Origin of the sequence: Thioalkalivibrio sulfidiphilus HL-EbGr7 (genome assembly GCF_000021985.1) — a bacterium.
Classification (GTDB): Bacteria; Pseudomonadota; Gammaproteobacteria; order Ectothiorhodospirales; family Ectothiorhodospiraceae; genus Thioalkalivibrio_A; species Thioalkalivibrio_A sulfidiphilus.
In genome coordinates this window covers 2,885,544-2,996,972 of sequence record NC_011901.1, presented here as the reverse complement: position 1 = coordinate 2,996,972, position 111,429 = coordinate 2,885,544, and the positions used below count along the sequence as shown (strand labels likewise).

General features: G+C 63.6%; 114 protein-coding genes, 1 tRNA gene, 1 other RNA gene, 1 pseudogene and 2 riboswitches (2 of these 119 running past the window's edge). Of the genes and pseudogenes, 44 read left to right on the top strand and 73 right to left on the bottom strand.

Annotated features, from left to right (window positions below; all coding sequences use genetic code 11):
• The 8 genes from TGR7_RS14335 to TGR7_RS14300 form a co-directional block, all read right to left on the bottom strand.
• Positions 1-366, bottom strand: the start of a protein-coding gene (locus TGR7_RS14335) for a TIGR03752 family integrating conjugative element protein (protein ID WP_012639393.1). The gene continues 1,053 nt to the left of window position 1, outside the view; the window shows 366 of its 1,419 coding nt (coding positions 1-366); the start codon lies at positions 364-366; the stop codon falls past the left edge of the window.
• Positions 356-1,243 (bottom strand): TIGR03749 family integrating conjugative element protein, encoded by an 888-nt coding sequence (locus TGR7_RS14330; protein ID WP_012639392.1) that lies wholly within the window; start codon positions 1,241-1,243, stop codon positions 356-358. The genes TGR7_RS14335 and TGR7_RS14330 overlap by 11 nt, the downstream gene beginning before the upstream one ends.
• A gap of 11 nt (positions 1,244-1,254) precedes the next feature.
• Entirely contained in the window at positions 1,255-1,923 is a 669-nt protein-coding gene (locus tag TGR7_RS14325; RefSeq protein WP_012639391.1) for a PFL_4703 family integrating conjugative element protein, read from the bottom strand.
• The gene (locus tag TGR7_RS14320; RefSeq protein ID WP_012639390.1) at positions 1,920-2,318 is read right to left on the bottom strand and encodes a TIGR03750 family conjugal transfer protein; all 399 of its coding nucleotides are present in this window, start codon (positions 2,316-2,318) and stop codon (positions 1,920-1,922) included. The genes TGR7_RS14325 and TGR7_RS14320 overlap by 4 nt, the downstream gene beginning before the upstream one ends.
• Before the next feature lie 13 nt (positions 2,319-2,331).
• Positions 2,332-2,700 (bottom strand): TIGR03745 family integrating conjugative element membrane protein, encoded by a 369-nt coding sequence (locus TGR7_RS14315; protein WP_012639389.1) that lies wholly within the window; start codon positions 2,698-2,700, stop codon positions 2,332-2,334.
• A gap of 18 nt (positions 2,701-2,718) precedes the next feature.
• Positions 2,719-2,952, bottom strand: coding sequence for a TIGR03758 family integrating conjugative element protein (locus TGR7_RS14310; protein WP_012639388.1), 234 nt, complete (start codon positions 2,950-2,952; stop codon positions 2,719-2,721).
• Positions 2,949-3,299: an integrative conjugative element protein, RAQPRD family gene (locus TGR7_RS14305; protein ID WP_012639387.1), complete on the bottom strand. Its 351-nt coding sequence runs from the start codon at positions 3,297-3,299 to the stop codon at positions 2,949-2,951. Before TGR7_RS14305 ends, TGR7_RS14310 begins: the two co-directional genes overlap by 4 nt.
• Before the next feature lie 110 nt (positions 3,300-3,409).
• Positions 3,410-5,149 carry a UvrD-helicase domain-containing protein gene (locus TGR7_RS14300; protein WP_008733875.1) on the bottom strand — a complete coding sequence of 580 codons (1,740 nt, stop codon included), beginning with the start codon at positions 5,147-5,149 and terminating at the stop codon, positions 3,410-3,412.
• A gap of 258 nt (positions 5,150-5,407) precedes the next feature.
• Between TGR7_RS14300 and TGR7_RS14295 the strand changes: the two genes are divergently transcribed.
• Positions 5,408-6,658 (top strand): IS4 family transposase, encoded by a 1,251-nt coding sequence (locus TGR7_RS14295; protein WP_012639350.1) that lies wholly within the window; start codon positions 5,408-5,410, stop codon positions 6,656-6,658.
• Positions 6,659-6,670: 12 nt separating this feature from the next.
• Here TGR7_RS14295 and TGR7_RS14290 read toward each other — a convergent pair whose 3' ends face one another.
• From TGR7_RS14290 to TGR7_RS14205, 18 genes are all read right to left on the bottom strand, one after another.
• On the bottom strand, positions 6,671-8,695 hold the full coding sequence (locus tag TGR7_RS14290) for an ATP-dependent nuclease (RefSeq protein ID WP_012639386.1): 2,025 nt from the start codon (positions 8,693-8,695) through the stop codon (positions 6,671-6,673).
• Between the two features lie 157 nt (positions 8,696-8,852).
• Complete coding sequence (locus tag TGR7_RS14285) at positions 8,853-9,806, bottom strand: IS5 family transposase (RefSeq protein WP_012637613.1); 954 nt, start codon at positions 9,804-9,806, stop codon at positions 8,853-8,855.
• Between the two features lie 162 nt (positions 9,807-9,968).
• Positions 9,969-10,718 (bottom strand): TIGR03747 family integrating conjugative element membrane protein, encoded by a 750-nt coding sequence (locus TGR7_RS14280; RefSeq protein WP_008733883.1) that lies wholly within the window; start codon positions 10,716-10,718, stop codon positions 9,969-9,971.
• On the bottom strand, positions 10,715-12,880 hold the full coding sequence (gene traD, locus TGR7_RS14275) for a type IV conjugative transfer system coupling protein TraD (protein WP_008733885.1): 2,166 nt from the start codon (positions 12,878-12,880) through the stop codon (positions 10,715-10,717). Before traD ends, TGR7_RS14280 begins: the two co-directional genes overlap by 4 nt.
• Before the next feature lies 1 nt (position 12,881).
• Positions 12,882-13,418 carry an integrating conjugative element protein gene (locus tag TGR7_RS14270; protein WP_008733886.1) on the bottom strand — a complete coding sequence of 179 codons (537 nt, stop codon included), beginning with the start codon at positions 13,416-13,418 and terminating at the stop codon, positions 12,882-12,884.
• Positions 13,415-13,999 carry a transglycosylase SLT domain-containing protein gene (locus TGR7_RS14265; RefSeq protein WP_008733887.1) on the bottom strand — a complete coding sequence of 195 codons (585 nt, stop codon included), beginning with the start codon at positions 13,997-13,999 and terminating at the stop codon, positions 13,415-13,417. Before TGR7_RS14265 ends, TGR7_RS14270 begins: the two co-directional genes overlap by 4 nt.
• A complete protein-coding gene (locus TGR7_RS14260) occupies positions 13,984-14,715 on the bottom strand; it encodes a TIGR03759 family integrating conjugative element protein (protein WP_012639385.1) in 732 nt (243 codons plus the stop codon). Before TGR7_RS14260 ends, TGR7_RS14265 begins: the two co-directional genes overlap by 16 nt.
• A 9-nt stretch (positions 14,716-14,724) precedes the next feature.
• Entirely contained in the window at positions 14,725-15,384 is a 660-nt protein-coding gene (locus TGR7_RS14255) for a hypothetical protein (protein ID WP_008733889.1), read from the bottom strand.
• Complete coding sequence (gene pilL2 / locus TGR7_RS14250; RefSeq protein WP_012639384.1) at positions 15,381-15,887, bottom strand: PFGI-1 class ICE element type IV pilus protein PilL2; 507 nt, start codon at positions 15,885-15,887, stop codon at positions 15,381-15,383. The genes TGR7_RS14255 and pilL2 overlap by 4 nt, the downstream gene beginning before the upstream one ends.
• Before the next feature lie 180 nt (positions 15,888-16,067).
• Positions 16,068-18,338 (bottom strand): DEAD/DEAH box helicase family protein, encoded by a 2,271-nt coding sequence (locus tag TGR7_RS14245; RefSeq protein ID WP_012639383.1) that lies wholly within the window; start codon positions 18,336-18,338, stop codon positions 16,068-16,070.
• Between the two features lie 105 nt (positions 18,339-18,443).
• Positions 18,444-18,689 carry a hypothetical protein gene (locus TGR7_RS14240; protein ID WP_425358069.1) on the bottom strand — a complete coding sequence of 82 codons (246 nt, stop codon included), beginning with the start codon at positions 18,687-18,689 and terminating at the stop codon, positions 18,444-18,446.
• 151 nt (positions 18,690-18,840) lie between these two features.
• Positions 18,841-20,022 carry a DUF6094 domain-containing protein gene (locus tag TGR7_RS14235; RefSeq protein WP_425358077.1) on the bottom strand — a complete coding sequence of 394 codons (1,182 nt, stop codon included), beginning with the start codon at positions 20,020-20,022 and terminating at the stop codon, positions 18,841-18,843.
• Positions 20,019-20,906: a hypothetical protein gene (locus TGR7_RS14230; protein WP_425358068.1), complete on the bottom strand. Its 888-nt coding sequence runs from the start codon at positions 20,904-20,906 to the stop codon at positions 20,019-20,021. The genes TGR7_RS14235 and TGR7_RS14230 overlap by 4 nt, the downstream gene beginning before the upstream one ends.
• An 84-nt stretch (positions 20,907-20,990) precedes the next feature.
• Positions 20,991-21,818 (bottom strand): DUF932 domain-containing protein, encoded by an 828-nt coding sequence (locus TGR7_RS14225; protein ID WP_012639379.1) that lies wholly within the window; start codon positions 21,816-21,818, stop codon positions 20,991-20,993.
• Between the two features lie 152 nt (positions 21,819-21,970).
• Positions 21,971-22,231 (bottom strand): hypothetical protein, encoded by a 261-nt coding sequence (locus tag TGR7_RS14220; protein WP_012639378.1) that lies wholly within the window; start codon positions 22,229-22,231, stop codon positions 21,971-21,973.
• An 18-nt stretch (positions 22,232-22,249) separates the two neighbouring features.
• Positions 22,250-22,630 carry a hypothetical protein gene (locus tag TGR7_RS14215; protein ID WP_012639377.1) on the bottom strand — a complete coding sequence of 127 codons (381 nt, stop codon included), beginning with the start codon at positions 22,628-22,630 and terminating at the stop codon, positions 22,250-22,252.
• 93 nt (positions 22,631-22,723) lie between these two features.
• Positions 22,724-23,335: a DUF3275 family protein gene (locus TGR7_RS14210; RefSeq protein WP_012639376.1), complete on the bottom strand. Its 612-nt coding sequence runs from the start codon at positions 23,333-23,335 to the stop codon at positions 22,724-22,726.
• Between the two features lie 100 nt (positions 23,336-23,435).
• Positions 23,436-23,963, bottom strand: a complete 528-nt coding sequence (locus tag TGR7_RS14205; protein WP_012639375.1) for an STY4534 family ICE replication protein — start codon at positions 23,961-23,963, stop codon at positions 23,436-23,438.
• A 398-nt stretch (positions 23,964-24,361) separates the two neighbouring features.
• Between TGR7_RS14205 and TGR7_RS14200 the strand changes: the two genes are divergently transcribed.
• Genes TGR7_RS14200 through arsB form a run of 4 tightly spaced genes read left to right on the top strand, consistent with a single transcriptional unit; the run spans position 24,362 to position 26,820 of the window.
• Entirely contained in the window at positions 24,362-24,688 is a 327-nt protein-coding gene (locus tag TGR7_RS14200) for an ArsR/SmtB family transcription factor (protein ID WP_012639374.1), read from the top strand.
• Between the two features lie 14 nt (positions 24,689-24,702).
• On the top strand, positions 24,703-25,185 hold the full coding sequence (locus TGR7_RS14195) for an ArsI/CadI family heavy metal resistance metalloenzyme (protein ID WP_012639373.1): 483 nt from the start codon (positions 24,703-24,705) through the stop codon (positions 25,183-25,185).
• Between the two features lie 15 nt (positions 25,186-25,200).
• A complete protein-coding gene (locus TGR7_RS14190; protein WP_012639372.1) occupies positions 25,201-25,698 on the top strand; it encodes an arsenate reductase ArsC in 498 nt (165 codons plus the stop codon).
• A 54-nt stretch (positions 25,699-25,752) separates the two neighbouring features.
• Positions 25,753-26,820 (top strand): ACR3 family arsenite efflux transporter, encoded by a 1,068-nt coding sequence (arsB, locus tag TGR7_RS14185; protein ID WP_012639371.1) that lies wholly within the window; start codon positions 25,753-25,755, stop codon positions 26,818-26,820.
• Between the two features lie 192 nt (positions 26,821-27,012).
• Here arsB and TGR7_RS14180 read toward each other — a convergent pair whose 3' ends face one another.
• The 17 genes from TGR7_RS14180 to TGR7_RS14100 form a co-directional block, all read right to left on the bottom strand.
• Entirely contained in the window at positions 27,013-27,738 is a 726-nt protein-coding gene (locus TGR7_RS14180) for a DUF5983 family protein (protein ID WP_012639370.1), read from the bottom strand.
• 106 nt (positions 27,739-27,844) lie between these two features.
• Positions 27,845-28,234 (bottom strand): hypothetical protein, encoded by a 390-nt coding sequence (locus TGR7_RS14175; protein WP_012639369.1) that lies wholly within the window; start codon positions 28,232-28,234, stop codon positions 27,845-27,847.
• A gap of 33 nt (positions 28,235-28,267) precedes the next feature.
• The gene (locus tag TGR7_RS14170; RefSeq protein ID WP_012639368.1) at positions 28,268-28,501 is read right to left on the bottom strand and encodes a hypothetical protein; all 234 of its coding nucleotides are present in this window, start codon (positions 28,499-28,501) and stop codon (positions 28,268-28,270) included.
• An 800-nt stretch (positions 28,502-29,301) separates the two neighbouring features.
• Entirely contained in the window at positions 29,302-31,317 is a 2,016-nt protein-coding gene (locus tag TGR7_RS14165; protein ID WP_012639367.1) for a DNA topoisomerase III, read from the bottom strand.
• Positions 31,318-31,454: 137 nt separating this feature from the next.
• Positions 31,455-32,480 carry a DUF4917 family protein gene (locus TGR7_RS14160; RefSeq protein ID WP_012639366.1) on the bottom strand — a complete coding sequence of 342 codons (1,026 nt, stop codon included), beginning with the start codon at positions 32,478-32,480 and terminating at the stop codon, positions 31,455-31,457.
• 33 nt (positions 32,481-32,513) lie between these two features.
• Positions 32,514-33,236 carry a hypothetical protein gene (locus TGR7_RS14155; RefSeq protein ID WP_012639365.1) on the bottom strand — a complete coding sequence of 241 codons (723 nt, stop codon included), beginning with the start codon at positions 33,234-33,236 and terminating at the stop codon, positions 32,514-32,516.
• A 267-nt stretch (positions 33,237-33,503) separates the two neighbouring features.
• Positions 33,504-33,902, bottom strand: coding sequence for a single-stranded DNA-binding protein (locus tag TGR7_RS14150; protein WP_012639364.1), 399 nt, complete (start codon positions 33,900-33,902; stop codon positions 33,504-33,506).
• A complete protein-coding gene (locus TGR7_RS14145) occupies positions 33,899-34,450 on the bottom strand; it encodes a DUF3158 family protein (RefSeq protein ID WP_012639363.1) in 552 nt (183 codons plus the stop codon). The genes TGR7_RS14150 and TGR7_RS14145 overlap by 4 nt, the downstream gene beginning before the upstream one ends.
• Positions 34,447-35,235 carry a PFL_4669 family integrating conjugative element protein gene (locus TGR7_RS14140; protein WP_012639362.1) on the bottom strand — a complete coding sequence of 263 codons (789 nt, stop codon included), beginning with the start codon at positions 35,233-35,235 and terminating at the stop codon, positions 34,447-34,449. The genes TGR7_RS14145 and TGR7_RS14140 overlap by 4 nt, the downstream gene beginning before the upstream one ends.
• A 146-nt stretch (positions 35,236-35,381) precedes the next feature.
• Complete coding sequence (locus TGR7_RS14135) at positions 35,382-36,587, bottom strand: STY4528 family pathogenicity island replication protein (protein ID WP_012639361.1); 1,206 nt, start codon at positions 36,585-36,587, stop codon at positions 35,382-35,384.
• Between the two features lie 3 nt (positions 36,588-36,590).
• On the bottom strand, positions 36,591-37,151 hold the full coding sequence (locus TGR7_RS14130; RefSeq protein ID WP_012639360.1) for a DUF2857 domain-containing protein: 561 nt from the start codon (positions 37,149-37,151) through the stop codon (positions 36,591-36,593).
• Between the two features lie 16 nt (positions 37,152-37,167).
• Positions 37,168-38,889, bottom strand: coding sequence for a ParB family protein (locus TGR7_RS14125; RefSeq protein ID WP_012639359.1), 1,722 nt, complete (start codon positions 38,887-38,889; stop codon positions 37,168-37,170).
• Positions 38,882-39,139: a type II toxin-antitoxin system HicA family toxin gene (locus tag TGR7_RS14120; RefSeq protein WP_012639358.1), complete on the bottom strand. Its 258-nt coding sequence runs from the start codon at positions 39,137-39,139 to the stop codon at positions 38,882-38,884. The genes TGR7_RS14125 and TGR7_RS14120 overlap by 8 nt, the downstream gene beginning before the upstream one ends.
• Positions 39,136-39,987 carry a ParA family protein gene (locus TGR7_RS14115; protein ID WP_012639357.1) on the bottom strand — a complete coding sequence of 284 codons (852 nt, stop codon included), beginning with the start codon at positions 39,985-39,987 and terminating at the stop codon, positions 39,136-39,138. Before TGR7_RS14115 ends, TGR7_RS14120 begins: the two co-directional genes overlap by 4 nt.
• Before the next feature lie 44 nt (positions 39,988-40,031).
• Positions 40,032-40,250 (bottom strand): AlpA family transcriptional regulator, encoded by a 219-nt coding sequence (locus tag TGR7_RS14110; protein ID WP_008733932.1) that lies wholly within the window; start codon positions 40,248-40,250, stop codon positions 40,032-40,034.
• A gap of 231 nt (positions 40,251-40,481) precedes the next feature.
• Positions 40,482-41,096 (bottom strand): class I SAM-dependent methyltransferase, encoded by a 615-nt coding sequence (locus tag TGR7_RS14105; RefSeq protein WP_008733934.1) that lies wholly within the window; start codon positions 41,094-41,096, stop codon positions 40,482-40,484.
• A 19-nt stretch (positions 41,097-41,115) separates the two neighbouring features.
• Entirely contained in the window at positions 41,116-43,518 is a 2,403-nt protein-coding gene (locus TGR7_RS14100) for a heavy metal translocating P-type ATPase (RefSeq protein WP_008733936.1), read from the bottom strand.
• A gap of 92 nt (positions 43,519-43,610) precedes the next feature.
• Here TGR7_RS14100 and cadR point away from each other — a divergent pair, with 92 nt between their 5' ends.
• Positions 43,611-44,171: a Cd(II)/Pb(II)-responsive transcriptional regulator gene (gene cadR, locus TGR7_RS14095; protein ID WP_008733938.1), complete on the top strand. Its 561-nt coding sequence runs from the start codon at positions 43,611-43,613 to the stop codon at positions 44,169-44,171.
• A 62-nt stretch (positions 44,172-44,233) separates the two neighbouring features.
• Here cadR and TGR7_RS14090 read toward each other — a convergent pair whose 3' ends face one another.
• The 7 genes from TGR7_RS14090 to TGR7_RS14060 all read right to left on the bottom strand — a co-directional run bounded on the left by TGR7_RS14090 (position 44,234) and on the right by TGR7_RS14060 (position 56,311).
• The gene (locus TGR7_RS14090) at positions 44,234-45,001 is read right to left on the bottom strand and encodes a hypothetical protein (RefSeq protein ID WP_012639356.1); all 768 of its coding nucleotides are present in this window, start codon (positions 44,999-45,001) and stop codon (positions 44,234-44,236) included.
• A 529-nt stretch (positions 45,002-45,530) separates the two neighbouring features.
• Positions 45,531-46,415, bottom strand: coding sequence for a LysR family transcriptional regulator (locus tag TGR7_RS14085; protein ID WP_012639355.1), 885 nt, complete (start codon positions 46,413-46,415; stop codon positions 45,531-45,533).
• 47 nt (positions 46,416-46,462) lie between these two features.
• Positions 46,463-48,883, bottom strand: coding sequence for a heavy metal translocating P-type ATPase (locus TGR7_RS14080; protein ID WP_012639354.1), 2,421 nt, complete (start codon positions 48,881-48,883; stop codon positions 46,463-46,465).
• A complete protein-coding gene (locus TGR7_RS14075) occupies positions 48,880-52,092 on the bottom strand; it encodes an efflux RND transporter permease subunit (RefSeq protein ID WP_012639353.1) in 3,213 nt (1,070 codons plus the stop codon). Before TGR7_RS14075 ends, TGR7_RS14080 begins: the two co-directional genes overlap by 4 nt.
• Before the next feature lie 11 nt (positions 52,093-52,103).
• A complete protein-coding gene (locus tag TGR7_RS14070) occupies positions 52,104-53,327 on the bottom strand; it encodes an efflux RND transporter periplasmic adaptor subunit (RefSeq protein WP_222702408.1) in 1,224 nt (407 codons plus the stop codon).
• Positions 53,281-54,519 (bottom strand): TolC family protein, encoded by a 1,239-nt coding sequence (locus tag TGR7_RS14065; RefSeq protein ID WP_012639351.1) that lies wholly within the window; start codon positions 54,517-54,519, stop codon positions 53,281-53,283. The genes TGR7_RS14070 and TGR7_RS14065 overlap by 47 nt, the downstream gene beginning before the upstream one ends.
• Before the next feature lie 541 nt (positions 54,520-55,060).
• Entirely contained in the window at positions 55,061-56,311 is a 1,251-nt protein-coding gene (locus TGR7_RS14060; RefSeq protein ID WP_012639350.1) for an IS4 family transposase, read from the bottom strand.
• Between the two features lie 745 nt (positions 56,312-57,056).
• On the opposite strand from TGR7_RS14060, the gene TGR7_RS14055 reads away from it, so the two are divergent.
• The 4 genes from TGR7_RS14055 to trpC all read left to right on the top strand — a co-directional run bounded on the left by TGR7_RS14055 (position 57,057) and on the right by trpC (position 60,955).
• Positions 57,057-57,665 carry an anthranilate synthase component II gene (locus TGR7_RS14055; protein WP_012639349.1) on the top strand — a complete coding sequence of 203 codons (609 nt, stop codon included), beginning with the start codon at positions 57,057-57,059 and terminating at the stop codon, positions 57,663-57,665.
• A 10-nt stretch (positions 57,666-57,675) separates the two neighbouring features.
• Entirely contained in the window at positions 57,676-58,911 is a 1,236-nt protein-coding gene (locus tag TGR7_RS14050; protein ID WP_012639348.1) for a multidrug effflux MFS transporter, read from the top strand.
• Positions 58,912-58,942: 31 nt separating this feature from the next.
• Complete coding sequence (gene trpD, locus TGR7_RS14045) at positions 58,943-59,959, top strand: anthranilate phosphoribosyltransferase (protein WP_012639347.1); 1,017 nt, start codon at positions 58,943-58,945, stop codon at positions 59,957-59,959.
• A 198-nt stretch (positions 59,960-60,157) separates the two neighbouring features.
• Positions 60,158-60,955, top strand: coding sequence for an indole-3-glycerol phosphate synthase TrpC (gene trpC / locus TGR7_RS14040; protein ID WP_012639346.1), 798 nt, complete (start codon positions 60,158-60,160; stop codon positions 60,953-60,955).
• 145 nt (positions 60,956-61,100) lie between these two features.
• On the opposite strand, the gene crp is transcribed toward trpC, so the two are convergent.
• Positions 61,101-61,697 carry a cAMP-activated global transcriptional regulator CRP gene (gene crp, locus TGR7_RS14035; protein ID WP_012639345.1) on the bottom strand — a complete coding sequence of 199 codons (597 nt, stop codon included), beginning with the start codon at positions 61,695-61,697 and terminating at the stop codon, positions 61,101-61,103.
• Between the two features lie 220 nt (positions 61,698-61,917).
• Between crp and TGR7_RS14030 the strand changes: the two genes are divergently transcribed.
• The 3 genes from TGR7_RS14030 (at position 61,918) to speD (ending at position 63,643) form a co-directional block, all read left to right on the top strand.
• Complete coding sequence (locus tag TGR7_RS14030; RefSeq protein WP_012639344.1) at positions 61,918-62,367, top strand: OsmC family protein; 450 nt, start codon at positions 61,918-61,920, stop codon at positions 62,365-62,367.
• Positions 62,364-62,768 carry a VOC family protein gene (locus TGR7_RS14025; RefSeq protein ID WP_012639343.1) on the top strand — a complete coding sequence of 135 codons (405 nt, stop codon included), beginning with the start codon at positions 62,364-62,366 and terminating at the stop codon, positions 62,766-62,768. The genes TGR7_RS14030 and TGR7_RS14025 overlap by 4 nt, the downstream gene beginning before the upstream one ends.
• Positions 62,769-62,830: 62 nt before the next feature.
• The gene (gene speD / locus TGR7_RS14020; RefSeq protein ID WP_041443126.1) at positions 62,831-63,643 is read left to right on the top strand and encodes an adenosylmethionine decarboxylase; all 813 of its coding nucleotides are present in this window, start codon (positions 62,831-62,833) and stop codon (positions 63,641-63,643) included.
• Positions 63,644-63,827: 184 nt separating this feature from the next.
• Here the strand turns inward: speD and coq7 are convergent, their stop codons facing one another.
• Together coq7 and TGR7_RS14010 are read right to left on the bottom strand one after the other, a co-directional pair.
• Entirely contained in the window at positions 63,828-64,469 is a 642-nt protein-coding gene (gene coq7 / locus TGR7_RS14015) for a 2-polyprenyl-3-methyl-6-methoxy-1,4-benzoquinone monooxygenase (protein WP_012639341.1), read from the bottom strand.
• A 63-nt stretch (positions 64,470-64,532) separates the two neighbouring features.
• Positions 64,533-65,786: a (Fe-S)-binding protein gene (locus TGR7_RS14010; RefSeq protein ID WP_012639340.1), complete on the bottom strand. Its 1,254-nt coding sequence runs from the start codon at positions 65,784-65,786 to the stop codon at positions 64,533-64,535.
• Between the two features lie 82 nt (positions 65,787-65,868).
• Here TGR7_RS14010 and TGR7_RS14005 point away from each other — a divergent pair, with 82 nt between their 5' ends.
• From TGR7_RS14005 to TGR7_RS13980, 6 genes are all read left to right on the top strand, one after another.
• Entirely contained in the window at positions 65,869-66,597 is a 729-nt protein-coding gene (locus TGR7_RS14005) for a DUF481 domain-containing protein (RefSeq protein WP_041441953.1), read from the top strand.
• 22 nt (positions 66,598-66,619) lie between these two features.
• The gene (locus TGR7_RS14000; protein WP_012639338.1) at positions 66,620-66,925 is read left to right on the top strand and encodes a (2Fe-2S) ferredoxin domain-containing protein; all 306 of its coding nucleotides are present in this window, start codon (positions 66,620-66,622) and stop codon (positions 66,923-66,925) included.
• 511 nt (positions 66,926-67,436) lie between these two features.
• On the top strand, positions 67,437-67,865 hold the full coding sequence (rplM, locus tag TGR7_RS13995) for a 50S ribosomal protein L13 (protein WP_012639337.1): 429 nt from the start codon (positions 67,437-67,439) through the stop codon (positions 67,863-67,865).
• A 59-nt stretch (positions 67,866-67,924) separates the two neighbouring features.
• The gene (gene rpsI / locus TGR7_RS13990; RefSeq protein ID WP_012639336.1) at positions 67,925-68,317 is read left to right on the top strand and encodes a 30S ribosomal protein S9; all 393 of its coding nucleotides are present in this window, start codon (positions 67,925-67,927) and stop codon (positions 68,315-68,317) included.
• A 65-nt stretch (positions 68,318-68,382) separates the two neighbouring features.
• Positions 68,383-68,739: a four helix bundle protein gene (locus TGR7_RS13985; protein WP_012639335.1), complete on the top strand. Its 357-nt coding sequence runs from the start codon at positions 68,383-68,385 to the stop codon at positions 68,737-68,739.
• A 31-nt stretch (positions 68,740-68,770) separates the two neighbouring features.
• Positions 68,771-68,844: transfer RNA gene (locus tag TGR7_RS13980), tRNA-Gln, on the top strand.
• Positions 68,845-69,242: 398 nt separating this feature from the next.
• On the opposite strand, the gene TGR7_RS13975 is transcribed toward TGR7_RS13980, so the two are convergent.
• A complete protein-coding gene (locus tag TGR7_RS13975; protein WP_012639334.1) occupies positions 69,243-69,563 on the bottom strand; it encodes a HigA family addiction module antitoxin in 321 nt (106 codons plus the stop codon).
• A gap of 42 nt (positions 69,564-69,605) precedes the next feature.
• Positions 69,606-69,752: pseudogene (locus TGR7_RS17300) on the bottom strand (type II toxin-antitoxin system RelE/ParE family toxin); the annotation flags it as partial.
• A gap of 854 nt (positions 69,753-70,606) precedes the next feature.
• Between TGR7_RS17300 and TGR7_RS13970 the strand changes: the two are divergent.
• Entirely contained in the window at positions 70,607-71,626 is a 1,020-nt protein-coding gene (locus tag TGR7_RS13970) for a porin (protein ID WP_012639333.1), read from the top strand.
• 133 nt (positions 71,627-71,759) lie between these two features.
• On the opposite strand, the gene TGR7_RS13965 is transcribed toward TGR7_RS13970, so the two are convergent.
• Both TGR7_RS13965 and TGR7_RS13960 read right to left on the bottom strand, forming a co-directional pair.
• A complete protein-coding gene (locus tag TGR7_RS13965; RefSeq protein WP_012639332.1) occupies positions 71,760-72,044 on the bottom strand; it encodes a type II toxin-antitoxin system RelE/ParE family toxin in 285 nt (94 codons plus the stop codon).
• A gap of 2 nt (positions 72,045-72,046) precedes the next feature.
• Positions 72,047-72,409, bottom strand: coding sequence for an antitoxin of toxin-antitoxin stability system (locus tag TGR7_RS13960; protein WP_245522993.1), 363 nt, complete (start codon positions 72,407-72,409; stop codon positions 72,047-72,049).
• A 331-nt stretch (positions 72,410-72,740) separates the two neighbouring features.
• Here TGR7_RS13960 and TGR7_RS13955 point away from each other — a divergent pair, with 331 nt between their 5' ends.
• The 6 genes from TGR7_RS13955 to TGR7_RS13935 all read left to right on the top strand — a co-directional run bounded on the left by TGR7_RS13955 (position 72,741) and on the right by TGR7_RS13935 (position 81,615).
• Positions 72,741-73,808 (top strand): porin, encoded by a 1,068-nt coding sequence (locus tag TGR7_RS13955; protein WP_012639330.1) that lies wholly within the window; start codon positions 72,741-72,743, stop codon positions 73,806-73,808.
• 497 nt (positions 73,809-74,305) lie between these two features.
• A complete protein-coding gene (locus TGR7_RS13950; RefSeq protein ID WP_012639329.1) occupies positions 74,306-75,316 on the top strand; it encodes a transposase in 1,011 nt (336 codons plus the stop codon).
• Positions 75,317-76,426: 1,110 nt separating this feature from the next.
• Complete coding sequence (relB, locus tag TGR7_RS13945) at positions 76,427-76,657, top strand: type II toxin-antitoxin system RelB family antitoxin (protein WP_041441946.1); 231 nt, start codon at positions 76,427-76,429, stop codon at positions 76,655-76,657.
• Positions 76,641-76,907 carry a type II toxin-antitoxin system RelE family toxin gene (locus TGR7_RS17290; RefSeq protein WP_012639328.1) on the top strand — a complete coding sequence of 89 codons (267 nt, stop codon included), beginning with the start codon at positions 76,641-76,643 and terminating at the stop codon, positions 76,905-76,907. The genes relB and TGR7_RS17290 overlap by 17 nt, the downstream gene beginning before the upstream one ends.
• 239 nt (positions 76,908-77,146) lie before the next feature.
• Entirely contained in the window at positions 77,147-81,016 is a 3,870-nt protein-coding gene (locus tag TGR7_RS13940) for a DUF3683 domain-containing protein (RefSeq protein WP_012639327.1), read from the top strand.
• Between the two features lie 149 nt (positions 81,017-81,165).
• Positions 81,166-81,615, top strand: coding sequence for an REP-associated tyrosine transposase (locus TGR7_RS13935; protein ID WP_012639326.1), 450 nt, complete (start codon positions 81,166-81,168; stop codon positions 81,613-81,615).
• A gap of 254 nt (positions 81,616-81,869) precedes the next feature.
• On the opposite strand, the gene TGR7_RS13930 is transcribed toward TGR7_RS13935, so the two are convergent.
• Entirely contained in the window at positions 81,870-82,070 is a 201-nt protein-coding gene (locus TGR7_RS13930; protein ID WP_041441943.1) for a DUF2905 domain-containing protein, read from the bottom strand.
• 122 nt (positions 82,071-82,192) lie between these two features.
• The gene (rpiA, locus tag TGR7_RS13925; RefSeq protein WP_012639324.1) at positions 82,193-82,849 is read right to left on the bottom strand and encodes a ribose-5-phosphate isomerase RpiA; all 657 of its coding nucleotides are present in this window, start codon (positions 82,847-82,849) and stop codon (positions 82,193-82,195) included.
• 148 nt (positions 82,850-82,997) lie between these two features.
• Here rpiA and ilvA point away from each other — a divergent pair, with 148 nt between their 5' ends.
• Positions 82,998-84,518 (top strand): threonine ammonia-lyase, biosynthetic, encoded by a 1,521-nt coding sequence (gene ilvA, locus TGR7_RS13920; protein ID WP_012639323.1) that lies wholly within the window; start codon positions 82,998-83,000, stop codon positions 84,516-84,518.
• Between the two features lie 124 nt (positions 84,519-84,642).
• Here ilvA and TGR7_RS17285 read toward each other — a convergent pair whose 3' ends face one another.
• The 8 genes from TGR7_RS17285 to TGR7_RS13885 form a co-directional block, all read right to left on the bottom strand.
• Complete coding sequence (locus tag TGR7_RS17285) at positions 84,643-85,053, bottom strand: hypothetical protein (RefSeq protein ID WP_012639322.1); 411 nt, start codon at positions 85,051-85,053, stop codon at positions 84,643-84,645.
• 172 nt (positions 85,054-85,225) lie between these two features.
• Entirely contained in the window at positions 85,226-85,558 is a 333-nt protein-coding gene (locus TGR7_RS13910; RefSeq protein ID WP_012639321.1) for a hypothetical protein, read from the bottom strand.
• Positions 85,559-85,577: 19 nt separating this feature from the next.
• Positions 85,578-86,255: a glutathione S-transferase family protein gene (locus TGR7_RS13905; RefSeq protein WP_012639320.1), complete on the bottom strand. Its 678-nt coding sequence runs from the start codon at positions 86,253-86,255 to the stop codon at positions 85,578-85,580.
• Positions 86,252-86,710 (bottom strand): EVE domain-containing protein, encoded by a 459-nt coding sequence (locus tag TGR7_RS13900; protein ID WP_012639319.1) that lies wholly within the window; start codon positions 86,708-86,710, stop codon positions 86,252-86,254. Before TGR7_RS13900 ends, TGR7_RS13905 begins: the two co-directional genes overlap by 4 nt.
• Positions 86,711-86,967: 257 nt before the next feature.
• The gene (locus TGR7_RS13895; RefSeq protein ID WP_012639318.1) at positions 86,968-87,570 is read right to left on the bottom strand and encodes a 5-formyltetrahydrofolate cyclo-ligase; all 603 of its coding nucleotides are present in this window, start codon (positions 87,568-87,570) and stop codon (positions 86,968-86,970) included.
• A gap of 86 nt (positions 87,571-87,656) precedes the next feature.
• Positions 87,657-87,842, bottom strand: a non-coding RNA gene (gene ssrS / locus TGR7_RS17280) — 6S RNA.
• A gap of 113 nt (positions 87,843-87,955) precedes the next feature.
• On the bottom strand, positions 87,956-88,270 hold the full coding sequence (locus TGR7_RS13890) for a cell division protein ZapA (RefSeq protein ID WP_012639317.1): 315 nt from the start codon (positions 88,268-88,270) through the stop codon (positions 87,956-87,958).
• Positions 88,267-88,500 (bottom strand): TIGR02449 family protein, encoded by a 234-nt coding sequence (locus TGR7_RS13885; protein WP_012639316.1) that lies wholly within the window; start codon positions 88,498-88,500, stop codon positions 88,267-88,269. The genes TGR7_RS13890 and TGR7_RS13885 overlap by 4 nt, the downstream gene beginning before the upstream one ends.
• 110 nt (positions 88,501-88,610) lie before the next feature.
• On the opposite strand from TGR7_RS13885, the gene TGR7_RS13880 reads away from it, so the two are divergent.
• The 5 genes from TGR7_RS13880 to TGR7_RS13860 all read left to right on the top strand — a co-directional run bounded on the left by TGR7_RS13880 (position 88,611) and on the right by TGR7_RS13860 (position 93,508).
• Entirely contained in the window at positions 88,611-88,907 is a 297-nt protein-coding gene (locus TGR7_RS13880; RefSeq protein ID WP_012639315.1) for a hypothetical protein, read from the top strand.
• Between the two features lie 2 nt (positions 88,908-88,909).
• Complete coding sequence (locus tag TGR7_RS13875; RefSeq protein WP_012639314.1) at positions 88,910-89,458, top strand: UPF0149 family protein; 549 nt, start codon at positions 88,910-88,912, stop codon at positions 89,456-89,458.
• Between the two features lie 13 nt (positions 89,459-89,471).
• Positions 89,472-90,836, top strand: a complete 1,365-nt coding sequence (pepP, locus tag TGR7_RS13870) for a Xaa-Pro aminopeptidase (protein ID WP_012639313.1) — start codon at positions 89,472-89,474, stop codon at positions 90,834-90,836.
• A 264-nt stretch (positions 90,837-91,100) separates the two neighbouring features.
• Entirely contained in the window at positions 91,101-92,321 is a 1,221-nt protein-coding gene (gene ubiH, locus TGR7_RS13865; protein WP_012639312.1) for a 2-octaprenyl-6-methoxyphenyl hydroxylase, read from the top strand.
• Positions 92,318-93,508: a UbiH/UbiF/VisC/COQ6 family ubiquinone biosynthesis hydroxylase gene (locus TGR7_RS13860; protein ID WP_012639311.1), complete on the top strand. Its 1,191-nt coding sequence runs from the start codon at positions 92,318-92,320 to the stop codon at positions 93,506-93,508. The genes ubiH and TGR7_RS13860 overlap by 4 nt, the downstream gene beginning before the upstream one ends.
• A gap of 165 nt (positions 93,509-93,673) precedes the next feature.
• Here TGR7_RS13860 and TGR7_RS17940 read toward each other — a convergent pair whose 3' ends face one another.
• Positions 93,674-93,805 carry a hypothetical protein gene (locus TGR7_RS17940; protein ID WP_012639310.1) on the bottom strand — a complete coding sequence of 44 codons (132 nt, stop codon included), beginning with the start codon at positions 93,803-93,805 and terminating at the stop codon, positions 93,674-93,676.
• Positions 93,806-93,973: 168 nt separating this feature from the next.
• Here TGR7_RS17940 and TGR7_RS13855 point away from each other — a divergent pair, with 168 nt between their 5' ends.
• The 9 genes from TGR7_RS13855 to TGR7_RS13815 all read left to right on the top strand — a co-directional run bounded on the left by TGR7_RS13855 (position 93,974) and on the right by TGR7_RS13815 (position 102,599).
• The gene (locus TGR7_RS13855; protein WP_012639309.1) at positions 93,974-94,576 is read left to right on the top strand and encodes an SAM-dependent methyltransferase; all 603 of its coding nucleotides are present in this window, start codon (positions 93,974-93,976) and stop codon (positions 94,574-94,576) included.
• 168 nt (positions 94,577-94,744) lie between these two features.
• Positions 94,745-94,846, top strand: a riboswitch (glycine riboswitch).
• Positions 94,847-94,943: riboswitch (glycine riboswitch) on the top strand.
• Between the two features lie 51 nt (positions 94,944-94,994).
• Positions 94,995-96,086 carry a glycine cleavage system aminomethyltransferase GcvT gene (gcvT, locus tag TGR7_RS13850; protein WP_012639308.1) on the top strand — a complete coding sequence of 364 codons (1,092 nt, stop codon included), beginning with the start codon at positions 94,995-94,997 and terminating at the stop codon, positions 96,084-96,086.
• Positions 96,087-96,302: 216 nt separating this feature from the next.
• The gene (gcvH, locus tag TGR7_RS13845) at positions 96,303-96,695 is read left to right on the top strand and encodes a glycine cleavage system protein GcvH (RefSeq protein WP_012639307.1); all 393 of its coding nucleotides are present in this window, start codon (positions 96,303-96,305) and stop codon (positions 96,693-96,695) included.
• 66 nt (positions 96,696-96,761) lie between these two features.
• On the top strand, positions 96,762-98,117 hold the full coding sequence (gene gcvPA / locus TGR7_RS13840; protein WP_012639306.1) for an aminomethyl-transferring glycine dehydrogenase subunit GcvPA: 1,356 nt from the start codon (positions 96,762-96,764) through the stop codon (positions 98,115-98,117).
• Positions 98,118-98,364: 247 nt separating this feature from the next.
• Positions 98,365-98,865: a thiol peroxidase gene (gene tpx / locus TGR7_RS13835; protein ID WP_012639305.1), complete on the top strand. Its 501-nt coding sequence runs from the start codon at positions 98,365-98,367 to the stop codon at positions 98,863-98,865.
• A gap of 203 nt (positions 98,866-99,068) precedes the next feature.
• Entirely contained in the window at positions 99,069-100,559 is a 1,491-nt protein-coding gene (gene gcvPB / locus TGR7_RS13830; RefSeq protein ID WP_012639304.1) for an aminomethyl-transferring glycine dehydrogenase subunit GcvPB, read from the top strand.
• A complete protein-coding gene (locus tag TGR7_RS13825) occupies positions 100,559-100,918 on the top strand; it encodes a diacylglycerol kinase (RefSeq protein ID WP_012639303.1) in 360 nt (119 codons plus the stop codon). The genes gcvPB and TGR7_RS13825 overlap by 1 nt, the downstream gene beginning before the upstream one ends.
• A gap of 186 nt (positions 100,919-101,104) precedes the next feature.
• Positions 101,105-101,602 (top strand): GlcG/HbpS family heme-binding protein, encoded by a 498-nt coding sequence (locus TGR7_RS13820; RefSeq protein WP_012639302.1) that lies wholly within the window; start codon positions 101,105-101,107, stop codon positions 101,600-101,602.
• 169 nt (positions 101,603-101,771) lie between these two features.
• Positions 101,772-102,599 carry a UDP-2,3-diacylglucosamine diphosphatase gene (locus TGR7_RS13815; RefSeq protein WP_012639301.1) on the top strand — a complete coding sequence of 276 codons (828 nt, stop codon included), beginning with the start codon at positions 101,772-101,774 and terminating at the stop codon, positions 102,597-102,599.
• A 236-nt stretch (positions 102,600-102,835) separates the two neighbouring features.
• On the opposite strand, the gene znuA is transcribed toward TGR7_RS13815, so the two are convergent.
• Positions 102,836-103,834, bottom strand: coding sequence for a zinc ABC transporter substrate-binding protein ZnuA (gene znuA / locus TGR7_RS13810; RefSeq protein WP_012639300.1), 999 nt, complete (start codon positions 103,832-103,834; stop codon positions 102,836-102,838).
• Positions 103,835-103,919: 85 nt separating this feature from the next.
• Here znuA and TGR7_RS13805 point away from each other — a divergent pair, with 85 nt between their 5' ends.
• Both TGR7_RS13805 and znuB read left to right on the top strand, forming a co-directional pair.
• Positions 103,920-104,717 carry an ATP-binding cassette domain-containing protein gene (locus TGR7_RS13805; RefSeq protein ID WP_012639299.1) on the top strand — a complete coding sequence of 266 codons (798 nt, stop codon included), beginning with the start codon at positions 103,920-103,922 and terminating at the stop codon, positions 104,715-104,717.
• Between the two features lie 45 nt (positions 104,718-104,762).
• The gene (znuB, locus tag TGR7_RS13800) at positions 104,763-105,563 is read left to right on the top strand and encodes a zinc ABC transporter permease subunit ZnuB (RefSeq protein WP_012639298.1); all 801 of its coding nucleotides are present in this window, start codon (positions 104,763-104,765) and stop codon (positions 105,561-105,563) included.
• A gap of 189 nt (positions 105,564-105,752) precedes the next feature.
• Here the strand turns inward: znuB and folA are convergent, their stop codons facing one another.
• The 4 genes from folA to TGR7_RS13780 all read right to left on the bottom strand — a co-directional run bounded on the left by folA (position 105,753) and on the right by TGR7_RS13780 (position 109,322).
• Positions 105,753-106,241 (bottom strand): type 3 dihydrofolate reductase, encoded by a 489-nt coding sequence (gene folA / locus TGR7_RS13795; protein ID WP_012639297.1) that lies wholly within the window; start codon positions 106,239-106,241, stop codon positions 105,753-105,755.
• A 130-nt stretch (positions 106,242-106,371) separates the two neighbouring features.
• Positions 106,372-107,205, bottom strand: a complete 834-nt coding sequence (locus TGR7_RS13790; RefSeq protein WP_012639296.1) for a thymidylate synthase — start codon at positions 107,203-107,205, stop codon at positions 106,372-106,374.
• A 10-nt stretch (positions 107,206-107,215) separates the two neighbouring features.
• Entirely contained in the window at positions 107,216-108,013 is a 798-nt protein-coding gene (gene lgt / locus TGR7_RS13785; protein WP_012639295.1) for a prolipoprotein diacylglyceryl transferase, read from the bottom strand.
• Between the two features lie 28 nt (positions 108,014-108,041).
• Positions 108,042-109,322: a class I SAM-dependent rRNA methyltransferase gene (locus TGR7_RS13780; RefSeq protein ID WP_012639294.1), complete on the bottom strand. Its 1,281-nt coding sequence runs from the start codon at positions 109,320-109,322 to the stop codon at positions 108,042-108,044.
• Between the two features lie 310 nt (positions 109,323-109,632).
• Here TGR7_RS13780 and TGR7_RS13775 point away from each other — a divergent pair, with 310 nt between their 5' ends.
• On the top strand, positions 109,633-111,429 hold the 5' portion of the coding sequence (locus TGR7_RS13775) for a thioredoxin domain-containing protein (protein ID WP_012639293.1). 234 nt of this gene lie beyond the right edge of the window; the window shows 1,797 of its 2,031 coding nt (coding positions 1-1,797); the start codon lies at positions 109,633-109,635; its stop codon lies beyond the right edge, outside the window.

Genomic DNA, 111,429 nt, shown 5'->3' with positions numbered 1-111,429 from the left:
CGTCTGTTCGCGATCCTGACGCAGTTGGGCGCGTTCGGTATCCAGGACATTCTGGATACGCTGCTCGATCGACCGCTCGCGTTGACGCAGGCGGTCGTTCTCCGCCCGCTGGTTGCGGTTGTCGGACAGCGCGGTCTGCAATTCGGTGCGCAACTGCCGCACCTGGGCCACCAGCGTGGCGACCGTATCGTGCGGCGTGTCGCCTTCGATGCCGAGCGCCCGCATCTCGTCCGCCGTCAGTTGGCCGCCGGCATCGCCGGGGAGCGGTGATGCGCCACGGTCGCCGGAAAACAGCTTGACGCCGATGAAGACCAGCAACAGCGCCATCGGCAGCATCAACCACTTGAGCAAACCGTTACTGCGCATCGCCGGCTCCTTCCGCACTGCCGGCCGCTGCGGAGGCCGGCAAGTTGTGCGCAGCGTCGATGGGACTGATGGCTGGCAGCAGCGATTGCGCCAGGCCGCGGCCGCGCGTCACCAGGTACACCACGCTGGTGTCGCGCGAATCGCCCGCCGGTCCCAGGTCGGGGTGCTGGAACGTCGCGGTGACGAAATCGCCCTGCAAGGCGCGCGGGTCCAGGTCGATCCACCGAGAGGATGTGTTGGTCAGCCGGATCGCGGTCACCCATTGATCTTCCAGCCGCCACGCGGCCAGCGCCCTGGCGCGCACTGGCAGCGTCGGCAGCAGTGTGTCGAGCGCCAGGTCGCGGCGCAGGTTCACGCGCACGACGCCGTTCACCGGCTCCACCGTGCGCAGGGGCGCGTACAGGCTCTGCGCGGCGTAGCGCGTCAGCACCACGGGGACCGGCGTCTCCCGTGCGGGGAGCCGCGCCGCATCGGCGGCCGGCTGTTGGCCGGTGTCACCGTAGCGCTTCGCGTGCGATTCGCTTTCGATGATGCGCGCGGGTTCCAGCGGCGCCTCGCCAGGCTCGGCGGCAATGTCGAGCAGAATCAGGATGCCCGTGTTGGCATCCTGCAATTGCAGGCGGGTCGGCTCGATCGGTTCGCTGGCAAGCAGGTAGAGGGCGCCACCGGCGCTTTGCACACGCAGGCGGTCGCCCAGCGAGGCGGGTACGCCGACACGCACATTGCGGTCGATGAAGATCACGCGCTCGTGGCCGACCACGAGAGGCACGGCCAGCGGCAACCGCTCCCAGCGCAGAATCTCCAGCGCCAGAGCGCTCGGGATCAGGCCCAAGGTCAAGGTGGCGGTTGCCAGGAAGCTGAGGACAAGATGTTTCATCGCGGGACTCCCTACGGACCACCGGGACCATCGGTAGCGGAGGCGGCTGCCCCCTGCGGCGCGATGCGTTGCGGGGTACTGCTGTAACAGTCCAGTGCCAGGCCGAAGGGATTGCGCTCCGGGTCGATGTCCAGACGCACCACTTTCAGCGGATACCTCACCAGGGCGCGCTTGACCTGCTCGGCGCCGTGGTACTCGTCGGCCGTTATGTCCAGCGTGACGATCCAGTCGCGGTCGGACACCACGCGGACGCGCGCCGTCGGGTCGTCGCCGAAGCCGCGACCCGGAATCTCGTAGATGCCCCGCACGCGCTGACGCAGTTCGCCCGTGCTGCGGCGCTGCTCGTAGTCGCGCCGCAGGAAGATCTGACAGCCGGGTGTCAGGTAGGCCGACAGCGCATGGATGTTGCGCGCGTAGTCGTCCTCGCCGTTCGTCGGCCAGCGGTTGAGCTGCTGGAAGACATAGAAGGTAAAGGCGTAGACCGACTCCGGCGGCACCTCCCACCACTTGCGCACGCTGCCCGAACGCAGGTCCGGCGGCACGTGGATGGTCAGATCGCGAGGCGCACTCCACCAGCCGAAGCCCAGCACCAGGGCGACGACGAATAGCGCACCGGCTCCTATGCGCAAGGTCTTGATGTGCGCCTGCAGGTGCGTGATTTCGTTCTTGAAGCGGCTCATGGCGCACTCCTGCGCGTCGTCCAGTGGCCCGACCGCGTGACCAGCGACCTGCCGCCCGTATAGGGCGCGAAGGCGGGATGACGCAGCGCGACCCACCACTGAAGATGCCGGTACAACCAGGTATCGGGACGCCCCCGCTTGTGGCTTCGCAACGCGCCGCCGCACACGAACACGCCCATGCCAATGGCGGCCACGATCACGGTTGGGACCATCGCGAGCGTGGACGCCAGCCACGCCAGCGGAATGCCCAGCACCAGGCCTACCGTGGCGGAGAGCCCTACGCAGACCCACAGTTCGTCGGCCGTCAGTCCGCGTACCACCACGGGCTGACGGTTCAGACGATGCGGCAAGAAAGCCACCGTGCCGTCGTGCAGGCTGTCCTGGCTCCCCGACATCGCTCCGGCCTCCCTAGAGGACGCCGGTGGCTTCGGTGAGCAACCAGATACCCACGACCAGCAAGATCGCGCCGATTGCGACCGTCAAACCGAACTGGCCCCAGGTCTTGCGGCCGGTGTGAATCTCCGAATAGGTGCTGTAGGCGTGGTAGCAGACGCCGACGAACATCGAGGCGACCACGAGCAGCGCGACCAGCATCACGATGTCGTAACCGTAATTGCGCAGCGTCTCCATGATGCCGCTGCCGGTGCCTCGCGAAGGGTCTTCGAGGGTTGGCAGGCCCTGGGCCTGCACAATCGGCGACAGGCTCACCGAGATCAAGGCGACGGTGGGCAGGCTGATCAGGCGTGCAGAACGAGTGGAGACGGAACGGAAAGTCATGGTGGTGTCCTCATTGCGTCAAGAGAGAAGGAAAAACGTCAGCACGACGTACATCGCGACGAAGCGCACCGCGACGCCGAGGAACTGGCGCTGGGAGATGCTGTTTTCGGCCCAGCCGACATAGGCTGTGCGCAGTGCCCAGACGCCCCACAGCAACAGCACGACGAACACGCCGCCGACCAGGACGACGGAAACATCTGAAGGGCCGAAACCGCTGTTGGCCTGAAAGGCGGTGACCTGATCGCCCGTCATGGCGCGTCCTCCGCCTCTTGGCGGTAATCGCCGATCAGCGTTGTGGGGTCGCGCGGCTGTGCGCGCTGCGGCGTCAGGTAGTCGCGGATGCCGCTGCGGACACGCTCGATGTCCTCGCGCAGCCGCGCGTAGTCGAAGTGGTAGCGGGAGGCGTCCTGCTTCGGCAGGCGCTCGCTGTGCTCGGCCAGCCGGTCGAGCATGTCGAGCTGACGCATGAGGACGGCCAGTCGCTCTGGTTCCGTAGCATCACCGGCGAACACCGAGGCTTGGAACGCCAATAGAGGGATAGCCAATAGCGCGGCGATCGGAAGACGCCGGGCAAGTTCGTGGCTGTTGGTATGTCCCATCGTGCCTTTCCCCATGGACGCGGATGGCACGATGCTGCGGCACACGGACTAGCCGCGCCGCAGTAAATAGGAACAACGCTGCTACCGGATTGATCTAGCCCGAGCTGAGTCTACGAAAAAGCGACAGCACGGATGCTCTCTGGCAAGAACCACCTTTCAAGTGTTGCGATGGCATCTGGCGAAAGCTGCTGTGTGAACAGCAGGGCAAGGCGGCGTTTCGGTCTTGAGCAGGCAACATAGAACAAGTTTCGATTTCGCTCGAAGGCCGCCTGCTTCCCGGGTGGGATGGCTGCGCTTCCTGCCAGTTCGAGCATCTCTCCAAAGTTGTACTGGTTCCACCCGCGACCGATGACAACAAGAACATTCTCGAACTCCGCGCCCTTTACTCCGTGTTTGGTTTCAAAGGGAGAGTGACCATCCAGATAGCTCCGTAGCGTTTTGATTTCTGCGTATCTGACCGCGCGTAGCTTCTCTATCTCCGCCAGTGCGGCCGGCATCTCTTCGCCGCTTGCTCGATCGAACTCGCGTAGTTCCCGCTCACGCTTCTCGATGGCTTCCGGGAGTCTTGGCTTCCGCCGGTTGAGCAGGTGGTCGATGACTTCTCCGACCGTGCCATTTTCGCGAATCGCCAGTAGCTGGCTCATCGCATCGTGCCAGGCTGCCTTATCGGCCTGACTCCGCAATAGCGGCGTGTTACCGCCCAGCGCATCGAACATGGCGCCGAACCTATTCGCGGAGAAGGCATCGCACGCAGGCTCCAACTGGTCTACGAAGAAGGCAATATACGGATGTTCCTTCTTGGCAAAGGAATCGTTGTAACGAAAGACTGATGGCAAGCTGGCATAGCCCTGCTCACTGGCAAGAAGCCTATGCGTCAGCATGAGTACCTTTGTACTTTCCGGGGAAAAATCCCATCCCTCTTGTGTCAACGAGGCCTTCACTCCCTCAAGTGTGTCGTGGCCGACTTCCGAAGGTAAATCTCCTCCCCAATGGGCACCGGTTTGTCGTCCTCCAGTCCAGGCATTTGTATGAAATACGCTGACCTGTCCAATAGCGTCAGGGTCTTCGACAAATTGTTGTAGCTCCGGGCGCATCCGGTTGAGGCAGTCAACAATGGCTTTGACTGATCGGAAGTTGGCTTCCTTGCCAATCTCTTTGACTTGCGGATGCTCAAGTCTTCCGCATCCATTGCCATATATCTTCTGCCAATGGTCGCCGAAGAAGCCGAATAGGGGTGAAGGCGGATTCCCCAAAAACAGCCGCTGAATCGCCTCGACCCAATCCTTATCGGTATCTTGATATTCATCCACAAGAATGATTGGAAACCGATCTGTCACTATATGCCTAAATTTGGCATGCTCCATCAATGAAACAGTGAGGGGCAACACATCATCGTGATGGAGAGACACGCGATCTTCACGAATGGAGCGGTGCCCAAAGTTGTACTCGATTACACGGTTACCCAGGCCGCCTCCAGCTTCCGCAATTCTCTCTTGCCATGCCGGCATCGCCTCAACCAAACCACGGAGTTGTTTCTGGAAGCCACTGATCAATGACCAACAGAAGGCATGATTGGTGTCGCAGTACACCATTGGGCTTCTGTCAGTACGGGCGGCAATTTCATCGCGGGCCACATTGGTAAATGTAATGCACGCAATCTGCTTGTTTTTCCTTGGAAATGTGCTTTTGTGGCGCTCGATCAAATAGTGGAGCGCTTTGATGAGGGAGTAGGTCTTCCCAGCGCCTGCTCCAGCTTCTAGCCGGAAGTGCTCTCCGGCATCCAGGCTGCGAAACATGGCATCAAGAGCGCGCTGGCTGGCAACCTCGGCCGGTGACTGCGGATCAGGCATCAGCGGCATCCTCCTCGTTGGCGATCATCGCCTCGGCCGCCAGGGCAAGCGCCGGGTCAGGGATCAATCCACCCAAGTTAAGCCATCCCGCGCCCAGCCTCAGGCACCGACCCGCGGCGCTCCTAGCGAACCCCTCGATTCTTGCAGATTTCGCTTGACACCCATCGCGCTTCGTGAGGCCGCCGCGCTGCTTGCGCCCGCTTCTGGCGCAAGCAGCGCGGCGGCCAGTGAGGTTCGTTTTCGAACCTCAAGCGCCCCATGGACCTCACCCGTCTCTTCAATGCCCTGGCAGAGCACCTCGCCTCCGATGCGTTCCTCAACACCGCCCGACATCCTGAGCATCCAGCGGCCTTCTCCCGCCGACGCAAGCTGCCCTTGAACGCACTCGTGGCAAGCTTGGTCTGTGGCATGTGCAAGAGCGTCCAGGCCGAGTTGGATGGCTTCTTCGGCAGTCTCAAGGCGCAGGCCACCTTGGTCCGACACGTGAGCGCACAGGCGTTCGCGCAGGCGCGCGCCAAACTCGCGCCCGCTGCACTGCCGGCGCTCAACGACCACCTCATCAAGCTCGCTGAGGACACTGGCAGGGTGCCGCGCTGGCACGGCCTGCGCCGCATCGCGGTCGACGGCTCCTGTCTGCGGCTGGCGCTGCGCGCCAGCCATGTGCCGCGCGCGGCCAGCCGCGACATGCTGGCCTTGGGCTGCTACTTGCCCGATGCCCAGCTGATGCTGGCCGCCCAGCTCTACAGCGCCGGCTATGGCGAGCGACAGGCCTTGTTCGAGCAGTTCGAGCGCTTTGGAACAGGCGATCTGCTGCTGCTCGATCGCGGCTATCCCTGTCGCTGGCTGGTGGCTGCCCTGCAGGGCAAGGGCATCGACTTCTGCATGCGCGTGGACATGGCCAAGGTCGGCTTTGCTGTGGTCCGGGCGTTCCGTGCCTCGGGTCTTGCCGAGCAGGTCGTGGAGCTGCCTGCCGCCGAGGACCAGGATGTCAGGGACTTCGAATGCCCCGAGGGTCCGCTGCGCGTGCGCCTGGTCCGCCACGTCAACGCTAACGGCAGCGTGCACATCCTCATGACCAGCCTGATGGACGCCGAGCGCTTCCCTGTGGCCGTGTTCGGTGAGCTCTACCATCAGCGCTGGTCCATCGAAGAAGCCTTCAAGCGGCTCAAGCATCGGCTCAGCCTCGAACAAGTGACCGGCCTGAGCCACCTCGCCGTGCAGCAGGACTTCGCCGCCAAGGTGTTGTGCGACAACCTCGCCGCGCTCGCCAGCGCAGAGGCGCGCGGAAGCGAGAACCTGCCCGCTCACCGCCGCATCAACCGGGCCTACGCGAGAACCGCGCTCAAGCCGCTGATCCCGGCCCTGTTGCTTGGGCTCGCCACAGCGGCGATGCTGAAGGAGGTGCTGAAGCTGATCGGATCGCAGACCTACAAGCACAGGCCAGGGCTGTCCAAACCGAGGCCGCCGAAACCAAAGCCGCATCCGGCCCTGAGTTACAAGGCGTGCTGAGGGTGGGTGGGCTTAACTTGGGTGGATTGGGTCAGGGATGGCTGGCTCGATGCCAGCCGCTAGCCAGCGTATTCCATCGAGAATGTACTTGGGGGTCGTCCAGGCTTTTTCTTCTATTGCGTACTTCAGCGCAAACTCGGACTTCTTGATCTTACTGGCTTGGCTTCTGGCTCCCGCTTCAAGCTCTTCCCGTGTGGCTCCATTCAAGCCGAATAATGCTCGGTTCGCGAGAATGAAAGCATCTTCAAAGGTGCGACCGCATGGCCCGTTCTCTTCCTCCGCGCACTGATAGGCGATGCAGTTGCCATGCTTTGCCTTTTCGGATTCATCCTTGGTCAAGAGGCCATTGAGGGTGAATGGATTATCATCGGAGAACCAGGCTTTCAGGCAGGCGTTGCTGGAGTAGGTTCCCTTGTGGACCTCGCACGCGCTTCCGCCCGGTTTTTCTACCGAATCTAGATCGGTAAGGATTAGGGTTGGCAATTCAAGAAAGCGCAGGAGCCCGAAGAAAAGATGAGCATATGCTCCGCCGACTTCCATAGTGGTTACGTACTGGCTTGATAGCTTTGGCCGATCTGGCTCTGCGGTTTCCAGTTTTTCGATGATCGCGGGGAGCAAGAGCCGCTCGCTCAAACCTTCTACTAGGATCGCTTTGTCGGAAAAAAACAGGTCGCAGCGGGTCAACGTCATATACTGATGCAGAAACTTCTTGTCCGGTTCGGAAACGCCGTCCAGCCCCTCGCGTAGATCCTTGACCCTCGTTTGCCGAACGCCAGCGGCTGCGCCTTGTACTTCGCCACTGAGGAAATAGCGGATACTTTCAAATCCGGCCTCGTTGGCTATATGCGATGAGTGCGTGGAAACGACGAACTGGACCGGCCAAGCCGTCTTACTTTCCGTGCCTTCAACCAGCAGTTGAGCAGTCTTCGCGAGCTGACGTATGAAAACCTCCTGCATCTGAGGGTGCAAATGAGCCTCGGGTTCCTCAATGAAGACCAGGTGCACCCCTGGAGAATTTGGTTCGGCCAGAAACGATTTATAGAATCCCGCAAGCTGCAAAAGGATGAAAATGAGGTTTCTGGCTCCAAGCCCGTTGTAGGACTCCGGCAGAGTCACACCGCTGTAGCCGGCATAGCGCACCTTGGTGAAATTGGAGAGCAGCTTGCGAACATCAAGCAATGTCTCGGTATGCAGTTCCTGATTTCCCAATCCTGGGTATCCAAAGTTCTTCAATGCCGGTATCAGATTGTTCAGTTGGCCGCCGAAGCTGCTGTCTATCTGAGATTGAATGTCCTGAACGGCCTCTTTCAGCGCTTGGGCAATCTGTTTGTCAGCCTCATCTGCCGAAGATGAAGAAGCTGTGGCAAAGAGGAGTTCAACAGTCTTGGCGAGTACATCGGACTCGCGGGATGTTATGTCGTCCAGGCCTCTTTGAGCGTTGATGAAGCCGGTTTTGATCAGAGCCTTCAGTGCACTCGGCTGCAACTGACGATTGTTCTCCGCATCATTCGGATCTTCCGCCCATACCCTGACGGCAAAGCTGGTTGGAATACGTTCTCGAAGCGAGCGAAAGAAAGCTATCCTCGTTTCATCGGTCAGGGGGGTATCCGGCTGACCCGAGAAAAATTGGGCGAGCTGTCCATCCTTCAACTCGTAGCGGACTACAGCGAGTACCTCATTACAGTCGGGGTCGAGGTCGATAACGAATGGACTGAGAGGCCCCAACTGTGGCTGAGCAGGGTCATATTCAAACGTCAAACGCAACTCGATGAACGGAATCAGAGCCCTGACTACATCGTCATCTTGGCCATTATTATGAGCTTCCAGTGCCGTGCAGAACCTGTCGTAGCAGGCACTGGAGAAATCTTCGAGTTGAAATGCTGCGCTGCCTTCGGCTAGTAGTCGCCGTATGATCTCGGACAGTGAAGTTTTGCCACTGTTGTTTCGCCCCACGACAACAGTAGTCAAATCCTCCAGAGCAAGCTGCACGTCTGCGAGTAACCGGAAGTTCTTGATCTTTGCATGACGCAGCTTCATCTGTATTCCCCTAGGGCATCTCTGAATAACCCAGCCTGATGCCAAAAAAATCTGCTTCCGCAGTCTAGTCGTTCAAATTTCGATCAATGCTACCCCCCAAAGGGGCTCATTCCGCCCATTTCCCGCCGGTTTGGGGTGGAAAACAGGCGTACTACCCCTACGCGAGCATGTAGGGTTCCGCCCGCAGCAGGTTTGTAAACCCTGCCAGCAGGTACAGTCGGCTCGTGTTCTTGGCCAGGCCACGATAGCGAACCTTGGCATAGCCAAACATCTGCTTGATGCGCTGGAACACATGCTCCACCTTTGCGCGCATGCTCGCCTTGTTCTTCTCGATCTTGTGCAAGGGCGATCTCTTCGGCAGCGCCGCGCGCTTGCCTGGCCGCATCGCGATGCGCCAGTCCACCCGGCGATCTTGATGCTCTTCGCGCCTCTCGATGCCCTGATAGCCGGCATCGGCCCACACCACTTTTTCCTCACCATGCAGCAGTTTGTCGGCCACGTTGATATCGGCTTCATTGGCGGGCGTCGTCTCCAGGCTGTGGATCAGGCCCAGCGTGTCATCCACGCCCACATGCACCTTCATGCCGAAATGCCAGGCGTTGCCCTTCTTGGTCTGGTGCATCTCCGGATCGCGCTCGCCAGACGCATTCTTGGTCGAACTCGGCGCCGACAGAATGCTGGCATCCACGATCGTGCCCTCCTTCAGCATCAAGCCCTGCTCAGCCAGAGTCTGGTTGATCTCCTTGAACAGCTTCGCTGCCAGGTTGTGGCGTTCCAGCAGGCGTCGAAAGTTCAGGATCGTCGTCTCATCGGGGATCCGGTCCAACTTCAAGCCGGCGAAGCGGCGCATCGACTCCACTTCGTACAGCGCGTCCTCCAGCCCCGGATCACTCAGGTTGTAGAACAACTGCAGGCAGTGCACGCGTAGCATGGTCGGCAACGGGTAGGCAGGCCGACCGCCCTGCGGACCGGCCTTGGCGTAGTAGCGAATGATCTTCTTCTCCAGCCGCTTCCACGGAATCAGCCCTTCCATCCGCTCCAGGAACAACTCACGCCGGGTCTTGTGCTTCTTGTTCTCGTATTCGGCTTCTGCGAAAGTCAGCTGGCTCATGGCGAATGGCTCGGGTTGGATGCGATGCCGGGATTATGCCAAATGGGCTGGGTTATTCAGAGATGCCCTAGGCTATTGGCGTGTCGGGTTACGTCAGGCTTCTCTGGCTCTAGCTGGCAACCCTTTGTTTTAACCCCCAAGTTTAGTAGCTAGTGTACGTAACTACAGGTATTTCTTGAAGCTTCCGGCCGCGATGTCCACGACCACGCCCAGCAGCACGGCACTCGGCAAGAGAATCAGGATCGGGCTCACGCTGATCGGCAACGCGAGGTAGACCGCCCACGGCAGTACCACCAGGGGCATCAAGGCCGCCTTGGCGCGGTGATAGACGAAGCCGGATTCGCGCCCCGCGCCGAAGCGGCGGATGTCACGGCGCACCAGGCCGTCCACGAGGCCCGTGAAAGCCGCCATGAGGAACAGCGGCAGCATCAGGCACAGCACCAGCAGGCGCACGAGGAACACCAGCACCGTGTACGCCGCCGCGATCAGATAGCTTTCCAGGTGGACATAGACCTGGCTCAGGTAATACCGGAAATCCCTGGTCTGACCGTGGCTGCCGGCGCTGGCCTGCGCGGAGGCGTTCTGCACCCACTCCAGCAGCCCGGTCTTGAGGAAGACCCATTCATACGCCCACTCGACAACCCGATGGGCGGTGCGCCCCGGTTCCTGCACCACCACGCTGCGCGTGAAGTAGGTCGATAGCTGGTCCAGCTCGTAGGCCACCATGTCCTGCGCGTGGCGCCATCCCTGTTCCGGCCAGAACAGGTGCATGCCGATCCATTCGATCAGGATGCACAGCAACAGCGACCCGCACAGCACGCCGAAGAAGCGAAACGGCAAGGTGACAAGGCTGGCGAGAAAACCTCTCTGGCGTACCTGTTGGCGTTGCGCCGCGACGGCCGGATCGCTCATGCCCTTCCATCCTCGGCAGTATCGGCGAAGGCCATTTGCTTGAAGTCGTCGAGCAGGTCTGCCGGCAGCGCCTCGTGCTGCAACGCCGGCAGGCCCTGGCTTTCCCACCAGTCGCCGGCATCGACGTAGTGCTGGCGCATGTAGTCGGCCAGCTCCTGCAAGTCCTTGGGCATGGCCTCGTCGGCGTCGGGCGCGGGCAGCGGCATGCGGATCTTCCACAGGTTGCCGCCTTCGAGCAGCGCGAAGGCCTGCCCCTTCGGCAGATTGACCACGTGCGCCGGTTCGATCAGTGGGACGCTGGTGGTGGTGATGCGATCCTGCGTGTTGGACGTGAACGCGGTGTGCCCCTGGGGATCGGAGGTATCCGTGGCGCCGCTGACGATTGAGGTGGTGTACACCTCGACCTTGGGCAACTGCTGGGTCAGCAACTCGGCGGTGATCGTCTCCCGCACGCGCAACATGAACAGGTTGTTGAAGTTGCCGATGACCTGACCGGCCTTGGCGCGGTTGCCGATGCGCGCCTCGATGTCGCTGAGTGTTTGCGTGTACGCCGTGACCTGCATACCGGCGCCGCCGCCCTTGTTCACCATGGGGATGAATTCATCGCCCATCAATTCGTTGAACTCGTCGGCATGCACATTGATCGGCACCTTGGCGCCGGTCGAGGCGCCGGGCAGGCCGTCGTCGATGCCGAACTTGTAGATGTGCCCGGCGACCGATACCAGGTCGGAGAACATCGAGTTGCCCACGGCCGCCGCGACCTCAGCGTCCGAGAGTGCATCCAGGCCCACGTACACCACCGCGCGTTTGCGGATGATCTGCAACCAATCGAAGATCGGTCGCGGATCATCGAGATCGGCATAGTTCGGCGCCAGGAGTTGCGCGATCTTGCCCGTGGTGAGCTTTTCCAGCAGCGGCAGCAGCGAGGCGACGATCTTGTCGAAGTAGGTGCGGTCGTAGCGCACCGCCGAACGCAGGCCGTCGAGCACCGGGTCGTAGATGCGCACCTGCGACAGATACTGCTCGATCGCCACCACGCGCTTTTCCCGCCCGATCATGTGACGGGGAATGTTCTTGTCGTTCAGCCTGCCTTCGAGCTGGACGATGACCTCCCAGGCCTTCGGTTCGGCCTTGGCGAAAAAGTGCTGCGCGTATTCGATGAACAACGCATCGATGTTGACGACGTGGCGCTGGATCAGCAGGTAGTCCGGGCGTCGTCCCAATTCCACCAGGGCACGCGCGATGATGTTCACGAAACGCCAGGCGAACTCGCGAAACGCTGCGCTGTTGCCTTCGCCGGAGAGCTGGCCGGCGATGCGCGTGGCGACCTCCGAAATTCGTCCGAAGCGGCCCACCGCGTTGTAGCGCGCGGAGATGTCCGGCCAGCCGAGATGAAAGCAATAGAACTCCCCTGCGCGTCCTGCGCGCTGGGCCTCCACGTACATTCTTTTCAACAGGTCCGCGTCGCCCTTGGGGTCAAAGACGATCACGACCTCGTGTTCGCCATTGACCCTGCGGCGGATGTCCTGGGTGATGAACAACTCCGCGAGTCTCGTCTTGCCGACACGGGTGGTGCCGAGCACCAGCGTGTGGCCGACACGCTCGCCCAGCGGCAGCGACACATCGACCTCGTGCGGTTCAATGCCGTGTAACCGTGGCAGGCCGCCGACCGGCGGCAGCGGCCGCGCCGGGTTCAACGGGTTGTCCCACGCAGTCACGCGGGCCAGCAGAGGCAGCGGGCGAGGCGCGAACTCCAAACGCTCCTCCAGCCGGCGCACGGATCGGTAGAGCGGTGTCAGCTCGACGTAGCGGCGAAACTCCGGCCGGTATGTCTGCATCAGCCTGTGGGTGTGGCGCTGATCCCAGCGAAAACCCCGGCCCACGAACAGGCGATGCTGGCTCACCGGCACGTCGCGACTGGCCATCACGTAGCGCGGCATGCGGCGGATGTTGCGGCGATAGCGCAGGATCGCCCAGGCTTCGTAGAAGCGGATGGTGCCGAAGGTCAGAAAGGCCAGCGCACCGGCCAGGCCCACCAGCGGGCTCAGTGCCAGCGACCAGGGCGCGGCGAGGCAGAGAACGGCGGCGCCGAGGCAGACCGCGACGGTGTAAAGCTCGACCGCCGGACGCAGCAGGACTTCCACCGAATGCGGCTGGGCCATGTCACTGCTCGATCCCCGTGGCGGTGATGAGCACGGGGTAGTGGCGGATGCCAAGCCGTCGGGCCAGGTCGTCGGCGGAGATCGGGGACAGGATCAGTTCCGGCGTCAGGCGTCGCAGGGCATCCAGCGCGACCTGGGACTCGACGTTGACCACGAGGCCGACCGCGCCGAGTTCGTGCAAGACTTCCACGCGCTGACGCAGCCAGGCGCGTGAGCGTTCGTCATCACCGACGAGGAACAGCGGGCGCAACCCCTGCGCCTCGATCACCCGACGCTCCACCGTGCCCGGCGTCAACAGCGTCGAGCGCACTGGCAGCATGTCGGCCTCGCCGTGACGTTCCCCCGGCAGCGGCGGCACCTCGATATGCGGTGGCGGTAGTGCCTGGCGAGGGTTTCGGGGCTGGAGGTTCAGCGCCTGGTAGTAGGGCAAGGCGGACGCGCCGCCCCGATCCTCGACGACAACAAGGGTCTGGTCGGCGGCATGGGCGGTGAGGGCCAGCAGACCCAGCAGCGGCAGTACGCACAGGCGGATGTTCATGGTCGATGACTCCTCGATGCGATGGACGGAACCGGGCTGCCCTGCACACGCGCCAGATGTTTTTGAACGCTGCGGCGGTAGCGGGCTGCCGGTGCGCCACCGGCGGGGCGGTGATAGCGGCCGATGGCGAGCAGCCAGTCATCGCCGGGCCTGTGGTGTTCGCGCAGGATCGCGGCGGCGACCGCGAGATTCCGGTACGGGTCCAGCAGTTCGCAGGGGTGATCGAAACGGTGCGCCTGGTAGCCGAGGTTGATCTGCCCCAGACCAACGTCGATGCGCGTCGCCGGCACCTCCCGCAGCGCGCGCCGCAGGTTTGCGCAGGCGGCCTCGCGGGTCTGGAACCGCCGTGCCTGGCCGGCGACATTCAAGGTCCAGGGCCACGGAGTTCGCTGCCCGCGCAGCGCGATGCCGCTTTCCTGCAAGGCCACGGCGTACAACACCGCCGAGGGAATGCCGGCGTCGTGCGCGGCCAGTTGATAGGCCGGCGGCGGAATCTCCCGCGCCAGGACGGGCGCGGTCCAGACAGCGAGGCAGAGCAGGCACAGGACGCCTGCCCGGCAAAGGCTCACTGACGCAGCCATTGCCCGTTGACCTCGCGCACGACGGCCGGCAGCTCGCCCGGCACACCGATCGATAGCCACCGGCCGGCGTCGTGATTCAGGGTGATGGTCCGTGCGCGCACCTTGGCCGGCTCGATGCCCGCCTTGGCCGCCCATTGCCGGATGCGCGCATCGTCCTGGCGGCTGCCGACCATGTAGAGATCAAAGGCCGTGCCTGCTGTCTGCAATTGCCGCACGCGCTGTTCGCAGGGCGGGCAGTCGTCCTTGACGAAGACCGCCAGCCGGCCCAGGGCGCCGGACGTGGCGGGAGTGGCACCGGCATCGGTCAGGACGACGGGCTGAAGCGTGGGATGGAGCCGCTTCCAGGCATCGTCATAGGCGCGCTGGTACGCCAGCAGCTTCTCGACGCGGCGGGCCTCGGCCTGCACCTGAAGCTCCGCGTAGCGGCGGCGTTCCTCGTTCGTGCGCGCTTCGATGCCCAGGGCCGTGAAGGGATCGAGGCCGGGCGAGTACACGCCCAGCGGCCCCTGCATCAACTGGCGGTAGCGTGCCCACTCCTCGTTTTGCAGCCCCCAATCCCGTGCCAGGCGTTCGTCGAGATCGGCGTCGATGGCGGTCCGGTCGCGGCTCTGGACGATGCGAGAGTCGGCGGCGGGCGCGTTCTGCGCGACGGCGATCGCCGAAGCCATCGACGCCACGGCGAAGGCGAGAACGAAACGAACGAACCACGGCTTCACGAAGACCTCCTACGGCACGCTCAAACGCCGCGCCTGCCCGTTGAACAGAAAGGTCGCGGTCCGCCCTTCGAGGGATTCGAGCCGCCAACCGCTCTCGGTCTCGCCGAGACGCAGCACGCGGACCGCCGCGAGCGAGCGGGAATCGGTGGGTGCGATGGACAGGAAGCGCTCGCCCGCACGCAGTTCGATGTCCAGCAGCCGGAATGGCGGTTCGACGGTCGCGGGCCGTGCGGCCTCGGCCGGAGGCGGGCGACGTGCCGGCGCGGCAGCGGGTGGCGGTGGCTGGCGGACTTCCTTCAAGCGCGCTTCGAGCTGATCGAGGCGGCTTTCCAGGTGTGCGATGTCGGTCGTGGCAGGCGGTTCGGCGTCCGTCTGTTCGAGCCGGGCGAGCCGTTCCTCCAGCGCCTGGCGAACCGCGTCGAGGCTGGCCTGGGTCAGCGGTTCTGGCTGGTGCCCGGTGCTGTCCGTCAGCAGTTCCAGTTCGGTGAGGCGGCTATCGAGCAGCGCGACCTCAATGGCCGGCGCGCTGGTGCGCACATCCCCGGCCAGACGGGACAGGGCCACGTGATTGACGACGACGGCCGCGCTGACCAGCAGCAGCCAGGTTGCTGCGGCGACTTGCAGGAGACGGGTACGGGATGCCGGATGGAAGTCAGGAGGCAGGGTCATGGCAGAGGCTCCTGTTCCTGGGTGAAGCACACCCGCCGCCCCACATCATCGACGTGAAGCTCCCAGGCCGGCCCCGCCAACGTCAGCAGGGCGTCGCGCAGAAACAGCGGCCCAAGCCGCAGGTGCGCTGCCGGCAACGGAAGGTCATGGAACACTGCGGCGTCGGAACCGGCTTCGCAAAGGGTGTAGCCGGAGCGCAGCAGCACGTAGCGCAGGGCCTCGCCGACCGTCGCGGGCAGGGTTGCCGGCATCGACACGTCGATGACCTGCAACAGCAGGTCTTGCTGGGCGGCCTCCGGGACCAGCTCCACCAGCGTGTAGCGGCCATACCGAACGATGGGAATCCAGCCGTCCGGCACGGGCCGGGCTTGTGTTTCCGGCTTCGGTTCGATGACGGGTGGCGCGACGGATGACGTGGCGCATCCGGCGGTCAGAGCGGCGGCGATCAGGCCGGCGGCAAGCGCGGCGTGTCCGGTCGGGTATGGGCGGCGAATGGATGGCATGCGGCGGCTCCCAGGGGCTTCGTGATGCCACCTTCGCAGGGGAAGGCCGTCGCATCAGCGAACAAAGGGAACTGCGGGCCGCCCGATTTTTCGACTGCCAGGTATCGCGGGGCCGATTACGCACCGGCCCGACAGAAAAGAAAACGGCCCCCGAAGGGGCCGCCAAAAATCGAGCGATGCTCAATGTACCAACTGCCGTGCCAGTGCCACTTCCACCGAGTCGCCGTCCTGATTGAGAACGTCCAACCCTGATTCCGGCACGTCTCCCGACGTGCTCTGCGACACCGTGATCTTCTTGGCCATCAGCCCCAGGCAAGTCATCTGCGAGGTGGCCGCGTAGCCGAGGTAGATCACCCGGACCGGCTGCTTCTGCCCGATACGCCAGGAACGGCGCGCGGCCTGCTGCAGCGAGTACACGTTGTAGCCCGACTGCATGAACACGATGGTCGGAAACTCCAACAGGTCCAGGCCGGTTTTCACCAGTTCGGGGTTGGTGATGAGCACGTCGATGCCGCGATCCAACTGCTCGGCGATCCAGTCTTCCCGGCGGGAGGCATCCACGCTCGCGCGCAGTACCGCCACCTTGAAGCCTTCCTGCTCCAGCAGCACCTTCAAGCGCGATGTGGTGTCGCGCGTGCCGGTATAGACGCTGTAGACCAGCACCTTGCGTCCCGCCGCTTTTTCCTCGCGGCAGATATCGATCAGCTCCCGCTCCTTCGGCATGACCTCCAGATCGGTGAACAGCGACGGCGTGAACGCCAGCAGGTTGCGGGTGCGCGGATGCTTGACCGTCTCGGACCGAAAGCACGTGTCCGGCCAGGCCAGCAGCACGTTGAGGACCACACCCAGCAGCGTCGTGTCGCGGCGCGCCAGCGCCTGCTTCAGCTCGGCGGTCAGTTGCCCCGCCAGGCGTCCATAGGCCTGCGCCTGCTCCGCGTCCATCGCCACTTCGCGGAACTCCTCGTCGTAGGGCGGCAGCACGTTGCCACCGATGTCCTTCAACTTGAGGAAGACCGTGAACGGCAATACGCAGCGCAGCACGCCCTTGGGACCGAAGCCGGGGGCCTTCACGGTTCGCACCGTGATCTTGCTGCCCTTGGCGGTCTTGTGGGCCGAGCCGTTGCTCTCGGAGTAGATGTCTTTGAGCACGCCGTGATCGCGCATGAACGCCATCGCGGCCGGCGTCAGACTGCCTTGCTTGCTCGGCCGGTAGCCGTCTTCGATCATTCGCCCAGGCAGGGCGCGGAACAGCAGGTAGAACAGGTCGTCGCCGTAGCCGCCCATCAAGGTGCCGGTCAGCAGCAGCGTCTTGCGTGACTTGGAGGCCAAGACCCCCATCGCCTGCCCTTGGGCGGAACCCGCGTTCTTGTACTCGTGCGCCTCGTCGGCGATGAGCAGGTCGAACGTGCCTTGCGGCAGGTAGCGTTTGACGTATTCCGAAGGCTGATAGCCACCTTCGCCGAAGCCGAACTCCATCGAGGCCATCGCACGTTCCATGCGCTGGGCCTGCCGGTCGGAAAACACCAGCTCGCCGTTGTCGTCCATGAGATTGATGAACTCGTACAGGTTGTCGCCCAGCATCGAAGCCAGGAACGACTCGCCGAACTTCTTCATCAGCTTCTGTGCCGTGACTTCGCCGATGGTGGGAATACGCTTGAGCGCCTTGAGCACGGCTTGCGACTGGTCGTTGACCGACAGGCGCCGGGGACGGATCAGCGTCCACAGCGCCGAGGCGCAGTGTCCGCACTTGCGGCGGGTTTCCTCCGCTTCGAGTTCCACCGGGTTGATCGGCTCGCCGTCCAGGTCGGTGATGACATGGCCGCAATGCGGGCACGCCCCCACGTCGCCGTGACGGGTACGCCAACGCACGAACACCGGCTTCCAGTGAAAGCCCATGCGCATGCGCACACGGCCGAGGACGAAGAACTCCTGCCCCTGGGGTGGTACGCCCAACTGCTCGCGCAGTTTCAGCAGCTTGACCAGCGTGTCCGGGCCGTTGAGCACCCAGACCTTGGCGCCGGCCACCGTCTCCTGAATTTCGCGCCGCCACTTGTAGACTAGGTGGGGTGGCGAGAGCACCAGGGTGCGGCGGTAGCCTTCGGCATTGAGCACGGCGGCCGTGGCGATGCCGACGGTCGTCTTGCCGCAGCCCATCTCGCCGTTGACGATCGCGGCACGTTCGCCACGATCGACCAGCAGCTCGGTGACGGCATGGACGACTTCGGCCTGGGCGGGAAACAACTTCCGCTTCAGGCCGGCCAGGATGGTCTGGCGATGCGCCCGTGCCTGTCCGGCGTAGACAGGCGGGTTGGCGCGGTTGAGAGAGTCGAGCAGCTCATCGCCGAACTCCGATACGAAGTCCTGCAAGCTGATCGTGAGTGGAGAAGCCGCCGCTTCCAGCAGGTCGCCCTGCACGGCGGTATCGGGAACAGTTTCAAGATCGAGGGACATGGTGATGCTCCAAAAAAAATGGGGCATGCACCTCCCCCGATGGGGCGATGACATGCCCCAGGGGTGGGAAGAAACGCGACGTTCAAGCGCCGCGGTGAAAACAGATCAATACTCGCTGGGCAACAGCAGCGTGGTTACGCTGCGATCCCACTCGGTGATGATCCAGATCTTCAGGTCGGAAGTGACTTGGTAGGACGAGAACAATCGATCCTCGCCGGACTTCAAAGCGGCATCGTTCTGCCGCCTGTCGTCGTCGCAGAGATCGCCCCAATCGCCATCGAGATGGCGCTGGAGATAGGGTCCGGGGTTGAACACACCCCGTTGAACAAGGTCATTCACGTCTGCGGTCATGAGCAATTTTCCGGCCCGAAAGCGTGGTTGAGACAGAACTGCGAGTGCCATGGTGATTACCTCTCAAAAATAAGGGGCCACGGCACCCCACAGGGGCGACATGACCCCGGTGGGTGGATGAAAACGACGGCGAACCGTCAAGGAACAACGATCAGCGAATGGTCAGTACCTGGCCCCATGTGGGAGAGCCAAGGGTCATGTCCCACGCCCTGATAACAGGCACGAACCTGTCGGTGAGGATGCGCGTCTCGGCCACGGAGCCATCGTCACGCTCGGTGTATTCCGTCTGGTGAGACTTCTCCTTGTGGGTATCACCTTTGACGACGAGCGTGCGGCCGTTCTTCGATTGCACGACGCCTGAAACCGCGCCTGCGGCCAGAGCCAGGGCGAGATGCCAGTGCGACAGGGCGCGCGCCGGGGGCCGTGGCAGTTGCTGCGCGGCGCCCAGGTGCGTGTCGATTGACGGCCACAGCCCTTGCAGGCGCTGTACCTCGTCGGCGAATTGCTCGGGTTCGAGCGTGACGCGATAGAAGTGCTCCGGTTCGACGGGAGACGCCGGAACCGTGTAAGGCTGGAACGGCCATTCGCAGGGCAATTCCTCGGCTTCGATGTCGCCTTGCCCGACTTGCAGCAAAAGGCTGCGCGCCGTCTTGGCGTCCTCCGGCACCTGCTCGCGCTGACGCACGCGCCGGCCGAAGATCACCACCTGCTTGAACTGCACGTCCACCGCACGGTAGATGCGCAGATCGGCGAAGTGGCGGGTCAGCCAGCCGACGAACTCGGCATCGAGTACATAGGCCGGGATGATGAGCACCAGCACACCGTCGTATTGCAACAGCGGCAGACTGCGCTGATAGAACAGCTTCTCCAACCGTGCGCGCCCCTGACCCTGGTAGCCGATGTTGCCATCGACGCCCCGCGTCAGATCGCCATAAGGCGGATTGAGCCACAGCAGTCCGAAGGACTGGCGGGAAATCAGCGAGTCCATCAGGTCGCCATGCAGACAACGATCGACGAGTCTGCGCGCATGGGTGGCGCGCTCCGCGTCGTACTCGACGGCAAATGCCTTCACCTGTTCGCGCCCGAGGGCATGAGCGGCTTCGGCGATCGCGACGCCTTCGCCGGCGCAGGGATCGAGGATGCACATGGGGCCAGAGGACGGCGCCAGTGCGGTCAGGGCTCTTTCCAACGTGGGTTCGTCTGTCGGGAAGTAGCCGTTCTTGATGAAGTTGCGCGCAAGGCGCGGAAACATGAGAGCCATGGGAATCTCCTGTGAAGAAGTGGGATGAAAGCGGGGCACGCGCGACGCACATGCCCGTGTGGTGAGCGTCAGGCCACCCGCCGCAGCGGTTTGCCCGAGGCCAGCTCGACCTGCGAAACACCAAGGGTGCCGTTGCGGATCAGTTCGCCCAGCGCCGTGGTCAGCGCCGGAACGTCCAGGGCCAGCCGATGGCCCTCCAGCGGCCCGAGGGCGAACGGAAGGCGCGTCAGCATGTCCCGTGATTGCAGCAGCTCCAGCACGGCATCGCGCCAGTGATCGAGCAGCGGCAGGGGGCAGGTCTCCCGCACCAGCGCCCATAGGCGTTCGGTGTGGTCGGTCACTGTCCTGGGCAGTAGCGCCAATGCGCTGGCGTTGGCCTTGTCGGGCTTCACGCAGCGCTTGTCGAACAGCCACAGATGAGACATGGAACCGAACAGCGTGCGCCGGAAGGCGCGCGTGGTGCGCTTCTCCAGGTTGTCGGGATTGCCGACGAAGACCGGAATCGACGCCTGATCGGTGACGAGATGGAACTGGTCCAGTCCCTGCTCGGACCGACCGAGGGTCAGACGGGCAAGGAACTCCTGGACGGCGGTATCGCGCGCCCAGACGGACAGGAAGACGAGGTTGCCGTGCTCGTCGCCGATGCAGCCGTCGGCCATGAGGTCGGGGCATTCGTCGATGCGGTAGAGCACATTGGGTGATGTAGATGCAGGCATGGTGATGTCCTCGAAGAAAACAGAGGCAGCACCACCCGCGAGGGCAGTCACTGCCCCAAGGGGATGGAAGGGAACGCCCGTGAGCGTCTTGGCAAAGAGAACAACCAGTGCGTCGCAACGCACCGTAGCCTTGAAGGTCTTGGCTACCTGGGCATGTTGTCGGCAACGCCGACGGACATGGGAAGTAGCCTGCTTCAACAGGCCGGTGAGCGGGAGCGAAAAACCGTCACGCGACGCCACCCTGTTTGCAAAGGGGGCTCCGAAGGGGTGTCTGCCGAACAAAAAAAGCGGACCATGCCGTCATGGGCATGATCCGCTTGAGGGTCAGGCTTTCAACTGACGCAGACCTTCCGCCAGCAGCCATAGCGCCCGGTTCAGCCGGACGTTCTGGTCAATGCCTTGAACGGGCCGCGTGCGTTGCTGGCGCCCGTTTGCGGTGCGGCCGGTCAGGCCGCCTTTGACGAGGTTCTCCTGAACTCGATTGAAGGTGGACCACAGGTCCGAACGGTTGTCGTCGAAACGACGTGGCCGCAGAACCTGACTCTCCGTGATCGGCAAGGTCTTGCCGGGATCGTCGTACTTGAGGGTCAACGCCGATCTGGCGAAGACCTCGGCCTCACCGTAGTCGAGTGTGATGGCACCCATGGCATCGCGCGAGTGTTGCACTTGCTCGAAACCCTGCAAGACTTCGTAGGCGCCCTCGATGACGTGATCGGTGACGTTGCCCTTGTGAGGAACGCGGACGTCGGCGAAGGTGTCGCCGCACACCAAGCCGTTCTGGCAGACGAAGCGGAACATGCCCGCCAGCATCTGATAGCTGCTGGTGCCGTCGTGCGAGTTGAGCAGGATGATCTCGTTCGCCTCGGTGCCGTTGATCTGGCTCTCGTGGCGAAGCCGCAGCATGTGCTTGGTGTAGTCACGGCGATCTTCGTGGCGCACACGTGTCTGGCACACCATGAACGGTTGGAACCCCTCCTTGCGCAGCTCCGTCAACACGGCTGCGGTCGGGATGTAGCTGTAGCGCTGGGAACGGCTTTCGTGCGGGGTCTCCGCGAAGATGGATGGAGCGACGGTGCGGATCTGATCATCCGACAACGGATGATCCGAACGCAGCACCGGAGAACGATAAGAAAAGCGGGATGCGAGTTTCATGACTATCTCCTTCTGAGGATTGGAGCAATCGGCATCGAGAGGCGCAAAGCCGGATGCGCGATTGCATGGGACAAAGAAAAAAGCCCTGCGGAGCAGGGCCTGGGTGGGTCAGGTAAAGAGGAATGCAGCCCCGTGAAGCACGGGCCTGCGGTTCAGTCCGGCTCGAATTGCCGGCTGTAGGGGTTGAAGCGAAGCGCTTCGCTCCCTTTGAGGATCGGTGTGAAACCGTCCAGGTAGAGGTTGGCGAGGTACTGGTCGCGGTAGGTCAACGCCTGCCGTGCCTGTTCCTCGGTGAGACCGTCGCTGATGAAGTGATCGAGCAGTTCCTCGTCGGAGGAAACTTCGTTGTTGGACAACTGCTCTTCGACGAGGCGCAGCAACGATGCCGGGAGGGCGGCCAGGATCGGGTCCATGACGTGTACCTCCCGTGCTCAGGCCACCGCCGCTGGCGTGCGACGACGTGCGTGATGGGCAAGCACACCTTCCCGCCACTCGGGGGATTGCACCGGCGCCATGTCGAGATAGCGCAACGGGCACGAGTAGTAGTAGGGGTGCATGGATTCATCCAGGGGCTTGTGGCCCCATTCGCCGCCCGAGCCTTGCAGCAGGTCGCAACGGATGACGTTGATGGAATCGCCGGCAGCGAGCTTCATGAATCCCGCCTGCTTGGCGGTGATGCGCGCCACGGACCACAGCACGTTGCCGCGCAGGGCGTGGGCGATGACCTCCGAGCGAGCGTTTTCGCCCTCCTGCGGTTCGATCAGTTCGCGGATCAGTTGGTCGCGGGTTTGCCGCGAGAAATACCAGCCCATGGGAATTCTCCTGTGAAAAAAAGCCGGAGCACTCCCCCGACGGGGGAAATACCCCGGCGGGTGGTTGGAACGTCGCGGGAAGCGACAGATGGATCAGGCGGAGGCGATATGCCAGTCCTGGGACAGCGGCGCGAACTCGTAGCCCAAGGCACCGAGACGGTCGCGTTGCTGACGCAACAGGCGGCGATCGACGGTGGCATCGAGCTTGACGATCTCGCCCAGCGGCCAGAGAGCGCCGAACAGCGTGGCGTCGTCGTCCTGCGTTACCGGCTTGGAAGCCGGCTTAGCGGGAACGTCGGCACCGAACGGCGTGGTATCGACCAGGGGATCGCTGGACGTTGCCGCCTTCGCTTCGGCAGGTGCCGAAGTGGAAGGGACAGGCCGTTGCGCTTCCTCGTCGATCGGATCGACTTCCTGCGGACTCAGCCGGTTGGCTTCATCGCGGCTCAGGTGGTCGATGTTCGATAAGGTCATTCCGCCCAGGTGCGCGCGGATCTCGATGACCATGCGGCCGCTGGTGTTGTACGTCGAAGGACGAATCTCGGTGATGACGAAATCGCCCTCGTACTTGCCTTCGCGGTACTGGTCCAGCTCGGCGTTCTTGATGACGAACTCGCCGATGGAGGTGGCGAGGCGGCCGACGTTGAAGTCGCCGTTCCTGCCGTGGATGGTCTTGATGGCCAATTGGCCGGGAAGCGTAATCATGGGTCAGCTCCTTACGATGAGGTCACGAGACGCCGACCGGAAAGACCGGCGGTTCGTTGGATGGAAAGGAAGCAAGGCCCCGGTGAGGGGCCTTGTGGGTTCAGAACGACTCGGCCAACGCCGGTACTTCGGCTGCTTCGTCGTCGGAAACCGTCTCGGATGCGGGTGCATCCTGGACAGCGGGTTCGCTCGAAACGCTGGGCGCTTCGTCGCGAGCCGATTCCTCGGAGGCCTTGGGTTCGGCCTTGTAGACGAGCTGGCCATCGACCTTGATCCAGCTCACGAAGAGCAGGCGGGCCTTCAGGCTGACGCTCTGTTCGCCGACACGCTTCCCCTTGCTGTAGGTGAAGATGTCGGTCCACAGATCGCCCAGACGAAAGCCGATCAGCACTTTGCGTTCGGCCTCGACGGCGGGGACGCAACGGCGGATCAGGTGCTGCGCTTCGCTGCCGGATACACGCACGTCGAAACGGCGGTACTCCGGCTTATCGCTGGGACCATTGAGCGCTGCGATGTCGCAGGCCAGGAAGGCATCGCCTTTCTTGGGCTTCACTTCGCGGATGCGATTGAGATACCCGAGGCCGGTGATGTGCAGGTCGAAGTAGGACTTTTCGGATGAAGTGGTCATGGTGAATCTCCAGACTTGAGGGACAAGAAGGCGGAGACACACCCACCCCGGCGGGGAGGCATAACCCCCGCGCGGGTTGATGGATCGAACGATCCAGGTACTGCTTGTGCATCCATCACCCTGGGAGGGGCGAACGTTCGCGCATGGGATGCTGGTGCGAACTGGATCGGTCACGTGGTCGGAACCGCGTCGTAGCCTCGAAGACCGTGGCTACCTGGGCATGTCGCTGACGGATCAGCGGAACATGGCCGCAAGCATGGAAGAGCCGTGCGGGGGTGTCGCGCCGCAATGTGTTTTTGCGCGCTCCCCCTTTGTCGATCAGGGCACTGACGGCGTACATCTCGGTGAGAGGGAATGGTTTCTTGCTAATAGTTCGATAATCGTTGTATCATTGAAATATGAATGAAGATCAGGCAGTTACCGCTCTCAGTGCATTGGCCCACACCCAGAGGTTGCGCGTGTTCCGCGCCCTCGTGGTGACGGGGCCGGCCGGCCTGACGCCCAGCGTCCTGGCCGACCAGCTCGAAGTGGCCCGCAACACACTCTCCTTTCATCTGAAGGAGCTGGCCCACGCCGGGCTGGTCACGGTCGAGCAGCAGGGGCGCAACCTGATCTATCGCGCCGATTTCGCGCAGATGAATGGCCTGCTCGGCTACATGACCGAGCACTGCTGCCAGGGCTCTGCCTGCGAAGTCTCCGATTCGGACTCTTGTGCGTCCTGTTGAAAGGAGCAGTATTCATGAAGCGATTCCATGTCCACCTGAACGTCGATGACCTGAACCGCAGCATCGGCTTCTACTCGCAGCTCTTCGCCGCCCAACCGGCGCGTGTCGAGTCCGACTACGCAAAGTGGATGCTCGAAGACCCGCCGGTCAACTTCGCGATCTCCACGCGCGGCGACAAGCCGGGCATCGACCATCTCGGCATTCAGACCGATTCCACCGAAGAACTCGCCGCCCTGAAGGCGCGTGCGCAGGCGGCCGATATCGCCCTGCTCGATGACGGCGAGACGACGTGCTGCTACGCGCGCAGCGAGAAGCATTGGGTCACCGATCCACAAGGCGTGGCTTGGGAGCATTTCCACTCCCTGGGGAACATCCCGGTGTTTCATGAGGGCGCGGAACCAGCGGCTGCTCCGGCTGCGGGTTCGTGTTGTGCGCCTGCCGGAGTAAGTGACCGGCCTGCCGGCATCGCCGTGAAGGCCAAGTCTTCCTGCTGCTGATTCGAGAAATTTCCTATGACTACCGAAAGAATCTACAACGTCCTGTTCCTCTGCACAGGCAACTCGGCGCGCTCCATCATCGCCGAAGGACTCCTCAACCACTTCGGCAAAGGCAAGTTCCGCGGCTATTCGGCCGGCAGCATGCCCAAGGGTGAAGTGCATCCGATCGCGCTGGCGACCCTGAAGAAGCTGGAACTGCCGACCACGGGATATCGCAGCAAGAGCTGGGATGAGTTCACGCTGCCCGACGCGCCGCTGCTGGATTTCATCATCACGGTCTGCGACAACGCCGCTGGCGAGGCCTGCCCGGTCTGGCCGGGGCAGCCCGTCAGCGCCCATTGGGGTGTGCCGGACCCAGCCGCAGTGGAAGGCAGCGAGGTCGAGAAGCACCTGGCCTTCGCGGACACCGCCCGTGTCTTCCGGCGTCGTATCGAACTGTTCCTGTCCCTGCCTCTGCGAAGCCTGGACAGCATGTCCTTGCAGAACCAGGTGCGTGATATCGGCAAGCAGTGAGCGAGGTTGAACGACGCCGGCTCTAGCCGAACCGAATTTTTGGAGATTACCCTGATGGCATCGCCGCAACCGGCATCCCGCCTGTCCTTTCTGGACCGCTACCTTACGCTCTGGATATTCGCCGCCATGACGCTGGGCGTGGTGCTGGGCATGATCTTCAAGGGCCTGCCCGACGCGCTGAACGCGATGTCGGTCGGCACCACCAACATCCCGATCGCCATCGGCCTGATCCTGATGATGTACCCGCCGCTGGCGAAGGTGCGCTACGAGGAATTGCATCGGGTGTTCGCCGACAAGCGCGTGCTGCTGCTCTCCCTGGTGCAGAACTGGCTGATCGGGCCGGTGCTGATGTTTGCGCTGGCGGTGATCTTCCTGCGCGACCATCCCGAGTACATGACGGGCCTGATCCTGATCGGCCTGGCCCGCTGCATCGCGATGGTGCTGGTCTGGAATCAGTTGGCGCGGGGCGACAACCAGTATGTCGCGGGCCTGGTCGCGTTCAATTCCATCTTCCAGATCCTGTTCTTCTCGACCTATGCCTGGTTCTTCCTGTCGGTGCTGCCACCGCTGTTCGGCTTGCAGGGTAGCGTCATCGACGTCAGCTTCTGGACCATCACCGAGGCCGTGCTGATCTACCTGGGCATTCCATTCCTGGCCGGCTTCCTGACCCGCCGCATCCTGATCGGCAGGAAGGGTGCCGAATGGTACGAGCGCGTCTTCCTGCCCAGGATTAGCCCGATCACGCTGGCGGCGCTGCTGTTCACCATCGTCGCCATGTTCAGTCTCAAGGGCGGCGACGTGGTGCGGTTGCCGATGGACGTGCTGCTGATCGCCGTGCCGCTGACGATTTATTTCATCGTCCAGTTCCTCGTCAGCTTCTTCATGGGGAAGCTGATCGAAATCGATTATCCGCGCACTACCGCGATCGCCTTCACGGCGGCCGGCAACAACTTCGAGCTGGCGATCGCGGTCGCCATCGCGGCGTTCGGGTTGGCGTCGCCCGTCGCGTTCACGACCATCATCGGCCCACTGGTGGAAGTGCCGGTGCTGATCATGCTGGTTCATGTGGCCCTGCGACTGGGCGAGAAGTGGTTCCCCGCAACCGCTCCCGTGCGGCCATGACCGACCTTGCCGCGTACCACCGCCGTTGGGACGGTGCTCACCCCACTGGTTGGCGGCAACGAACATCGTTCTGCTGGCTTTGCTCTGGATGACGCATCGGCGACCGTAGTGGCGGAGCAGCCGCTGGTTTCGTGGCGTGCCTGCGGGCCGCACAAGGAAAGAGCCCCTCGAAGGGGCTCAAGATGGAGGAATTCAGTCTTCGTAGACAGGCAGGCCGTTCAGTATCGCGGCGTTCGGATCGAAGACCAGTATGCGCACGTCTGCCATGGCGGCCAGGTGCAGCACGTTCAGCAGCGGCGTGGGGACGCACGCATCCGTCTGATCGCTGTGCAGTGCTTGGGCATTGCGGCCATCGACGATTTCGAGATTGGCGTCAGTCCAGGGCGTAGCGATCAACTTCACGCCCACGGCATCGCTGTCGGGAATCCTGAAGGCTTCAAACAACAGGCCGGTGAGCGTGGATGTGTCCGCGAGGTCTTCGAGGTACTGCATCGTTTCCTCGGGAAGGTGCCCGGAACTGATCTCCCAGCATCGGCTGTAGTGGCCGGTGTCGAAGGTCAGACGCCGCACCACGTCGCGGGCGGCTTCCTCGGAATAGGTATCGCCGACATGCACTGGCGTCCCGGAGTCGTCCGCCATGACGGCATAGATCACCGTGCGCGCGATGCCATGGTTCCGGCATTGAGCGTCCAGTTCATCCGGCACGGCTTGGCCTTGAGTGATCAAGGTGAAGTCGTCGCAGAAGACGCATTCATGCCGCTGGATCTGGTCGTCCCGCAGATGGGACTGCGAGGCATGCAGCGGAAGATAGGTCAGCGGGCAGTCGTCATCGTAGGCAATGGCGATCATTCGCTGAATGGAAAGGCCGTTGTAGCCACGGACGAAGGGATTGGAAACAGGATTGGCATTGGGGTTCATGATGGTTCTCCAGTAGAGGAAAGGCGGAGCCGATCCCCTGCCGGGGATCGACCCCAGAGGGATGAAAGAAACGGTGCCCGTCACGAATGACGGGCCGCCGGTGCTGTTACCAGCCGGTGTAGTTGAGGATCAGCGTGGCGATGATCTTGCGTCGCTCCAGGTCCAGGCCGCCCAGGTCGGCCAGACCGTGGACGCCAACGCGCTTGAGCAGCGCACCGCCGTCCTTGGAGTTGTAGAAGCTCACCATCGCGGCGAGAAAGACCCTTTCGCCGGAACTCATGGCGCCGATGGTCTTCCTGATGACAGCGACGTTCGGGCACAAGTCCCACTTGTCCTCTGCCAGGTCCAGACATTCCTGCGTACCGTTGAACAGGTCGGGGCCGACCAGTTCGACGCCGCGCTTCCAGGCGTGGAAAAAGGCGTCGGGGGCTTTCGAGAAGTGCAGATCGTTGCGCGCGATCTCGTCAAAGATCGCCTGCTGGCTCATCGGATTCATGACGAGGTTCTCCTGATGACAGATGGATGGGGATCACGGGTACTGGCGCTGCGTCCATGCGCCGGTTTCCAGGGCATGGCGAGCGGCCTCGTGGCTCGGGAAATACTCGACGGACTCGCGGGAGACGGGGCCGTCGTCGTCGAAGGTGCCGATGTAGTGCCCGGTGGCACTGCGCAGCACCTGCAAGGGCAGGCTTTTGCCCACATACGCCAGCGCCAGCAGACCCGAAGGGCCTGTGGGCTTGAGTGCGACAGGATCGAAGGACATGGTGCTCTCCTATGAAGGGATGGGAAGCGCCGCATCCCGACGGGATGAAGCGGATTCCCGTGGGGTGGAACGAAGCATCGTCGCCAGGACATGGCGATCGTCCGCAGGAGCGATGCGAAGCGGACTGGATCGGTCAACGCGGAAGAACCGCGCCGCAGCTTTGAAGACCGAAGCTGCCTGGGCATGGTGCTGACGGAGGTCAGCGCGCATGGGGTGTAGGTTCGGAGGCTTGGCCTGCATTGGCGAGCCGAAATCCGCTCGCGGTGATCGCCCGATTGCTTGCCGAGCGTGGTGCGTCGGCGCAGCGAAAGCTGGCGTGAAGGGAAAAGCAGCCGAAGGCGCGAGCCTTCGGCGGGGAGGAATCACCACCCGTGGGCTGTTGCAGGGCGTGGCCGTCGTCAAAGCCTGCCGCTGGTCCAGCAATCTCACCCGACCCGTTTCGTGGCTGGGGTCGGAAACCTCTGGCACACATCCGCGCACAAAGGGAACCCGTTGTTTCGCCGGCGGGCACCGGCACCGAGTACCGTGGACCCGAGGGGTCTCCTGACGATTCGCGCAGCGCCGGAGGGCCGGCAAGTCGTCAGGAGACCCCTCGCGATCAACGGAAGGAACACCGATCAATGGAATGGCGGCGAGCGCCATTCGTGGAGAAACGACCTTCTCGTCCCGTGGCCTGTATCGGCCAGGCGGAACGCGCACACCGTTGCAGAAGGAGACGCGCGCTGGGGAGTCCCACGGGGCGCGGGACGGTTTGCCTCGCCGTCAGTGAAATCCCGGCGCGGCAGAGGTGTTCATTGGCATCAGGATGCCTTGGGCGCAGCGCGCCGCTGGCGCGAAGCCCTGCGCCTGCCCGTCGAGGATTCGGCCGGCAGCGTGCCCTTGCAGTCGGGATAGCGGCTGCACGACCAGAAGGCACCGTTCTTGCCGTTGCGCTGGCGCGTCGCCGCACCGCATACCGGGCAGGCCGGCCCTTCGGGCAGCTTGATCGACAGGACGGTGCCTCGATATTGCTGAACCAACTGCGCGACCCAGGCCGATTGCTTGTTGATGAAGGTGTCCAGCGTCATCTGGCCGGCCTCGATCATGTCCAGCGCCTGTTCCCAGATCGCCGTCGTGCCGGGATCGGTGATCGCCGCCGGCACCGCGTCGATGAGTGTGAAGGCAGCATCCGACGCGCGGATGGCGCGACCCTTCTTCACCAGATAGCCGCGAGCCAACAGGCCGTTGATGATGCCGGCGCGCGTGGCTTCGGTGCCGATGCCCGTCGTCTCCTTCAGCTTCTGCTTCAGCCGTGGATCGGTGACCAGCTTGGCGACACCCTTCATCGCCTTGATCAATTCGCCCTGGGTGTAAGGCTTGGGGGGCAGCGTCTTCAGTGCCTTCAGTTCGACCTGCTGGACACCGCAGCGCGCTCCGGTGTCCAGCGGCGGCAGGATCTGGCTGCGCTGGGCCGGCTCGTCGTCCGCCGCATCCTGCCCCTTGCCGGGGAGCGCCAGGTGCCAGCCAGGCACGATCACCCGTTTGCCGACGGCCTGTAACGATTGCCCTGCACAGTCGAGCATCACCAGTGTGCGGTCGAATTCGTGATGCGGCAGGAACTGCGCCAGGTAGTGCGCCCGGATCAGCGCGTATACCGCCAGCTCCTTCTCCGACATGGCCGAGAGGTTCGCAGGCTCCAGCGTGGGAATGATGCCGTGGTGCGCCGTTATCTTGCTGTCGTTCCAGACGCGCGAGCGCTGTGTCCTGTCGAGCCGGTCGATCAACGGGCGTAGGCCGGGATCGGTGGCGAGCAGCGCGTCGAGCACGGTCGGCACTTCGGCCAGCATGCTCTCGGGCAGGTAGCCGGAGTCACTGCGCGGATAAGTCGTCGCCTTGTGCGTTTCGTACAAGGACTGCGCGATGTCCAGCGTCTCCTGTACGTCCAGCCCGAGTTGCCGCGAACACACTTCCTGCAAGGTGCCGAGGTCGAACGGCAGCGGTGCGGCTTCGCGCACACGCTCGGTTTCCACCGACAGCACCTTCGATTCACGACCCGCACGGATGCGGTCGGCAGCCTGCTGCGCCACTGGCTGCTGCAGGCAGCGACCGGCTGCATCCGTGGTGCCGTCGGGCGGCATCCAGCTTGCCGCGAAGGACTGGCCCGCGTGGGACAGCGTGACGTCGATGGTCCAATACGGTACGGAGACGAAGCGTGCGATCTCGCGGTCGCGGTCCACCACCAGTTTCAGTGTCGGTGTCTGTACGCGACCGACCGACAGCACGCCCTGATACCCAGACCGCCGACCCAGCACCGTGAACAGGCGGCTCAGGTTCATGCCGATCAGCCAATCCGCGCGCGAACGGGCCAGTGCGGAAAAATACAGTGGCAGCGTTTCGCCACCCGGCTTGAGTTGAGTCAGCGCCTTGCGGATCGACGCATCGTTGAGCGCCGACAGCCACAGCCTCTGGATCGGGCCACGGTAGCCGCACAGATCGATGATCTCGCGCGCGATCATTTCGCCTTCGCGGTCGGCGTCGGTGGCGATCACCAGCTCGCCGGCCTGGGCGACGAACTGCTTCACGATCTTGAACTGCGCGGCGGTCTTGGCCTTGACCTCGATGCGCCAGCGCTCTGGAAGAATAGGCAACTGCTCGATGGACCACTGCTTGTACTGCTCGCCGTAGGTTTCCGGCGGTGCCGCCTCGACAAGATGGCCGATGCACCATGTCACCGTGATACCCGAACCGCTGTAGCAGCCGTTGCCGCGCTGCCGGGCGCCCAACACCCTGGCGATGTCCTTGCCTTGCGAAGGCTTTTCGCACAGAAACACGCGCATAAAGCCTCCTGAGTGTGCGTGACGGTCATCGAATGATCGTCAGCATCCCAGAGGGCAATGAATGCGGCAGCAAACAACGCGACAGCAGCAGACACCAACTTGTGCGGGTTCAGGATGCGGTGTTTGGCTTTGCAGGTCTATGGGACCGGGCGCAGACCCTGCTGATCAGCGTGAATCCAGCAACCGGGACTCTCGCTGTCGAAAAACTCCACCTCAACGTGCCACCCCAAGGTATCGCGGATCGTCTGGAAGACCCTGTTGCAATAGGCCTGATCCCCTCGGAACACCGACACCGCCACACGATTGATCCCTGTTCCACTCATCCGTTGCAAGAGATGGAGATCTTGTTCGGAGAATCCCCAGCCGTAAACAACGAGAGTGTTCCGCGGTGACTTCAGAACTTCTCTGTAGACCGTGGAGAGGTAGTAGCTGTTCTGGATGGATGTGACTTTTTGCTGCCACGTTCCTTCGCTCACGAACAACGGAACAACGCTTTCACTCTGCCAGAGCTGAAGTATCGCTTCGAGAAGACCAGCGTCCCTGTTGTGTATCTTCAGTTCTTGCTCGACCAAATTCCTGCACAGTACAAGACTGCCATGGGCATGGAACACCAGTGTGGTCGAGCGCTCCCTGCCGATCGGCTGCCTGAACCGCTGCCAGTCGTCGGAGAAGACGCCGCCTCCTATGAAGCAATCCTTGAATGCATGCTGATCCTCGATCTCCAGGCCATAGGTCATGACCCAGTACACCACCAAGTCATAGTTGAGTGAGATGACAGTGCTGAAGCGTTTCAGGAATTGATAGATGCTCGGCAGGTGCGCGCTGACCTGATCGTATTCCGGGTGAATGTTGCGGACTGTCTGAATGAGGCAGTCTCTGAGACTCACGTAGGCGGCATGGGTTCGGTGGTCCGGGATTTGCAACGACCGATTGACGTTCGACGCCTGCCATACGATCCGAAGAACCAACTCGAAATCGTTGGTCTGAAAGAACTGGAACAGTCGTTGGGCGTCGTCGGGAAGGAAGCGCTGTTCAACGGCATGCCTGAGCAGTGATCCATAGGAGAAGCTCGGGCTGACGGCAATGCTGGCGCCGTTGCCGAGCAGGATCGTGCATCCGTAGCTTCTGGAGATTTCTTCCCAAGGTCTGATTTCAAACGGCATCTCGTTTTCCCTTGCGCATCGAAGTCAGTGAGTTCAAGGCCGGTGGCTTCGCGCGAGATGGTTCTTGAGCAGGAACCAGCACATATTGAGCGCGAAGGAGCGACCAAGCCGCGTCATCTGGTCTTCCGGGATGCCAACCGGGCGATGGGCGCCAGGGCTCAGAAAACCGAACACGCCAGCCAGCCCCTTTTCCTCTTCGACCGTGATCTCGCCGCTGCTGCGCAGGAACGAAAGTACCTCGCCCCATTTTGACGGGTTGTAGGTGGTGGGACTCTGCTGCAGCGAAGCGACATGGGCGGCCACGTCAACGGCCAGGGTTTCCAGCGCCACTCGGGCGTTGACGAGCGATGCGTTGTAGTCGGGCGGCGTCGCCCGGAATGCCTCGGCCGAGTCGTTGATCTTGACGATGATGTCCTGCGCGCGGGGGGCGCCGGAGTTCTGCAATGCCGTAACCAGGTCATCTTCCAAGGGCGCGGCATCGGCAATCGACGGATCGGTCTGGACCAGTTTCTTTTCCTGGATGATGTAGCCGTCCAGCAGCAGGCACTGCGCCAGGTCGTGCATGCGCTCGTCAAACCGATACTTCGGATTGACTCTGGCCCGAAGATCGCCTGTGGTTGCAACCACCTCGGACAGCGCCAGCATGAGCGTGCGGTCATCAAGTCCGCGCAGTGTGTTTAGTAGGTCGTACAGCAGTTGCCCCCTCGACAGCGACAGGTGCTGAACGCCGTACTTGCCCAATATCACGGCACACACGGCGGGCTCCTGCAGTTCAAGGAATTGAGCTAGTGAATAACGAGTCCTGACTCCGATCATGCTGCTTATCTCGTTCTAGGAAGATGGCTTAGGGGCAAGCCATTTCACAGATTGGAAAAACAACAAGTTATAGATCGAAGTAGTGCTCAAGTCCATGACGATTGGCCCTCCATGGACGTCAATGGCGCTATACCACTGGTATAAAACGCGCACGACTGGCGCACGGTGAGCGGCTGGTCCAGCCGCTCACACGATCCTGCGCAGCGGCTACTCGTCGTGGGGTTGCTCCATGGCCTGCCCCTTGGCACCCAGCGTTACACCCTCGACGCGATACGGCAGGATGCCAACCCGGCGCGCTTCGATCTTGAAGGTCACGCGCTCGTTCTCGTCGGCGTCTTCCCACTCGTCGCGCACGGTGCGGCCTTCGACCAGCACGCGCATGCCCTTCTGGTACAGCGTGCTCCAGTGTTCGGCCTCGCGGTGCCACAGTTCCACCGGCGCCCAGAACCCTCCACGGTCCTCGAAAGTGCCATCCTTCATCGGCACCGGGTTGTCGAAGTAGACGTTCAGGCGCAGCAGCCGGCGCGGCTCGTCGTTGCCGTTGGCAAACTCGCGATAGTCTGGCGCAGAGCCGATGTTGCCCTCGCCGAAGAAATGCGTGCTCATGGTGACTCCTTGGAAGTGGTGGGGTTGATCGAGGCGGCGTGCCCCTGGATACGCCGCAGGTAAGCCGCTTCGGCCTGGGCCATCTTTCCGGCGCAGTCCAGGGTTTGGCGGGCAATGCTGTGCGTGAGGCTGATCTGCATGTTCAGCGCGATGCGTTGCAGCTCCATCGCGTAGAGGTCGTCGATCAGCGATGCCGGTGTCGCGGGATCGGCCAGCAGCGCCTCCCACAAGGCGACGCCCATGCTGGAACGGTCGAGATTGCGCCAGCGCAGAAAGGTCGTGCCTGCGCCAGTGGTCTGCTGGGCCAGTTGCACACCGAGCAGGCTGAAGGGATAGCCGCGTGCTTGGGGCAGCACCCGTCGCTGCGCCAGCACGATCAGGTCGTCGCGCAGCGCCGCACACTGGTTGGCCCAGGACTCCAAACGTCCCTTACCCTTAAAAGGTTGTAAAAGGCCCTTTAGGTAGGCTGCGTGTTCCAGGCGCTGGAAGTCCGCCTGTTCCAGCGGCGTGAAGCGTGTCGGTGTGTCGGTGAGAGTGGATTCCGTCATGCTGGCTCATCCTCATCGGATGCGGCGCCGTCGTCGTTCGCGTCGTCTTCCGTGGCTTCGTCGGTTGGCGCAGCGCTCGGGGTATCCGTCCTTTCCTGCTTGCCATCCTGCGATGACCGGCGGTTGATCGGCGGCGCGAAGCGCGAGCGGCGTGTGCCTTCGAGCACGTCGGTCGGCAGCTCGCCGAACTTCTCCAATGCCGCGCGCGCTGCTGCGTTCTTCGCCGCGAAGTCATCGCGCGTCGTGCCGGAGTAGCGGTACTGCTGGGCCAGGGAGAACAGGCTGCGCAGCGCGTGCGCGCCATCGTTGAGCCAGCGTTCCAAGGTGCTGCGATCGATCAATGCCGTGTGATGCGCCAGGATCAGGCGCCGCGCTAGGTCGTCGTAGTCGGCCAGCAGGTAGACCGCCATGAACCCCAACTGCGAATTGACGAACAGGGGCAGCTTGACCGGCTGCACGTTGAGGTTCTCGCCCAGGCTGAGAGCGGGCGGTACGTCGGCCAGCGCCTGGTCAACCTGTTCGCGCAGCGTTTGCAGGCGCGTCTTGGTGTCGGCGATCTTTTCCTCGATGCGCAGCATCCACCAGTCCGAGTAGGGGTCGTCCTGCTCGGCGCCGCGCTTGAGCTTGTTCATGATGGAGATGAAGCCGTTCAGGCCGATGATGCCGGGCCGGCCTTCGGCGGGCGTGCGACCGTGCCAGATGCGTGAGGCGTGATGCGTGTGCAGCGTCAACGCCATCGCGCTGCGCAGCGACCCGAGGTTCAGTTGCAGGGGTTCGTTTGCCATAAGAGCGACTCGCTGTGAATGAACGAGTCGCCAGCATCGACAAGCAGGGGAAGGCTGTCAGTCAACAAACCGCATTGCGCCGCCGCCTGTTTGCAGCGTCGGGAAGGCAGTCTGTTGCGCTATACCACTGGTATAGCGCGCTGGCTTCAAGACTCCTTGAACAGGTCGTGCAGGCGGGTCAGATGCTGCTGCGCGGCTTCGTGATCGATCGCTGGCGGAGACCAGTCGCGCTCGGGCGCGCGCAGCGATTCCAGAGACGACGGTGAAATAGCAGTCGGTGCGTGTTCCGGCTGACCAGCCCAGGCATGGAACTCGCCCTTGATCGCTTTCTGGATGACCCCGAAGAGATAACCTGCGGGATTGCGGATGCCGCCGGCCTGGCAGCGGGCCGCCCATTCGTCGAGCACCGCCTGTTGCAGGGTGTCGTCCACCCGCTGAAGTGCGACTAGTGCGCCGGACTGCTGTTCCTCCTTCAAGGCGAGAAAGCGATGAGGCAGACGAAGGTTTTCTCGCGCGCGCGGTACTGTACGTATTTTATTATTTTTAATACTTTCTTTACGTACAGTACGGTCCTGCTTCGGATTCCGAAGAAGGGCGTCTGACGGGGCTTTGCGACCCGCTTCGGATTCCGAAGGCTGCTGTTCTCTGTGCCGAAGAAGGGCTTTCGGGCCTTCTTCGGTTTCGTGAATCGTCGCGTCCTGTGGATAACTTTCGAGTGGGTTCCACTCCTGGCTTGCCAACCGCTGCGCCAGCACCTGCAGGCGCGTGGGCAGGGCGCGGCCGTTGAGCAGTGGGTCTTCAGCGACTTCCTGAAGTGTGTGGACGCCGACGTGCTGCACCGCCTTGCTCGCATGGGTCAGCGCCTGGCTTACCAGGTCCAGGTAGTCGGGATCGAGCTGCATGGCCTCGAAGGGCGTCAGCGGCTCATCGTGCAGCACGTACAGGTTGCCCTGGATGCGCCCGGTGCGCGGATCGCGCCGACGCCGCACCAGACTGAGCCAGCGCGTCAGGCGCAGCAGCGTGAGCGCGCGCGCCACCGTCTCGTGGGAGGCCTTCGGCGCGCACGGCGTCGAGGCAAGGTAGGGGCGGAGTTGTTCGTAGGTGGGAAAGGCGGTGATGCCGTCGTCGTCGAGCAGCAGCCGGAACACCTGCCAGGCGTTGCGTTCCAGTGGCGTGAGGCGATGATCGAAGAACAGCGCGCGCGGCACGCTCTCATGGCGGTTGCCGCTGAACAGGAATCCATCGCTGGCCGTCGGCCCGGCCTGTCGGGGCGGCAAGCGTTGAGCGGCCTCATCCAGCAGGGCGGAGAGCGAGACCGGACCGCCTCCCCGATGAGGCTTGTCGATCTCCATGGCCTACACCAATCCTTGGTCGATCCAGCCGCGAATCGTCGCCCAGATGACGGAGGCCGGCAGGGCGAGTTCTTCGGCAAGATCGAGGGTGAGATGGAGCATCGCCATGTCGTCGTCCAGCGCGATGCCGCGTTGCTCGACGGCGGGCTTCCAGCGCCCCCACAAGCCGGTGTCCTGTTCCTCGCTCAATACCGGATGGCGGCCCTTGCGTTTGGGCAGGCCGAGAACGTCCCGGCGCAATGCCACTTCCTGATGGGTCAGGCCGTAGAACTTGCTGACCATCGCTGTGCTCGCGCCCAGGCGGAGCATGCGATCGACGGTGGCAATCTCCTTCTCGACGTCTTCCACCTGGTGCAACAGGCGTTGCAGCACCTCGCGGTTCACCTTGACCGAGCACCAGGACACCGTGGCGTTGACCAGCATGCTGACCAGCTCCGGGTGTTTGAGTGCGTCCAGCTCCCGGTCGCCGAAACCCATGGCCTTGCAGCGGCGCAACTGGCCGTTGCGCAGATCGTGCAGCGCCTGGGCGATCACGGCTTGGTTGAGTGGATGTGGTGCCGACATCGCGTCTCCCCCGGCCTTACGGTTCGGTGGCGGCGTGCGCGCCCGATGCCGTGCCGGATTCCAGCTCCAGCAGCCGGCGCGCGAGCCGCAGCAGGCGAAAGAGTTTGACCAGGCCGCTGTCGCTCAGGCGCGAGGCCTGCGCTTTGTCGCCATTCTTCCGGCCCTGCAGCAGCGGCCCCAGGGCATCGGTCAGGCGCAGGTTGTCGAGTGCGGTGGGTGCTGCGGCCGCCGGCCGGTATCCCGCACTGAGGGCGTGCAGCAGGGTGAGCGTCGCGCGGGCGATGAGCGGCATCGCCTGCGGGTCCGTCGATAGGGCGCCTATGTCGCAAAGGAAGCCGATGCCGTCGTCGATGGTCTCGATGCGCTCGGCCTGTCCGGCTTCCTCGGCGATCTCGCGCGCGAACTGCGCGATATGCACGCGCAACCGATCCGGCGCGTCCAGGCCCGGTTCGATGTACCAGACATCGGAAATCGGGTAGAGACCGCCGGCCTGCACCGGAATCGCCTGCAAGACGTTCGCCTCGAAGTTCGGCAGTGCCTCGCCGGTCTGATCGGCCACCAGGCGCTGGATCGCCTGCAAGCGTTCGGTGGTCGGCGCCGGCGACACGATATGGCCTCGCAGGCGTTCGTCGTGATCGTCGTTCGGAGGCTGCGCACTGCCGGGCGTTTCCGAGGGCGGGGGCGATGCCGGGGGTTCCGGCATCCGTGGTGGCTTCGGCGATGTGGCCGGGGGCTGCGCCATGGGAACTGGCGGCGCCGGGTTGGGCGAGTGCGGTGGCTGTGGCGTCACGGGCGCGGCCGCGGCATTGCCGGACTGCGGTGCGGGGGGCGACGGATCGCTGGTCAGCGCACGCTGCCGGTTCTCGGTCTCGCCGATCTCCAGCGTCAGGCTGTCGTAGTCGGCGTCCAGCAGCTCGGCCATCTGCCCAATGAGTTCATCCTGCACCCGCTTGATCGAGAAGCCGTCGGTGTCGCCGTCGAACACGGCGAGCACGTCGTTGAACAGCGACGGGAAATCGACGGCCAGCCGTTTGCTCGCACCGCGCGCGTCCCATATCCGTGCGCTCGCCCTGCGCAGGGCTGTCAGCCGTTCCACCTGGGGCCGGCCCAGGCCGCCGTAGAGCACGGCCGGGATCGCCGGCAGCAGGTAGCGCACGGCGTCCTGCATACGGCTGATGTGTGGTTGGGCGATCGGATAGCCGTCGGCACTGAGGCGACGCGCCAGCTCGCTCTGCGTCAGCGCCTGGCCCAACTCTTGTTCGTAGAGTTCGCGGGCCTTCTCCACGCCCAGGGCGCGCTCGATGAATGACAGGCCGCCGTGCAGTTCATTCTCGGCCAGGTGGCCGGTCAGCGCGATGATTTCACCGCGCTCGGGCCAGGGCCGGAACAGGCAGGGGATGCGGAAGAAGCGCTCGTCCTTCGTTTCGCTCCACAACTCGCGCAGGATGGCGAGTCGCGTGTTGCCGCCATTACGAATGATGTAGTGCGTCCCGCCGGGCCGGCGGGTGATGGCCGGCGGCGCGTCGAGGCCACGCTCCCGGATCGATGCCTTGATGTCGTCGTAACGCGGATTGCGCGTGACGCGCGGATTGAGGTCATACGGCTGGAGCTGGTCCAGCGTCACCGTCATGGGAGTATCGGCGATGGGATCGCTCAGTGCATCGGCGACCGGGCCGCTGCGCTCGAAGCGGTCGGCCAGCAACTTGGCTGCCATGTCCTGGGGGGTCGGTTCAGCCATCGGCGTCGGCCTCCCTGGTCGTCGCTTTCGGGTCGATGGCGCGGTCGGTGCGGCGCAGTCGAGCGCGCGCGTTGAGGCCGGCGCGGCGATCGCCGGGCGTCGAGCCGGTGTAGATCGGAGGCAGGCCCGGCTTGGTGAATTTCAGGTGTCCGCCCGCTGTGCGAACGACCTCCCAGCCTTCCTTCAGGGCGAAGTCGATGAGCGGCTTCAACCGCTTGTTTAGACGATGGAGGGAGCGCGCGGTGGTCATGTGTTGCCCCTCCGGTGCGTCCCCGCTTTCAGCCGAGTGAACGAGGGTTCCCAATTCGTCAGCAGTTCGCAGGCGAGTGCGCGCATCGTGTCGAAAGCGGCCGGCGTCGTCCGCCCCGTAGGGCGTCGGTGTTCCACCCGATGCACCGGCAAGGCCTGGGTCGATGCGCGCGGATAGGCTTCGATGGCGGGAATGCTGGTATCGAGCACGGCGATACCAGGCTCGGATCGGAACAGGTCGCGCAGTGCCTGCTGTATGAGCCGCGCGTTGCTGGAAACCGGATGCACGCGGTTGATGAGCAGGCGCAGCGGCGGCGGCTCGATGCCGAGGCGCCGGTATGGCGCGATGTCCCGCATTAGTTGCAAGGTGCCGCGCCGGAACTCGCGAGCGGCGAGGATCTCCGGCGTGACCGGCGACACCGCCAGATCGGAGGCAAGCACGGCCATCTCCAACAGGACACTGCGAGCGCCCTGCGTGTCGATCAGCAGCAGGTCGTAGTGTTCGCGGAACGCGGGCAACAGATTGCGCAGCCGGAGCCGTCCGTCCGGCGCGTGCAGCAACAGGGTGTTCAACTGCCCTTTGTCGTCGTTGGAGAGCACCAGGTCCAGGCCAGCGATCTCGGTACGCGACACCAGCCGGCCGATGTCCTGCTCGTTGAAGGCCAGCAACTCGTAGATGCCGGCGGGGGCGCGCGTTTGCAGCTCGAAATAGCTCGACAAAGTGGGCTGCACGTCCAGGTCTAGCAGCAGCACGCGCAGCCCTGCGTCGGCCGCGAAGCCGCCCAGGTTGGCCGCCGTGGTCGTCTTGCCCACGCCGCCCTTGGTCGAAATGATGGATACCACCTGCATGGGCTTCTCCTCACGGAATGAGATGAACCGGAAAAGGAGAAGCGTCAGGCGCGTTCTTTGAGGCGATCAGCGATCCACTGGTCGATCTCGGTCGAGTCCCAGCCCACTGCGCGCACACCCAAACGCAGCGCCTTGGGGAACCTGCCTTCTTTCATCAGGCTGTAAATGTGCGCGCGCTTGAAGCCGGTTTTGGCTTCGACTTCGGCGCGGCGCAGGATGCGACGTTCAACCGGCGTCGCCGGGGCGGTGGTCTGCGAAGACATGGTGGGCACTCCTTGACGCTCATCGGCGCTGTTCGGAAAGTGCCTCGTATTCAATAGCGCATCGGAACGGATTGCACTGCAACTGCAGACGGTTCGACTGCAATTACAGTCGGCGATCGCTGGCGTCCAGATGCCGCCTTGCCGCAGAGAATTTTGCCCATAAAGTGCGCTCGCTGATTCTTAGGTGACTCTCGCAATGCACGAGCAGCACGTTGATGAGGGGGTTGAGTCTCAGTCGAATACACCCTCGACGTAGCCAACCGGAATAAGGCCCGGTAAGGTCTTGAAGCGCGTGACACGCACGCCGGCAGCTTCTAGTGCGTTGCACAGCGAGCGGGTGGAGAAGCGATGCTTGATGGGAAAGCCCGTAAGTGAAAGTAATCTCGACAGGACGGTAGCCAATCTGGTTTCGTCGTGACAGAACGTTGGCACAACGAGTTTTCCGTCTGGTCGTAGCACCCGTCTCAGCGCCGCAAGCGTTGCGGCAAGGTCAGGCATTAGGTGCAGCACGTTCGCAGCGACAACACAGTCGAATGAGGCACGATCAAAGTGCAGTGCTTTGATGTCGGCTTGCTCGCAACGGACGTTCTGGAACCCTGCCTCCTGTACTCGTTTCGCTAGTATGGCCACCATTGCGGTGGCGTAATCCGTGGCAACGACCTCGCGTGCCGCACCTGCGATAGCAGTGGTGAACAAGCCGGTGCCGGCGGCAACCTCAAGAACCCGGTTCTCGCCGCGGACGGCATCCGCCGCAAGGATAGCGGCGCTTTTCATAGGACGCGCCAACGGGGCGGTGATTCGATCGTAGATGCGCGCTTTACTTTCCCAATAGTGTTGATCTGACATTCTTTTCTCTCCTGGCGAATCAGTGGCGCAGCAAACGCAATCCGTTGAGCACCACAATCAGGCTTGCGCCCATGTCGGCGAACACCGCCATCCACATCGTGGCGTGTCCCGAGAAAGTGAGCGCAAGAAAGACCGCCTTGATGCCAAGCGCCAGCACGATGTTCTGCGTCAGCACGCGCGCGGTTGCACGTGACAGGCGAATGAACGTCGGAATCTTGCGCAGGTCGTCATCCATCAGCGCTACGTCAGCCGTTTCGATGGCCGTGTCGGTACCGGCGGCACCCATCGCGAAGCCGATGTCAGCGCGAGCCAAGGCGGGCGCATCGTTGATGCCGTCGCCCACCATGCCGACCTTCCCCGTCCGCGCCAGTTGTTCGATCTCGCGCAGTTTGTCGTCTGGCAATAGGTTGCCCTGCGCGCGGTCGATGCCGGCTTGCCTGGCAATGGCCTGTGCCGTATGTGGGTTGTCGCCGGTCAGCATCATGGTTTTGATGCCCAGGGCATGCAGATCCTCGATGGCGCTCGTGCTGCTGTCCTTGATGGTGTCCGCTACCGCGATAAGGGCTTGCGCGCCACTTGTACATACCAGCGTCACCACGGTCTTGCCTTCGACTTCCATCGCGGAGATGCGCTGTTCCAGTTCCGGCGTGCAGTGCCCCAGCTCTTCGAGCATCCGATGGTTGCCGAGGTGATAGGTCTCACCGTCGATGCGGCCACTCACCCCTCTGCCGGGCAATGCGGTGAAATCGGCAACTTCGAGCAAGGCGACCCCATCAGCCTTGGCGGCTTGCGCCACAGCCTTGGATACGGGATGGTCCGAGCGAGCCGCCAGACTCGCGGCAATTCTGCGGCTGTCGCTAGGCTGTGCATTGGCCCACGCCACGAAATCGGATTGCGCTGGCTTGCCATGCGTGATCGTGCCGGTCTTGTCCAGCGCCAGCCAGCGCAGCTTGCGGCCTTCTTCCAGATAGACACCACCCTTGATGAGAATGCCGCGGCGCGCAGCGGCGGCCAATCCGCTGACGATGGTGACAGGCGTGGAAATCACGAGAGCGCACGGACAGGCAACGACCAACAGAACCAGCGCGCGGTAAATCCAGTCCAGCCACGCTGCGCCCATGAACAGCGGTGGTACCAATGCGACGACGATGGCTACGACGAAGACGATTGGGGTGTACCAGCGGGCAAACTGATCCACAAAGCGCTGGGTCGGCGCACGGCTGCCTTGGGCGGCCTCTACGGCATGGATGATGCGGGCTAGCGTAGAGTTGGTGGCTATGGCTGTGACGCGGTATTCGAACGAACCGGATTCGTTGATCGTGCCGGCGAACACCGGATCGCCAAGCGTCTTTTCAACCGGGAGGCTTTCGCCGGTGATCGGCGCCTGATTGACCGTGGAATGTCCTACCAGTATTTCGCCGTCGAGGGCGATCCGTTCTCCCGGTTTGACTCGAACACGGGCGCCAATGGCGACCTGCTTGGCGTCCACATCGCGCCATGTGTCGTCGGGTTGTCGCACGGTGGCCTTTTCCGGGGCCAAGTCGAGTAGCCCGCGTATGGCGTTACGGGCGCGATCCAGCGATCTGGCTTCGATCACCTCGGCCAGCGTGAAAAGCGCCATCACCATCGCCGCTTCCGGCCAGTGACCGATCAGCATTGCGCCCGTGACGGCAATCGACATCAGGGCGTTCATGTTGAGATTGAGGTTCTTGAGCGCAAACCAGCCCTTCTTGTAGGTGGAGAGACCTCCCGTGAAAATGGCGACGAGCGCCAGAGCGATGACTGACCAGTGGTTGCCGTCATGAAGCCAGTAGACGACCTCCGCTGCCGATGCCGCCACTAGGGAGACGGCAAGCGGCCACCACTTGGTAGGTGCTGTCGCCGGGGCAGCCGATGTAGTGGTGTCCGCTGCCTCAAGCACCTGTGCCTCGAATCCAAGCGCTTGCAGTGCGGCGAGCACATTTGGCAGCGCGTGGTCGGCATGACGCACGGACAGGGTGCGTTGCACCAGATTGAAATCGAGATAGGAGACGCCGGCCACGGTTGCCAGCTTGTTACGGATCAGCGTTTCTTCGGTCGGGCAATCCATCTTGGCAATGGATAATCTGGTGGTCTGCCCGGCCACGGCTGCATCCATGCGTACAGCCTGCATGCCGATCGCCTTCAGGGCTTGTTCAACCGGCAACAGCGAAGGCAGTTCATGTCGCACCGCCAAGGTACGCTGCATCAGATTGAAGTCGAGTCCGATCACACCCGATAGGCCGCCTAGTTTGCTTCGGATCAGTGCCTCTTCAGTCGGGCAATCCATGTTCTCGATGCGGTAGACAGCCTCGGCCGATTCGGCGATAGGTCGGGCTTGCGTTGCGGCTGGAATGATCGGTGTGGCCGCACAGTCACACCCTTCTGGGCTGTGTTCGCTCATGAATAAGTTCCGTCACATGGGTCATCTATGTTGTTGCCCATTAGAATCTCTATAGTTACTATAGAGTCAAGTGATAGATGGGTAGATGAGCTATGGAAATCAAGATTGGAGAGCTTGCGAAGCGGACAGGATGCGAGGTCGTGACCATCCGCTACTACGAGAAGGAAGGGTTGTTGCCAGAGCCCGCGCGCAGCGACGGCAACTTCCGGTTGTACGGCGCCGCGCACGTCGAGCGTTTGCGTTTCATCCGCCACTGCCGTTCTCTCGACATGTCGCTGAGCGAGATCCGGACGCTATTGGGCCTGCGAGATAGCCCGACTCGGGATTGTGGCGAGGTCAATGCGCTGCTGGACGCTCATATCCAGCAGGTGGAAGTCCGCATGGAGGCGCTGTTGCAGTTGAAACGGCACTTGCTCGCACTGCGCGAGACGTGCTCGGGTGCTCGGCCGGTGGAAGCGTGCGGCATCTTGCAGGGGTTGTCAGATGGCGATTGCCACGACGCCGACCTTCGGAATCCCAATCCGCAGGCCGAACTGTTGGTTGCTGCAGTGGATGTGCCAAACGGCGCGCGCCCGACGCGCACTGGCGGTCGGACTCGCCAGTTGACTCCAAAGGAGGCCAAGAGTAGAACCTCGCGGGCGCAGACTCTGTGATACCACAGCATTTCGCGTTTGTTTCTTGACGAGCTGCCCCTCCGAGAGCGGTTCGACTACAACTACCGTCGGCGATCGCTGGCGTCCAGATGCCGCCTTGCCGCAGAGAATTTTGCCCATAAAGTGCGCTCGCTGATTCCGGGCCGGCCTTCGTAGTGGGCAAGCAATGCGCTGATGACGGAATCCGTCGTCTCGAACGACGAGTACGGCCTCCCGCCCGGTGACTTGCCGAGCAGCAAGGTCAGCAGCCCGCCAACGATATTGAGATAGGTCGTTTCGCTCCGGGGTGTGACTTCACGACCTGCCGAGTCCCAGCTCTCGGCCTGTCGGCACAGCAGCTCATGTTGCTCATGCAGAGTGCTGAAGGATTGTTCGCGGTCCGCGAGGCGAATCCTGAGCGCTTCCTGTTCGGCAAGCAGCGTCTGGACGGTTTCGATGCTGACCGCCGGGTGGAGCCGGCGCTCTATCGCGTCGAAAAGAAAGGCAGGTCTCTGGTCGGGATAGAAGCGCGACATCCATGTCTTAAGATCGACGTGCCGAACGGTGAGATCTGGATCATCGATCAGCGAGGGATCGTCGCAGGTAATGCCGGCTTTGCCATACGGGAGGTCGCCGTTCCTGATCGCGTCGAATATGCGCTCGGTGTTGAGGCGAAGCATCGGCCATCTCGGAAAGTCGCCTGGGTCGGGTATCGGCCTGGCGCCCAATGTGTCGAGAATGCGGGGTTCAAACCGGGTCAGCCTGCTCCAGCGGATGGCGGCCTCGATGGGGCGATAAAACACCTTGGAATGGTGAAGGTCACCTGTCTTGCGCGTTTCTGTGCCAGCCATCCGTCTCCTCCGACAGTGCTTCCAGGTTTCACTTGGACGGATGTCGTCATGCCGCTATCGCTGCCTGGGCGCGATCCGGCAAGGGTAGGACTGGTGTGGTGGCTAGTCGCTATGAGGATGTGTCTGGGCGCTGTATCCTCAACGTCTTCGATTCCTGCCATTTCGCTGACAGTCCTGATTTCATCGTAGCCAAGTGCTTCCGCCTCCCGGTTGGTGTTGGTTAGTTGCGGACCTTGGAGTTTTCTTGCTTGTCACGGCACCGTAAAGACCAGAAAGGTCTTGATGAGATTCGTCGTGCTCCACGGGCGGGGTCCAGACCTGAAAGGTCTCAAGGCTGACCTGGGCGGCAGCCTACAGCGGATTCTTGAATGGGCGTCGCTGGGTGTGCGTGTGATGCCGGTCCACGTCTATAAAGCCCGAGTGCATACGCATATCGCGCTGATTGCAGTCTGGTAGCGAAGATCACTACGACGCATACCACGCAGGTCTTGATGGAGACCTAAAAGGTAACGACTTTGAATCGCCGAATTTACGTGGCTACCTTGCCGACTCGGCGAATAAAGTTGCTCAACTGTTCGGACGGCTCGTTGTTGGGCCTTAGCAGGTAGGTCGTGAACGTAAAGGCGCGTTCGGCCAGAGGACGCGCGATCACGTCCGTGCTCCTGCAAGCTTCGATGTGCGCCGCACTGGAAAATCCGACTCCATAGCCGGCCGCTACCAGTGCCAACATCAGGTCATGCGAGGCTACTCGCTCAACAACGGTGGGCTCCGCATCGACCGAGCGAAGCAGACGTTCCAACTGTTGGTTGCAGCCCTCGCAGACTTCGGGATGGCACAGCACCAAGGGGTAGTTCACCACTTCATTCAGTGGCAAGTGCTTGTGCGCCAGCAATGGATGTCTGGCTGGAACAGCCACCACCAATGGATCACGCCAAACTGGCTGAGCAATGATGCCAGGCGCGACTGCATCGGCCAGGGTGAAACCGACATCGTACAGATCATGGCGTAAGCCCCGTAGCTGTTGGGAAAACGGCATTTCAAATAGCCGTATCTCGACTTCCGGCTCCTCTTCTCTGCACAGGGCGAGCAATGCGCTTAGACGGGTTCGGGCGATGCCGTCAGATAGGGCTACACGCAAAGTGCCGCGATAGCCGGTTGCAGCGGCCTTTGCGTTGGTCTTCGCCTGTTCTAGGGCAACAAGGACGCGGCGGGCATCTTCCAGAAAGACCTGGCCGGCCCACGTCAGGCGTGTGCCGCGAGACGTGCGTTGGAACAGAACAACGCCCAGATCGGATTCGAGCTTCTTGATAGTGCGTGAAAGAGGAGATTGCTCGATGTGCAGGCGCTCAGCGGCCCGACTGAAGCTGCGTTCTTCAGCCACGGCAATGAAGCATCGAAGATGGCGTAGTTCCATGGAGCGCCTCCTATTTGTGCGTGACTCGTACAGCACGCATCGCCGATTTATCTCTCCCGATAGGCAAGCAGCCTGAGCGCGTTGAACACAACTACCAGCGTCGAGCCTTCATGGGCCGCAACCGCTGGACCGATGCCGAGCCCCAGGATCGTCGCAGGCACCAGTAGTGCCACGACGCCAAGACTGATGAACAGGTTCTGCCGAATGATCATGCGCGCCTGCCGGCTGAGTCCGACGGCGAACGGCAGATGGGAGAGGTCATCGGCCATCAGGGCAACGTCGGCCGTTTCCAGCGCTACGTCCGATCCTGCCGCGCCCATGGCGATTCCCACGGTTGCATTGGCCATGGCTGGAGCATCGTTGACGCCATCGCCAACCATCGCGACCTCACCGGCTTCTCGAAGCTTCTCGATCGCCTCCACCTTGTCTTCCGGCATCAGGTCGCCCCACGCCTCATCCAGGCCGACTTGCTTGGCGACAGCATCAGCGACTCGCTGGTTGTCGCCAGAGATCATGATCATGCGGGTGATGCCGATCTTCCGTAGTCGCTCAAGCGCAGACCGTGCCGATGCGCGTGGTGTGTCCATGAGGCCGATCACGCCAAGGTCGCGCCCATTCCGGCGGACCACCATGGTGGTCCGCCCCTCATTGCGGAGCTGTTCGACAGCGAAGGCAACAGACTCCGACAAGGGCGGCAGGCCATCAGCGCCGAACATCTCGGCCTTGCCGATCTGCACTGTATCGTCTTCGATCCGAGCGACCACACCCTGTCCGGTCAGGCTGCGAAGCCCGGACGCAGTAGGCAGAGGCGCACCACCAAGACGTTGCGTGCCGTCGCGCACAATCGCGCGGGCCAGGGGATGATCGCTTAATGCTTCGACCGCAACCGCCGTTGCCAGTAACTCGGCCTCGTCAATGTCGGGTGCCGGTGATACGTCAGTGATGCGCGGTCGTCCTTCTGTGAGCGTGCCGGTCTTGTCAAACGCGAGCGCATTGAGCGATCCGAGCTTTTCGAGTGGAGCACCACCTTTGATCAGAACACCGCCCCGTGCAGCGCGGGCGATACCAGAAAGCACGGCGCTCGGCGTGGCGATGGCGAGTGCGCAAGGGCTGGCCGCGACGAGAACGGCCATCGCGCGATAGAAGCTATCCCGGAATGGCTCGTCCACGACGACCCACGCGAACAGCAGCAACACGGCCAGCGCCAGCACTGCCGGAACGAAAACACGCTCGAACCGATCGGTGAACCGCTGGGTCGGCGATCTTCGCGTCTCAGCTTCGCTGACCATTTTCACGATGCGCGCCAGCGCGCTCTCCGAGGAACGTTTGGTCACCACGATCTCGATCGCGCCAGAGCCATTGATGGTGCCTGCGAACACGCGATGCGCCGCATCCAGCAGATCGGGCCGTGCGGTGGCTTTCGCGCGGTCGGGAACTGGACGTTTATCGACTGGCACACTCTCTCCGGTGACGGGAGCCTGATCGACGCTGCTTTCACCTGACACCACGAACCCGTCTGCCGGCAGGCGCTCATTGGGGAGGACGATCACGACATCGCCCAGCGCCAGTGTCTCCACTGCGACCTCCATGATCGTGTCGCCACGACGAACCTTTGCGGTCGCCGGAGCAAGTTCGGCGAGCGCTTCGATCGCGCGCTTGGCGCGACCCATGGCGTAGTGTTCGAGTGAATGACCGAGGCTGAACAGGAACAGCAGCAGCGCACCTTCGGCCCATGCCCCGAGCGCCGCCGCGCCAGCCGCAGCGACCAGCATCAGCGTGTCGATCTCGAAACGCTTGAGCTTCAGGTTCTGGACCGCTTCTCCGACGGTGTAGAAGCCGCCGAAGAAGTAGGCGCCGAGATAACAGGCAAGCGGCAGCCAGCCTGGCAAAGGCGTCAGTTTTTCGATTGCAAACCCGGTAACGAGGAGTCCACCGCAAATCAGAGAAAAGATCAGCTCGCTGTTGGCGCCGAAGATACCGCCGTGGCGGTGGTCGCCATCCGCCTCATGCCGATGTGTTTCGGACTTGCGACCCACGCCGGCCTCTGCCAGCGCTGCACGAATGTCGTCCTCTGATGTCTGCTGACGGTCGAACTCCAGCCGTACCACGCCGCCGACGCTGACCTCGGCTTCGAGCACGCCGGGTAGATTCAGTAACTGTTCGGTTACTGTTCGCGCCCGCCGCTGGTGGGTGATGCCCTCGATGTTCCAGACGAGATGGCCGAACTGTTCGGTAATGCGCGCACCTGCCACCTCGACCAGTTCGCGGATGCGCGCGAGCGGAAGCGTGTCGGGGTCATAGTGGATGCAGAGTTGATGGGTTGCCGGGGAGCCATCGCTTCGGACATGGGCATCCTCCACACCAGTCTGGCCCCGCAGCTCGGCCAGGAGCCGTCCCACGCAGGCATCGGCGTCGTGCAGAATGTTCGGCAGCAGGATGGGAAGATCGAGACGCAGTTTGTTCGTCATGCGCTGGCTCCTCTATTGATATGTGGCTTCGCAGCTCGCGCGGCGAAGGTAGGCAGCACCAGCAGGGTTAGTGCAGTTGCGGTCAGCAATCCGCCGATCACTACGGTGGCAAGCGGCTTTTGTACTTCCGCGCCTGCGCCTGTGGCGATCGCCATCGGAATGAAGCCGACGATGGCGACCAGCGCGGTGGTCAGGACGGCCCGCAGACGACTGGCGGCACCGGCAGCGGCGGCTTCCAGCGGCGGATCGCCGGCAGTCAGACGTTCGCGAATCGCCTGCATCAGCACCAGGCCGTTGAGTGTCGCCACACCTGACACGGCGATAAAGCCCACGGCTGCCGACACTGAGAAGGGCATCCCGCGCACCAGCAGGGCCAGCGCGCCGCCGACCAGCGCAAGGGGGACACAGACGAACACCAGGCCGGCTTCCCTGATACTGCCCAGGGCCATGAACAGCAGTACGCCGATCAGCACGAAGACGAACGGGACCACTACCATCAGCCGCTGCTCGGCGCGCTGAAGATTCTCGAACTGGCCGCCCCAGTCGAGATGGACGCCGGCCGGCAGCGCGACGCCGGCCACCGCGTCCTGCGCCTCGGCGACGAAGCCGCCCAGGTCGCGGCCACGGACGTTGGCCTGCACCACCATGCGGCGGCTGCCGTTTTCACGACTGATCTGGTTCGGACCTTCGCTGATCTGAATGCGTGCCACCGAAGACAGGGGCACCGTGGTGCCAGTGGGGGTTGTGATCGGCAGCGCGGCCAGGCTGGCGGGATCGCTGCGGGCTTCCTCATCCAGCCGAACCACCACGTCGAAGCGGCGATCGCCTTCGAAAATACGTCCGGCGGCCATGCCGCCAATGCCGATGGCCACGGCTTCGCTGACGTCGGCGGCGGCAAGCCCGTAAGCCGCCGCGGCCGACCGATCGACCTGCACGGTCAGGGTTGGCAGCCCCGACACCTGCTCGACACGCACATCCGCCGCGCCTTCGATCTGGCGCAGCCGGTTCGCCACCTGGTCCGCGATTCCTTGCAGTACCGTGAAGTCATCACCGAAGACCATGACGGCAAGATCGGTGCGCACGCCCGAGATCAGTTCATTGAAACGCAGCTCGATCGGCTGGCTGAACTCGTAGGCGTTGCCGATCTGTTCGTCGGCGACAGCGGCGATCCGTTCGACCAGTGCCTCCTTGCCGAGCGACGGGTCGGGCCAGTCACTCCGAGGTTTGAGCATGATCACGGCGTCGGAGATGTTCGGTGGCATGGGGTCCACCGCAGCCTCGGCAGTGCCGGTACGGGAGAAGACCGTGCGCACTTCAGGCTGGGCCGTGATCGCCCGTTCCAGCGCCATATGCATACTCAACGACTGTTCCAGGGAGGCGGACGGTACCCGCAGTGCCTGCATGGCGATGTCACCCTCGTCCAGCGTCGGCGTGAACTCCCGTCCCAGGGATAGGAATGCCGAGGCCCCGATGACCAGCGCCAGCAGCGCCGATCCCAGCACGATCCGGGGCCGCACGATGGCGGCGCGAATCACCGGCTCGATCCCGTGCCGTACAAAGCGGATCACGCGGGTTTCGTGATGGCCCTCATCGATCTCTGGGACGGACTTGGGCTCACGCACGAACAGCGCGGCCATCGCCGGTACGAAGGTAAAGGAGAAGATGAACGCACCTGCAAGGGCCAGCATGAAGGTGGCTGCCATCGGCTGGAAGGTTTTTCCTTCTACCCCTTCGAGAGTCAGGATCGGCGCGAACACCAACAGAATGATGAGCTGGCCAAAGGCGGCGGGCCTCACCATCTTGCGAGCTGCTTGCATGGCGACACCCAGGCGTTCCATCGCGGTCAGCGGCCGACCCAACTCCTGACGCCGCTGGCCGAGCATCAGTAGCGTCGCTTCGATCACGATCACCGCCCCATCGACCAGAATGCCGAAGTCGAGAGCGCCCAGGCTCATCAGGTTGCCGCTGATCCCGAACCGGTTCATGCCGATGACCGCGAACAGGAAGGACAGCGGGATCACCAGCGCAGTGATCGCCGCCGCGCGGATATTGCCGAGCAGCAGGAACAGCACTGCTATCACCAGCAGTGCGCCTTCCGTCAGGTTTGTGGCGACCGTCCTGATCGTGGCATTGACCAGCACGCTGCGATCAAGCACCGGCTCTGCGATGATGCCTGGGGGCAGCGACTGGCTGACTTGCGACAACCGCGCAGCCGCTGCCTGGGCGGCGGTGCGGCTGTTGCCGCCGGCGATCATCAGCGCGGTGCCGAGTACCGCTTCATGACCATCGCGCGTCGCCGCCCCCTGGCGCGGTGCCTGGCCGATCTCGACGGTCGCCACATCGGCGACGCGCACGACCAGACCGGCGCGATTGGCCACCGGTGCTTGGGCGAGGTCTTCCACCGTCTCGGCCAGTGCATCGGCCCGCACCACCAGACCTTCGCCGCCGCGCTGGATGAACCCCGCGCCGGCCTGGACGTTCGCGCGCTCCAGCGCCTGGACCAGATCGCTGAGGCCGAGTCCATGGGCAGCGAGCCTGGCCGGATCGGGCCGCACCGCGTATTCCTTGACATAACCGCCGGTGGTGTCGATGCCCGCCAGGCCCGGCGTAGAGCGCATCTGCGGTGCGATGATCCAGTCCTGGACCGTGCGCAAATAGGTGGCGCGCGCCTCGGGCGTGATCAGCCGTTCACCTTCCGGCGTCAGATAGACCTCGCCCTCCTGCCAGCCGGGTTGACCGGGCTCGGCGAGATTAGTGCTGTTGAACGGTATATAGTCCACCGTCCACATCAGCACTTCGCCAAGCCCGGTAGTGACCGGCGACATCACCGGAACGGCGCCCTCGGGCAAGTCTTCCTGGACTTCACGCATCCGCTCCGCGACCTGCTGGCGCGCGAAGTAGATGTCGGTCTGGTCCGTGAACACGGCGGTGATCTGAGAGAAGCCGTTGCGCGACAGTGAACGGGTGTGGGTCAGGCCAGGGATGCCGGCAAGCCCCGTTTCCAGCGGATAGGTGACCAGCCGCTCGATCTGCTCGGGCGCGAGCGCGGGCGCCACTGTGTTGATCTGTACCTGGCGGTTGGTGATGTCCGGTACCGCGTCGATCGGCAGCCGGTTCAGTTCGAGCAGGCCATAGGCGGCCACCACGGCGGCGGCGATCACCACGAACCAGCGAAAGCGCACTGAGGTTTCGATAATGAACTTGAACATGGGTTGCTTCCTCAGTGGCTGTGTTCGGCCTCGCCTTTGGCGAGTTCGGCTTTTAAGAGGAAGGCGTTGATCCCAACGATGCGCTCTGAGCCATCAAGCCCGTTCAGTATCTCGATATGGCCGCCAGCTTGACGGCCAGCGAGCACCGGCGTTGCCCGGAAGCCTTCGTCAGTGGCGACGAACACCACCGATCGCCCGTCCACCGTTTGCACCGCGTCGGCGGGGACGGTCAGGCCATCTTCCTGCCTATCGGTAACAATGACCCCCGTCACTGGCGAGCCGGCGGGTGGCAGGACGCCCGAAACCGGACGAGCCCGGATGAGGGTGGCATTGCCTTGCTCACGCACATTGGCGGCCACCCCTAATACCACCGCTTCGAAATCGCCGGAGGGGCTTCTGACTTCGATGCGAGATCCGGAGATCACCTGCGCCGCCAGGGCCGGTGGCGCGGTGAAGACGAGTTCGGTCTGCGCGGGATTGGAGACCTCCGCGACGCCACCACCGGCAGCGACGAATCCGCCCGGCGTGACTTGGACTGTGCCGACAACACCCGCGATCGGGCTGACGATGGCGACACGGCCCTGTGCGTCGGGGGCGCCGGCTGCCACCACCTGTGCCTGTGCCGCCCTGGCTGCCGCATCGGCGGCCAGTGAGCGGGCGCGGGACGCTTCCAGTTCCCGGCGGGCAACCACGCCCAGTTCAACCAGATTCGAGTCACGTCGATACTCCAGGCGTGAGGCTTCCGCTTCGGCGGCCGCGGCCTCGGCATTGGCGCGCAGAGTGGCGGCTTCGCCGCTGATCACCACAACCAGCGTCTGGCCCGCTTCAACCGGAGAGCCGGGTGCGACCTGTACCTGCTCGACTCGGCCGCCCACGATGGCGGAGATCGCTGTGCGTGCGTCCAGGGCGGATTCGACCCGCCCCGTCAGTCGAGTCTCGTTGCCGCCGCCACGACCCACCGCGACGATACCGATGCCTGACGCCTCGATTTGTCGCGCCGTCAGGATGACAACACCTTCGGGCGCCTCGTCATCGTGGTCGTCATGGTCATCGTGATCATCGCCCTTGACGTGAGCAGCGTGCTCCGTGTGGGGGATCAGTTGGGCAAGGCCAAAGCCCGCTCCAAGTGCGGCAAGCAGTGCTGCTCCAAAGAGGAGCCGGATATTTTTGGGTGTCATCAATGCTTCCTCAAAATGGAGCGCGGCCGTCGAGGCGCGCGAGTTCGACTTCTGCACGGACGCGCGCCAGGCGTGCGTCCACTGCGGTATTGCGTGCGGCAATCAAGGCCGCCCGTATGCTGCGCAGCTCCAACTGCGAGATGCGCCCGGCATCGAACCCGGCGCGTGCGAGGCGGTAGGCTTCTTCGGTAGCAGCGACGCCGTTGTCGGCAGCACGTGTCCGAGTGATCGACGCATCAAGGCGGGCTTGTGCAGCGCTGCGATCCGCCTGGGCCTCCAGTTTCAAACTGGCCAGCCGCGCCTCGGCAGCTCGCTGCTCGGCACGGGCTGCACTGATAGCGCCCGTGTTTCTGTCGAACAGTGGAAGGGACACGCTGATGCCGAAGGTGAGTGCTTGGGTGTCGTATTCTTCGAATCGCCGGACACCGAGCGAAGCAGTCACGTCGGGACGAGCACGAAGTCGCTCCACGTTCACGAATTCACCAGCCGCATCCAGCTCGGCCTCGGCAATTTGAACAGCCAGGGGATTGCGTGCATCCGGCGTGAAGGGGTTGGGTGCGCGATTCAGCAGGCTGGTTTCGATGGATGTGACCGGCTCGGTCAGCATCGCCACTGCGGCGAGGCGCGCGAAAGCTGCATCCCGGTTTGCCCGTGTCTCGTCCACGACGGCACGAGCAGCTTCCACTTCGCTTTCGGCCTGAACGCCACGAAGCACGGCCTCGCGACCTTCTTCCACAAGGGCCATCACCGCGCTTGCATCCGCCTGCGTCAGCGACAGCGCCTCGGCGGCCAGTTCATGCTGCAAAGAGGCTGCTTCCGCTTCGGCATAGATCAGCGCCAGGCGGCCTGCGACTGCCCATCGCGACTGGTCGCGGCGCAGGCCGGCCGCGTCGGCTTCCGCCCGTGCGGCACCGATTCGCGCGCCCCGCTGTCCCCACAGTTCCAGAGGTTGACTGACGGAAAACGTGGTCTCTGCGGCGCCATAGCCAGTGAACGGCGAGCGACCGTAAGCGTTCTCGGCCTCCAGGGAGATGGAAGGATTAGGCAACGCACGGGCTTGTTGCGCGCGCGCCCTGGCGGCATCGAGTAATGCTTCGGCTTCAAGTGTTGCCGGGGTTCGATCGAGATGCTCGATCAGTGTTTCATAAGGTGGGGCGGGTTCGGCCCTTGCTGGCAGTGCCAGCGTGATTGCTGTGGCGACCACAGCGAAGCCAACCGCGCATAGCGGTCGGCCGAACAACATGGACATAGGAAAGCTCCCAAAGCTAAAAAAGTTGACGAAACGACCGTGCAAGCAGCACGGCCCGGATTCGTCAGGCTTTGGGGGGTCGCATCAATCCATCAGGCGTGTGTGATGCGATAGCATCACTGTCTGGCCGTTGGTGCGCCAGGGGCAGGGAAACGGCGTGGGCCGCTGAGTGTGGGGGAACGTGAGCGTGTGTATGGTGACAATGCCCGTGGCTGCAGGCGCCATGATCGAAGTCGGAACCCTTGTCCCTACTATCGTCACTATGGGTTTCAACGTATGAATACGTATCCCCACCCTCAGATGCGCACAAGACCGCATCAGCAATAGGGATGACAACGAACGTTGCAAGAAGCAACGCCATCACTGCCAGCCTATGTCTGAACAAAATACGCATCATTACATCACGCTACCAAGAAATGAGCCAAGTTCGCAATCAATTTCGACGGCCAATAGGGTCAACGCCCACCTTGATCGGATGCTCGAAGCCTTGCTAGGAAAGCGACTCCTTGCAGCAATCCACCCAAGTTAAGCCCACCCACCCTCAGCACGCCTTGTAACTCAGGGCCGGATGCGGCTTTGGTTTCGGCGGCCTCGGTTTGGACAGCCCTGGCCTGTGCTTGTAGGTCTGCGATCCGATCAGCTTCAGCACCTCCTTCAGCATCGCCGCTGTGGCGAGCCCAAGCAACAGGGCCGGGATCAGCGGCTTGAGCGCGGTTCTCGCGTAGGCCCGGTTGATGCGGCGGTGAGCGGGCAGGTTCTCGCTTCCGCGCGCCTCTGCGCTGGCGAGCGCGGCGAGGTTGTCGCACAACACCTTGGCGGCGAAGTCCTGCTGCACGGCGAGGTGGCTCAGGCCGGTCACTTGTTCGAGGCTGAGCCGATGCTTGAGCCGCTTGAAGGCTTCTTCGATGGACCAGCGCTGATGGTAGAGCTCACCGAACACGGCCACAGGGAAGCGCTCGGCGTCCATCAGGCTGGTCATGAGGATGTGCACGCTGCCGTTAGCGTTGACGTGGCGGACCAGGCGCACGCGCAGCGGACCCTCGGGGCATTCGAAGTCCCTGACATCCTGGTCCTCGGCGGCAGGCAGCTCCACGACCTGCTCGGCAAGACCCGAGGCACGGAACGCCCGGACCACAGCAAAGCCGACCTTGGCCATGTCCACGCGCATGCAGAAGTCGATGCCCTTGCCCTGCAGGGCAGCCACCAGCCAGCGACAGGGATAGCCGCGATCGAGCAGCAGCAGATCGCCTGTTCCAAAGCGCTCGAACTGCTCGAACAAGGCCTGTCGCTCGCCATAGCCGGCGCTGTAGAGCTGGGCGGCCAGCATCAGCTGGGCATCGGGCAAGTAGCAGCCCAAGGCCAGCATGTCGCGGCTGGCCGCGCGCGGCACATGGCTGGCGCGCAGCGCCAGCCGCAGACAGGAGCCGTCGACCGCGATGCGGCGCAGGCCGTGCCAGCGCGGCACCCTGCCAGTGTCCTCAGCGAGCTTGATGAGGTGGTCGTTGAGCGCCGGCAGTGCAGCGGGCGCGAGTTTGGCGCGCGCCTGCGCGAACGCCTGTGCGCTCACGTGTCGGACCAAGGTGGCCTGCGCCTTGAGACTGCCGAAGAAGCCATCCAACTCGGCCTGGACGCTCTTGCACATGCCACAGACCAAGCTTGCCACGAGTGCGTTCAAGGGCAGCTTGCGTCGGCGGGAGAAGGCCGCTGGATGCTCAGGATGTCGGGCGGTGTTGAGGAACGCATCGGAGGCGAGGTGCTCTGCCAGGGCATTGAAGAGACGGGTGAGGTCCATGGGGCGCTTGAGGTTCGAAAACGAACCTCACTGGCCGCCGCGCTGCTTGCGCCAGAAGCGGGCGTAAGCAGCGCGGCGGCCTCACGAAGCGCGATGGGTGTCAAGCGAAATCTGCAAGAATCGAGGGGTTCGCTAGGAGCGCCGCGGGTCGGTGCCTGAGGCTGGGCGCGGGATGGCTTAACTTGGGTGGATTGCTCCTTGCAGGCTCAACTGTTAGACGGCAAAGAGAGGTGCATGTTACAATGCCTCGGATATGAAGCTGCTGTGGGGTGATTCGCTTCCTACGCATCTTCCCCGGTTTAACTCGGTCTGCCATGACCCGTACTGCATCGATCAACATTGCTCAGTGGTGGCGCTTCCGGTAGAAGCGGCACGTCGTTGCGGCTTTGATCCGCACCTTGCCGCCCCACCGGCGGGCAAGGTTCAGTAGATGGCTCTCCGGCACGGCGGCTCCAAGACTCAGGAGATTGCCCGATGCCATTAAATCCCCCAGCCATAGGTAGCGCCTCGCGCACCACGTCCTCGTGGTGCGCGGTTGTGCGCGTCGCTCACCGGCAGTCTTGCAAGGAGTCTCATCAAGGAGCCTTGCAGAGACGCACCGTGAGGCCAGCCTCCATGCTCGCTGCCGCCCCACAAGGGCACTATCCGGCGCTTGTGCTGCCGAAATCCGGTGTATATGTGTATATATCTGTGTATATAGCCCCAAGAATGAGTAAAAAAAATACAGAAAAAACAAGAGGTTGTCATGGTTAAATTGCTGATGATCGACAACTACGATTCCTTCACCTACAACCTGGTCCAGTACCTGGGCGAGCTGGGTGCCCAGGTCGAGGTGCGGCGCAATGACGCGTTGACGGTGGACGATGTGGCCGCCCTTGTGCCCGAGCGCATCATGATCTCGCCGGGCCCCTGCACCCCCAACGAAGCGGGCATCTCCATGGAGACCATCCGCCGCTTCGCCGGCGAGATCCCCGTGTTCGGCGTGTGTCTCGGGCACCAGGCCATCGGCCAGGTGTTCGGCGGCAAGGTGGTGCACGCCCGGGAGATCATGCACGGCAAGACCTCGCTCATTCACCACGCCGGCAAGGGCGTGTTCAGGGGCCTGCCCAATCCCTTCGAGGCCACCCGCTATCACTCCCTGGTGATCGAAAAAGAGAGCATCCCCGATTGCCTGGAGATCACCGCCTGGACCGAGACCCCGGACGGGCAGATGGACGAGATCATGGGCGTGCGCCACAAGACCCTGGCAGTGGAGGGCGTGCAGTTCCACCCGGAGTCCATCCTCACCCGCCACGGACACGACCTGCTGCGTAACTTCCTGACCATGGAGGCGGACGCGCCTGCCCGGTCGTGAACATCACCGGGTGAGCCCGGCGCTGCCGCGCTGGCGTGTCGCCCTCCTGGTGGCGTCGCTGGCCATGCTGGCGCCGTTCACCCTGGATACCTATCTCCCGTCCTTTCCCGATATCGCCGAGGAGTTCGGCGCCGGCCCGGCGCGCATGCAGCAGACGCTCAGCATCTACCTGCTGGGCTTTGCCGTGATGACCCTGGTCTACGGGCCGCTGTCCGATGCCTTCGGGCGCCGGCGCGTGGTGCTGGTGGCCCTCGTGGGCTACATGATCGCCTCCATCGGCTGCGCCCTGGCCCAGAGCATGGAGACCTTCCTGCTGATGCGCGCCGCCCAGGGCGCGACGGCCGGCGCGGGCACGGTGATCGGCCGCGCCCTGGTGCGGGATATCTACGCGGGCCACGAGGCGCAGCGGGTCATGGGGCTGATGATGGTGATGTTCGGCGCAGCCCCCGCGCTCGCGCCGGTGATCGGCGGTCTGCTGCACGATGTGGCGGGCTGGCGCTCGGTGTTCGTGTTCCTGTCCCTGTTCGGGGCCGCGGTGTGGCTGTTCACCTTCCGGCGCATGCCGGAAACCCTGCCGCCCGTGGCCCGGGTCAGCGTGGCGCCGCACTTCGTACTGGCCAGTTACGGCCGCGCCCTGGCCAATGCGCGCTTCATGGCCCTGGTCCTGGTTCTCGCCCTGGCCTTCGCCGGCATGTTCCTCTACATCGCCGCCTCGCCGGAGCTGATCTATGGGCTGCTGGGCTACGGCGTGAACGATTTCTGGCGCCTGTTCGCGCCCCTGGTTTGCGGCATCGTGCTGGGCGGCTGGCTCTCTTCCCGACTGGCCGAGCGCATCCCGCCGGTGACCATGGTGACCACGGGCTTTGCGGTGATGGCCGTGGCAGTGAGTCTCAACCTGCTGCAGGCCCACTGGCTGCCGGTCCAGCCCTTCACCGCGCTCGCGCCGCTGCCGTTGTATTCCCTCGGCCTTGCCCTGTGCATGCCCAACGTCACCGTGCTCGCCCTGGACTGTTATCCCCATCAGCGCGGCATGGCCTCCGCCCTGCAGGCCTTTCTGCAACTCAGCGCCAATGCCCTGGTGGCGGCGCTGCTGGTCACCGTGTTGTCCCGCAGCCTGGCCTGGCTCTCCCTCGGCATGACGGGCCTCTATCTCGCCGCAGCAATGCTCTGGGGGCTGTGGTGGTTGATCTACGGGCGTCCCGTGTCTATTGACCCCCGCGGCGGTGGTCCGGAGAATCCGGCCTGAACCACACACGATTCGAGAGACGCCTGACACCATGGACATGCAGCAAGCCATCCGCGCCGTCACACAGCGCATCGACCTCAGCGAGCAGGAGATGACCGCGGTCATGGGCCTGATCATGAACGGCGAGGCCACGCCCGCTCAGATGGGCGGCTTCCTGGTGGGTCTTGCCATGAAGGGCGAGACGGTGGACGAGGTGACCGCCGCCGCGCGGGTGATGCGCGATCTGGCCACCCGGGTCGAGGTGCAGGCCGGGCACCTGGTGGACACCTGCGGCACCGGCGGCGATGCCTCCGGCAGCTTCAACATCTCCACCGCCAGCGCCCTGGTGGTGGCCGCCGCCGGCGGCCGGGTGGCCAAGCATGGCAACCGTTCCGTCTCCAGCAAGTCAGGCAGCGCCGACGTGCTGGAGGCCGCCGGCGTGAACCTGGACTTGTCGCCGGAGCAGGTGGCCCGCTGCATCGAGCAGGTGGGTGTCGGTTTCCTGTTCGCGCCCAAGCACCACGGCGCCATGAAGCACGCCGTCGGTCCGCGCCGGGAGATGGGCGTGCGCACCCTGTTCAACGTGCTCGGACCGCTCACCAATCCGGCGGGTGCGCCCAACCAGGTGCTGGGTGTGTTCAGCAACCGCTGGCTGGAGCCCCTGGCCCGGGTGCTGGGCCGACTCGGCAGCCGTCACGTGATGGTGGTCCATGCCGAGGACGGCCTGGACGAGATCAGCATCGGCGCGCCCACCCGGGTGGCGGAACTGCGCGACGGCGAGGTCACGGTGCGCCTGATCGCCCCCGAGGATTTCGGCATGGAACGCGCCGACCTGTCCAGGATTCGCGTGGAGGATGCCGCGGGCAGTCTCGCCATGATCCGCGGCGTGCTGGACGGCCAGCCGGGCCCGGCCCGGGACATCGTGCTGCTCAATGCCGGCGCGGCGTTGTACGTGGCCGACGTTGCCGGCAGCCACGCAGAAGGCATCGAAATGGCCCGTGAAGCCATCAACTCCGGCGCCGCCGCTGAGAAACTTCAGCAGCTGGTGTCTTTCACGGCGTCCTGCTGAAAACGGCAACATCTGCCGCAGAGGCGCGGAGTCGCAGAGGAAAACAAATTCGACAGGATTTACATGATTAACAGGATTGAACAAACCCTCACTGGGTCCTGATCAATCATCATGTCAATCATGTAAATCCAGTCCATTCGTTATCTTTTTCTCTGCGACTCCGCGCCTCTGCGGTAATCTTTAAATTGCGGAATCCCCATGACCAACAACACCGACATTCTGACCAGGATCCTCGCCCGCAAGCGCGAGGAGGTCGCCGAACGCAGTGCGCGCACCTCCCTGGAGGATCTGCGCCGCTTCGTCGATGCCGCTCCCGCCGTGCGTCCTTTCCTTGGGGCGCTTGAGGCGAAGATCCATGCCGGGCAGGCCGCGGTGATCGCCGAGATCAAGAAGGCCAGCCCCAGCAAGGGACTGCTGCGCGAGGATTTCGACCCCGAGGCCATCGCGAAGCGCTACGAGGCGGGTGGCGCCGCCTGTCTGTCGGTGCTCACCGACCACGACTTCTTCCAGGGCAGTGAGGCCTACCTGGAGGACGCCCGGGCCGCCTGTGGTCTGCCGGTGCTGCGCAAGGACTTCATGATCGACCCCTACCAGGTCTACGAGGCCCGGGTGATGGGCGCGGACTGCGTGCTGCTGATCGTCTCCGCCCTGGACGATGTGAAATTGCGTGACCTGCTCGCGCTGACCCACGAGCTGGGCATGAATGTGCTGATCGAGGTCCATGACCGCGAGGAGCTGGAGCGGGCGCTCAGGCTCGATGCCCGGTTGATCGGCATCAACAACCGCAACCTGCGCAGTTTCGAGACGCGGCTGGAAACGACCCTGGACCTGCTGGCGATGATGCCGGCGGACCGGCTGGTGGTGACCGAGAGCGGAATTCACACCCGGGATGATGTGGCGCGCATGCGCAACGCCGGCGTGCATGCCTTCCTGGTGGGCGAGGCCTTCATGCGGGCTTCGGATCCGGGAGCGCGGTTGGCGGAGTTGTTCGGGTGATCGGGCTGGTTTGGTGATTGGAACGCAGAGGGCGCAGAGACGCGAAGATCGCCAAGGTTTTTACCTATAGATTCTTTGCGCTCTCTGCGTCTCTGCGCCCTCTGCGTTAATGGCCGTAGCTAGAGAGAGTCCAGCGAAGCGGGTGTTATCTCACGCCGAAGACGACGATCGTCTTGCCATGGGCGGTGATCAGGCCGCGTTCTTCCAGGTCCTTGAGCACGCGTCCGGCCATCTCCCGGGAGCAGCCCACGATCTTCGCCAGTTCCTGGCGGGTGATGCGGATCTGCATGCCGTCGGGGTGGGTCAGCGCGTCGGGCTGCTGAGAGAGTTCCACCAGGGTGCGGGCAATGCGGCCGGTCACGTCCAGGAAGGCGAGGTCGATGACCTTGCGGCTGGTGTCGCGCAGGCGCACCGCCAGCTGGGAGGCCAGCAGGAACAGGATCTGCGGATCCTGCATGGCCAGTTCCAGAAACTTGGGGTAGGCGATCTCGGCGGTTTCGGTCGCGGTGCGGGTGGTGATCCCGGCGCTGCGCGTCTGGGACGCAAAGATGCCCATCTCGCCGAAGAACTGACCGGGATTCAGATAGGCCAGCACCATCTCGTGGCCCTCGTCGTCCTCGATGGTCACGCTCACCGAACCCTGAATGATATAGTAGAGCGTCTCCGGACGATCCCCGGCGTGCACGATGGTGGAGCGCGCCGGATACTGCCGACGGTGGCAGTGGGAAAGAAGCTTTTCCAAAGCGGGTCTTGCACGGGTTTTTGCCTTTGCAGGATGTTCATTGTCTGCCTCATAGGGGCAACCCTGTGATGGATGTCCTTAAGTGCCGCGTCCCGGCCCAGATGCCGCTGGGTTTGCAACTACACAAGTATAAACGGGATTTTGCACAATGTTTGGCCGGTTATCGGGTATTTCACCCGCCCCGGCACGCTCAACATAACACGCGGAGCCAAAGAAAATTATGAAGGCGCGCATAAAATGGCTTGATCACATGAGTTTCGTGGGGGAATCCGGCAGTGGCCACTCGGTGGTCATGGACGGCCCCCCGGAGGCCGGCGGGCGTAATCTGGGGCCCCGGCCCATGGAAATGCTGCTGCTGGGCATGGGCGGCTGCACCAGCTTCGACGTGGTCATGATCTTGCAACGTTCGCGCCAAACCATCACGGGCTGCGAGGTGGAGATCGAGGCCGAGCGGGCCGAGACCGAGCCCAAGGTGTTCACCCGCATCCACGTGCATTTCATCGTCACCGGGCGCGGCCTGTCCGAGAAGCACGTGGAGCGGGCGGTGAAGCTGTCGGCGGAGAAATACTGCTCCGCCTCCATCATGCTGGGCGCCATGGCCGAGATCACCCACGATTTCGAGATCCGCGAGGTCTGTCCCGACGAGTCACCGGCCGGGGAGGGCGCATGAGCAGCGTCAACCGGCCACCCGCCACGGCGGGCATGCGGCATCTGGCCCTGTTCGTCCGGGACCTGGCCGCCAGCGAGCATTTCTATGTGGACCTGCTGGGCATGCGCGTGGAATGGCGCCCGGACGCGGAAAACCTCTACCTTACCTCCGGTTGCGACAACCTGGCACTGCACGTGGGCGAGGTATCGGGCGAGGAGACCCGGCTGGATCACCTGGGCTTCATCCTGCGCCGCATGGAGGACGTGGACCCCTGGTACGAATTCCTCAAAAGCCACGGGGTGCTCATGGATACCGCCCCGCGCACCCACCGGGACGGCGCCCGCAGCTTCTACTGCCGGGATCCCGAGGGCAACCGGGTGCAGATGATCTGGCATCCCCCCATCGCCGGCGCCTGCGGCTAGTCTGGATTGACTCGGGGGCAGATGCCCCTACAATGCGACTTTTTGCGGGAGACCGGACATTGGTGGCACGTCACGACAAGCGTCTCAAGCTCCACGGGTTCAACAACCTCACCAAGAGCCTGAGCTTCAACATCTACGACATCTGCTACGCGCCCAGCGAGCAGCATCGTGGCGAGTACATCGAGTACATCGACGAGGCCTACAACGCCGAGCGGCTCACCCAGATCCTCACCGAGGTGGCCAACATCATCGGCGCCAACATCCTGGATATCTCCCGCCAGGACTATGACCCCCAGGGCGCCAGCGTCACCATGCTGATCTCCGAGGAGCCCATCGCCACGGAGAAGATCGGCTACACTGAGGGCCCGGGCCCCGGCCCCCTGCCCGAGACCGTGCTCGCCCACCTGGACAAGAGTCACATCACGGTCCACACCTATCCCGAGAGCCATCCCGCCGGCGGCATCAGCACCTTCCGGGCGGACATCGATGTCTCCACCTGCGGGCGCATCTCGCCCCTGCGCGCCCTGAACTTCCTGATCCACAGCCTCGAGTCCGACATCGTCATCATGGACTACCGGGTGCGCGGCTTCACCCGCGACATCCGCGGCAAGAAGCACTTCATCGACCACAAGATCAATTCCATCCAGAACTTCCTGTCCCGGGACACCCAGGACCGCTACCAGATGGTGGATGTGAACGTCTACCAGGAGTACCTGTTCCACACCAAGATGCTGATCAAGGAGTTCGACATCGATCAGTATCTGTTCGGCATGGGCAAGGAAGACTACTCCCCCAAGGAGCTCAAGCGCATCGAGCGCCTCCTGCAGCGGGAGATGGCGGAGATCTTCTACGGCAAGAATGTAGGAAGGATCTAGAGGCAAGAGGCAAGTTGCTAGAGACAAGAGGGGGCTTCGGTTTGCCCTGTTGTAAGGCCCGGACAGCGTGGGCTTTCTTGCCTCTAGTAACTAGCGCTCTACTGTAGGTCGGGCTTCAGCCCGACGGCGTAGGTGGCCGGTGAAGCTCCGGCGTCGGGCTGAAGCCCGACCTACAACCTCCGGCCTACAACCAATATGCGGTACGTGTCATCACCTTCGACACGGCCGGCATCACCACCTTCCTCACCACCCACGGCAATTCCGCACCGCCCAGGTCCATGGCCTTGGCGCCGTGGTGGATCTCGTCCTCGCGCATCTGCGCGAGCACCGCCCGGGAACGGGCGTCGGCCTCGGGCAGGGTATCCAGGTGTTCGTCCAGGTGGTGTTCCACCTGGCGTTCCGTCTCGCCGACGAAACCCAGGCTCCAGCGGTCACCGGCCAGGCCCGCAATGGCGCCCAGCGTGAAGGAGCCCGCGTACCAGAGCGGGTTGAGATAGCTGCGGTGTGCGCCCAGGGCATCCATGCGCGCCTGGCACCAGCGCAGGTGATCGTTCTCCTCCTCGGCGGAGCGCTCCATGTTCTCCCGCACCACCGCGTTGCGGGCGGTAAGCGCCTGGCCCTGGTACAGACCCTGGGCGGAAACCTCGCCTGCATGGTTCACGCGCATCAGCCGCCCCGCATGGGCGCGCTCGGCATCACTGAGTTCCGCCTCGGGGAGATCCGCGCCGGGCAAGGGCCGGCCGGTTCCGGCCGGCGTGGCAAACAGGGTGCGCAGCGCGTTGTCCGCGCCGCACAGCAATCGATCGATGGGGGTCAGGTGTCGCATGTCAATAAAGGTACAAGTGGCTAGTGGCTAGTGGCAAGGAAAAGCCTCTGACCTTCCTTGCCACTAGCCACTTGAGACTTGCCACTGGCTGACAAGCCACTCCGCCGGCGTCATCACCGGCACCTCAAGCCCCGCCCGCCGCAGACCCGCCTGGAAATGCAGGCTGCAACCGATATTGGCCGTGATGATGGCCTCCGGCGCCTGACGTCGGGCCGCTTCGATCTTGGGCGAGAGCAGGGCGTCGGCGGCCTCCGGGTGGGTGAACATGTGTGCCCCGGCGGCCCCGCAGCAGCGGTCGTTGCCCTCCAGCTCCACCACTTCCAGACCCGGCAGGCGCCTGAGCAGGGCCAGCATCGCTCCCTGCTCCCTGAGCACGTTGCGCAGGGTGCAGGGCAGGTGCACCGCCACCCGCCTGGTCCTGTGCTCGGGAGGCTTCGGGCGAACCAAACCCTCTTCGCCGAACAGCCGGTCCTCGTGCTCCATCAGAAACCCGTACAGGTCCCGCACCCGGCCCGCCAGCGCCGCGCCCTCCGGGATCAGCGCCGCGTATTCCCGGAGCTGGGTCCGGCAGCCACTGTTCAGGCTGATGATCGGCGCGTCCGACGCCGCGAAGGCAGCGAGATTGCCTGCCGCCAGTCGCCGGGTGGCCTCCGGTTTGCCTGCATGCAGGTCCAGGGCCCCGCAGCAACCCTGTGTCGGCGGGACCTCCACCCGGTAACCCAGGGCCAGCAGCAGGTCCCGGGCTGCGGCCAGCGCCCGGCCTTCGAAGGCATTGCCCGTGCAGCCCGTGAACAGTTGTACCGTGCCGAGGCAATCTCCGGCAGGTGTATGAATGCCGCGTGGAGTCGCGGGTGTTGCCTTCGCGGGCAGCAAGGCCAGCGCCCGCCCCAGCGGTTTGCCGGCCAGCCCGGGCAGGCGGCCGGCCACTCCGGCCAGTCCCAGGCGCTGGCCGGTGTGCAACAGTCCCGCCATGAACCGGCCCGTGGCGCCACCGCGCAGCATCGGTCGGGCGACGCCGGGCAGCGCGGGGCGGTCCGGGCGCTGTTCCCGCAGCAGGGCGCGGGCCTCGTCCATCAGCCGCCCGAAGGGTACGCCGGACGGGCACACCGATTCGCAGGCCCGGCACTCCAGGCAGCCGTCCAGGTGAGCGCTCACCCTGTCGTCCGCCTCCAGCCGTCCGCTGGCCAGCCCCTGCATCAGGCTGATCCGGCCCCGGGGCGAATCGCCCTCCTGGCGGCTCAGGCCATAGGTGGGGCAGTGGGGCAGGCACAGCCCGCACATGACGCAGCGATCGGTGTCTTTAAGCCTGTGATTCATGGGGGAATCGGGAGAGATCCCGCTCGTCTGTTAAGGTAACCCGCTTGTTTTGAAAGCCAAACGGGAGGAAAGCGTGCCTTTCATGAAGCAAGCGATCACCTATTCTACCAGTCTCCTGGGTGCCGGCCTGCTGGCCATGATGCCTGTGCACGCCGACGACTGGGGCGACGAGGGATGGAGCGGTTTTGCCGAGCTGGGCGCCGTCTGGACCACCGGCAACACCGAGGCCGAGACCATCAACGCCAAGACCCGCCTGCGCTACGAGGAGGAATCCTGGCGCCACACCGGGCAGCTGGAGGCGCTGAGGCGTTCGGAAGAAGGGACCTCCACCGCCGAGCGCTACGTGGGCAACTTCAAGAGCGACTGGAAATTTCGCCCCCGGGAATACCTGTTCGCCGCCCTGCGCTACGAGAAGGATCGCTTCAGTGGCTATGACTACCAGTCCTCGGTCGCTGCCGGTTACGGCCGCCGGGTCATCGACACCGATCGCACCCGCCTGGAACTCGAGGCCGGTGCCGGTTACCGCCAGAGCAGGCTCGAATCCGGCGAACGCGATGACGACGCCATCCTGCGCGGCGCCCTGTCCTTCGAACACCGCCTGAGCGAGACCGCCCGGCTGGGCCAGGACCTGCTCATCCAGAGCGGCAACGACAACACCGAGATCGAGTCGGTGACCACCCTGACCGCCGCCATCAACAGCAAGCTGGCCATGCGCCTGTCGCTCACCGCCAAGCACAACACCGACGTGCCGCCCGAGCGGGAGAAAACCGACACCATCACCGCGGTCAGCCTGGTTTACAATTTCTGGTAAACCCTGCCGGAGCCGCCCGTCCATGTCCTACTACCAGCGCCACATCTTCTTCTGCACCAACTGCCGGGAAGACGGCAACTGCTGTGAAAACTACGGCGCCAGCCAGATCCGCGCCTACGCCAAGCAGCGCGCCAAGGAGTTGGGCATCACCGGCAAGGGCGGGGTGCGGGTCAACACCGCCGGCTGTCTGGACCGCTGCAACGAGGGCCCCGTGGCCGTGGTCTACCCCGAAGGCGTCTGGTACACCTACGTGGACGAACAGGACGTGGAGGAGATCCTCCAGGAGCACCTGGTCCACGGGCGGGTGGTTGAGCGCCTGAGGATTTAGTGGCTAGTCTCAAGTGGCTAGGAAGGTCAAGAGCTTAACTCCTTCCCCCTCAGGGAGAGGGTTGGGGTGGGGGCGGTTTCCCTAGCCACTTGAGACTTGCCACTAGCCACTGCCTGAACGACCCCGCCGCGAACAGCCCCCACTTCCCGCGCCGGCCCGAAGTCGCGCCGCTCATCCCCCGAAACAGGCCGTTTGTCCCCGCCAACCCCGATCCCCGGTTTTGTGACCAAATTCCTGTTGACAGCCACAATCTAATATTAGAAACTACTCACATACTGAATTCCGGGCCCTCCCCGGACTCAGTGGACTCCTCCATCCTCCTTTGGTGGTTATTAGCGCGGCCCAGTGCCGCGCTTTTTTTTGGCCCGCTGCCGCGGGCAGAGGCAAGATACAAGGGGCAAGAGACAAGACGGGACCAGGTCTTCACTTGTCTCTTGCCCCTTGTATCTTGCCTCTAGCGCATTTATCATCCCGCTCTTTCCCGAACAGCACGTGCTTTTTGGAGTATTGCATGAAGACCTTTAGCGCCAAGCCTGCTGAAGTCAAACGCGACTGGTACCTGGTGGATGCCTCCGGCAAAACCCTGGGTCGCCTGGCCAGCGAAGTGGCTCGTCGTCTGCGTGGCAAGCACAAGCCCGAATATACCCCCCACGTGGATACCGGTGACTACATCGTCATCATCAATGCCGACAAGGTGCGTGTCTCCGGCAAGAAGGCCCAGGACAAGATGTACTACCACCACACCGGTTACATCGGCCACATGAAGTCCATGAACTTCAACCAGCTGATGGAGCGCGCTCCCGAGCGTGCCATCGAGTTCGCGGTGAAGGGCATGCTGCCCAAGAACCCGCTGGGCCGGGCCATGTTCAAGAAGCTCAAGGTCTACGCCGGCACCGAGCACAAACACACCGCCCAGCAGCCCCAGGCGCTGGAGCTGTAAGGATTTTCACCGCGGCCCAGGCCGCACCCAAGCCAGACTCAAGATTCGGCAGGACATTTATGGCAACGACTCAGAACTACGGTACCGGCCGCCGCAAGACCGCCTCCGCGCGCGTCTTCCTGCGCCCCGGCAAGGGTGACATCGTCGTCAACGGCAAGCCCCTGGACGCCTACTTCGGCCGCGAGACCTCCCGCATGGTGGTCCGTCAGCCCCTGGAAGTGGCCCAGGCCGGTAACCGCTTCGACGTGTTCGCCACCACCGCCGGTGGCGGCGCCAACGGCCAGGCCGGTGCCATCCGTCTCGGCATCGCCCGCGCCCTGGTGGAATACGATGAAACGCTGCGCGGCTCCATGCGTGCCGCCGGTTTCATGACCCGCGACGCCCGCGAGGTCGAGCGCAAGAAGGTCGGCCTGCGCAAGGCCCGCCGCGCCACGCAGTTCAGTAAGCGTTAAAGCGCCTCGCTGCGCTACGGCGCAGTGGCAAGTTGCAAGTGGCAAGTCTCAAGGAGTGAGACTGCATGGAAGCAAATTCCTACGAATCATTGGATGTCTGGAAGAGGGCCTGCGCCTTGTCTGTTGCATTATTCGAATGCACGCAGACATGTAAGGACAGGTCCTTTCGCGATCAGTTGGTGCGTTCCGGTCTGTCCGTTCCCTCAAACATTGCTGAGGGGTACGAAAGGGATTCATCCAGGGAGAGGGTGCAGTTCCTGAAAGTGGCCAAGGGGTCATGCGGTGAGCTCAGAACTCAACTCATGATTGGGGTTCGGGCCAAGTTGCTTCCCGAGACACCGGCCCGGGCTTACTTGAAGGAAGCCACCGAATTGTCCAAAATGCTGCACGGGTTGCTTGAGCACTATCGTAAGCAGTCCTAGCCACTTGAGACTTGCCACTAGCCACTGTTCTTGGGGGATCGTCTAGCGGTAGGACTACGGACTCTGACTCCGTCAACCCAGGTTCGAATCCTGGTCCCCCAGCCAAATAAAAAAGGGGCTCGCGAACAGCGGGCCCCTTTTTTATTTGGCTCGAGAGCACGGCATGAGAACCTGGCCCCAGGTTCGACCGATTCGCCGGGAGCGAATCGGCGCGACCGAAGGGAGCCCGGAGGGTGAGGCCCATGGATGGGCCGAACAATCCTGGTCCCCCAGCCAAATAAAAAAGGGGCTCGCGAACAGCGGGCCCCTTTTTATTTGGCTTGAGCACGGCATGAGAATCTGGCCCCAGGTTCGACCGATTCGCCGGGAGCGAATCGGCGCGACCGAAGGGGGCCTGGAGGGTGAAGCCCCATGGATGGGTTGAACACCGATTCGCCGGGAGTGAATCGGCGAAGCGTTAGGTCCCATAGGGCGGGCCGTGCCCGCCACCCCCCCCTGTAATACTAAGCCGCCCTCGGCGAAACCTCTTTCTCGATGCTGGCTAGGGCCGCCCGCCGGGCAACCTCGAGCTCATAATCTTTTTGCAACCCGACCCAGAACTCCGCCGTGGTGCCAAAATATCGCGCCAGGCGCAGTGCGGTGTCCGCAGTCACGGCGCGCGAGCCATTGACGATGCCGCTGATGCGGTTGGCGGGAACATGAAGACGAGCCGCCAGCCCGTTGGCTGAAAGTGCGAGAGGTTTCATGAAGTCATGGAGCAGGATTTCCCCCGGGTGGACGGGCGGCAGTTTCTCGCCGGGCTCCACCACATCGGAAAAATCCATGCGGGTGATTTCTTCTCGTCGGATAGTCATCATCTTCACGCTTCAGTGGTAATCAACAATTTCCACATCCCACGCATCGCCATCTTCAAATCGAAAGCACAGGCGCCACTGGTCATTGATTCGGATGCTCCAGTAACCTGCACGGTCGCCCGACAAGGCCTCAAGCCGGTTGCCCGGTGGGATGCGCAGTTCTTCGATGTGAGGAGCCTGTCGGACTTAGGCTGCACCTACTGCGCCGGTGGGAGAGCGGCCCATTTTCCCGATCCTTTTCGTCAAATAGCGACGGCTATTCTCCTCAAACGATCGGGAAAATGGCCTCGCTCTCCCACCGGCTCGCTACGGGCACCTAAGTCCGACAGGCTCCTAGCAGCCTGTTCCAGTTGCATGAGTTTGCGGCGGGCAACCTGCCGGATTGCGGGCGGTATGCGCCTGACGCGTTCGCCCAGAAAAAGCGCCGCGGTTTCCTTATCGCGGAATGACTTGATCATTGAACTAAATTAGTACGTTATACGTAATACGTCAAGCTGGCCCGCATGTTTCACCACCATTCGTAGCACGTAGGCCGGATAAGCACAGCGCATCCGGCGCCCAGGTCCGGTGGTCTGATCGCGCAGAGATTGCTCTCCTAGGAGGCCCGACCCCGGACCGAACCCAGCATCCTTCATCACCTTCAAGCCAGGCACTGAGCGCCTGCCCCGTTGCCATTCCGCAACGCTTGTTGCGCGCTTCTGCGTGGATCTGTGGCGCCCATGCCAACACAAAACCCGCTCAATATGACTGCCTCATGAAACCGTCATATTCCATAAGCCCGCGCATGGGCAAGTGGAATGTCCCATAAGCCACCAGAATATAAGCGCTTTCTGCGGAATGGTCCCGTGCGCAGCAACGAAGTGGCTCGTCCAGCAGGCGTCCAGGGCAACAAAAACTTCAAAAAACTTTACCAAACAGCGATTTAATCACCCCCTCCGGGATTGGTACAAAGACGCCCGTCATTGACGTGATGACTTCATCAACCACTTCCAATCCCCTGGGGAGATCCAAACATGAAGAAGCAAGTGCTCGTGGTGGCCGTGGCCGCTGCCCTCGCTGTGCCCGCCGTGGCCATGGCCGATGCCAGCATCTACGGCCGTGCCCATGTGTCCTTTGACTACCTGGATAACGATGGCGACTACAGCGCCACCAACGTCTCCAACAACTCCAGCCGCGTCGGCGTGCGCGGTTCCCAGCAGCTGACCGACGATCTGAAGGGTTTCTTCCAGGTCGAGTCCAACTTCGAGGCCGCTGGTGATTCCAACAACGGTCGTCTGGGCACCCGCAACACCTTCGTGGGTCTGGAAGGCGGCTTCGGTCGCATTCGCGCCGGTTACAGCGACACCGTCACCAAGGGCATCAGCCGCGCCACCGATCTGTTCGGTGACCAGGCCGGTGACTCCCGCAACATGCTCAACGGCATCGGTGACCAGCGCTTCCGCAATGCCCTGTTCTACACCAGCCCGAAGCTGGGCCCCGTCACCGTGAGCGTTGAGTACTCCACCAACGACAACACCAACAGCACCGCTGCCGACAGCAACGACGACCAGGCCTACAGCCTGGGTGCCGTCTACCGCGAAGGCCCCCTGTACATCGGTCTGGGCTACGAGGCCCGTGATTTCGCCAACGGCACCGACAACAAGGCCACCCGTCTGGGTGCCTACTACGACATGGACGCCTTCCGCTTCACCGGTCTGTACCAGGCCGCCACCGACGCCGCCGACAACGACCTGAACACCTTCGGTCTGGGCGTGCGCTACACCATGGGCAAGACCCAGCTGAAGGCCCAGTACTACTGGACCGACAACGACGGCACCGATGCTGATGCCGCCATGCTGGCCCTGGGTGTGCAGTACAACCTGACCCGCCAGACCAGCTTCTACGCCGCCTATGCCATGACCGACAATGATGACACTGCCACCTATCGTCCCGCTGGCGGCGGCCATGGTGACAACATCCCCGGCGTGGTGGGTGGTTCCTCCCCCTCCATCATCAGCTTCGGCGTGATGCACAACTTCAAGTTCGATTTCTGATCTGAAGTCATCCCAAGAGTTGAGTCTTGAGGGCGCGGGCAACCGCGCCCTTTTTTATGCGCGCATCATGCATTGCCGTAGGTCGGCCTTCAGGCCGACAGCGATACCAGCCTCACAATCCGGACCATCCAGCTCAACCCCGCACCGGCGGCCAGCATCGTGCCGTATGAACTACGGCAAGAATCCACAGGGTGTCGGCATCGACCTCGTAGATCAGCCGGTAGCTTTCGTGTGGGATGAATTCGCGAGTACCACTGACCAGCCCCTCCTTGCCTAGATGGGGGTGTGTGGCGAGCAGCGCAACAGCCTCGCCGAAACATTCGTCAAGTTTGATGGCCGCCATGGGGTTATCGCGTGCGACATACTCGAATATGACTTCCCTGTCGCGCATGGCTTCCGCCGTCCAAATGGCTTTCATAGCTAATCGTGCTCGCCCCCCATCGCTTTACGGCGTGCTGTAAAGACCGCTTCGACCTCTTCATGACTGAGTCCCTGTCCGCGGTTAACGGAATCGCGTGCCAGCTGCACCTTGTGGTGAATATAGGACTCATATTCGCGGGCTTCCCGCTGTCGCTGTATGAACTCACGCATCAACTCCCTGACAACTTGGGAAGCGGGACGGTCGGCGGCCTTGGCCTCGGCCATGAACTCGTCCCTGAGGTCCTTCTCCATTTTCATGGTGAAAACAGTTTCTTTGGCCATATCGGCATCTCCCCTCGGACAACGTAATGAAAAAGTATAGACAAAGTATATGAAGTTTTTGTCCAAAGAAATATCCGCCATGCCCTGACCCCTGACCCCTGACCCCTGACCCCTGACCCCTGACCCCTGACCCCCAAACAACACCCCGCGCCCCGTCCGGGTGCACCCGTCACGCCGCACTTAAAGTAAGTTCTGAGCTATCGATCCCAATGTTCGATGGCTTCGATCAAAGCGCCATGGCTGGTGATTGTTGCAAAAACACAACACAAATTTCGTGCATTTGTCGTTTTTTTGCGAATCACCCCTTGCAATGCTCGAAATCAGGGCGTATAATAAGCCGGTCATTTTCGAAAATGACACACAAACTTGTGTGAAAGCAGTTTCAAGACTCAACTCCTGGGAGAGTGAAACAATGATGAAGAAGACTCTGATTGCTGCTGGTGTGGCCGCTGCCATGGCCATCCCCGCCATCGCTGCTGCTGATGTGCAGCTGTCTGCTCAGCTGCAGGCCGAGCTGTTCAGCGTTTCCGGCGATCCCCGCAATGGCACCAACATGAACGGCAAGGGCCTGTACATCGGTGATGCCATTGAAGAAGGTGGCGACATCAACTCCGGCAACTGGAGCCGTGTCGATCTGCGCGCCAGCCACGACCTGGGCAACGGCCTGACCGGCTATGCGCACCTGAGCGCGAACCCGAACATCACCACCGGTAATGCGCTGGGCGCTAGCCGTGAAGTGCTGGTGGGTCTGCGTGGTGCCTTCGGTGACCTGTCCGTGGGTCGTATGGCCAGTGCCTACGGCACCGCCGGCAAGGACCCCTTCAACGCCACCTTCATGCAGGCCCGTGGTAACGGCGGCCAGCTCGGTGGGTTCCAGGGCCTGGGTAACGGTTCCTACGTGAACAATGCCATCGGCTACAAAAACAAGTTCGAGATGGTGAGCCTGAACGCCACCCTCGGCCTGGACCAGTCCGCTAATACCGATGCCCTCAGCGAGGACAACAACGGTCAGCACATGTACGCCCTGCGCGTGAACGTGGACCTGAGCCCGGTGGAAGTGTGGGTTGCCCACACCAACGCCGATGAGTACGGCCAAGCCACCCGTACCCGTCCCATCGACACCAACTTCCAGGCCACCAAGCTGGGTGCCCAGTTCAAGACCGGTGCCTTCGGCGTGGTGGGACAGTACGAGAACATCAAGCATGATACCGCTGGTGTCGATACCAACTATGCCGGCAACTTCTACATGCTGTCCGGTACCTACAGCATGGGTGCCAACACCTTCATGCTGGGCTTCGGTCAGTTCTCCGCCGAGAACGACGACCGCGACCAGCAGTGGATCGCCGCTGGTATGCGTCATGCCTTCAACCGCAATGTGTCCATCCATGGCGGTGTGCGTCAGACCGAGTACGATCTGGGTGCCGCTGACACGGGCAACAAGGAAACCGTTGTCGGTGCCGGCATGCGCGTGACCTTCTAATCGGAGTTTTACCTAGCCGATTGAGACGGGGCCCTTCGGGGCCCCGTTTTTTTATGGTAAGGATTTAATAAGGGCCCCCATTAAAGGTAAGGGCACTTTGGAAGGGCACTTTGGGACACCCATAATTCGGCACGGCGGATCACTTTGGAGGTACTTTGGGACACCCATCATCCGTTTGGTTACTTTGGGACACCCATCATCTGCCAATGAACTTTGGTGGCGGTACTTTGGGACACCCATAATCCTGGAGGAGCTTTGGGACACCCATCATCTGCCAGGCGGTGTGGAGAGGCGAGACTTTGGGACACCCATGACGGGGGCTTTGGGTGGCGGTGCTTTGGGACACCCATAATCCTCTTGGGGGAGGTACTTTGGTGAGGGGCGTGGGTACTTTGGGACACCCATGGTGGTTACTTTGGGACACCCATCATCCGTTTGACTGTCAGCCACTAGGCGACTAGTTTCAAATCAATGCCAACAGGGACAGGGAGCGCCCAATGACCAGAGCCAGAAGGGAACTCGTTCATCTGGAAACCACCTCTTACTACCATTGCATCAGCCGCTGCGTGCGTCGGGCGTTCCTCTGTGGTCGGGATGTGCACTCGGGCAGGGACTTCGAGCACCGACGTGGCTGGGTGCTGGAGCGCGTGCGTGAGCTTCAGTCCATTTTTGCAGTGGAAGTCTGCGCATACGCGGTCATGTCCAATCACTATCATCTGGTGCTGAGAGTCGATTCAGAGCGGGCCGGGGAGTGGAGCGATGATGAAGTTGCCGCTCGCTGGGCCAGGCTGTTTTCACGCCCTGTGCTGGTTGACCGTGTGCTGAGGGGTGAGCGCGTGAGCGATGCGGAGCGGGATGCGGCACGGCGTGTGATTGCAGAATGGCGCACGCGTCTGGTGGATCTGTCCTGGTTCATGCGTAGCCTGAATGAGCATCTGGCCCGCCGCGCCAACCAGGAGGACGGCTGCAAGGGGCGGTTCTGGGAGGGGCGATTCAAGTGCCAGGCCCTGCTGGACGAGGCGGCAGTGCTGACTTGCATGAGTTACGTGGATCTCAATCCCATACGGGCGGGGATGGCGCACACACCGGAGGATTCGAATTTCACCTCGGTGCGACAGCGTATTCTTGAGCTTTCGGTGGGTGATGGCTCCGCGCGGGAATCTCTGCAGGCGTGTCCGGATCTGGTGAGCCTCGATGCATGTGAATCAGGTGGGCACGCGAATGATTTCGTGTTTTCGACACCTGATTATCTGGAATTGGTGGACTGGTGTGGGCGGGCGATTCGGGAGGACAAGCGCGGTGCGATACCAGCGGGCATGCCGTCGATATTGGCTCGATTGAATATTGATGCGCAGCGATTCTTGAGCCATGTCCGATGCGGCAGGCGGGATCACCAGGTGGTCGCTATGGGTCGACAGCCTCGAATGCGTGAAGCGGCGGCTCGGCTTGGCCGAAACTATTTCAAGGGGCAAGCGCAGTTTGCGCGTCTGTACCTGTCGGCGGATTGATGCTGGCAGAATGTAATAAAGTGGTATTTTTGTGAATCAATTCTCGAAAAACGGGTCAATCAGGTCTGGATTTGCATTTTAAGTGTTCTAAACTCAATTCGGTCTGCAAGGAGGCGGACTTGAGCCGGAGCCGGCATCACAGGGATTCGTGGTGTACGGCTCCATCTTTTCTCGGATCGATCTTCTTCGTTCCTTCTTTCTCTCAGTAAATCTCCACTTCAGTATTTGCGTATCCAGTGCGCGTGCCCCCGACTGCATGCGTGGCGCATGTTGCGTGTCAGGACTTATGGGTGTTTCCAGGGGGCATACGGCTTTCGGATAACAATCCTGGATATGCTTGGGTTCTGTTTGCGCCGCATGTTAAGGGGATCAAAACGGGCATAATTCTGCGGGAAAACCCGCGTGTAGGCCTGGGCCTACACGAATTGTGGAAGATTCCTACAAAATTAGCATGATTTGGGGGTTTACGCGGGGTTGTCTGTTCGACATCATTTGCCTGCGATCTGAGAGAAAGTGGATTTCCACGACTGGGACAGGGATGCCCAGGAAAGGACTCAACAGGTCGTACAGGAAATTCCAGTGCTCCAATCACCAAATTCCTGTAAGGCCAGGACGGCCGGCCCCGGTACTCGTGACCGGGGTTTTTTTATGGTCAGCTACTTGCCGACAGGCAAACGTCAATCTCAGCTCCCAAAATCCCCCCGTTCTTTGTGATCACCTTGCGCACCTCTGGTCAAGGGCGGCTGCGCTACCGCATGGTCAGGCATTAGTCACGTATTGGTTAACAAAGTAGCCATGGGGATGATGGGTGTCCCAAAGTGCGCGCCCAAAGTGCGCGCCAGTGTGGGGATGATGGGTGTCCCAAAGTGCCTCCGCCGGGATGATGGGTGTCCCAAAGTGCCCCCAAAGTGCCTCCGCCCAAAGTGCGCCCTCGGGATGATGGGTGTCCCAAAGTGCCGGATGATGGGTGTCCCAAAGTGCGCCCTCCAAAGTGCGCCCTCCCAAAGTGCGCCCTCGGGATGATGGGTGTCCCAAAGTGCGCCCTTGAATCAGAGTGATCGGGCGCCCATAATGCATTGCATGTAATTGCTGCAATGCAGGTAATGTGTCATGAGCCAACTGGCCGTCAGGCTGCCAGATGACCTTAGCGAGCGGCTGGAGAACCTTGCTGCGAAGACTCAACGTAGCAAAGCCTTCTATGTGAAGGAGGCTCTGCGGTGTGCGCTCGATGATCTTGAGGATATTTATCTGGCTGATGCGCGTATGGAAGATCTGAACGCTGGACGTAGCACAACCCACTCATTGGACGAGGTAGTCAGGGATCTTGGTCTGGAAGATTGAGTTTGAAACATCCGCGCGCAAGGAGTTGGGTGATCTGGATGGCGCCACAGCCCGGCGGATCATTCGTTTCCTCCGTGATCGTGTAGCAACCTCTGACAATCCCCGTTCGCTAGGTAAACCGCTGAAGGGGCATCTTAGGGACTACTGGCGTTACCGCATCGGTGACTGGCGGCTGGTCTGTCACATTGACGACATAGGTGTCCGGATCCTTGTGATTCGTGTTTCCCACCGCAAGGACGTTTACAGGTAGATGGATCAATTCCCGATCCCGTGATCGTCCCCACCGTCATCATCCGGGGTGTGTCACTCTGACGCCCTTGTCTCTGGCACTAGACAGTTTCCTTATCCCGCCTGTCTATCCCGTTCGCCACTATCCCCCGCGACGCTGGTGGTTGTGTGCGCCGCACCACGGGCCGGTGTTATGATTTGCGGCTTGTCACCCGCGCCGGACCGAAGGCGCGGGCCTGCTTCCCGGAGGTTTGCTTCCCGATGCCCGACACCGCGCCCATGCCCGTCCAGGCCAACCCGCGCATCCGCGAAATCCCCTACAACTACACCTCCTTCTCCGACCGCGAGATCGTGATCCGTTTCCTCGGCGAGGCGATGTGGCAGGTGCTCGGGGGGCTGCGCGGTGAGCGGCGTACCGGGGTCTCGGCGCGCATGCTGTTCGAGGTGCTGGGGGACATGTGGGTGGTGACCCGCAATCCCTACATCCAGGATGACCTGCTGGACAACCGCAAGCGCCTGACCGCACTCATCGAGGCCATGGACCACCGGGTGGACCAGATCGTGGCCCGGGCGGACGGCAACGAAAAGGCCCTGGAACTGGCCAGCCGGGCCCGGGCGGCGGTGCGCCGCTTCGAGGCCTGGTTCCCGGAGCAGCGGGCCCTGCGCAGGCGGGCCTTGCGCAAGCTCTCCCGGTACACCCGCAAGGACAACATCCATTTCGACGGCCTGGCCCGGGTCTCCCATGTCACCGACGCCACCGACTGGCGCGTGGAACTGCCCTTCGTGGTGGTCACCCCGGATACCGAGGAGGAGATGGCCGGGGTGGTGGCCGCCTGCATCGAACTCGGCCTGACCGTGATCCCCCGGGGCGGCGGCACCGGTTACACCGGCGCGGCGGTGCCCCTGGATGAGAAGAGCGCGGTGATCAACACCGAGAAGCTGGAGGGCCTGGGGGCGGTGGAGATGCGCCGCATCCCGGGCGTGGACCAGCCGGTGCCCACGGTGCGTGCCGAGGCGGGCGTGGTCACGCGCCGGGTCTCGGATCTCGCCGGCCGCGAGGGCTTCGTGTTCGCCGTGGACCCCACCTCCCAGGACGCCTCGACCATCGGCGGCAACATCGCCATGAACGCCGGTGGCAAGAAGGCGGTGCTCTGGGGCACGACCCTGGACAACCTGGTGTCCTGGCGCATGGTCACCCCCGACGCCAAGTGGCTGGAGGTGGAGCGCATCGGCCACAACCTGGGCAAGATCCACGACCAGGAGACGGTGCATTTCCGCATCACCCGCTACAAGGCCGACGGCAAGACCCCCGAGGGCGAACCCGAGGTGATCAGCTGCCCGGGTCAGGTCTTTCGCAAGCTGGGGCTCGGCAAGGACGTGACCGACAAGTTCCTCGCCGGTCTGCCGGGTGTGCAGAAAGAGGGCTGCGACGGCCTGATCACCTCCGGGGTGTTCATCCTGCACCGCATGCCCGGGCATATTCGCACCGTGTGCCTGGAGTTCTACGGCGACGATCTGCACGAGGCAGTGCCCGCCATCGTGGAGATCAAGCACCGCCTGGACGGCGACCCGCAGGTGATGCTCTCGGGTCTGGAACACCTGGACGAACGCTACGTGCGCGCCGTGCGCTACACGCCCAAGGGTGCCCGGGGCGAGCGGCCCAAGATGGTGCTCATCGCGGACATCTCCTCGGACAACGAGGACGCGCTGGGCCGCGCCGCCTCCGAGGTGGTGCGCCTGGCCAATGCCCGCAACGGCGAGGGCTTCATCGCCGTGAGCCCCGAGGCGCGCAAGCGCTTCTGGTCGGAGCGCGCGCGCACCGCCGCCATCGCCGCCCACACCAACGCCTTCAAGATCAACGAGGACGTGGTCATCCCGCTGGACCGCCTGGCCGAGTACAGCGAGGGCATCGAGCGCATCAACGTGGTCCAGTCCATGGGCAACAAGCTGCGCATGATCGACGAGATGCTCGAATGCCTGAAGGGCGATCACCCGGAACTGCGCGAGCTGCTGGCCATCGAGAACGAGGAGGGCCGGCGCTGGTTCGAGGGCAAGCGCACCGCCGCCACCCAGCACCTGGAAGGGGTGCGTGCCCGCTGGCGCCTGATCCTCGGCAACCTGGACGGGGACGCCGTCGCCCACGACAGCCTGCTGGACGAGAAGTCCCGCACCGACCTGCGTCCCGGCGACCGGCTCGTCAACCTGCTGCTGCGCCGCAGCCTGCGCATCTCCTACAAGCGCGAGGTGCGTCGTCCCCTGTGGGACATCTTCGACGGCCTGGAACTGGAGCCGGTGCGCAAGCGCCTGGAGTCCATCCACGACCGGGTGCTCACCAGCCGCCTGTTCGTGGCCCTGCACATGCACGCCGGCGACGGCAACGTGCACACCAACATCCCGGTCAACTCCAACGACTACGCCATGATGCACGAGGCCGAGCGCATCGTGGACCAGATCATGGAGTTGGCCCGGCGCCTGGGCGGCGTCATCTCCGGCGAGCACGGCATCGGCATTACCAAGATGCAGTACCTGGAGCCGGAGCAGGTCGAGGCCTTCGTGGCCTACAAGCTGAAGGTGGATCCCAAGGGGCGTTTCAACAAGGGCAAGCTCATGCCCGGTTCGGGACTGGCCAACGCCTACACCCCCAGCCTGCGCCTGTTGCAGCAGGAGGCCCTGATCCTGGAGCAGAGCGAGCTGGGCGCGCTCAACGACGACATCAAGGACTGCCTGCGCTGCGGCAAGTGCAAGCCGGTGTGCAACACCCACGTGCCCCGGGCCAATCTGCTCTACTCGCCGCGCAACAAGATCCTCGGCACGGGCCTGATCATCGAGGCCTTCCTGTACGAGGAGCAGACCCGCCGCGGTCTGTCCCTGCGCCACTTCGACGAGATGAACGACGTGGCGGACCACTGCACCGTCTGCCACAAGTGCGCCAACCCCTGCCCGGTGAACATCGACTTCGGCGATGTCACCATCCGCATGCGCAGCATCCTCAAGGCGCGCGGTCAGCGGCGCGTCAGGCCCGCCACCGCCGCCTCCATGGCCTTCCTCAACATCAAGGACCCGGCCACCATCAAGCTGATGCGCAAGGGCCTGGTGCAATGGGGCTATGCCAGCCAGCGCTTCGGCCATGGCCTGTTCAAGCGTCTGGGCCTGCTGAGTGCCAAGAAGCTCCCGGCCTCCACCACCGGCAAACCATCACTGCCGGCCCAGGTGGTGCATTTCGTGAAAAAGCCCATGCCCGCAGGCCTGCCGGCACGCACCACCCGTGCCCTGCTGGGGCTGGAGGATGCCACCCAGGTACCCGTGATCCGCGATCCGGCCAAGGTGGGCGAGCACAGCGATGCGGTGTTCTACTTCCCCGGCTGCGGCTCAGAGCGCCTGTTCAGCCAGATCGGCCTGGCCACGATGGCCATGCTCTACGAGGCCGGCGCCCAGACCGTGCTGCCGCCCGGCTACCTGTGCTGCGGTTATCCCCAGACCTCGGCGGGCGACGTGGACAAGGGCAAGGCCATCACCACCGAGAACCGGGTGCTGTTCCACCGGGTGGCCAACACCCTGAACTATCTCGACATCCGCACGGTGATCGTCTCCTGCGGCACCTGCATGGACCAGCTGCTCAAGTACGAATTCGAGCAGATCTTCCCCGGCTGCCGCCTGCTGGACATCCATGAGTACCTGATGGAGAAGGGCCTGAGCCTGGACGGTGTGGAAGGGGTGCAGTACCTCTATCACGACCCCTGCCACTCGCCCATGAAGACCCACGCCCCCGTGCAGGTGGCGAGCAAGCTGATCGGCCAGGACGTGCAGCTCTCCGACCGCTGCTGCGGCGAGGCCGGAACCTTCGCCGTGAGCCGCCCGGACATCGCCACCCAGGTGCGTTTCCGCAAGGAAGAGGAACTGCGCGCCGGTATCCGCAGCCTCACCGGCCAGGATCGCGCTGAACAGGGCAACGTGAAGCTGCTCACCGCCTGTCCCGCCTGTCAGCAGGGCCTGTCCCGTTACCGGGAGGACACGGGGCTCGAGACCGATTACATCGTGGTGGAGATGGCCAACCGCATGCTGGGTGAGGGCTGGCAGGAGCGCTTCGTGGAGCGGGCGCGCAGCGGCGGGATCGAGAAGGTGCTGTTGTAGGGTCTGTCGAGGTGCCCGGGGCAAGGCGGTATTTCCCGGGCGCCGGTTGTCGGCCTGAAGGCCGACCCACAGGGCAGCGCTTTCCTGTGTAGGTCGGGCTTCAGCCCGACTGCATCGTCAGGATGGACCGCATCAGGGAGGATGCAGCCATGCCCTATTCGGAATTGCGTAAGGGCCGTGATTCAATCCCCGGCCAAATCTACCTCGTCACCACGGTCACGCATCAGCGCATCCCCTGGTTCCTGGATTTCACCCATGCCCGTGGTGTCATTGCGCAGATGTGCCTGCTGCATGGGGAGGGATGGGTGGAATCCCTGGCCTGGGTGCTCATGCCTGATCACCTGCATTGGCTGCTGACTCTGCAACCGGGTTACGAACTGCGTGGTGTCGTCGGCCGACTGAAGGGACGAAGCGCCCGGCAGATCAATCTGAGCTTGGGCAGGTCAGGTCGAATCTGGCAGCAGAGTTTTCATGATCACGCCTTGAGGCGGGAGGAGGATCTGGTCGATGTGGCGAGATATGTGGTAGCGAATCCGTTGCGGGCCGGGTTGGTTGATCGGTTGGGTGATTACCCTCACTGGGATGCGAAATGGCTGTGAGGGCTTCGGCTTGCTTGGTCTGTCGGCCTGAAGGCGGACCTACGGGAGATCCTGGGCCCTTCGCCGTGGCGGGGGAACTCCGACCCCGTGATGTCGGCCTGAAGGCCGACCTACGAGAGGTCATGGGATCTTCGCTAGGGGGTATCCCCGTCTTGTGTTGTCGGCCTGAAGGCCGACCTACGGACTGGCCGTGTTGTCGTAGGTCGGCCTTCAGGCCGACTGCGGGGCATGGGTCGCCGCCAACGGTCTGTCGGTTACTTGCGAAACAGCCACACAATGACGCTGAGCACCAGGCTCAGCAGGATCATGGTGGTGACGGGGAAGTAGAAACGGAAGTCCTCCCGCTCGATGACGATGTCTCCCGGCAGACGCCCCAGCCCCAGTTTGCTGATCCAGGGCCAGGCGAGACCGATGCTGACGAGCAGGATGCCGAGGGTGATAAGGATCCGTGACATGGGCTTCATCGTGCGTAGGTTGGGGTGAGCCACGCGAACCCCAACGGGGCGAGCTCGATCACCACAGACAGCGTTGGGGTTCGCGTTGCTCACCCCAACCTACGTCCGCTCATGGGGCGGGATCAGCCGATCTTCCTGATGCCGCCGGCAGAACCCAGGATCAGCACGTCCGCCGGGCGCTGGGCGAAGATGCCCACGGTGACCACGCCGGGCAGCTGGTTGATATGGTCTTCCATGGCCACCGGGTCGCTGATCTGCAGGTTGTGCACGTCCAGGATCACGTTGCCGTTGTCGGTGGTGAAGCCTTCGCGCAGCACCGGCTGGCCGCCCAGCTTGGTCAGCTCCCGGGCCACGTAGGCGCGGGCCATGGGGATCACTTCCACGGGCAGGGGGAAGGCGCCCAGCACGTCCACCAGCTTGCTCTCGTCGGCGATGCACACGAACTTGTCGCTGGCGGCGGCCACGATCTTTTCCCGGGTCAGGGCGCCGCCGCCACCCTTGATCAGGTGCAGCTCGGCGTTGGATTCGTCGGCGCCGTCCACGTACAGGGGCAGCTGGCCGGCGGTGTTCAGGTCCATGACCTGGATGCCATGGCCGCGCAGGCGCTGGGCACTGGCCTCGGAGGAGGCGACGGTGCCGTCGATGCGGTCCTTGATGGCTGCCAGCAGATCGATGAAGTGGTTGGCGGTGGAGCCGGTGCCCACGCCGACGATCATGCCGGATTCCACGTATTCGATGGCGGCTTCCGCCGCGGCCTTTTTCATCTGGTCCTGATTCATAGGAATTCCTTGGGCGCGTTCCGCGCAAGTCTTTGATTGCAGCTCATTCAGCCGACGCAAGATACAAGATACGAGAGGCAAGATACAAGACGACCCAAGTCACTGACTTTTCTTGTATCTTGCCGCTTGCCTCTTGTATCTTCCCTCAATGCCATTCCCCTACCTGGAAAAAATCCTCACCGCGCGCGTCTACGACGTGGCCCGGGAGACCCCCCTCGATTCGATGCCGACCCTCTCGGGGCGCCTGGACAACCGCGTGCTGCTCAAGCGCGAGGACCTGCAGCCGGTGTTTTCCTTCAAGCTGCGCGGCGCCTACAACCGCATGTTCCACCTCACCGAGGAGGAGCGCTCCAGGGGGGTGATTGCCGCTTCCGCGGGCAACCACGCCCAGGGCGTGGCCCTCGGTGCCCGGCAACTGGGTATCCGCGCCATCATCGTCATGCCCCAGACCACCCCGAGCATCAAGGTGGACGCGGTGCGCAGCCTGGGCGGCAAGGCGGTGCTGCACGGGGATTCCTACGACGACGCCTACGCCCATGCCATGGGCCTGGTGGAAAAGCACGGCTACACCTTCATCCATCCCTTCGACGACCCCTACGTGATCGCCGGCCAGGGCACCGTGGCCATGGAACTGCTGCGCCAGCACCCGGACCCCATCGATGCGGTGTTCATCTGCACCGGTGGCGGCGGCCTGCTGGCGGGCATGGCCACCTACATCAAGGCGCTGCGGCCGGAGATCCGCGTCATCGGCGTGGAGCCGGACGATGCGCCCTCCATGACCGAGGCCCTGCGGCGCAAACGCCGCATCATCCTGGACCAGGTGGGCATCTTTGCCGATGGTGTGGCGGTGCGCCAGGTGGGCGAGGAGAACTACCGGCTGGCGCGCAAGCACGTGGACGAGATGCTGCTGGTGAGCACCGACGAGATCTGCGCGGCCATCAAGGACATCTTCGATGATACCCGGGTGATGGCCGAGCCCGCCGGAGCGCTGGCGGTGGCGGGTATCAAGAAGTACGTGGAGGCCCGCGGCGTCTCCGGGCAGAACCTGGTGGCAGTGCTCAGCGGCGCCAACATGAACTTCGACCGGCTGCGCTACGTGGCCGAGCGCGCGGAACTGGGTGAGCGCCGCGAGGCCCTGTTCGCCGCCACCATCCCCGAACGACCGGGCAGCTTCCGTGCCTTCTGCCGCGCCATCGGCAAGCGGGGCATCACCGAATTCAACTACCGCTATGCCGATGACCGGGAGGCCCACGTGTTCGTGGGGGTGAAGCTCTCCGGTGGTGACGAGGAGCGCCAGGCCATCCTGGAAAGCCTGCGGCGGCAGGGCTACGCGATGCTGGATCTCACCGACAACGAGATGGCCAAGAGCCACCTGCGCCACATGGTGGGCGGGCACGTGGGCGACGTGGGCGACGAGCGGGTCTACCGCTTCGAATTTCCTGAACGCCCCGGGGCCCTGTTGCGCTTCCTGACCCGCATGGGGCAGGACTGGAACATCAGCCTGTTCCACTACCGCAACCACGGTGCTGCCTACGGTCGGGTGCTGGTGGGCATGCAGGTGCCGTCCGGTGACGCCAAGCGTTTCCAGGCTTTCGTGGATGAACTGGGATATCCCTGCTGGGAGGAAACGGACAACCCGGTATACCGGATGTTCCTCGGCGCCCTCTGAGTCGGGCGAGCCGCACTTTAGAGCGAGTCAGGGAGGGATGTCGCGGTGCAGGACGCTGCCGCGATCCAGGAGCAGATGCGGAAAGGCCCGCCATTGGCGGGCCTTTCCGTTTCAGCCGAAGGGCTTAGGCGCCAGGCGCCGCGGCCTTCTTCTTGGTGGTCGCCTTTTTCTTGGGGGCGGCCTTCTTCTTGGTTGTTGCCTTCTTCTTCGGTGCTGCCTTCTTTACGGCCTTTTTCACGGCCTTCTTCTTGGCAGCGACCTTCTTCTTGACAGCCTTTTTCTTGGTGGCGGCTTTCTTGACGGCCTTCTTCACCGCCTTTTTCACCGCTTTCTTCTTCGCGGCAGCCTTTTTCTTAACGGCGGCCTTCTTCTTGGTGACCGCCTTCTTCACGGCCTTTTTCTTGGCAGCGACCTTCTTCTTGACGGCCACTTTCTTCTTGGTGGCGGCCTTCTTCACGGCGGCCTTGGTGTTGGACTTCTTAACGCGAGACTTCGTGCTGACTTTTTTCTGAGCGGCGGCTTTTTTGACGGCCATTATGCTCCCTCCAAGAGATAAGCAGATACCCGGAATTGAGTATAAACAACTACTTTCAAAATACTAGAGATTTGATGATGAAAATTTTACCGAGTATCTGCCTTATGCGTGCTTTCATCATCGATAAGATGATTCATGCGTCCCGTGAGCGTGTTCATGTGTCGCATGTGATTCACGCGCCGCGCAGTCGAAGTGCCTCTTCGTTGTAGGCGGCATCGATGGTGGTGATGATCTTCTCCACCATGCGGAAACCCTCCACGGGTGCGTTGTCCGCCATGTATTTCAGGCGCAGCGGGCTCAGGGACTTCACCGCATCGATGCGTTCCAGGCTGGCTTCGCCCCCTGCGTGACCGGCCTTTTCATCCAGTGCGCGGATGATCTCTGCCGCAATCTCGTGGGGGTGTGTGCCTTCGGCGGCCTTGCGAATGGATGCCTCCGGGCTGCCGTCGAGCAGTTCGAAGCCGGTGTTCTCCTGCAGGTAGTCGAGCAGTTCATTGAGGGTCATGGAGCGTCTCCTTTGGTGGTTATCGGGTCAGCAGGTCTTCGCCCGGGGACAGGCCGCACAGGTCCTCGACCCGCTTGAGGTAGTACATGAGATCCACCGGCAGAGCGATGCCGTCGTGGATCTGGATGGGGTAGATGTCGGCGCACAGCAGCATGTCGGCGATACTGGGTTCGCCCATGTAGAAGCGGTTTTTCGCCAGGTGCCGGGACAGTTCCGTCAGCCGCGACAGGCGTGAGAACTGGGCGAAGCCATCGTAGCGGTCATTGGCCAGCTCCTCCAGGCTCATGCCGAAGCGGTGTTTGACCTCCTGCTTGTAGGCGGCCAGGGTCTCGGCATGGCCGCCTATCTCGCGCCAGGCGGGACGCACGGGGGCGTAGAGGCGTTCGAGCACGGCATCGCAGCCGTCGCGCCAGTCCACCAGCGCCTGCCAGGCGGCCTCGTCGATGCGGCCGTTGACCAGTGGCGGGGTGTCCGGAAACAGGGTGTCGATGTCCCGCAGGATCGCGAGTGAGTCGGTGAGCAGGCGGCCGTCGTCCGTGGCGAGCACCGGCACCTGGCGGGCGATGCCCAGCTCGAAGAAGGTCTCGTCGTCGTCCCAGGCAAGCGGTCGGTCCTGCCAGGGCACGCCTTTGTACGAGAGCGCCAGGCGAACCCGCTGGGACTGGGGCGAGGAATGGAAGTGGTAGAGCGTCGTCACGCTTTGACCAGGCCCATGATGAAGTCCCATTCCTGGGGGCTCACCGGCATGATGGACAGCCGGTTGCCCTTGCGCACCAGGGCCATGTCCGCCAGTTCGGGGTAGGTCTTGAGATCGGAGAGCGGGATGGTCTCCTTGAATTTGCGCTTGAAACGCACGTCCACCCGGTACCAGCGGGGGTTGTCGGGATCGCTCTTGGGATCGTAGTACTTGGCCTCGGGGTTGAACGCTGTGTCGTCCGGGTAGCCCTCCCGGGCCACGGTCATGAGCCCGACGATGCCGGGCACCTCGCAGTTGGAGTGATAGAAGAACACCTCATCACCCTGCTTCATCTCATCGCGCATCATGTTGCGGGCCTGGTAGTTGCGCACCCCATCCCAGGGCTCCACCTTCACCCGCTTGAGATCGTCGATGCCGAACACGTCCGGTTCGGATTTCATCAGCCAATAAGCCATGGTCCTGTCGATCGGTTGTGGATTCGGCCGACAGTATAAGTAGTGGAGCGGGGGAGGGTGAATTGGGGGGTGGGGAGGAGGGGCATTGCAGTAAGGCGGAAGTGGGAATTGGGAAGTGCGAAAAGGTCTTTCTTCCAACTTCCCAATTCCCACTTCTTAGTTCAACTCCGCCTTTGGCCGTATCCGCTCCCCGTAGGTCGGCCTTCAGGCCGACAGCGTTGTCCGTCGAAGCCACGGCCGTCGGCCTGAAGGCCGACCTATGATGGGTGTGTGTGGGGCCGTATCAGGCCCGCCTCCGTGACAATGGCGGTCAATGGCACGTCCCAGGGCTCGTGGGGCAGGGCATCCACTTCCTGGAAGCCGTAGGCCAGCCCCAGCAGGCGGGGTTTGTGCCAGTGACTGCGCCCGGCGAGGAATTCGAAGGTGGTGTCGTAGTAGCCGCCGCCCATGCCCAGGCGGTTGCCGTCGCGATCGAAACCCACCAGGGGGGTCAGCACCAGGTCCAGGTGGCGAGGGCTGAGGCGCCGGCCCCGGGTCATGACCGGTTCGGGGATGCCGAAGCGGTTGGCCTGCAGGCGCGTGCGTGCTTCCCAGGGCAGGAACCAGAGGCGATGCGGATGACCCGGATCGAGTACGGGGAGGTAGAGCTGCTTGTGCCGTGCCCGTGCCGCGGCGATCACCAGGCCCGGATCCACCTCGCCCCGGTTGGGCATATATACGGCGATGCGCCGGGCGCGGTTGAACAGCGGGGAATGAATGATGTGGCGCGCTATCTGGCTGGAGAGGCGCGTGCGCGCGTCCTCGGACAGGGCGGCGCGCTCGGCACGCAGCCGCTTGCGCAGTTGGTCACGGATAGACATGGGATGGAAGTTACAAGTGGCCAGTGCGAACTGGCAAGGTTTTCCTTGCCACTCGCCACTGACCACTTGCCACTGAATTAAGAGGGCACACTCCGCATATGCCGTGGCCGGCTTTCGACCTTGAACCAGGGGTTCAAGTGGGTGCCTGCGCGATGCTTAGAGGCTTTCCGCTACGGGGCGGACATGCACAACCACATCATCAGCAAGGCTCCCGGGGTGAGAAATTAGGCTCAAGGATACTACCCAGCCGCTCACGTACACCGCAGAGGTGCCCAAACTGAAATCGTTGCTAGAAATCCGTCTGGGCGGGGCCTGTGGCCCGGGAGGCTGTTCCGCGAATCCCGCGGGCGACCGCTTCCGGGTCGCCAGTCTCGGTGAAAAGTCCTTACAGGTCCATCTGTTGCCCGTTTTCCAGGGCGTGGTCGATCTTGTCTTGCAGGGCGCGAATCCTCGCGCTCAGGTTCTGACTCAGGCTCTCCCGCTGATTGCGGGTCACCAGCATCTCGTGGGTGATGTTCAGGGCCGCCATCACGGCGATCCGGTCGCCCCCGATGATGCGTCCGCTGTCGCGGATCTCCTGCATGCGCCGGTCCAGCAGGCTGGCGGAGGCGATCAGGGCACTGCGTTCATCCTGGGGACAGGCAACCTTGTATTCCTTGCCCAGGATCTGAACCGCAACCGGCTCAGCGGGATTGCTCACGCGGACTGCTCCATGGACTTCAGGCGGGCGATCATCGCCTCCACCTTCAGACGCGCCGCTTCCTGTCCTTCCACCAGGGAGGATCGCTCGGCGGCGAGGTTGACCTGCTGCTCGCGCAGGAGGCGGTTTTCCTCTTTGAGCCGCTCGCAGGTGCGGATGAGTTCACCCACACGGACCTCAAGTTTCCTGAGCTCCTGTTCGGCGATGTCCTGTGTATTGATCGTGTCCATGGAAGCTAGTCTAGGACTCGTCCCCGGGGGCGTCAACAAAGCCGTGATGCGTGGCCGGGGGTGGGTGCGGATGCTAGAATGGGCAGTCTGCCCGAGACCCCTCAAGCCCCATGTCCCAGCACACCTCCACCCCGCCCCTCAGCGAACAGGCCATCGTGGTCGAAGGCACGGCCCACAACGGCAAGCCCTGCCGCGTGGTGGACAACACCGGCACCCTGGATCGTGGCGATCTGGCTGCGCTGCTGGATGAGCTGATCGAGGCGCGTCGCTTCGGTCTCTCGGGCCTGTCCGCCACCGGCGGCAGCACCATCCGCCTGGGTGAGCCGGAATTTACACATATACAGATGGGCGAGAACCTCTACCGCCTGATCCTGTTCCCCTACGAGGCGCGCCTGGAGGCGTTCTGATCATGGCGTCCGATTACGACACTGTGGATGCGGCCCTGGCCCGCGCCGGTGCCGACACCGACGCGGCGGAGGGGCATGGCACCCTGTGCGGCATGCTGAGCGTCAACAACGCCATCAGCAGCGAGGACTGGTTCCGGGAGTTGCTGCCCGATCCCGAGCCGGGCGACCTGCTGGCCCAGGAGGCCCGCCGCCAGCTGGGCGAGGTGTTCAAGGAGACCCGCATGGAACTCCATGACACGGGGCTCGATTTCCACCTGCTGCTGCCCGGCGATGATGAAGGCCTGGAGCGCCGGGTCGAGGCCCTGGGGCACTGGTGCCAGGGCTATCTCTACGGCATGGCGGTGTGCGGTGTGCGCGAGGGCGCCAACCTGCCCGAGGATACCGCCGAGCTGGTGCGGGATTTCGCGGAGATCGCCGGCACGGGTTTCGACGTGGAGATCGACGAGACCAATGAAACTGCCTACAGCGAGATTGTCGAATACGTGAGGGTCGGGGTGCTGCTGATCAACGAGGAACTTCAGCCCATCAAGGCCCCGCCGAGACTTCAGTGAGACACACGACGCCATGAATGCCACCACCCGCAATGCACGACGCCCGTCCGCCGATGCCTTCACCCCCGCCATGGCCAAGGAACTGGCGCGCCGACGCCGCCAGCTGATGCGCGCCATGGGGCAGGGCAGCATCGCCGTGATCCCCTCGGCGCCGGTGCGGGTGCGCAACCATGACGTGGAGTACCCCTACCGCCAGGACAGCGATTTCCTCTACCTCACCGGCTTCACCGAGCCCGGCGCCGTGGCGGTGCTGGTGCCCGGCCGGCCCCAGGGGGAGTACGTGCTGTTCTGCCGGGAGCGGGACCCGGTGATGGAGACCTGGCACGGCCGCCGCGCCGGCCAGGAGGGGGCGGTGGAGCGCTTCGGCGCCGACGACTCCTTCCCCATCTCCGACGTGGACGACATCCTGCCCGGCCTGCTGGAGGATCGCGTGCGGGTCTACGCCACCCTGGGCCGGGATCAGGACTTCGACCAGAAGCTCATGGGCTGGGTGAACCGGCTCAAGGAACAGGCGCGCAGCGGCGTGCATCCACCCCATGAGTTCGTGTCCCTGGAGTACCTGCTCCACGACATGCGCCTGTTCAAGTCCCGCGCCGAGATCAGGCTGATGCGCGAGGCGGGCGCCATCTCCACCCGTGCCCACGTGCGCGCCATGAAGGCCTGCCGACCCGGCATGATGGAATACGAGATCGAGGCGGAGCTGCTGTACGAATTCCGCCGCGCCGGCACCGAGCCCGCCTATCCCTCCATCGTCGGCGGCGGCGCCAACGGCTGCATCCTGCATTACACCGAGAACAACGCGCGTCTGAATGACGGCGACCTGTTGCTTATCGACGCCGGCTGCGAGCTGCAGGGCTATGCCAGCGATATCACCCGCACCTTCCCGGTCAACGGACGCTTCAGCCCGGCCCAGCGGGAGCTCTACGAGGTGGTGCTGGAGGCCCAGTACGCGGCCATCGAACAGGCGGTGCCCGGCAACCACTGGAACGACCCGCACATGGCGGCGGTGAAGGTGCTCACCAGGGGGCTGGTGTCCCTGGGTCTGCTCAAGGGGCGGCCCGCGCAGCTCATCAAGGACGGCGCCTACCGGCAGTTCTACATGCACCGCACCGGCCACTGGCTGGGTCTCGACGTGCACGACGTGGGCGACTACAAGCTGGACGAGACCTGGCGCCTGCTGGAACCGGGCATGGTGATGACCGTGGAGCCAGGCCTGTACATCCCGGCGGGTACCAAGGGTGTGCCCAAGCGTTTCCACGACATCGGCATTCGCATCGAGGACGACGTGCTGGTGACCGCCGATGGTTATGACGTGCTCACCAGGGACTGCCCCAAGGCGCCGGACGAGATCGAGGCGCTGGTGGGGAGCGGGGAATAACTCATTCAAAATTCAAAATTCAAGATTCAAAATTCAAAATTCAAAGGGGTGTGCAGCTCCGTAGGCCCGATAGAGCGCAAGCGGTATCGGGCAGCTTATGCCGGACATCGCTACGCTATGTCCGGCCTACGACTGGTCGGAAGCGCCTGAATGGCGAATCGAGATTCAAAATTCAAAATTCAAAATTCAAAGGTTATGTGCAGTCTTCCTTTGAATTTTGAATTTTGAATTTTGAATTGATCATCAACGCTGAGGTTGGAACCCGTGGCTGAACCATTCGACATTCTCATCGCCGGCGGCGGCATGGTCGGGGCCACCCTGGCCCTGGCGGTGGCGCGCAACGGATATCGGGTGGGCGTGCTGGAGGCCCGTCCGCCGGGAGAGCCCGGTCAGCCCAGCTACGATGACCGCACCACCGCCCTGGCCTACGGTTCCCGACGCATCCTGGAGGCCCTCGGTCTGTGGCAGGGGGTCGCGGACCAGGCCACGCCCATCGAGCACATCCATGTCTCCGAGCGGGGACGCTTCGGCGTCACGCGCCTCTCGGCCGCCGACGAAAATGTGCCCGCCCTGGGCTACGTGGTGGCCAACCGCGCCATCGGCGCCGCCTGGCTGGCGGCGCTCAAGGATTCATCCGTGGAACTGATCACCCCCGCCACCGTGCAGGCCTATCGGGTGCATGCCGACGGCGTGTCGGTACAGATCCGGGGGCAGGACGACGCAACGCGGGAATTACGGGCGCGCCTGCTGGTGGCCGCCGACGGCACCCATTCGATGTTGCGCCAGTTGGCGGGCATCGGGGTGCATGAGCGGGACTACGGCCAGACCGCCGTCATCGCCAATCTCACCCCGGGCCGGGATCACGGGGGCGTGGCCTACGAGCGCTTCACCGACGAGGGCCCCATCGCCCTGCTGCCCATGAGCGAGGGGCGCTGCGCCCTGGTCTGGACCCGGCCCGCGGACCAGGTGGATGTCACCCTGGCCTTGAACGATGCCGATTTTCTCGCTGCCCTGCAGGATCGCTTCGGCCATCGCCTGGGCCGCCTGCGCAAGGTGGGCCGCCGCGCCGCCTATCCCCTGAAACTGGTGCGGGCCGTGCGCGACACCGCTGCGCGCCTGGTGCTGGTGGGCAATGCCTCCCACACCCTGCACCCGGTGGCGGGGCAGGGCTTCAACCTGGCCCTGCGGGACGTGGCGGTGCTGGCGGACCTGCTCGCCGGCGCCGCTCGTGACGGCAGCGACCCGGGTGCGCCGGCGCTGCTGGATGCCTACTCGGCGTGGCGCCGCGAGGATCTCGACACGGTGCAGACCTACACCGATGGGCTGGTGCGCCTGTTCACCAATCCCTGGCCGCCCCTGGCCCATGCCCGCGGCGCGGCGCTCGCCGCGCTGGATCTCTGTCCGCCCCTGCGACACCGGCTGGCACGCCAGAGCATGGGCCTGGCGGGCCGTCTGCCGCGTCTGGCCAGAGGGCGCGCCCTATGAGCCACACATATATAAGGCATGCCCAGGCACTGGATGTCCTGGTGGTGGGCGCCGGCGTGGTGGGCACCGCCCTGGCCCTGGCCCTGGGTCGGCAGGGTTTCAAGGTGGGCCTGCTGGAACGGGATCACCCGGCGCCCTTCGACCCCGGGGCGGAGACGGACCTCAGGGTGTTCGCCATCAATCACGCCAGCCAGCGTCTGTTCCAGTCGCTGGGTACCTGGGAGGCCATGGTGTCCCGGGGGGTGAGCCCCTACGAGGCCATGGAGGTCTGGGACGCACGTAGCCCAGGGCGCATCCGCTTCGAGGCCGCCGAGGTGGGCGAGGCGGACCTGGGGCATATCATCGAGAACCGGGTCATCCAGACGGTGCTTTGGGAAGCACTCGAAGGAGCGGATGTGCTGCGCCTGTGTCCGGCCAGCCTGGCCCACCTGGATGTATCGGGTGAGCGGGTGCGGGCCAGCCTGGATGACGGGCGGGTGTTCGAGGCGCGCCTGGTGGTGGGGGCCGACGGCGCCCGTTCCCGGGTGCGCAGCCTGTGCGGCATCGGCGTGGATGTCACCCGCTACGGCCAGAAGGCGGTGGTGGCCAACGTCAGCACCGAACGGCCCAATCCCGCCACCGCCTGGCAGCGTTTCCTGCCCAGCGGGCCGCTGGCCTTCCTGCCGCTCGCCGATGGCCGATCCTCCATCGTCTGGTCCACGGACACCGAGTCCGCCGAGGCGCTGCTTGCCCTGGACGAGTCGAGCTTCTGCCGGGAGCTGGGTGCCGCCTTCGAGCGGCGCCTGGGCGAGGTGACCGCCACCAGCGCCCGGGCCGCCTTTCCCCTGGCGGGCAGCCAGGCGAAGCACTACGTGCGCAGCCGCATCGCCCTGGTGGGGGACGCGGCGCACACCATCCATCCTCTGGCGGGTCAGGGGGCCAACCTGGGCCTGGCGGATGTGGCGGAACTGGCCCGGGTGTTGGCAGAGTCTGCTGGCCGGGATCCCGGTGACCTGCGCGGCCTGCGCGCCTACGAGCGTGCCCGGCGCGGCGAGAACTGGGTGATGATGCGGGCCATGGAGGGGTTCAGCGGGCTGTTCGGCAGCCGGCTTGCGCCGGTGGAACTGGCCCGGGGACTGGGCCTGAACCTGGCGGATCGCCTTCCCGCCATCAAGAACGGTTTCCTGCGCCGGGCGCTGGAGGGGTGAAATACAAGGATGAAGGATAAATGAAAGACCCTGCACGCCCTTTCCCTCAGGGACAAATCCGCCGGGAGCGGACTTGAGCAGCCAACAGGCTGGCCCGAAGGGTGGAGGGCAGGATGCCCGGAATAGAGGGCTGGGGTGAGGGTGGTTCCACCTTCACCCTGACAATCAGCCCGGGCAGAAATCCTGGTTGATCACGGGGCCGGTGATCTCCTGGCTCTCGGCAGGGGCATCGGCCAGGGCCGGGGCGCTCAGGAACAGGGCGAGCAACAGGGCTGCGAAAAGGCTGCGAACAGGCATGAGACCTCCTTTGGACTGCGTTCGGTACCCCGGCTCATGCCGGCGGGGGATTCCGATGGGTGGGCGCGGTCCATGGCCGTCGCCTCGTACCCGGTGATGTGACCTGCGAACAGTCTGTTTTCGTGCCAGACTGAAAGCAACTTTTCGCCACGTTTTTTGAGGGCTTTTATGATGAAGGAATTCTGGGACGAGCGCTACCGTGAGTCCGGTTTCGCCTACGGCGAGGCCCCCAATGCCTTCCTGGTGAGCCATGAACGGCTTTATCAGCCGGGACAACGGGCCCTGGCCGTGGCCGATGGCGAGGGGCGCAACGGGGTCTGGCTGGCCGGCCGTGGGCTTCAGGTGCTCTCGGTGGATCGTTCCCAGGTGGGGCTCGACAAGGCCGAACTGCTGGCCGCGTCCCGGGGCGTGGCCGTGGAGACCCGCTGCGTGGATCTGGCCGAATGGGACTGGCCCGAGGCGGCCTTCGACCACGTGGTGGCCGTTTTTGCCCACTTCCCCCCGGACATCCGTCAGCAGATCCACCGGGCCATGCTGCGCGCGCTGAAACCCGGCGGTGTCCTGCTCCTGGAGGCCTTCAGCCCGGAACAGCTGGACTACGAGAGCGGCGGCCCGCGGGATCCCGCCATGCTCTACTCGGCGGTCATGCTGCGCGAGGACTTCGTGGACGGCGACATCGAAGAGATCGCCGAGACCCTCACCACCCTGGACGAGGGGCCTTATCACCAGGGCCCGGCGGCGGTGACCCGGGCCCTGGTGCGGCGGCCGTGAGGGGCTTTCACCTCCTGTAGGTCGGGCTTCAGCCCGACATCCCGGCGGTTCTCCAAGCCGCCGCTGTCGGCCTGAAGGCCGACCTACGATTCACACGCCTTTCCCCTTACGCCTCACCCTGGAGTGCGCTATAGTTCGGGCTCGGTCAGGGCGCCCTGTCAGGCGCGTCCGGTCCACATGGGAGAGCCCTCTCCGTTCCCCGGAATCGAGAGGCGCCGAAGGCGCAACTTCCGCCCGGAAACGCTCAGGCAAAAGGACCGTGTGGTTACCCGTACCGGCTCTGGAGAGCGGTCGCCGCGCGCGGCCCACCGAAGGGGAGAACCGCGACGCGGTTTAATCTCTCAGGTTTCAGGACAGAGGGGTGGTCGATGTGAAAGGCATCGGCCACCCCTTTTTCGTTTTCCAAGGAACCTGAACCATGAGCAAGCAGACCCCGCTGTATGAGAAACACCTGGAAGCCGGCGCCCGCATGGTGGACTTCGGCGGCTGGTCCATGCCCCTGCATTACGGCTCCCAGATCGAGGAACACCACGCCGTGCGCCGCGATGCCGGCATGTTCGACGTCTCCCACATGACCGTGGTGGACGTGCAGGGCAACGGTGCCCGCGACTACCTGCGCTTCCTGCTGGCCAACGACGTGGCGAAACTCAAGGTGCCCGGCAAGGCCCTGTACAGTTGCATGCTCACCCCCGAGGGCGGGGTGGTGGACGACCTGATCACCTACTATCTCTCCGATACGTTCTATCGCCTGGTGGTCAACGCGGCCACCCGGGACAAGGATCTGGCCTGGATGCGGGATCGGGCCACCGGTTTCGATGTGCTGCTCCAGGAGCGGGACGATCTCGCCATGGTGGCGGTGCAGGGTCCCCATGGCCGTGACAAGGCCCTGTCGGTATTGGATGGCGAGATCGCCCGGGTCGCCGATGCCCTGTCTCCCTTCGTGGGCGGGCAGGCCGGCGACTGGTTCGTGGGCCGCACCGGTTACACCGGCGAGGACGGCTTCGAGATCATGCTGCCCGCCGCCGAGGCACCCGCCTTCTGGGACCGCCTCAAGGTGGCCGGCGTGCAGCCCGCCGGCCTCGGCGCCCGGGACACCCTGCGCCTGGAGGCGGGCATGAATCTCTACGGCCAGGACATGGACGAGCAGGTCTCGCCCCTGGAATCGGGTCTCGCCTGGACCGTGGCCTTCGAGCCCGCCGAGCGTGACTTCGTCGGCCGTGCGGCCCTGGAAAAACAGAAGGCGGCAGGCGGCCTGCGCCGTTTCGTGGGCCTGGTGCTGGAGGGCCGTGGCGTGCTGCGCGGCCACATGCGCGTGCTGTGCGGTGCGGCCGGCGAGGGCGAGATCACCAGCGGCGGCTTCTCGCCCACCCTGGGTGTCTCCATCGCCCTGGCCCGGGTGCCCGCGGGCACCGGCGAGCGCGTGGAAGTGGACGTGCGCGGCAAGCCCCAGCCGGCCAGGCTGGTCAAGCCCCCCTTCGTGCGCAACGGCCAGGCCTGCGTGGAGATCTGAACCTTATTTTCGCCGCAGAGGCGCGGAGACGCAGAGAAACAAATCGACAGGATTTACATGATTCACAGGATGATTCAAAAGGCCTTGATTCTTTAAATCCTGTTAATCATGTAAATCCTGTCCAAGCCTTGCTCTTCTCCGCGTCTCTGCGCCTCTGCGGCAGAAATTTGATTTTCAGAAGTTTGATTTTTAAATCACAGAACCCAGGAGTCCGACATGAGCAATACCCCTGCTGATCTTCGCTATACCAAGAGCCACGAGTGGGTGCGCAGTGAATCCGACGGCACCGTCACCGTGGGCATCTCCGATCACGCCCAGGAGCTGCTCGGCGACCTGGTGTTCGTGGAGACCCCCGAGGTGGGCAGCAGTCATGGCGCCGGTGCCGCCTGCGCCGTGGTGGAGTCGGTGAAGGCCGCCTCCGACGTCTATGCGCCCGTGGCCGGCGAGGTGGTGGCGGTCAACGAGCAGCTCGCCGACAGCCCCGAACTGGTCAACAGCGATCCCTACGGCGAGGGCTGGCTGTTCCGCCTCAAGCCCGCCGATGCGGGCGCCGCCGGCGGCCTGATGGACGCCGACGCCTACCAGGCCATGGTGGACGAGGAAGGCTGAGCCCAGCCGATCCGCACAAACGGTCCAGGGACGGACATCAAGCCTTCACACAGACCGGGTTAAGTTATGCCGTTTATTCCGCACACCGAGACCGATATCCAGGACATGCTGGCCGCCATCGGCGTCAACGACATCGAGCAGCTGTTCGACGAGATCCCCAGTGCGCTGCGCACGGGACCGCTGAACCTGGTGCCCGAGGCCATGAGCGAGATGGAGATCACGCGCCTGATGCACCGGCGCGCGGCCCAGGACCACGTGGATCTCAACTTCATCGGCGCCGGTGCCTACGAGCACCACATCCCTGCGGCGGTCTGGCAGATCGCCACGCGGGGAGAGTTCTACAGCGCCTACACGCCCTACCAGGCCGAGGCCAGTCAGGGCACCCTGCAGCTGGTCTACGAATACCAGACCATGATGACGGGCCTGACCGGCATGGACGTCTCCAACGCCTCCCTCTACGACGGCGCCTCGGCGCTGGCGGAGGCGGTGCTCATGAGCGTGCGTGCCAACCGCAAGTCCAAGAGCCACCGCGTGCTCATGCCCGCCACGGTGAACCCGGTGTACCGTTCGGTGACCCGCGCCATCGTGCATGGCCAGGGCATCGAGCTGGTGGAGGTGCCCTTCGATCCCGCCACCGGCCGTGTCGATCCCAAGTCCCTGGCTGCCTTCGAAGGCCAGGACATCACCGCCCTGGTGATCCCCCAGCCCAACTTCTTCGGCGTGCTGGAAGAGGCGGATGCGCTCACCGACTGGGCCCACGCCCAGGACGCCCAGGTGATCGGCGTGGTGAATCCGGTCAGCCTCGCGCTGCTCAAGCCCCCGGGTGAGTGGGGTGGGAAGGGCGCGGACATCGTGTGCGGCGAAGGCCAGCCTCTGGGCGCGCCCCTGTCCTCCGGCGGCCCGTATTTCGGTTTCATGTGCTGCCGCAAGGAGCACGTGCGCCAGATGCCGGGCCGTATCGTGGGCCGCACCCTGGACGCCGACGGGCGCACCGGTTTCGTGCTGACCCTGCAGGCCCGCGAGCAGCACATCCGTCGCTCCAAGGCCACCTCGAACATCTGCACCAACCAGGGCCTGGTGGTCACCGCCGCCACCATCCACATGGCGCTGCTGGGTCCCGAGGGCCTGGAGCGGGTCGCAGCCGCCTGCCACGCCAACACCCATGCCCTGATCGAGCGCCTGAAACCACTGGGCGTGACCCCGGCGTTTGCCGGCGAGGCCTTCCACGAGATCGCCTTCCGTCTGCCCAGGCCGGTGCGTCCGGTGCTGGATGCCATGGCGCAGCAGGGCGTGCTGGGCGGTTACGCCCTGGGTGATGACTACAGCGATCTCGGCGACCTGCTGCTGGTGTGCGCCACCGAGACCAAGACCGAGGCTGACCTGGACCGTTATGCCGAGGTGATGAAGGCAGCGCTGGCGTAGCAATGAACTTCTGCCGCAGAGGCGCGGAGGCGCAGAGAGTGCGGGAGATTGAAAGGCGATTCGGGATCGTAGGTTGGGGTGAGGAACGAACCCCAACGGGTCGTTGCCGGTGCAAGCGGGTTGGACTTCGCTGTGCTCAGTCCAACCTGCATATCCCGACCGGTTGTGTTAGCTCTGTGACCTCTGTGACCTCTGTGGCAAAAAGAATTCCTTGAGACAACCACGAACGCAAGCGAGGAACCAAATCATGGCCGAGATCAAACTGCACGGTAACCCCATCCATACCAACGGCGACCTGCCGCCCGTGGGCTCCCAGGCCCCCGATTTCACTCTGGTGGACAAGGACCTCAACGATGTGGGCCTGGCCGCGTTTGCGGGCAAGAAGAAGGTCCTGTCCGTGGTGGGTGCGCTGGACACCAGCACCTGCGCCAATTCCACCATGAAGCTTGAGAAGCTGCTGGCAGGCCGCGACGACGTGGTGGTGCTCGTGATCTCCGCCGATCTGCCGCCCACCCAGGCGCGTTTCTGTGCGGCCCAGAAGATCGAGCAGGTGCAGACCCTGTCCATGATGCGCTCGCGAAACTTTGCCAAGGACTACGGGATCCTGCTCACCGATGGCCCCCTGGCAGGCATCACGGCCCGGGCGGTCATCGTGCTGGACCAGAACAACAAGGTGCTGCACACGGAGTTGGTCCAGGAATTCAGCGAAGAGCCGGATCTGGATGCGGCGTTTGCGGCGCTGGGCTGAAGACTGATTGCCGCAGAGGCGCTGAGTCGCAGAGGGAAAAATCGACAGGATTAACATGATCAACAGGATTCAACGAAGTAGGGCACTCCCTTTTTCGAACAATCCTGTTAATCATGTAAATCCTGTCCAGGCATTTCTTTTCTCTGCGCCTCTGCGGCTGATGTGGATTTGATTGAATACCGATACTTGAGGAGTTTCCAGACATGCTGATCTTTGAGCGTTCCCGTCCCGGGCGCGGGGCCACGGCCCAGGCGCCGCTGCGCGAGGCCACCGTGAGCGGGCTGCCCGAGCGCTTCCGTCGCGGCACGCGCGCGCCGCTGCCGGAACTCTCCGAACTGGACGTGGTGCGCCACTACACCCGGCTGTCCCAGAAGAACTTCTCCATCGATACCCAGTTCTACCCGCTGGGGTCCTGCACCATGAAGTACAACCCGCGGGCCTGCAACAGCCTGGCCATGCTGCCGGGTTTCCTGGGCCGCCATCCCCACGCGCCGGACACCCACAGCCAGGGCTTCCTGGCCTGCATGTTCGAGCTGCAGGAGATGCTGCGGGATGTGACCGGCATGAAGGGCGGCGTGTCGCTCACCCCCATGGCCGGTGCCCAGGGCGAGTTCGCCGGCGTGGCCATGATCCGCGCCTACCACGACGCCCGCAAGGACACCGCGCGCACCGAGATCCTGGTGCCCGATGCGGCCCACGGCACCAACCCGGCCACCGCCACCATGTGCGGCTACACGGTGAAGGAGATCCCCACCGACGATTCCGGTGACGTGGACATGGAGGCCCTGAAGGCCGCTCTGGGTCCGCACACTGCCGGCATCATGCTCACCAACCCCTCGACGCTCGGCGTGTTCGAGCGGCGCATCAAGGAGATCGCCGACCTGGTGCACCAGGCCGGCGGACTGCTGTACTACGATGGCGCCAACCTCAACGCCATCCTCGGCAAGGTGCGCCCCGGGGACATGGGCTTTGACGTGATCCACATGAACCTGCACAAGACCTTCTCCACCCCACACGGTGGCGGCGGTCCCGGTGCCGGCGCGGTGGGCGTGAGCGAGCGCCTGCGCCCCTTCATGCCCATCCCGGTGGTGGCGAAGGAGGGCGAGCGCTATCGCTTCATGACCGAGAAGGACCTGCCCCAGTCCATCGGTCGGCTCTCGGCCTTTGCCGGCAACGCCGGCGTGCTGCTGCGCGCCTACGTGTACATGCGCATGCTGGGCCGCGCGGGCATGCCCCGGGTGGCGGAGTTCTCCACCCTCAACGCCAACTACGTGATGGCGCGCCTGAGGGAGAAGGGCTTCGAACTGGCCTTCCCCGGGCGCCGCGCCACTCACGAGTTCATCGTGACCCTCAAGCGGCTCGCCAAGGACACCGAGGTGACCGCCATGGACGTGGCCAAGCGCCTGCTGGACTTCAACTACCACGCTCCCACCACCTACTTCCCGCTGCTGGTGCCCGAGTGCCTGCTCATCGAGCCCACCGAGACCGAGAGCAAGGAGACCCTGGACGGCTTTGTGGAGGCCATGGCCGAGATCCTGGAAGAGGCGCGCACCAGCCCCGACAAGGTCAAGGGTGCCCCCTATACCCAGCCCAACCGGCGCTTCGATGAGGTGCGTGCCGCCCGTGAACTGGATGTGGCCTGGCGGCCCGGCGCCGCGCTCGACGAGGTCGCTGAACAGGGACGGACGGACTGATGGCCTACAGCGGCAACCGCGGTATGACGCGCATCGTCAAGGCCGCGGGCTACTCCTGGGCGGGATTGCGCGCCGCCTTCAAGCACGAGGAGGCGTTTCGCCAGGAACTGCTGCTGGTGGTGCTCGCCCTGCCCCTGGCCCTGTGGCTGGGCGAGACCGGGGTGGAGCGGGCCCTGCTGGTGGGCAGCCTGTTGCTCATCCTCATCGTGGAACTGCTCAACTCCGGCATCGAGGCGGCCATCGACCGCTTCGGCGGCGAACAGCACAAGCTCTCCGCCCGGGCCAAGGACATGGGTTCGGCGGCGGTGTTGTTCGCGCTCATCAACGCGGCGGTGATCTGGTTGCTGGTGCTGATCTGAAGCGGATTCAAAATTCAAAATTCAAAGGGGGAGCTAGCACATGCAGTGGCGCCGACAACCTTTGAATTTTGAATCTTGAATCTTGAATTTTGAATTGTTCCACCGCGCGCACTCTCTGGCTCCGGGCTTCTACACTCATAGAGGCCCTGCAATGAATAAATCGCCACCATGAGAGGAGAAACCACCATGAAAATGATCCGTTCCCTGCTGGCCGGTGCCGTGATCCTGAGCGCCGGTGCCGTTGCCCAGGCCGATGCCCCGGTGACCGCGGACATCAAGCGCCTGTCCCTGGAGATGGCCAACCGCATCGCTCTGGCCACCATCGAGGCCTGCCGCGCCGAGGGCGTGAATGTTGCCGTGACCGTGGTGGATCGCGGCGGGCATCCCCAGGTGGTGATGCGTGACACCCTGGCCATGGACCTGACCCTGGAGATCTCCAGGCAGAAGGCCTACACCGCCATGTCCTTCAACGCGCCCCTGTCCCAGATGGAAGACCGCTTCACCCGGCCCTTCTCGGTGGGCAAGGTGCAGGGCATCGTGTTCTCCGCCGGCGGCCTGCCCATCCACTCGGCCGGTGCCATCGTGGGCGGCGTCGGTGTCAGCGGAGCGCCCAGTGGTGAATTGGATGAGAAGTGTGCCGCGGCGGGACTCGAGGCGGTGCAGTTCGATCTCGATATGGGATAGGAGAGCGCTAGAGACAAGATGCAAGAGACAAGTGGCAAGAAAACCCTCTTGTCTCTTGCATCTGGCAACTTGTCTCAAGTGCCTTTTTTCACCGTAAATTCATGATTGCTTGATCTTTTTGTAACCTCCCCAATTCAGACTCCGCGAAACCACTGCCGAGGGTCTGTCCATGGGAACGCTTCGCTGCCGCAGTGTATTCATCTCCGATGTGCATCTGGGCACCCGCGAGTGCCGCGCCGATTACCTGCTGGATTTCCTCAACAGCGTCCGCTGTGAACAGCTCTACCTGGTGGGCGACATCTTCGATCTCTGGAGCATGCGCCGCTCCGTGTACTGGACCGCGGACCAGTCTGCAGTGCTGCAGCGCATCCTGCACATGGCGCGCAGTGGTACCCGGGTCACCTACATCCCCGGCAATCACGACGAGCTGTTCCGCGACTTCGCAGGCAGCGAGTTCCATGGCGTGCAGGTGCGCCTGAACGCCGAGCACCTGAGTGCCGACGGGCGGCGTTTCTTCGTCAGTCACGGTGATGAGTTCGACGGCGACGTGCGCCACAACGCCCTGCTCAAGGCGGTGGGTGACGGTGCCTACCAGATGCTGCTCAAGGGCAACCGCGTCTACAACGCCTGGCGCCGCCGCCGGGGCCACGGCTACTGGTCCCTGTCCGCATGGCTCAAGACCCGGGTGGGCAACGCCCGGGCCTACATCCGCAAGTTCGAGGAGGCTGCCGCCCAGGAGGCGCTGCGCAACGGCTTTGACGGCTACATCTGCGGCCACATCCACAAGGCCGGCATCGAGCGCATCGACGGCGTGCTCTACTGCAACGACGGTGACTGGGTGGAGCACTGCACCACCCTGGTGGAGGATTTCAGCGGCACGATGCAGTTGCTGCACTGGTCCGACCACTGCCGGGTGGAGGCCAGTGACTGCGCCGTAGAGGTGCCGGTCCCGGATCTGCTGGGCGTGCTGGTGGGTGCGGACAAGAAGGCGGCGTAGGAGGCCTGACCCCGGGCCGAACGGGTTGGCGGGGACTCGGTGATCGGTCATTCACGCAGAGAACGCAAAGACGCAGAGAGCGCAAAGTTTTTGGATGTGAATTCTTTGCGTCCTCTGCGTCTTTGCGCCCTCTGCGTTACCAGCCAAGGCCTGGTTGCTTCCCGGGCGATTCGCGGCGAGGTCGCCGCTCCTACAGGGTGGGTTTTCTTCCCACTTCCCGATTCACCCTTCCCACTTCAAGACAGGCACTCCACCAGGCTCTGCGCCAGGTTGCGCAGCAGCGCCTCATAGCCCTCCGGACCCGACGGCAGGTCCGCACCCAGGGGATCCAGCACGCCGGTGCGTGCCTGGGTGCCCTCGATCACCGTGGCCACGATGGCAGGGCGGAACTGGGGTTCGCTGAACACGCAGAGGGCCTCGGACTGGCTGACCCGCTGCCTGATCTCCTGGATGCGCCGTGCGCCGGGGGCTCGGGACGGGTCCACGGTGATGGAGCCGGCCGGCGTCAGGCCGTAGTGGCGCTCGAAGTACTGGTAGGCGTCGTGGAACACGATGAAGGGCGCCTCGCGCACCGGCGCCAGCCGGGCGCGCAGTTCCTCGTCCAGCTGGTCGAGCCGGGCCAGCATGCGATCCCGGTTGGCCCCGTAGGCCGCCGCGTTGTCCGGGTCAACCGCCGCGAGTACGCCGGCCACGTGCGTCACGATGCGCCGGGCGTTCTCCGGCGACAGCCAGACATGGGCGTCGGGTTCGGCGTGAGCATGGTTGTGAGCCGCGTGGCTGTGCCCGTGGTTGTGGCTGTGACTGTGTGCGTGGTTGTGGTCCCCGTGCCCATGACCATGACTGTCCCAGATCCCGCCCTCGCGTACCGGGTGTTGCACCAGATCCGCATCCTTGAGCAGGGTGACGCGCTGTACCTCCGAGCCCAGCCCCGCCAGGGGGCGCACCAGGAAGTTCTCCAGTTCCGGCCCGGTCCAGATGACCACCCGGGCCTGCTGCAGGGCGCGCATCTCCGAGGGGCGCAGGGCGTAGTCATGGGGGGAGGCGCCGCCGGGCACCAGCAGCACCGGTGCCGTCACGCCTTCGGTCACGCCGGTGACCAGGTCGTGGACCGGCTTGATGCTCACCACCACCTGTGGTGCGGCCTGCACGTTGCCCAGCAGCAGGGCGAACAAGGACAGGACAGCCAGGAAAAGGCCCGGGTGCGATGTCAGTTTCCTCTGGCGGATGGCAGGCATGGCGCGTTACTCTCAGGAATGGATATGTGATGTAATAATATAACATTCGCCCTTTGCGTCCAGCTTTTCAGGACACGGATCTCCCATGTCATCAGTGACCCGCTCAAATGCCCACGATGCGGCCTCGCCCCTGGTTGCAGCGCGGGGCGTGGGCCTGACCCTGGGCGGTCGTCACATCCTGCATGGCGTGGATCTCGGCGTGGAGCGCGGTCGCATCGTCACCCTGATCGGCCCCAACGGGGCCGGCAAAACCTGCCTGGTGCGCATCCTGCTGGGCCTGTTGCCCGCGACCGAGGGCGAGGTGATCCGTACCCCGGGGCTGAAACTGGGCTACATGCCCCAGCGGGTCCTGGTGGATGAGGTATTGCCCATCACCGTGGGCCGTTTCCTCACCCTGGGCGGGCGGGCCAGCCGCGCACACCAGCGGGAGGTGCTGCGGGAGGTGGGTGTGGAACACCTGCTGGATCAGCCCATCCAGTCGGTCTCCGGCGGTGAGATGCAGCGCGTGCTGCTGGCCCGCGCGCTGATGCGCAGGCCGGACCTGCTGGTGCTGGATGAGCCCGCCCAGGGCGTGGACGTGGCCGGGCAGGGCGAGGTGTTCCGGCTCATCGCCCGCCTGCGCGACCGCTACGGCTGCGGCGTGCTGATGGTCTCCCACGAGCTGCACCTGGTGATGGAGGCCGCCGACTCCGTGGTCTGCCTCAACCAGCACGTCTGCTGCACCGGCCGTCCCGAGGCGGTGAGCCGCCACCCGGAATACCTCAAGCTGTTCGGCGACCCCGCCGAGGCCCGGGGTCTCGCCATCTACACCCACGCCCACGACCACCACCACGACCTCCATGGTTGCGTGGTCGAGAACGAAGGTCACAAGGAGAAGCAATGAAACACACTTGCCTCTTGCCTCTTGGATATTGTCTCTAGCGCCCTTATGGACGACTTCATCCTCAGAGCCCTCATGGGCGGCATCGCGGTGGCCCTGGTGGCGGGGCCCTTGGGCTCCTTCGTGGTGTGGCGGCGCATGGCCTATTTCGGCGACACCCTGGCCCATTCGGCGCTGCTGGGCGTGGCGCTCGGTTTCCTGCTGGGCATCAGCCTGAACCTCACGGTGATCGCCCTGTGCACTGCGCTCGCAGTGCTGCTGGTCCTGCTGCAGCGTCAGCGACGGCTGGCCAGTGACACCCTGCTGGGCATCCTCGCCCATAGCACCCTGTCCCTGGGCCTGGTCTCGGTCGCCTTCCTGGAAGGGGTGCGCATCGACCTCATGGGTTACCTGTTCGGCGACATCCTCGCGGTGAGCCAGGGGGACCTGCTGTGGATCTTCGGCGGCGGTGCGCTGGCGCTGATCCTGCTCATGATCCTCTGGCGTCCGTTGCTGGCCATGACCGTGCACGAGGACCTGGCCCGGGTGGAGGGCGTGCCGGTGATGTGGGTGAGCCTGGGCTTCATGCTGCTCATCGCCCTGGTGATCGCCGTGGCCATGAAGGTGGTGGGCATCCTGCTGATCACCTCGCTGATGATCATTCCCGCCGCCACCGCCCGGCGCCTGGCGGCCACGCCGGAGCAGATGGCCCTCTATGCCGGCGTGCTGGGCTCGCTTGCGGTGGTGGGTGGCGTGATGGGTTCGCTCACCTGGGACACGCCCACGGGGCCGTCCATCGTGGTGGCGGCGGCGGCCTTGTTCGCGGTGATCTACCTGATCCCGGGGCGGCGCTTTCGTCGGGCGGGCTGATCCGGGCGGATGACTTGCCGCAGAGGCGCTGAGGCGCAGAGAAAGAATAAGGATCTGACAGGATTTACATGATTAACAGGATTGAAAAAACTTGGACGGGCTTTCTTTAAAAATCATGCTAATCATGTAAATCCTGTCAAAAGCCTTTTTTTCGGGATTCCTCTGCGCCTCTGCGGCGAAAGTGCGCTTTTATCCCCGATCCCGTTCCAGGGTGATGAAGGCGTACGCATAAGCATTCTTCTCATCCGGCTCGTGTTCTTCACGGGTTATCTCCCGCCACGCATCCCCGATCTCCGGAAACCAGGTGTCTCCCTCGAAGGCGTGATCGATGCGGGTGAGATACAGCCGGTCGGCCAGCGGCAGGGTGTCCACGAACAGCTTGGCGCCGCCGATCACGAACAGCTCCGGCGCGTCCCCCGCGGCAGCGATCCCTTCCTCGATGGAATGCACCACCCTGGCCCCCTCGGCCCGGTAGTCGGGATCACGGGTGATGACGATGCTGGTGCGCCCGGGCAGGGGGCGTCCGATGGATTCCCAGGTCTTGCGGCCCATGAGCATGGGCGCGCCCATGGTGGTGCGCTTGAAGAAGGCGAGATCCGCCGGCAGGTGCCACGGGAGCTGGTTGTCGCGGCCGATGAGGTTGTTTCGGTCGACGGCGACGATTAAGGACAGTCTCACGGGCGTACCTCTTAGTAGAAGTGGCTAGTGGCTAGTCTCAAGTGGCAAGGTAAAAAACCCCTCCCCAACCCTCCCCCGTAAAGCGGGGGAGAGTTTTTTACCTTGCTACTAGCCACTTGAGACTTGCCACTTAGATTGCAACCGGCGCCTTGATATGCGGATGCGCCTGGTAACCCTCCAGGGTGAAGTCCTCGTACCTGAAATCGAACAGGGACTTTACCTCGGGGTTGAGATGCATCTTCGGCAGGGGGTAGGGCTCGCGGGAGAGCTGTTCCTTCGCCTGCTCCACGTGATTGGAGTACAGGTGCACGTCGCCGAAGGTGTGCACGAAGTCGCCGGGCTCAAGGTCCGTCACCTGCGCGACCATCAGCGTGAGCAGGGCGTAGGAGGCGATGTTGAAGGGCACGCCCAGGAACACGTCTGCGCTGCGCTGGTAGAGCTGGCAGGAGAGCCGGCCGTCGGCCACGTAGAACTGGAAGAAGGTATGGCAGGGGGCCAGCGCCATGCGTCCGGCCCGGGCGTTGTCCTTGGGCGAGATGCCCTCGTCGGGCAGCTCCGCCACGTTCCAGGCGCTGACGATCAGGCGCCGGGAATCCGGGCGGGTGCGGATCTGTTCCACGACCTGGCTGATCTGGTCGATGTGGCGCCCGTCGGGGGTGGGCCAGGCGCGCCACTGCCTGCCGTACACCGGGCCCAGTTCGCCGTCCTCGGTGGCCCACTCGTCCCAGATGCGCACGCCGTTGTCCTTGAGATAGGCGATGTTGGTCTCGCCCTTCAGGAACCACAGCAGTTCGTGGATGATGGATTTCAGGTGCAGCTTCTTGGTGGTCACCAGGGGAAAGCCCTTCGACAGGTCGAAGCGCATCTGGTGGCCGAACAGGGAACGGGTGCCGGTGCCGGTGCGGTCGGATTTCACCGTGCCGTGTTCCAGCAGCTGGCGCATGAGATCGAGATAGGGTTGCATGGCTTGGCGATCAGGCAGTTGCGGATTTGTTGCGATTGTACGCCCAGGCCATCATGACGATGCCGGCCAGGACCATGGGCAGGGTCAGCAGCTGTCCCATGGTCAGCCAGCCGAAGGCGAGGTAGCCGATGTGGGCGTCGGGCAGGCGCACGAACTCCACCAGGAAGCGGAACACCCCGTAGCCGATCAGGAACAGGCCCGAGACGGCGGCCACCGGCCGCTGGTGACGGGAGAACAGCCATAGGAGGGTGAACAGGGCCAGGCCCTCCAGGGCCGCCTGGTAGAGCTGGGACGGGTGGCGGGGCAGCATGTCGGCGGCGGGGAAGATCATCGCCCAGGGCAGGTCCGTGGGCTTGCCCCAGAGCTCGCCGTTGATCCAGTTGCCGATGCGCCCGGTGCCGAGCCCGATGCAGGCCAGGGGCGCGATGAAGTCGGTGATCTGGAAAAAGCGCGCGTTGACCTTGCGCCCGTACAACCAGGAGGCGACCAGGGCGCCGATCAGCCCGCCGTGGAAGCTCATGCCCCCCTGCCAGACCCGCAGCAGCATGGCCGGGTCGGCCAGCCAGGCGTCGAAGTTGTAGAACAGGATGTAGCCCAGGCGACCGCCCACGATGATGCCGATCACCCCGTAGAACAGCATGTCGCCCACCTGCTCCGGCTTCACCGGGCTCCAGGGCTTGCGGGCATGGATGCGGCCCACCCACCAGAAGCCGGCGAAGCCCACCAGGTACATGATGCCGTACCAGTGGATGCTCAGGGGCCCGAGGCTGATGGCGACCGGGTCGATGAAGGGATGCGTGGGGTACATGGGGAAATCGAAGTTGAAAATTCAATATTCAAGATTCAAAGACTGGGGCAGAGGATAACCCAAACCAACTCTTTGAATCTTGAACTTTGAATCTTGAATTCTGGATCATGCCTGTACCGCCCGGCACAGCACCGCCTTGAGGTAGGCGGTCTCCGGCATGGCCGGGTGGACGGGATGGTCCGGGGCCTGGCCGCCCCGGGCAGAGGATCTGCAGGCTGCGGTCCACGTGACGGGCGGCGCCCCAGAGCTGAGCCTCCAGGGAGGCGGCCTCCAGGTGCTGGGAACAGGAGCAGGCGATCAGCAGGCCGTCTTTGGCCATCACCTGCATGGCCATCTGGTTCAGGCGCCGGTAGGCGGCGGTGCCTTCCTTGACGTCCTTGCGGCGCTTGATGAAGGCGGGCGGGTCGGTGATCACCACGTCGAATCGGGCCTGGTCCTCGCGCAGTTGCTTAAGCACCTCGAAGGCATCCCCCTTCACGCCGCTCACCCGGTCCCCGACCCCGTTCTCGGCGGCGTTGGCGGCCATGCTTTCCAGGGCATCACCGGAGGCGTCCACGCAGGTGACTGACTCGGCGCCGTTGAGCGCGGCCTGCACGCCCCAGGCGCCCACGTAGCTGAACAGGTCCAGCACCTTCATACCTCTGGAGACCCGCGCCAGCCAGGCCCGGTTGTCCCGCTGGTCGAAGAACCAGCCGGTCTTCTGGCCCGAGAGGAGTGGTGCGTGGAAGCGGGCGCCGTGCTCCGTGAGGGTGACCGTCTCGGGCACCTCGCCCAGGGCCGGTCTCATGTACAGGTCCAGTCCTTCCAGTTCCCGCACCGGGCTGTCGTTGCGCCACAGCACCGCCTTGGGATGCACGGCCTTGTGCAGCGCCTCCAGGATGGCGTCCTGCATGACCTCCATGCCCGCGGTGGTGACCTGGGCCACCAGCACGTCGCCGTAGCGATCCACCACCAGCCCCGGCAGGCCGTCGCTCTCGCCGTAGGCCAGCCGGTAACAGGGCTCGGTGAACAGGCGCTCGCGCAGGGACAGGGCCACCTTGAGCCGATGCACCAGCAGGGAGGCGTTGAACGGGTGTGCCTTGTCCCGGCTCACCAGCCGCGCGCAGATCAGGGACTGGGGATTGGCATAGCCGGTGCCGATGGCCTTGCCGCGATGATCCTCGATCAGCACCGGCTGGCCCGGCGTCAGGTCCTTGATGGGCGTGGCGGCGATGTCCACCTCGTTGCTGAACACCCAGGCATGGCCGGCCAGCAGGCGGCGTTCCTCGTTCTTTCTCAGGCGCAGGGGGGTGTAGTCGAGGCTGTCCATGGGGCGGTTCCGGTGTCGTCGTGCGGCTGGGCAGTATAGCGCGCGGGGCATTCCCGTTGGTGGGTGGGGTTACGGGACCTTGCCGGTTCACGGGGGTATAGTTCTAGTTGCAACATCTGCCGCAGAGACGCGAAGGCGCAGAGAAGATCTTTGACAGGATTTACATGATGAACATGATTTTTAAAGAAAGCCCGTCCAGGTTTTTTCAATCCTGTTCATCATGTAAATCCTGTCAGATCCTTATTCTTTCTCTGCGCCTCCGCGTCTCTGCGGCAATCCCTTCCGAAGTCCAAGCCCGGTGAACCCGCCCATGCCAGAGCAGACAAGCAACCGCCTAGCGAACGAGACCAGTCCCTACCTGCTGCAGCATGCGGACAATCCCGTGGACTGGTATCCCTGGGGCCCGGAGGCACTGGACAAGGCCAAGGCGGAGGACAAGCCGATCCTCCTGTCCATCGGTTACTCCGCCTGCCACTGGTGCCACGTCATGGCCCACGAATCCTTCGAGGATCCGGCCACCGCCCAGGTGATGAACCGGTTGTACGTGAACATCAAGGTGGACCGGGAGGAGCGGCCGGACCTGGACAAGATCTACCAGACGGCGCACTTCATGCTCAGCCAGCGCAGCGGCGGCTGGCCGCTCACCATGTTCCTCACGCCGGACCAGGTGCCCTTCTTCGGCGGCACCTATTTCCCGGATGCGCCGCGCCACGGCCTGCCCGCGTTCCGTGATCTGCTGGAACGTATCGCCGGCTTCTACCACGAACGCCGCGACGAGATCGAACGCCAGAACGCATCGCTGCAGGGCGCGCTCACCGGCCTGTTCTCACCAAGGGGTCATGATCCGCTCAACAGCGCGGTGCTGGACACGGTGCGTTCCGCCATCGCCCAGCAGTTCGACGAGCGTGACGGCGGTTTCGGCACGCCGCCCAAGTTTCCCCATCCCTCCACCCTGGAGCGGCTGCTGCGCCACCATGCCCAGACCCATGATGAGCGCGCCCGCTACATGGCCTGCTTCACCCTGGAGAAGATGGCCCGGGGCGGCCTCAACGACCAGCTGGCCGGTGGCTTCTGCCGCTACTCCACGGACGGGCAGTGGATGATCCCCCACTTCGAGAAGATGCTCTACGACAACGGCCCGCTGCTGGCCCTCTACGCCCAGGCCTATGCCGCCACCGGCGACGCCTACTTCGCCGACGTGGCCGGGCGCACCGCCGCCTGGGCCGTGCAGACTATGCAGTCACCGGAGGGCGGCTTCTACTCGGCCCTGGATGCCGACTCCGAAGGCGAGGAGGGGCGCTACTACGTGTGGCAGCCGGAGGAGGTGCGCAAGCTGGTGCCGGAGGAGGTCTACCCGGTGTTCGCCCGGGTCTACGGTCTCGACCGAGGACCCAACTTCGAGGGCCGGTGGCACCTGCACAGCTTTGTCACCCCGGAACAACTGGCAAAGGAGTCCGGCACCGACGAGGCCACCATTGAAGCCATGATCGAGGCCGCCCGCGCGCCGCTGCTGGCGGCGCGGGATAAACGGGTGCCGCCGGGCCTGGACGACAAGATCCTCACCAGCTGGAACGCCCTCATGATCCGCGGCCTCGCGGTGGCGGCCCGGCACCTGGGGCGCAGTGAGTGGGTCGACGCCGCAAGCCGGGCGCTGGATTTCATCCGCGCACAGCTGTGGCGCGACGGCCGGTTGCTGGCCACTTACAAGAATGGCAGCGCCCGCCTGTCCGCGTATCTCGACGACCATGCCTACCTGCTGGACGCCCTGCTGGAACTGCTGCAGGTGCGCTGGCGCACGGAGGACCTGGTGTTTGCCCGGGAGATCGCCGAGATCCTGTTGGCACACTTCGAGGACTCGGAGCATGGCGGTTTCTTCTTCACCGCCGATGACCACGAGGCCCTGATCCAGCGCCCCAAGACCTTCGCCGACGAGGCCATGCCCTCGGGCAACGGCGTGGCGGCCCTGGCGCTCAACCGACTCGGTCACCTGCTGGGTGAGCCCCGTTACGTCGAGGCCGCCGAACGCACCGTGCGCCTGGCCACCACCCTCATGGACCAGGCCCCCATGGCCCACGCCAGCCTGATCAGCGCCTTCGAGGAACAGCTC

Coding starts and splice junctions, on each gene's coding strand:
- TGR7_RS14125 (WP_012639359.1), bottom strand. CDS start 38,889: ATGGCTGAACCGACCCCCCAGGACATGGCAGCCAAGTTGCTGGCCGAC.
- lgt (WP_012639295.1), bottom strand. CDS start 108,013: ATGTACCCCACGCATCCCTTCATCGACCCGGTCGCCATCAGCCTCGGG.
- TGR7_RS13880 (WP_012639315.1), top strand. CDS start 88,611: ATGTCCCAGCACACCTCCACCCCGCCCCTCAGCGAACAGGCCATCGTG.
- trpC (WP_012639346.1), top strand. CDS start 60,158: ATGACCAACAACACCGACATTCTGACCAGGATCCTCGCCCGCAAGCGC.
- traD (WP_008733885.1), bottom strand. CDS start 12,880: ATGGCCCAGCCGCATTCGGTGGAAGTCCTGCTGCGTCCGGCGGTCGAG.
- TGR7_RS14135 (WP_012639361.1), bottom strand. CDS start 36,587: ATGGAGATCGACAAGCCTCATCGGGGAGGCGGTCCGGTCTCGCTCTCC.
- TGR7_RS13815 (WP_012639301.1), top strand. CDS start 101,772: ATGGGAACGCTTCGCTGCCGCAGTGTATTCATCTCCGATGTGCATCTG.
- TGR7_RS13780 (WP_012639294.1), bottom strand. CDS start 109,322: ATGGACAGCCTCGACTACACCCCCCTGCGCCTGAGAAAGAACGAGGAA.
- TGR7_RS14205 (WP_012639375.1), bottom strand. CDS start 23,963: ATGACCACTTCATCCGAAAAGTCCTACTTCGACCTGCACATCACCGGC.
- TGR7_RS14220 (WP_012639378.1), bottom strand. CDS start 22,231: ATGGACCCGATCCTGGCCGCCCTCCCGGCATCGTTGCTGCGCCTCGTC.
- tpx (WP_012639305.1), top strand. CDS start 98,365: ATGGCCGAGATCAAACTGCACGGTAACCCCATCCATACCAACGGCGAC.
- TGR7_RS14165 (WP_012639367.1), bottom strand. CDS start 31,317: ATGCGCGTGTTTCTGTGCGAAAAGCCTTCGCAAGGCAAGGACATCGCC.
- gcvPA (WP_012639306.1), top strand. CDS start 96,762: ATGCCGTTTATTCCGCACACCGAGACCGATATCCAGGACATGCTGGCC.
- TGR7_RS14240 (WP_425358069.1), bottom strand. CDS start 18,689: ATGACCGCAGACGTGAATGACCTTGTTCAACGGGGTGTGTTCAACCCC.
- TGR7_RS14190 (WP_012639372.1), top strand. CDS start 25,201: ATGACTACCGAAAGAATCTACAACGTCCTGTTCCTCTGCACAGGCAAC.
- TGR7_RS14005 (WP_041441953.1), top strand. CDS start 65,869: ATGAAGCAAGCGATCACCTATTCTACCAGTCTCCTGGGTGCCGGCCTG.
- TGR7_RS13985 (WP_012639335.1), top strand. CDS start 68,383: ATGGAAGCAAATTCCTACGAATCATTGGATGTCTGGAAGAGGGCCTGC.
- znuB (WP_012639298.1), top strand. CDS start 104,763: ATGGACGACTTCATCCTCAGAGCCCTCATGGGCGGCATCGCGGTGGCC.
- TGR7_RS13860 (WP_012639311.1), top strand. CDS start 92,318: ATGAGCCACACATATATAAGGCATGCCCAGGCACTGGATGTCCTGGTG.
- TGR7_RS14010 (WP_012639340.1), bottom strand. CDS start 65,786: ATGAATCACAGGCTTAAAGACACCGATCGCTGCGTCATGTGCGGGCTG.
- TGR7_RS14225 (WP_012639379.1), bottom strand. CDS start 21,818: ATGAAACTCGCATCCCGCTTTTCTTATCGTTCTCCGGTGCTGCGTTCG.
- TGR7_RS13975 (WP_012639334.1), bottom strand. CDS start 69,563: ATGGATTTTTCCGATGTGGTGGAGCCCGGCGAGAAACTGCCGCCCGTC.
- pilL2 (WP_012639384.1), bottom strand. CDS start 15,887: ATGCCATCCATTCGCCGCCCATACCCGACCGGACACGCCGCGCTTGCC.
- TGR7_RS14145 (WP_012639363.1), bottom strand. CDS start 34,450: ATGACGGAATCCACTCTCACCGACACACCGACACGCTTCACGCCGCTG.
- gcvH (WP_012639307.1), top strand. CDS start 96,303: ATGAGCAATACCCCTGCTGATCTTCGCTATACCAAGAGCCACGAGTGG.
- TGR7_RS14160 (WP_012639366.1), bottom strand. CDS start 32,480: ATGCCGTTTGAAATCAGACCTTGGGAAGAAATCTCCAGAAGCTACGGA.
- TGR7_RS14150 (WP_012639364.1), bottom strand. CDS start 33,902: ATGAGCACGCATTTCTTCGGCGAGGGCAACATCGGCTCTGCGCCAGAC.
- TGR7_RS13855 (WP_012639309.1), top strand. CDS start 93,974: ATGATGAAGGAATTCTGGGACGAGCGCTACCGTGAGTCCGGTTTCGCC.
- TGR7_RS13885 (WP_012639316.1), bottom strand. CDS start 88,500: ATGGACACGATCAATACACAGGACATCGCCGAACAGGAGCTCAGGAAA.
- TGR7_RS13910 (WP_012639321.1), bottom strand. CDS start 85,558: ATGACCCTCAATGAACTGCTCGACTACCTGCAGGAGAACACCGGCTTC.
- rpiA (WP_012639324.1), bottom strand. CDS start 82,849: ATGAATCAGGACCAGATGAAAAAGGCCGCGGCGGAAGCCGCCATCGAA.
- TGR7_RS13790 (WP_012639296.1), bottom strand. CDS start 107,205: ATGCAACCCTATCTCGATCTCATGCGCCAGCTGCTGGAACACGGCACG.
- TGR7_RS13895 (WP_012639318.1), bottom strand. CDS start 87,570: ATGTCTATCCGTGACCAACTGCGCAAGCGGCTGCGTGCCGAGCGCGCC.
- TGR7_RS13955 (WP_012639330.1), top strand. CDS start 72,741: ATGATGAAGAAGACTCTGATTGCTGCTGGTGTGGCCGCTGCCATGGCC.
- TGR7_RS14195 (WP_012639373.1), top strand. CDS start 24,703: ATGAAGCGATTCCATGTCCACCTGAACGTCGATGACCTGAACCGCAGC.
- TGR7_RS14120 (WP_012639358.1), bottom strand. CDS start 39,139: ATGACCACCGCGCGCTCCCTCCATCGTCTAAACAAGCGGTTGAAGCCG.
- TGR7_RS14285 (WP_012637613.1), bottom strand. CDS start 9,806: ATGAGCCAGCTGACTTTCGCAGAAGCCGAATACGAGAACAAGAAGCAC.
- TGR7_RS14025 (WP_012639343.1), top strand. CDS start 62,364: ATGAGCAGCGTCAACCGGCCACCCGCCACGGCGGGCATGCGGCATCTG.
- TGR7_RS13970 (WP_012639333.1), top strand. CDS start 70,607: ATGAAGAAGCAAGTGCTCGTGGTGGCCGTGGCCGCTGCCCTCGCTGTG.
- TGR7_RS13950 (WP_012639329.1), top strand. CDS start 74,306: ATGACCAGAGCCAGAAGGGAACTCGTTCATCTGGAAACCACCTCTTAC.
- TGR7_RS14255 (WP_008733889.1), bottom strand. CDS start 15,384: ATGACCCTGCCTCCTGACTTCCATCCGGCATCCCGTACCCGTCTCCTG.
- TGR7_RS13940 (WP_012639327.1), top strand. CDS start 77,147: ATGCCCGACACCGCGCCCATGCCCGTCCAGGCCAACCCGCGCATCCGC.
- TGR7_RS14175 (WP_012639369.1), bottom strand. CDS start 28,234: ATGAATCCGATGAGCCAGCAGGCGATCTTTGACGAGATCGCGCGCAAC.
- TGR7_RS13820 (WP_012639302.1), top strand. CDS start 101,105: ATGAAAATGATCCGTTCCCTGCTGGCCGGTGCCGTGATCCTGAGCGCC.
- TGR7_RS14030 (WP_012639344.1), top strand. CDS start 61,918: ATGAAGGCGCGCATAAAATGGCTTGATCACATGAGTTTCGTGGGGGAA.
- TGR7_RS14000 (WP_012639338.1), top strand. CDS start 66,620: ATGTCCTACTACCAGCGCCACATCTTCTTCTGCACCAACTGCCGGGAA.
- TGR7_RS14245 (WP_012639383.1), bottom strand. CDS start 18,338: ATGTCCCTCGATCTTGAAACTGTTCCCGATACCGCCGTGCAGGGCGAC.
- TGR7_RS13930 (WP_041441943.1), bottom strand. CDS start 82,070: ATGTCACGGATCCTTATCACCCTCGGCATCCTGCTCGTCAGCATCGGT.
- TGR7_RS14180 (WP_012639370.1), bottom strand. CDS start 27,738: ATGAACCCCAATGCCAATCCTGTTTCCAATCCCTTCGTCCGTGGCTAC.
- TGR7_RS13900 (WP_012639319.1), bottom strand. CDS start 86,710: ATGGCTTATTGGCTGATGAAATCCGAACCGGACGTGTTCGGCATCGAC.
- znuA (WP_012639300.1), bottom strand. CDS start 103,834: ATGCCTGCCATCCGCCAGAGGAAACTGACATCGCACCCGGGCCTTTTC.
- gcvPB (WP_012639304.1), top strand. CDS start 99,069: ATGCTGATCTTTGAGCGTTCCCGTCCCGGGCGCGGGGCCACGGCCCAG.
- TGR7_RS14080 (WP_012639354.1), bottom strand. CDS start 48,883: ATGACGAACAAACTGCGTCTCGATCTTCCCATCCTGCTGCCGAACATT.
- TGR7_RS14320 (WP_012639390.1), bottom strand. CDS start 2,318: ATGTCGGGGAGCCAGGACAGCCTGCACGACGGCACGGTGGCTTTCTTG.
- cadR (WP_008733938.1), top strand. CDS start 43,611: ATGGAAATCAAGATTGGAGAGCTTGCGAAGCGGACAGGATGCGAGGTC.
- TGR7_RS14130 (WP_012639360.1), bottom strand. CDS start 37,151: ATGTCGGCACCACATCCACTCAACCAAGCCGTGATCGCCCAGGCGCTG.
- TGR7_RS14110 (WP_008733932.1), bottom strand. CDS start 40,250: ATGTCTTCGCAGACCACCGCCCCGGCGACGCCGGTTGAACGTCGCATC.
- TGR7_RS14265 (WP_008733887.1), bottom strand. CDS start 13,999: ATGGCTGCGTCAGTGAGCCTTTGCCGGGCAGGCGTCCTGTGCCTGCTC.
- TGR7_RS13875 (WP_012639314.1), top strand. CDS start 88,910: ATGGCGTCCGATTACGACACTGTGGATGCGGCCCTGGCCCGCGCCGGT.
- TGR7_RS14215 (WP_012639377.1), bottom strand. CDS start 22,630: ATGGGCTGGTATTTCTCGCGGCAAACCCGCGACCAACTGATCCGCGAA.
- arsB (WP_012639371.1), top strand. CDS start 25,753: ATGGCATCGCCGCAACCGGCATCCCGCCTGTCCTTTCTGGACCGCTAC.
- TGR7_RS14065 (WP_012639351.1), bottom strand. CDS start 54,519: ATGTCCATGTTGTTCGGCCGACCGCTATGCGCGGTTGGCTTCGCTGTG.
- TGR7_RS14325 (WP_012639391.1), bottom strand. CDS start 1,923: ATGAGCCGCTTCAAGAACGAAATCACGCACCTGCAGGCGCACATCAAG.
- rpsI (WP_012639336.1), top strand. CDS start 67,925: ATGGCAACGACTCAGAACTACGGTACCGGCCGCCGCAAGACCGCCTCC.
- ilvA (WP_012639323.1), top strand. CDS start 82,998: ATGCCATTCCCCTACCTGGAAAAAATCCTCACCGCGCGCGTCTACGAC.
- TGR7_RS13825 (WP_012639303.1), top strand. CDS start 100,559: ATGGCCTACAGCGGCAACCGCGGTATGACGCGCATCGTCAAGGCCGCG.
- TGR7_RS14315 (WP_012639389.1), bottom strand. CDS start 2,700: ATGACTTTCCGTTCCGTCTCCACTCGTTCTGCACGCCTGATCAGCCTG.
- TGR7_RS14330 (WP_012639392.1), bottom strand. CDS start 1,243: ATGAAACATCTTGTCCTCAGCTTCCTGGCAACCGCCACCTTGACCTTG.
- TGR7_RS13935 (WP_012639326.1), top strand. CDS start 81,166: ATGCCCTATTCGGAATTGCGTAAGGGCCGTGATTCAATCCCCGGCCAA.
- TGR7_RS13960 (WP_245522993.1), bottom strand. CDS start 72,409: ATGGCGGATATTTCTTTGGACAAAAACTTCATATACTTTGTCTATACT.
- rplM (WP_012639337.1), top strand. CDS start 67,437: ATGAAGACCTTTAGCGCCAAGCCTGCTGAAGTCAAACGCGACTGGTAC.
- coq7 (WP_012639341.1), bottom strand. CDS start 64,469: ATGCGACACCTGACCCCCATCGATCGATTGCTGTGCGGCGCGGACAAC.
- TGR7_RS14295 (WP_012639350.1), top strand. CDS start 5,408: ATGGACCTCACCCGTCTCTTCAATGCCCTGGCAGAGCACCTCGCCTCC.
- TGR7_RS17940 (WP_012639310.1), bottom strand. CDS start 93,805: ATGCCTGTTCGCAGCCTTTTCGCAGCCCTGTTGCTCGCCCTGTTCCTG.
- TGR7_RS14115 (WP_012639357.1), bottom strand. CDS start 39,987: ATGCAGGTGGTATCCATCATTTCGACCAAGGGCGGCGTGGGCAAGACG.
- TGR7_RS14200 (WP_012639374.1), top strand. CDS start 24,362: ATGAATGAAGATCAGGCAGTTACCGCTCTCAGTGCATTGGCCCACACC.
- pepP (WP_012639313.1), top strand. CDS start 89,472: ATGAATGCCACCACCCGCAATGCACGACGCCCGTCCGCCGATGCCTTC.
- TGR7_RS14075 (WP_012639353.1), bottom strand. CDS start 52,092: ATGTTCAAGTTCATTATCGAAACCTCAGTGCGCTTTCGCTGGTTCGTG.
- TGR7_RS14105 (WP_008733934.1), bottom strand. CDS start 41,096: ATGTCAGATCAACACTATTGGGAAAGTAAAGCGCGCATCTACGATCGA.
- TGR7_RS13805 (WP_012639299.1), top strand. CDS start 103,920: ATGTCATCAGTGACCCGCTCAAATGCCCACGATGCGGCCTCGCCCCTG.
- relB (WP_041441946.1), top strand. CDS start 76,427: ATGAGCCAACTGGCCGTCAGGCTGCCAGATGACCTTAGCGAGCGGCTG.
- TGR7_RS13965 (WP_012639332.1), bottom strand. CDS start 72,044: ATGAAAGCCATTTGGACGGCGGAAGCCATGCGCGACAGGGAAGTCATA.
- TGR7_RS14090 (WP_012639356.1), bottom strand. CDS start 45,001: ATGGCTGGCACAGAAACGCGCAAGACAGGTGACCTTCACCATTCCAAG.
- TGR7_RS14170 (WP_012639368.1), bottom strand. CDS start 28,501: ATGTCCTTCGATCCTGTCGCACTCAAGCCCACAGGCCCTTCGGGTCTG.
- TGR7_RS14060 (WP_012639350.1), bottom strand. CDS start 56,311: ATGGACCTCACCCGTCTCTTCAATGCCCTGGCAGAGCACCTCGCCTCC.
- TGR7_RS14310 (WP_012639388.1), bottom strand. CDS start 2,952: ATGACGGGCGATCAGGTCACCGCCTTTCAGGCCAACAGCGGTTTCGGC.
- TGR7_RS17285 (WP_012639322.1), bottom strand. CDS start 85,053: ATGGCCGTCAAAAAAGCCGCCGCTCAGAAAAAAGTCAGCACGAAGTCT.
- TGR7_RS14100 (WP_008733936.1), bottom strand. CDS start 43,518: ATGAGCGAACACAGCCCAGAAGGGTGTGACTGTGCGGCCACACCGATC.
- TGR7_RS14290 (WP_012639386.1), bottom strand. CDS start 8,695: ATGAAGCTGCGTCATGCAAAGATCAAGAACTTCCGGTTACTCGCAGAC.
- TGR7_RS14300 (WP_008733875.1), bottom strand. CDS start 5,149: ATGCCTGATCCGCAGTCACCGGCCGAGGTTGCCAGCCAGCGCGCTCTT.
- TGR7_RS14210 (WP_012639376.1), bottom strand. CDS start 23,335: ATGATTACGCTTCCCGGCCAATTGGCCATCAAGACCATCCACGGCAGG.
- TGR7_RS14270 (WP_008733886.1), bottom strand. CDS start 13,418: ATGAACATCCGCCTGTGCGTACTGCCGCTGCTGGGTCTGCTGGCCCTC.
- TGR7_RS14085 (WP_012639355.1), bottom strand. CDS start 46,415: ATGGAACTACGCCATCTTCGATGCTTCATTGCCGTGGCTGAAGAACGC.
- TGR7_RS14305 (WP_012639387.1), bottom strand. CDS start 3,299: ATGGGACATACCAACAGCCACGAACTTGCCCGGCGTCTTCCGATCGCC.
- TGR7_RS14055 (WP_012639349.1), top strand. CDS start 57,057: ATGGTTAAATTGCTGATGATCGACAACTACGATTCCTTCACCTACAAC.
- TGR7_RS14140 (WP_012639362.1), bottom strand. CDS start 35,235: ATGGCAAACGAACCCCTGCAACTGAACCTCGGGTCGCTGCGCAGCGCG.
- trpD (WP_012639347.1), top strand. CDS start 58,943: ATGGACATGCAGCAAGCCATCCGCGCCGTCACACAGCGCATCGACCTC.
- TGR7_RS14280 (WP_008733883.1), bottom strand. CDS start 10,718: ATGAGCGATCCGGCCGTCGCGGCGCAACGCCAACAGGTACGCCAGAGA.
- gcvT (WP_012639308.1), top strand. CDS start 94,995: ATGAGCAAGCAGACCCCGCTGTATGAGAAACACCTGGAAGCCGGCGCC.